This window comes from Providencia sp. PROV202, assembly GCF_028479565.1.
Classification (GTDB): Bacteria; Pseudomonadota; Gammaproteobacteria; order Enterobacterales; family Enterobacteriaceae; genus Providencia; species Providencia zhijiangensis.
This window is the reverse complement of sequence record NZ_JAMPNV010000009.1, coordinates 115,343-218,543: the sequence shown is the minus strand read 5'-3', so window position 1 is coordinate 218,543 and position 103,201 is coordinate 115,343. Positions and strand designations below refer to the sequence as shown.

The 103,201-nt window shown below is 42.3% G+C and carries 89 protein-coding genes, 1 other RNA gene and 1 pseudogene (1 of these 91 only partly in view); 33 read left to right on the top strand and 58 right to left on the bottom strand.

The features are described 5' to 3' along the window. Window positions 1-3: 3 nt before the first annotated feature. Window positions 4-474 (top strand): hypothetical protein, encoded by a 471-nt coding sequence (locus PR799_RS06255; RefSeq protein ID WP_272521503.1) that lies wholly within the window; start codon window positions 4-6, stop codon window positions 472-474. Between the two features lie 65 nt (window positions 475-539). After that, entirely contained in the window at window positions 540-992 is a 453-nt protein-coding gene (locus PR799_RS06250; RefSeq protein ID WP_196565741.1) for an IrmA family protein, read from the top strand. A 521-nt stretch (window positions 993-1,513) separates the two neighbouring features. Here the strand turns inward: PR799_RS06250 and qatD are convergent. The 7 genes from qatD to PR799_RS06215 all read right to left on the bottom strand — a co-directional run bounded on the left by qatD (window position 1,514) and on the right by PR799_RS06215 (window position 11,656). Beyond that, complete coding sequence (gene qatD / locus PR799_RS06245; protein WP_272521497.1) at window positions 1,514-2,272, bottom strand: Qat anti-phage system TatD family nuclease QatD; 759 nt, start codon at window positions 2,270-2,272, stop codon at window positions 1,514-1,516. Beyond that, on the bottom strand, window positions 2,269-3,534 hold the full coding sequence (gene qatC / locus PR799_RS06240; RefSeq protein ID WP_272521496.1) for a Qat anti-phage system QueC-like protein QatC: 1,266 nt from the start codon (window positions 3,532-3,534) through the stop codon (window positions 2,269-2,271). The genes qatD and qatC overlap by 4 nt, the downstream gene beginning before the upstream one ends. Continuing rightward, window positions 3,531-4,340: a hypothetical protein gene (locus PR799_RS06235; RefSeq protein WP_008916302.1), complete on the bottom strand. Its 810-nt coding sequence runs from the start codon at window positions 4,338-4,340 to the stop codon at window positions 3,531-3,533. Before PR799_RS06235 ends, qatC begins: the two co-directional genes overlap by 4 nt. After that, complete coding sequence (locus tag PR799_RS06230; protein WP_196565739.1) at window positions 4,340-6,217, bottom strand: KAP family P-loop NTPase fold protein; 1,878 nt, start codon at window positions 6,215-6,217, stop codon at window positions 4,340-4,342. The genes PR799_RS06235 and PR799_RS06230 overlap by 1 nt, the downstream gene beginning before the upstream one ends. Before the next feature lie 62 nt (window positions 6,218-6,279). After that, window positions 6,280-8,055: a UvrD-helicase domain-containing protein gene (locus PR799_RS06225; protein ID WP_272521495.1), complete on the bottom strand. Its 1,776-nt coding sequence runs from the start codon at window positions 8,053-8,055 to the stop codon at window positions 6,280-6,282. Beyond that, window positions 8,052-9,866 carry an ATP-dependent nuclease gene (locus tag PR799_RS06220; protein WP_272521494.1) on the bottom strand — a complete coding sequence of 605 codons (1,815 nt, stop codon included), beginning with the start codon at window positions 9,864-9,866 and terminating at the stop codon, window positions 8,052-8,054. The genes PR799_RS06225 and PR799_RS06220 overlap by 4 nt, the downstream gene beginning before the upstream one ends. Window positions 9,867-11,236: 1,370 nt before the next feature. Continuing rightward, a complete protein-coding gene (locus PR799_RS06215) occupies window positions 11,237-11,656 on the bottom strand; it encodes a sulfite exporter TauE/SafE family protein (RefSeq protein WP_272521493.1) in 420 nt (139 codons plus the stop codon). 69 nt (window positions 11,657-11,725) lie between these two features. Here PR799_RS06215 and PR799_RS06210 point away from each other — a divergent pair, with 69 nt between their 5' ends. Continuing rightward, complete coding sequence (locus tag PR799_RS06210; protein WP_272521492.1) at window positions 11,726-12,436, top strand: LysR substrate-binding domain-containing protein; 711 nt, start codon at window positions 11,726-11,728, stop codon at window positions 12,434-12,436. A 284-nt stretch (window positions 12,437-12,720) separates the two neighbouring features. Further along, a complete protein-coding gene (locus PR799_RS06205; RefSeq protein WP_272521491.1) occupies window positions 12,721-13,650 on the top strand; it encodes a Dyp-type peroxidase in 930 nt (309 codons plus the stop codon). Between the two features lie 207 nt (window positions 13,651-13,857). Here the strand turns inward: PR799_RS06205 and zinT are convergent, their stop codons facing one another. Further along, window positions 13,858-14,499: a metal-binding protein ZinT gene (gene zinT, locus PR799_RS06200; RefSeq protein ID WP_442959908.1), complete on the bottom strand. Its 642-nt coding sequence runs from the start codon at window positions 14,497-14,499 to the stop codon at window positions 13,858-13,860. Beyond that, on the bottom strand, window positions 14,499-14,762 hold the full coding sequence (locus PR799_RS06195) for a type B 50S ribosomal protein L31 (protein ID WP_154602595.1): 264 nt from the start codon (window positions 14,760-14,762) through the stop codon (window positions 14,499-14,501). Before PR799_RS06195 ends, zinT begins: the two co-directional genes overlap by 1 nt. 367 nt (window positions 14,763-15,129) lie before the next feature. Between PR799_RS06195 and PR799_RS06190 the strand changes: the two genes are divergently transcribed. From PR799_RS06190 to PR799_RS06180, 3 genes are all read left to right on the top strand, one after another. Continuing rightward, window positions 15,130-16,107, top strand: coding sequence for a DUF1852 domain-containing protein (locus PR799_RS06190; protein WP_154627404.1), 978 nt, complete (start codon window positions 15,130-15,132; stop codon window positions 16,105-16,107). Window positions 16,108-16,170: 63 nt separating this feature from the next. Then, the gene (locus tag PR799_RS06185) at window positions 16,171-17,199 is read left to right on the top strand and encodes a methionine synthase (RefSeq protein WP_272521489.1); all 1,029 of its coding nucleotides are present in this window, start codon (window positions 16,171-16,173) and stop codon (window positions 17,197-17,199) included. Window positions 17,200-17,423: 224 nt separating this feature from the next. Next, window positions 17,424-18,452: an isoaspartyl peptidase/L-asparaginase family protein gene (locus PR799_RS06180; protein WP_154627402.1), complete on the top strand. Its 1,029-nt coding sequence runs from the start codon at window positions 17,424-17,426 to the stop codon at window positions 18,450-18,452. Window positions 18,453-18,583: 131 nt separating this feature from the next. On the opposite strand, the gene PR799_RS06175 is transcribed toward PR799_RS06180, so the two are convergent. The 7 genes from PR799_RS06175 to PR799_RS06145 all read right to left on the bottom strand — a co-directional run bounded on the left by PR799_RS06175 (window position 18,584) and on the right by PR799_RS06145 (window position 27,268). Next, window positions 18,584-19,966, bottom strand: coding sequence for an amidohydrolase family protein (locus tag PR799_RS06175; protein ID WP_272521488.1), 1,383 nt, complete (start codon window positions 19,964-19,966; stop codon window positions 18,584-18,586). 57 nt (window positions 19,967-20,023) lie between these two features. Beyond that, complete coding sequence (locus PR799_RS06170; protein WP_154627400.1) at window positions 20,024-20,974, bottom strand: carbamate kinase family protein; 951 nt, start codon at window positions 20,972-20,974, stop codon at window positions 20,024-20,026. A gap of 74 nt (window positions 20,975-21,048) precedes the next feature. After that, on the bottom strand, window positions 21,049-22,611 hold the full coding sequence (locus tag PR799_RS06165; protein WP_154627399.1) for a xanthine permease: 1,563 nt from the start codon (window positions 22,609-22,611) through the stop codon (window positions 21,049-21,051). A 154-nt stretch (window positions 22,612-22,765) separates the two neighbouring features. Further along, entirely contained in the window at window positions 22,766-24,181 is a 1,416-nt protein-coding gene (locus PR799_RS06160) for a DUF1116 domain-containing protein (RefSeq protein ID WP_272521486.1), read from the bottom strand. After that, complete coding sequence (gene fdrA / locus PR799_RS06155) at window positions 24,181-25,731, bottom strand: acyl-CoA synthetase FdrA (protein ID WP_154627398.1); 1,551 nt, start codon at window positions 25,729-25,731, stop codon at window positions 24,181-24,183. The genes PR799_RS06160 and fdrA overlap by 1 nt, the downstream gene beginning before the upstream one ends. Further along, window positions 25,721-26,644, bottom strand: coding sequence for a DUF2877 domain-containing protein (locus tag PR799_RS06150; RefSeq protein WP_272521485.1), 924 nt, complete (start codon window positions 26,642-26,644; stop codon window positions 25,721-25,723). Before PR799_RS06150 ends, fdrA begins: the two co-directional genes overlap by 11 nt. A gap of 18 nt (window positions 26,645-26,662) precedes the next feature. Next, the gene (locus tag PR799_RS06145; RefSeq protein ID WP_154627397.1) at window positions 26,663-27,268 is read right to left on the bottom strand and encodes an ankyrin repeat domain-containing protein; all 606 of its coding nucleotides are present in this window, start codon (window positions 27,266-27,268) and stop codon (window positions 26,663-26,665) included. A gap of 600 nt (window positions 27,269-27,868) precedes the next feature. Here PR799_RS06145 and PR799_RS06140 point away from each other — a divergent pair. After that, window positions 27,869-28,804 (top strand): LysR substrate-binding domain-containing protein, encoded by a 936-nt coding sequence (locus PR799_RS06140; RefSeq protein ID WP_154600026.1) that lies wholly within the window; start codon window positions 27,869-27,871, stop codon window positions 28,802-28,804. On the opposite strand, the gene PR799_RS06135 is transcribed toward PR799_RS06140, so the two are convergent. Further along, a complete protein-coding gene (locus PR799_RS06135) occupies window positions 28,801-29,655 on the bottom strand; it encodes a LysR substrate-binding domain-containing protein (RefSeq protein ID WP_272521484.1) in 855 nt (284 codons plus the stop codon). The two genes, PR799_RS06140 and PR799_RS06135, sit on opposite strands and share 4 nt — an antisense overlap. Window positions 29,656-29,812: 157 nt before the next feature. On the opposite strand from PR799_RS06135, the gene PR799_RS06130 reads away from it, so the two are divergent. Both PR799_RS06130 and PR799_RS06125 read left to right on the top strand, forming a co-directional pair. After that, on the top strand, window positions 29,813-30,280 hold the full coding sequence (locus tag PR799_RS06130) for a nucleoside deaminase (RefSeq protein WP_272521483.1): 468 nt from the start codon (window positions 29,813-29,815) through the stop codon (window positions 30,278-30,280). Between the two features lie 2 nt (window positions 30,281-30,282). Then, on the top strand, window positions 30,283-31,467 hold the full coding sequence (locus PR799_RS06125; protein WP_154627393.1) for a cyanate transporter: 1,185 nt from the start codon (window positions 30,283-30,285) through the stop codon (window positions 31,465-31,467). A gap of 43 nt (window positions 31,468-31,510) precedes the next feature. Here the strand turns inward: PR799_RS06125 and PR799_RS06120 are convergent, their stop codons facing one another. Then, the gene (locus PR799_RS06120) at window positions 31,511-31,951 is read right to left on the bottom strand and encodes a PACE efflux transporter (protein ID WP_154627392.1); all 441 of its coding nucleotides are present in this window, start codon (window positions 31,949-31,951) and stop codon (window positions 31,511-31,513) included. A 97-nt stretch (window positions 31,952-32,048) separates the two neighbouring features. On the opposite strand from PR799_RS06120, the gene PR799_RS06115 reads away from it, so the two are divergent. The 7 genes from PR799_RS06115 (at window position 32,049) to PR799_RS06085 (ending at window position 39,418) form a co-directional block, all read left to right on the top strand. Next, entirely contained in the window at window positions 32,049-32,933 is an 885-nt protein-coding gene (locus tag PR799_RS06115) for a LysR family transcriptional regulator (RefSeq protein WP_272521482.1), read from the top strand. Window positions 32,934-33,153: 220 nt separating this feature from the next. Next, window positions 33,154-33,345, top strand: coding sequence for a hemin uptake protein HemP (gene hemP, locus PR799_RS06110; protein WP_154602583.1), 192 nt, complete (start codon window positions 33,154-33,156; stop codon window positions 33,343-33,345). Window positions 33,346-33,703: 358 nt separating this feature from the next. Further along, a complete protein-coding gene (locus tag PR799_RS06105; RefSeq protein ID WP_272521481.1) occupies window positions 33,704-35,725 on the top strand; it encodes a TonB-dependent hemoglobin/transferrin/lactoferrin family receptor in 2,022 nt (673 codons plus the stop codon). 25 nt (window positions 35,726-35,750) lie between these two features. After that, a complete protein-coding gene (locus PR799_RS06100) occupies window positions 35,751-36,800 on the top strand; it encodes a hemin-degrading factor (protein ID WP_272521480.1) in 1,050 nt (349 codons plus the stop codon). Window positions 36,801-36,815: 15 nt separating this feature from the next. Continuing rightward, entirely contained in the window at window positions 36,816-37,637 is an 822-nt protein-coding gene (locus tag PR799_RS06095; RefSeq protein WP_154627388.1) for a heme/hemin ABC transporter substrate-binding protein, read from the top strand. Further along, on the top strand, window positions 37,634-38,635 hold the full coding sequence (locus PR799_RS06090; RefSeq protein ID WP_272521479.1) for a FecCD family ABC transporter permease: 1,002 nt from the start codon (window positions 37,634-37,636) through the stop codon (window positions 38,633-38,635). The genes PR799_RS06095 and PR799_RS06090 overlap by 4 nt, the downstream gene beginning before the upstream one ends. A gap of 3 nt (window positions 38,636-38,638) precedes the next feature. Beyond that, a complete protein-coding gene (locus PR799_RS06085) occupies window positions 38,639-39,418 on the top strand; it encodes a heme ABC transporter ATP-binding protein (RefSeq protein ID WP_272521478.1) in 780 nt (259 codons plus the stop codon). Between the two features lie 56 nt (window positions 39,419-39,474). Here the strand turns inward: PR799_RS06085 and PR799_RS06080 are convergent, their stop codons facing one another. Next, window positions 39,475-40,392 carry a bestrophin family protein gene (locus PR799_RS06080; protein WP_272521477.1) on the bottom strand — a complete coding sequence of 306 codons (918 nt, stop codon included), beginning with the start codon at window positions 40,390-40,392 and terminating at the stop codon, window positions 39,475-39,477. A gap of 502 nt (window positions 40,393-40,894) precedes the next feature. Between PR799_RS06080 and PR799_RS06075 the strand changes: the two genes are divergently transcribed. Next, window positions 40,895-41,836 (top strand): ATP-grasp fold amidoligase family protein, encoded by a 942-nt coding sequence (locus tag PR799_RS06075; protein ID WP_154627384.1) that lies wholly within the window; start codon window positions 40,895-40,897, stop codon window positions 41,834-41,836. Between the two features lie 97 nt (window positions 41,837-41,933). On the opposite strand, the gene PR799_RS06070 is transcribed toward PR799_RS06075, so the two are convergent. Both PR799_RS06070 and prpR read right to left on the bottom strand, forming a co-directional pair. After that, window positions 41,934-43,076 (bottom strand): MFS transporter, encoded by a 1,143-nt coding sequence (locus PR799_RS06070; protein WP_272521502.1) that lies wholly within the window; start codon window positions 43,074-43,076, stop codon window positions 41,934-41,936. Window positions 43,077-43,777: 701 nt separating this feature from the next. Continuing rightward, a pseudogene (prpR, locus tag PR799_RS06065) lies at window positions 43,778-45,361 on the bottom strand (propionate catabolism operon regulatory protein PrpR); the annotation flags it as partial. A gap of 273 nt (window positions 45,362-45,634) precedes the next feature. Here prpR and prpB point away from each other — a divergent pair. The 3 genes from prpB to PR799_RS06050 all read left to right on the top strand — a co-directional run bounded on the left by prpB (window position 45,635) and on the right by PR799_RS06050 (window position 49,223). After that, a complete protein-coding gene (gene prpB / locus PR799_RS06060) occupies window positions 45,635-46,525 on the top strand; it encodes a methylisocitrate lyase (RefSeq protein ID WP_154627382.1) in 891 nt (296 codons plus the stop codon). A gap of 74 nt (window positions 46,526-46,599) precedes the next feature. Further along, the gene (prpC, locus tag PR799_RS06055; protein WP_272521475.1) at window positions 46,600-47,754 is read left to right on the top strand and encodes a bifunctional 2-methylcitrate synthase/citrate synthase; all 1,155 of its coding nucleotides are present in this window, start codon (window positions 46,600-46,602) and stop codon (window positions 47,752-47,754) included. Between the two features lie 14 nt (window positions 47,755-47,768). Beyond that, window positions 47,769-49,223 carry a bifunctional 2-methylcitrate dehydratase/aconitate hydratase gene (locus tag PR799_RS06050; protein ID WP_272521474.1) on the top strand — a complete coding sequence of 485 codons (1,455 nt, stop codon included), beginning with the start codon at window positions 47,769-47,771 and terminating at the stop codon, window positions 49,221-49,223. Between the two features lie 86 nt (window positions 49,224-49,309). On the opposite strand, the gene PR799_RS06045 is transcribed toward PR799_RS06050, so the two are convergent. From PR799_RS06045 to PR799_RS06025, 5 genes are all read right to left on the bottom strand, one after another. Beyond that, window positions 49,310-49,477, bottom strand: coding sequence for a hypothetical protein (locus tag PR799_RS06045; RefSeq protein ID WP_154627379.1), 168 nt, complete (start codon window positions 49,475-49,477; stop codon window positions 49,310-49,312). After that, window positions 49,465-49,803: a type II toxin-antitoxin system RelE/ParE family toxin gene (locus PR799_RS06040; RefSeq protein ID WP_272521473.1), complete on the bottom strand. Its 339-nt coding sequence runs from the start codon at window positions 49,801-49,803 to the stop codon at window positions 49,465-49,467. Before PR799_RS06040 ends, PR799_RS06045 begins: the two co-directional genes overlap by 13 nt. A gap of 346 nt (window positions 49,804-50,149) precedes the next feature. After that, window positions 50,150-51,523, bottom strand: a complete 1,374-nt coding sequence (dbpA, locus tag PR799_RS06035) for an ATP-dependent RNA helicase DbpA (protein ID WP_272521472.1) — start codon at window positions 51,521-51,523, stop codon at window positions 50,150-50,152. 64 nt (window positions 51,524-51,587) lie between these two features. After that, complete coding sequence (locus PR799_RS06030) at window positions 51,588-52,628, bottom strand: galactose-1-epimerase (RefSeq protein WP_272521471.1); 1,041 nt, start codon at window positions 52,626-52,628, stop codon at window positions 51,588-51,590. 147 nt (window positions 52,629-52,775) lie between these two features. Further along, window positions 52,776-53,705, bottom strand: coding sequence for a cation diffusion facilitator family transporter (locus tag PR799_RS06025; RefSeq protein WP_154602571.1), 930 nt, complete (start codon window positions 53,703-53,705; stop codon window positions 52,776-52,778). 359 nt (window positions 53,706-54,064) lie between these two features. On the opposite strand from PR799_RS06025, the gene PR799_RS06020 reads away from it, so the two are divergent. Further along, window positions 54,065-54,502, top strand: coding sequence for a universal stress protein (locus PR799_RS06020; RefSeq protein ID WP_154627377.1), 438 nt, complete (start codon window positions 54,065-54,067; stop codon window positions 54,500-54,502). A gap of 61 nt (window positions 54,503-54,563) precedes the next feature. Here PR799_RS06020 and eco read toward each other — a convergent pair whose 3' ends face one another. After that, window positions 54,564-55,040, bottom strand: coding sequence for a serine protease inhibitor ecotin (gene eco, locus PR799_RS06015; RefSeq protein ID WP_154627421.1), 477 nt, complete (start codon window positions 55,038-55,040; stop codon window positions 54,564-54,566). Window positions 55,041-55,305: 265 nt separating this feature from the next. Between eco and PR799_RS06010 the strand changes: the two genes are divergently transcribed. The 3 genes from PR799_RS06010 (at window position 55,306) to PR799_RS06000 (ending at window position 57,837) form a co-directional block, all read left to right on the top strand. Then, on the top strand, window positions 55,306-55,518 hold the full coding sequence (locus tag PR799_RS06010) for a DUF465 domain-containing protein (protein WP_272521470.1): 213 nt from the start codon (window positions 55,306-55,308) through the stop codon (window positions 55,516-55,518). Window positions 55,519-55,772: 254 nt separating this feature from the next. Next, on the top strand, window positions 55,773-56,129 hold the full coding sequence (locus tag PR799_RS06005) for a nitrous oxide-stimulated promoter family protein (protein ID WP_272521501.1): 357 nt from the start codon (window positions 55,773-55,775) through the stop codon (window positions 56,127-56,129). Window positions 56,130-57,021: 892 nt separating this feature from the next. Then, window positions 57,022-57,837, top strand: coding sequence for a helix-turn-helix transcriptional regulator (locus PR799_RS06000; protein WP_154627376.1), 816 nt, complete (start codon window positions 57,022-57,024; stop codon window positions 57,835-57,837). Between the two features lie 144 nt (window positions 57,838-57,981). On the opposite strand, the gene PR799_RS05995 is transcribed toward PR799_RS06000, so the two are convergent. The 7 genes from PR799_RS05995 to xerD all read right to left on the bottom strand — a co-directional run bounded on the left by PR799_RS05995 (window position 57,982) and on the right by xerD (window position 68,468). Further along, window positions 57,982-61,131, bottom strand: a complete 3,150-nt coding sequence (locus PR799_RS05995) for an FKBP-type peptidyl-prolyl cis-trans isomerase (protein WP_272521469.1) — start codon at window positions 61,129-61,131, stop codon at window positions 57,982-57,984. Between the two features lie 26 nt (window positions 61,132-61,157). Then, a complete protein-coding gene (locus tag PR799_RS05990; RefSeq protein ID WP_154627375.1) occupies window positions 61,158-61,658 on the bottom strand; it encodes a hypothetical protein in 501 nt (166 codons plus the stop codon). A gap of 691 nt (window positions 61,659-62,349) precedes the next feature. Continuing rightward, window positions 62,350-63,867, bottom strand: coding sequence for a lysine--tRNA ligase (gene lysS / locus PR799_RS05985; protein ID WP_036951129.1), 1,518 nt, complete (start codon window positions 63,865-63,867; stop codon window positions 62,350-62,352). Window positions 63,868-63,874: 7 nt separating this feature from the next. Beyond that, window positions 63,875-64,976, bottom strand: a protein-coding gene (gene prfB, locus PR799_RS05980; RefSeq protein WP_154627374.1) for a peptide chain release factor 2 whose coding sequence is annotated in 2 segments (ribosomal slippage) — window positions 63,875-64,897 and window positions 64,899-64,976 — 1,101 coding nt in all. Because the reading frame shifts where the segments join, the coding sequence is not laid out codon by codon here. 127 nt (window positions 64,977-65,103) lie between these two features. Then, the gene (recJ, locus tag PR799_RS05975; protein ID WP_272521468.1) at window positions 65,104-66,837 is read right to left on the bottom strand and encodes a single-stranded-DNA-specific exonuclease RecJ; all 1,734 of its coding nucleotides are present in this window, start codon (window positions 66,835-66,837) and stop codon (window positions 65,104-65,106) included. Between the two features lie 8 nt (window positions 66,838-66,845). Further along, window positions 66,846-67,547 (bottom strand): bifunctional protein-disulfide isomerase/oxidoreductase DsbC, encoded by a 702-nt coding sequence (gene dsbC, locus PR799_RS05970; RefSeq protein WP_154627373.1) that lies wholly within the window; start codon window positions 67,545-67,547, stop codon window positions 66,846-66,848. An 18-nt stretch (window positions 67,548-67,565) separates the two neighbouring features. Next, window positions 67,566-68,468, bottom strand: coding sequence for a site-specific tyrosine recombinase XerD (gene xerD, locus PR799_RS05965; protein ID WP_272521467.1), 903 nt, complete (start codon window positions 68,466-68,468; stop codon window positions 67,566-67,568). A 117-nt stretch (window positions 68,469-68,585) separates the two neighbouring features. Between xerD and fldB the strand changes: the two genes are divergently transcribed. Beyond that, window positions 68,586-69,104, top strand: a complete 519-nt coding sequence (gene fldB / locus PR799_RS05960) for a flavodoxin FldB (RefSeq protein WP_154627372.1) — start codon at window positions 68,586-68,588, stop codon at window positions 69,102-69,104. Between the two features lie 25 nt (window positions 69,105-69,129). On the opposite strand, the gene PR799_RS05955 is transcribed toward fldB, so the two are convergent. Together PR799_RS05955 and sdhE are read right to left on the bottom strand one after the other, a co-directional pair. Further along, window positions 69,130-69,540 (bottom strand): protein YgfX, encoded by a 411-nt coding sequence (locus PR799_RS05955; protein WP_132495768.1) that lies wholly within the window; start codon window positions 69,538-69,540, stop codon window positions 69,130-69,132. After that, a complete protein-coding gene (gene sdhE / locus PR799_RS05950; RefSeq protein WP_036951240.1) occupies window positions 69,521-69,787 on the bottom strand; it encodes an FAD assembly factor SdhE in 267 nt (88 codons plus the stop codon). The genes PR799_RS05955 and sdhE overlap by 20 nt, the downstream gene beginning before the upstream one ends. Before the next feature lie 291 nt (window positions 69,788-70,078). On the opposite strand from sdhE, the gene ygfZ reads away from it, so the two are divergent. Both ygfZ and PR799_RS05940 read left to right on the top strand, forming a co-directional pair. After that, window positions 70,079-71,065: a tRNA-modifying protein YgfZ gene (gene ygfZ, locus PR799_RS05945; RefSeq protein ID WP_272521466.1), complete on the top strand. Its 987-nt coding sequence runs from the start codon at window positions 70,079-70,081 to the stop codon at window positions 71,063-71,065. A gap of 11 nt (window positions 71,066-71,076) precedes the next feature. Continuing rightward, window positions 71,077-71,697 (top strand): HD domain-containing protein, encoded by a 621-nt coding sequence (locus tag PR799_RS05940; RefSeq protein WP_272521465.1) that lies wholly within the window; start codon window positions 71,077-71,079, stop codon window positions 71,695-71,697. A gap of 68 nt (window positions 71,698-71,765) precedes the next feature. Here PR799_RS05940 and gcvP read toward each other — a convergent pair whose 3' ends face one another. The 7 genes from gcvP to PR799_RS05905 form a co-directional block, all read right to left on the bottom strand. Then, complete coding sequence (gene gcvP / locus PR799_RS05935) at window positions 71,766-74,642, bottom strand: aminomethyl-transferring glycine dehydrogenase (protein ID WP_154627369.1); 2,877 nt, start codon at window positions 74,640-74,642, stop codon at window positions 71,766-71,768. A gap of 189 nt (window positions 74,643-74,831) precedes the next feature. Beyond that, the gene (gcvH, locus tag PR799_RS05930; protein WP_154627368.1) at window positions 74,832-75,224 is read right to left on the bottom strand and encodes a glycine cleavage system protein GcvH; all 393 of its coding nucleotides are present in this window, start codon (window positions 75,222-75,224) and stop codon (window positions 74,832-74,834) included. A gap of 92 nt (window positions 75,225-75,316) precedes the next feature. Next, a complete protein-coding gene (gcvT, locus tag PR799_RS05925; protein ID WP_154602559.1) occupies window positions 75,317-76,411 on the bottom strand; it encodes a glycine cleavage system aminomethyltransferase GcvT in 1,095 nt (364 codons plus the stop codon). 467 nt (window positions 76,412-76,878) lie between these two features. Then, window positions 76,879-78,105 (bottom strand): FAD-dependent 2-octaprenylphenol hydroxylase, encoded by a 1,227-nt coding sequence (gene ubiI / locus PR799_RS05920; RefSeq protein ID WP_272521464.1) that lies wholly within the window; start codon window positions 78,103-78,105, stop codon window positions 76,879-76,881. A 25-nt stretch (window positions 78,106-78,130) separates the two neighbouring features. Then, window positions 78,131-79,309 carry a 2-octaprenyl-6-methoxyphenyl hydroxylase gene (ubiH, locus tag PR799_RS05915; RefSeq protein ID WP_272521463.1) on the bottom strand — a complete coding sequence of 393 codons (1,179 nt, stop codon included), beginning with the start codon at window positions 79,307-79,309 and terminating at the stop codon, window positions 78,131-78,133. Between the two features lie 37 nt (window positions 79,310-79,346). Beyond that, a complete protein-coding gene (pepP, locus tag PR799_RS05910; protein WP_272521462.1) occupies window positions 79,347-80,669 on the bottom strand; it encodes a Xaa-Pro aminopeptidase in 1,323 nt (440 codons plus the stop codon). 164 nt (window positions 80,670-80,833) lie between these two features. Next, a complete protein-coding gene (locus PR799_RS05905; protein WP_154602554.1) occupies window positions 80,834-81,412 on the bottom strand; it encodes a YecA/YgfB family protein in 579 nt (192 codons plus the stop codon). A gap of 221 nt (window positions 81,413-81,633) precedes the next feature. Between PR799_RS05905 and zapA the strand changes: the two genes are divergently transcribed. The 3 genes from zapA to PR799_RS05890 all read left to right on the top strand — a co-directional run bounded on the left by zapA (window position 81,634) and on the right by PR799_RS05890 (window position 82,994). Further along, window positions 81,634-81,963 (top strand): cell division protein ZapA, encoded by a 330-nt coding sequence (gene zapA, locus PR799_RS05900; RefSeq protein ID WP_036951152.1) that lies wholly within the window; start codon window positions 81,634-81,636, stop codon window positions 81,961-81,963. 110 nt (window positions 81,964-82,073) lie between these two features. Next, window positions 82,074-82,256, top strand: a non-coding RNA gene (ssrS, locus tag PR799_RS05895) — 6S RNA. Between the two features lie 135 nt (window positions 82,257-82,391). After that, window positions 82,392-82,994, top strand: coding sequence for a 5-formyltetrahydrofolate cyclo-ligase (locus PR799_RS05890; protein WP_230088610.1), 603 nt, complete (start codon window positions 82,392-82,394; stop codon window positions 82,992-82,994). A gap of 36 nt (window positions 82,995-83,030) precedes the next feature. Here PR799_RS05890 and serA read toward each other — a convergent pair whose 3' ends face one another. Both serA and rpiA read right to left on the bottom strand, forming a co-directional pair. After that, on the bottom strand, window positions 83,031-84,281 hold the full coding sequence (serA, locus tag PR799_RS05885; protein WP_154627364.1) for a phosphoglycerate dehydrogenase: 1,251 nt from the start codon (window positions 84,279-84,281) through the stop codon (window positions 83,031-83,033). A gap of 450 nt (window positions 84,282-84,731) precedes the next feature. After that, a complete protein-coding gene (gene rpiA, locus PR799_RS05880; protein WP_154627363.1) occupies window positions 84,732-85,391 on the bottom strand; it encodes a ribose-5-phosphate isomerase RpiA in 660 nt (219 codons plus the stop codon). A 197-nt stretch (window positions 85,392-85,588) separates the two neighbouring features. Between rpiA and PR799_RS05875 the strand changes: the two genes are divergently transcribed. After that, window positions 85,589-86,509, top strand: a complete 921-nt coding sequence (locus PR799_RS05875) for a LysR family transcriptional regulator ArgP (RefSeq protein WP_036951157.1) — start codon at window positions 85,589-85,591, stop codon at window positions 86,507-86,509. Here the strand turns inward: PR799_RS05875 and PR799_RS05870 are convergent. The 4 genes from PR799_RS05870 to PR799_RS05855 form a co-directional block, all read right to left on the bottom strand. Next, the gene (locus tag PR799_RS05870) at window positions 86,499-87,227 is read right to left on the bottom strand and encodes an oxidative stress defense protein (protein WP_272521461.1); all 729 of its coding nucleotides are present in this window, start codon (window positions 87,225-87,227) and stop codon (window positions 86,499-86,501) included. The two genes, PR799_RS05875 and PR799_RS05870, sit on opposite strands and share 11 nt — an antisense overlap. A 115-nt stretch (window positions 87,228-87,342) precedes the next feature. Then, window positions 87,343-87,960, bottom strand: coding sequence for an arginine exporter ArgO (argO, locus tag PR799_RS05865; protein ID WP_272521460.1), 618 nt, complete (start codon window positions 87,958-87,960; stop codon window positions 87,343-87,345). Between the two features lie 218 nt (window positions 87,961-88,178). Continuing rightward, window positions 88,179-89,051 (bottom strand): small-conductance mechanosensitive channel MscS, encoded by an 873-nt coding sequence (gene mscS, locus PR799_RS05860; protein ID WP_154602550.1) that lies wholly within the window; start codon window positions 89,049-89,051, stop codon window positions 88,179-88,181. A 152-nt stretch (window positions 89,052-89,203) separates the two neighbouring features. Then, window positions 89,204-89,569, bottom strand: a complete 366-nt coding sequence (locus tag PR799_RS05855) for a YacL family protein (protein ID WP_036951163.1) — start codon at window positions 89,567-89,569, stop codon at window positions 89,204-89,206. 177 nt (window positions 89,570-89,746) lie between these two features. Here PR799_RS05855 and PR799_RS05850 point away from each other — a divergent pair, with 177 nt between their 5' ends. Further along, on the top strand, window positions 89,747-90,124 hold the full coding sequence (locus tag PR799_RS05850) for a VOC family protein (protein ID WP_272521459.1): 378 nt from the start codon (window positions 89,747-89,749) through the stop codon (window positions 90,122-90,124). Between the two features lie 110 nt (window positions 90,125-90,234). On the opposite strand, the gene acnB is transcribed toward PR799_RS05850, so the two are convergent. The 9 genes from acnB to nadC all read right to left on the bottom strand — a co-directional run. Continuing rightward, complete coding sequence (acnB, locus tag PR799_RS05845; RefSeq protein ID WP_036951167.1) at window positions 90,235-92,832, bottom strand: bifunctional aconitate hydratase 2/2-methylisocitrate dehydratase; 2,598 nt, start codon at window positions 92,830-92,832, stop codon at window positions 90,235-90,237. A gap of 537 nt (window positions 92,833-93,369) precedes the next feature. After that, the gene (locus tag PR799_RS05840; RefSeq protein ID WP_154627359.1) at window positions 93,370-93,654 is read right to left on the bottom strand and encodes a hypothetical protein; all 285 of its coding nucleotides are present in this window, start codon (window positions 93,652-93,654) and stop codon (window positions 93,370-93,372) included. Between the two features lie 3 nt (window positions 93,655-93,657). Further along, the gene (locus tag PR799_RS05835; protein WP_272521458.1) at window positions 93,658-94,125 is read right to left on the bottom strand and encodes a hypothetical protein; all 468 of its coding nucleotides are present in this window, start codon (window positions 94,123-94,125) and stop codon (window positions 93,658-93,660) included. A gap of 62 nt (window positions 94,126-94,187) precedes the next feature. Then, entirely contained in the window at window positions 94,188-94,886 is a 699-nt protein-coding gene (locus tag PR799_RS05830; RefSeq protein WP_272521457.1) for a hypothetical protein, read from the bottom strand. A 210-nt stretch (window positions 94,887-95,096) separates the two neighbouring features. Continuing rightward, window positions 95,097-96,524, bottom strand: a complete 1,428-nt coding sequence (gene lpdA, locus PR799_RS05825) for a dihydrolipoyl dehydrogenase (protein WP_036951171.1) — start codon at window positions 96,522-96,524, stop codon at window positions 95,097-95,099. Between the two features lie 205 nt (window positions 96,525-96,729). Continuing rightward, a complete protein-coding gene (gene aceF, locus PR799_RS05820) occupies window positions 96,730-98,595 on the bottom strand; it encodes a pyruvate dehydrogenase complex dihydrolipoyllysine-residue acetyltransferase (protein ID WP_154627357.1) in 1,866 nt (621 codons plus the stop codon). Between the two features lie 13 nt (window positions 98,596-98,608). Next, window positions 98,609-101,275 carry a pyruvate dehydrogenase (acetyl-transferring), homodimeric type gene (aceE, locus tag PR799_RS05815; RefSeq protein WP_154602547.1) on the bottom strand — a complete coding sequence of 889 codons (2,667 nt, stop codon included), beginning with the start codon at window positions 101,273-101,275 and terminating at the stop codon, window positions 98,609-98,611. A 178-nt stretch (window positions 101,276-101,453) separates the two neighbouring features. Next, window positions 101,454-102,230 carry a pyruvate dehydrogenase complex transcriptional repressor PdhR gene (gene pdhR / locus PR799_RS05810; protein WP_154602546.1) on the bottom strand — a complete coding sequence of 259 codons (777 nt, stop codon included), beginning with the start codon at window positions 102,228-102,230 and terminating at the stop codon, window positions 101,454-101,456. 601 nt (window positions 102,231-102,831) lie between these two features. Beyond that, window positions 102,832-103,201: the 3' end of a carboxylating nicotinate-nucleotide diphosphorylase gene (gene nadC, locus PR799_RS05805; RefSeq protein ID WP_272521456.1), read on the bottom strand. It continues 533 nt past the right edge of the window; the window shows 370 of its 903 coding nt (coding positions 534-903); its start codon lies beyond the right edge, outside the window; the stop codon is at window positions 102,832-102,834.

The following is a 103,201-nucleotide window of genomic DNA, read 5'->3' as shown; positions in this document are numbered from 1 at the left end:
GTTGTGGCTGCATTAGCCTCACTGTGGTTGATAACATTACCCGCCTCTGCCGCCAGCCAGCCCCCTAAAAATACCATCTGGGAATATAAAGGCGATGGCGGTAAAACCTTATGGCAAGTGTGTGGGGGCCAAAACAGTAGCTGTAGGATTGTGGGCTCAACCAAACATTATGTTGCGGTACTGAATCATAAATCTGCCTCAGGTTGCGCATTTGGTGATTTTTATATCGTGGCAAGAACTGCCGGAAACTGGCAACAACGCGATACGGGCACTTGTAGCCCTAACGCCTACGTCCAAAAAGGAACCATTAATAATGGTCAGTACTCTTCGGTCGATATTGGTGTTGGCGGGACGATTGTAGCTCGTTACCCCATTGGGTATTGGAGTATGCAAAAAGAGTTTTCAGGCAAGAATCGACCACGCTGGAAAGAAAAGGACCGTACTAAAGGCGGATTTCAAGCCTACCAACAATAAATCTATATTCTCGCTGCCGTCAATGGCGGTAGTGAGGACGATACAAGATAACTAAAGGTAACGTAATGAATAAGATAAAGAGCATCTTTGCGATGAGTTTATTGGCAGTTAGTACATTTAGCTTGGCTGAAGAACAACAGCGTTATGCGAGCATCACACATACGAGCTCAAACTTTATTAACCAAGGTTACTGTGGTTACTCATTTACTCTCGATAATGGCGGTAACCATATGGTGTTAAACCACGCCGAATTTGGCGCACTCGAACTCACGCTGCGAATGAAAGATAGGCAAGGAAAAGCATTAGGGGATACGATACTGGAAGTGGAAGCCTTTGGCGATTCTAGCGCTACTCGTGTTACGTTTGCTGGATTGGAAATACCTTGTGAGGACGTCGCTGAGTTTCAAGTGGTTAAAGCCGTGGAAGATCAGAATGGGCGTAAGGTTGAGTTACCGCTATCGATCTTTGAGGCCAATAATCCTGAGTTGGCAAAGATGTCGGTGGCTGGGGAAAAATAATAGTTTTTTAGCTATCTATCAAAGTAACGATTGGCAGATTGAATGATCTGCCATTTTTGTTTTTCCCACTTTTAAAGTGGGAAAGATATAATACCTTCATCAATAATAAAACAATAATTTTGTTCGACAGAATATCTCTACTAGATTTATTGCTCCTCATCTAATAAAGTCTTGTTAGCTTTGAGCTACCAACTCGCCCATTACTGCTAAATGTTTTATCGGCAGCGGCTTAAAACTCACAATATTATATTTTTAATTCAGGATGATCGATTCTGAATACTTCTAACCAAAACGCCCTATAGACTGAGCTACTTAGCAGTGAAGTTTGAGAAGGTACGCTTTGCAGAGACTGTTTTATTCAATCCTAGTGTTCCCAATACACCTTACCAAACATCGAGGTAGTCTATGCTGATAGCTCGATTATCATTCCGAACGTAATTGCTTGTCCATATCTACATGATAAAAAATGATCAATGTTTATAGCTCCTTAATTGGAAAAATCACGAAAAATACTGCTTTATTTAAAAATCAAGAACAATTCCATTTTTTCCCATGAGCTCAAGCAACGCTTTTGTATTACTTAGCATTTGTAGCTTTACATCATTTTCAGGCATTGACCATGCCTCGCCCAGCAACCTGACTGTAATATTGAAATCCCATGGCATCACCGTTCGATTTTTGAATTGAGCAAATGGCCCGTCGCTCTCTGGTACAACCCTGTCTTTAGGGAGCTTAGTAGCAAGAGCTTTCCCAGCGGCAGAGTTGAAAGCAGCCGGACCAATACTGAACCAGCATCCCTGTGCTGAAGCATTCCTCAACTCCGTAACACTTCCAGTGAACCAATGTAAAATAGGAATTCCATGAGAGGGGAACGCTTTTAAGGTAGCCAGCACATCAGGAACGGCTTGCCTTGAGTGAATGCTCATTGCTCGTCCCCCAACATCGTGGCACTTCCTGACCACCTCGGAAAACACTCGACGTTGCATCGCGTAACTGGTGAAATATCGTTTTGAACCATCCAATCCAATCTCACCTACAGCATCCACGTTTTGAATCAACTCGAGAAGCATTTCCAATTCATGGAAACGATCAGCGACAATTTCAGGATGAAGTCCAGGACTGATCATTACAGATTCATGTTTTTCTAAAACATGACCTGTAGCCTGAAAAGCCTTTGGGCTCGTAGTAACTAACCAAGTGAAAACATTACGCTTAATCGTACCAGCATAAACATTTCTAGCCTCGGGATACAAATCAACATGACAGTGAAAATCAATCAAAGCAATTTATCCTGAATGAGTACAGTTTCTAACTCTTTTATACCTTCTTGCAAAACTCTACGGTACATGGGACGCTCGTTAATCGGTGCAAAAACCAACGAGCCACCAAGAAATCTATCAAGCCCTCTCTTCCTTACATCAAGGATGGCAAGTGCTACAGCCATAGGATCATCTGGCGCACTAGACTTGTCACTACCAACAACAGATTCAAAGCGGTAAGACGTAGTATCCCCCTCAGGTTTCCATGCAATAAATGCAGCCCGACGGATCAAGCAAGGAACACAACGTCCACAGTGCTGACGATTATAGGTTCGAAAACGGCCACAACTCGTAGAATCAGCAGCCCATTTTTGCAAAAGATCTTGGTCAAGACATTGCCGCATCATTTCGCCCTTAGTTTTGAAACGGTACGGCAACTCAAGCTGCACATGGATGCCCAAATTATCCAGAACTTTTTGCAACATATTGATAAACATAGGATGAGTTGTACGAGTACTCAAACTGGATATGCGCCCTGGGACCAAAGGAGGATTTATGGAGATCACTCCATTTTCGGGAATAAATATTGTTGGTTTTGGTAAGTTTATTTTCGTTGAGGCAAGTAATGCAAATGCATAAAAAGCTAATGAGCGACCACGTGTCGAAGGCTCGCGCGATCCTTTGAAACTGATGCCATGACTCCATTGATAATGTGAACCATTTCCCATCAGCATGGATGCGTATGCCCTTTGTCGCTCAGAATCTTTATGTGCGAGTTGAGAAACAAATAGTGGTTTTCGCCCCTTAGCCACCAAATCAATTCCACCTATTAGACTATCCAGCCCTCCGGATAATAAAGATACGCAATCATTAGTGAGAAAAGCGCCATCTCCTTGAGGAGGTTCCATGCCTGCATTATTGAAATTTAATAACCAATAATCACCAGTTAAAACTTTTAGCATATCTTCAAGATCGGATTTTAGCGGTAGCCACTTATCTGGATTGCACAATCCAACCGTAAGCTGAATATTCCGGGTCCAGCCATCTGCACTTGTTCTTCTAGGGCTTGATAGGTCCGCGCTACATACCGCGAGGCAAAACTGCACAAAATCCCAAATCTCTATTGAAGGTCGAAACCCACCCCGTTTTAATGCACCATGCCATCGATTCGCAATTGTACCAATACCTGCACGCTTAGCGCCTTTAAAATAGGAGAATACTCGCTCATCAGAAGGAACCTGCGCTGGAATCAGTTCTGCTTTAGCACACATAACTTTAATCATTCTGAAAATACCTCTAGGGCAGACAAGAGAATAGACTGAGCCAAGCTTTTCGGTTCTGTATTTTTTGTAGTTTGTTTTTCCAATACCACTCTAACCTCAGCACCGACCCACTCGCGAATATCAGAACGCCGTTCCTGAATTAATAAAGGATCATATTTTAATTTTTCGTAAGTCTGTCCAAGCTGGAGATCTATTCGATTACAAATCTCATTCGCAATGGTCAACCCCATAACTTCAGCTATTTGCGCATCCGTGAGATTAAATATGTCCACGTCAGGATAAAGTTCATAAAGTTGCGCCATAGCCTCCGCGCCAGCATTACGGAGCGATTCGTCATCAACGCTTCCTGTCCCAGGAATAACCTCTTTCAAAATTTCAAGAGTAAGATCTGTTGCCGAAAGATTCTCTTGACGAACATGAGTAAGCCAATCAATCACTCGCTGGTCGTTTCCATCCCTAGCAGACGTCAGGAACTCACCAAGACTACCGACACCACTGGCAACACCTCGCATAGTAGCAGCAGCTCGTCGCGCGCCCCCCATTCCTTTGGAGACCATGCTTTTTGTCGCACCACGTAAATTATCGTGGCTGCCATTTTGCAGATATCCCCCAAGTAGCGAACGAGCAGGTCCAAACCGTCGTTCTGGTGCTATTGCACCATCAGAAATTACATTTCCACCGTTCTCCTCCGATGGTGAATCAGGCGAATCTCCTCCACCTGTTGTAGAGTCACTTTCAGGTTTTAACCATTCAGGATCAAACGGTGAACCTGCGCGGCCTCCCCCACTAGAAGTTGATGTTCCCATTAGCGCCTCCTCCCAAGGTTCACAATTGCATTCCTAGTCGTTTTTGGTAATTCGTTAAGATCTTTCCATCGTTCTAAAAGTTGCTGTGCCCATGACTGAGCACCAAGAGTTGGGATTAAACCTGGGCCAATAAGTTTCAGTGGAGCCTGTTCCAGCAAGCTGACGGCTTTATTTCCAATTTCCGTGTAAACCTTGCAGCACTCAATCAGCATTACAATTTCTTTGCTACTCTTCCAGGTACGTGAGGCACTATTACTCTGCCAGGCCTTAGTCATCGCCAACTCTGTCTGTGAAGGTCCTATTTTCCTCATAAGTTCAACTAAGGATTCATGGCCATTAGTTGCAACTTTCAGTGCGTCTCTCAATTTTCTAGAGTCAGGAGTCATATTGTCATCACCGAAGTCACGAGTTCCAGAGTCACGACTGAGGTGAAGAAGCGGGCGTAGATCCTCGGTTCCCAAAGCTGGCTGGAGTTGGAGCCATTGCTGAGTAAATGGTGTATTCTTGAAAGGTTCAGGTAAACTATTCTGACCCGCTGCAGCAGCTTCAGCATCCGCCAAAACTTGTACCCTACCGTCATTATCCGAATGAACACGACTAGCAAGTTCCTCAGCAAGGCTTTCGTCGCACCTTTCAAGGAGATGCCATTTTGCCAGTGCGGCTATATCTAACGTTATTCCCTGAGGCGCAGAAAGAGCGTCACGCAAATAAACAGTATTTAAAAATCTTTTCATTAGCCGGGGATTAGCGTTTACTGCTAAAGAACTATGAAGAAGAGCCGCAAGCCCCTGGGCTAAATCCATTAAACTTTTGAGTGCATTTACATGCTCTACCAGTTCATATAAAAACTCTTGATTGATCGTTTCACCTTTCCAACTATTACGCAGCTTCTCAGGGATAACGCTAAGAGCATGATTGAATCTTTCCTTACTGAAATGGCCTGCGTTGGTCTCTCGCTCAAGTAGCAAAAGCACCAGATACGCTTTCGCCTCATTCAAACCAAGGCGAGGAACATGGAGTGGAACCTGTATTAATTTATCGAAATAGTTAGTTGCAACATCGCCCGTAATTCCTGCGCCATCAAAGTGGACCTTCACTGCAGCTTTTATAAAATCATTATCTGCAGCAATAACGAAAGCGCTACAGCGAATAAATAGTAATAAACGAATTGATTCAAGTGTTGAAATTGCTGTTTGTGGCAAACATCTGTCTAAATCATCCACAAATATTACTAACGTAATTTTCAACTCTTCGAGAATACTCTCTAAAGTATCCCTGAAGGCCTGAATATGGGCTGGCATCGAGAATGGCTCACTCGGTTTTAGAAGACCGCTGGTACTTAGCTCGATACTATCTGTATCTGATGATTCATTGCTCGATTTGTCATCTGACGTAAACCAACCAGCCAATTTACAAACGGTTTTTCCAAGAGAACCGATAGGAATGCCAGTAGTTAAAGTCAATGCAGCTTCGCCACTTAATTGAGCGACTCGGAGAAGGTTTATCCTTCGCCACAGTTCAGATACTTTGTCGGTGATAGTCTTATTTTCACTTGTAAGCCGAACAATCTCGTCCCCCACAATTTGTAGCAATGCACTTCTGGCGGACTCAAAATCCTGGTATAGCCATGGATTGAAAGTGAGTACGACAAAGGAATGCTTTTCTTGATTTCTCTCTTCCACCAACGACTCTTCAACCGAAGAGCTCTCTAGGCGTGATGCAATCATTTTCACCAGAGAAGATTTGCCTGCTCCCCAGCCACCAGAGACTCCTATAGAAATAGGTTCCCCATTAGCCTGCTTCAGCAGGCTTGCACATGCGTCAGCAACAACACCAAAATTCAAATAATCGACAGTTGTCTCGTTATCATGCCACATAGTGAAAAATCCATTTAAAATTAATTTATATCAATAGAATATGAAAACTATTGGTTTCTGGTTCACAAATCCACTCTTGTGTAGGGCACTTGGCCTGTGGCCAGCAGATCAACGCAACGCCCTGCAAAGGCGTTTGGTATCGCAAGAGCAACAAAATTACGAGCACGGGTGAGGCCAACGTAGAGTACGCGCTTTGCCTCAGCATCTACTCGCGCTTCCCATGACTCAAAGAGTGCTTCAATTCTGTTTTCAGGGGCTCGATTCGCAGGGACTACGACGCACACTGCATCATACTCACGACCTTTAACTTCATGTATGTTGCCACATGAGAAACCGAGAGCAGCGGGCATTCGAAGATGCTTTGACCATTGCGCATTCGGAGGCTGTCGGAAGAAACGACGTATGCTTACCCCAGCAGGAAGTGGCAGATGCAGCTTCTCCAGTTCCGCATGAACAGAGGCTATCCAGGCAAGCCGCTCTTCATCAGAATCTCTGCACGTTTTTGGAAGATTAATGAGAAAACTTAGGGCACATCTCCGATGAGCACGTCGGTCCATACCAAGACGTTCGATGGCTCTAATCAGATGCTCATCTGGTTGACGCATACCCATTAAATCCAGTAATAATATTTCGACTGACTGGACTACATTCTCCTTCGTTCTTGGGGTTGCGGCAGGCGACCAGAACTCTGCCACTTTACGAGCCAGCGACTCAATTCGCGAGTTTCCGGTTGAATTGCTGGAGGTGACGCCAGCGGCCCGCAACGCAACTTTGCCTGAGTGAGCCAAAATAATCGCCTTGGTTGACTCCAGTCCCAGTTCCGTAATCCGTCTAAGGAATGCCTGACCAATAATTTCCGTTGGTCCCCGGCCACCATAGGTAAGAAGTAAAATTGGATAGTCAACATTCGCACTTTCACCAAGCGACCGATCAACCTGACCTTCTCGCCTTAGGGTGGCTGCTAACTGGCAAATTGCGGGACTACTACGAAAATTCCCCGTCAAGCCCTTATGCGACTCAATAGGGTATGTATCCTTAAATGTCTGTATTCCTTGAGGATTACCATTACGAAATTCGTAGATTGCTTGGTCAGGATCACAAACGAACGTAACATTTACCCCATGTGCTCTGAGCCATGTCAGTATTTGCAGATCGAGTGGATTGCAATCTTGCCCTTCATCAACCATAACCTCTTGAAAACGTGATGCCAATGCGCGAGCAAGTGGCTCACTAATTACATTATCTCTAATCAACCGCAATGTTTGAGCACGTGCGTCCCCTGCACTCATATAGCCAGCTTGTAACAAAGATCGTCGCCGATTTGCTGCTGCTTGTTGATATCGAATCTGATGTTGACGTACATGATTTTGCAAACCTGCATGTCCGATCCTATCAGGATCAATAATATTGGTTTCTGGATCAAACAAATCTAGGCTTACCGATTCACCTCGAAAGGCAAATTGACCTAATAAACGAATTTCTACACCAAGGGTATCCCAACTATCTAGGATAATCGGCCGAGTTTGGCTCGATACTGCACAACTTGGCAGTATAACGAAATGCCTGACGAAAGCATCAAGTGTTCCCATGAAACTAGGATATTTCAAAAGCGTATCGAGCCCAGCAGCCTGGCATCGTTCGCGGAACTCGTCTACCGCGGAGTTTGTAAATGAAAGTATCGCTATGCCCTGACGAGAAGGCAACTTAGCAGCGATCCTCGCTAGCCGAGCAATGATAGTCCGCGTTTTTCCAGCTCCAGGACAAGCATTAACGAAGGCTCCGCCAATGTGAGAAGCAAATGTCTCTTGCTCTGGGGTTAGATTGTGGATGCCAGTCATATACGTGAAGCTCCACGAATTGCGTCAATGAGATAAGGCGGAACAACAAATGGTTCACCTGCCTCAATGCGCGAAGCTATAGCTTGTGCCAAATCGCCTTTACGAGTTTTTTTCACCCCAATTAATTTAAGAAATGCATTGGGACGATCTTGTTCTGGAATGCTCTCTATCTGCGCTTCCCAGTCTCTACGTGAATTACGATGCAAACGAAGAAACACGCCTTTAAGGAAACTTTCATTTCCAGCGACAAAAATTTCGTGCTCCAATGTATGCTGATTGGTTAGCACGATCAGACTATCTGGAGCTCCATGCGTTGCAGCCAGATTTTCCAGATCAACTTTCCTATTTCCTAACACGGTTGGGTCCGCATCAGTGATCACTATCAGCCGATCAGCAATACGTGCATCACCATATGGCCGTAGCAGTACCTCTACATATGGACGGAAGTCCACACCTTCGATAGGCACAATTACAGCCCCCTTGAACCTAAGCCACCCATCTAAATCATCTGCTAGCACAAGCTTTTGTGCTAACACGGGCAACAATAGTGCTTCCGCGATCCCTTCCACCAAGATAGCTCTGTTACCAAACAGCAAAGCGGAACGAGTCACGTCAAGATATCGGCTAATTTTATCTAATGTCTTTGGCTTTAGCCCTATTTCGGCAATGGGCACACTAACTGATTCTGAGATGGCTATTCCGTCTTGTTCACGATGCCGCGAACGCATGACCACTAGGTGACGTGGAGAAACCAATGCTGTCAAGTTGGGGGAATGGGTTGTCACAACAATTTGGATGCGACCTTCAGGCTTTCCTGGCTCAATGATACGTGATGCTGATTGGCGCGCTTGATCCAAGAGGAACTCAAGCACAAGTACCTGTAATTGCGGATGCAAATGCGCTTCGGGTTCTTCAACAAGGAAAATCGTGAGGTCTGCCTCTTTGGCCTTAGTCAGCTCTACAACAACAGTGGCCATGTAGAGTAAATTTGAGTACCCCAGACCAGAAGAACGAATATCTTCGGGTATCAAACCTGTATCGGCCATACGAAATCTCAAATCACGAGCTACATCGAGTAAGGTTTCGCTACCAAAATCCAATGCTGCTATCTGCGGACGTACTCCATTAGTGAGTAGTCCGAGAGCAACACTGATATCCGTATTGATTGTAGTTAAGATCTCAGGCCGATTATCCGCACGCCTGACACCAGCGAGGAAATCCTGCTCCCGCTCTTTTGGCAAGAAATTACGCAGCAATGCCATCACTCTAGTGCCGCTGCTAGTACCCAGCATCTGATGTGCGTCCCTTAAAGGAGGGAGATAAACGTGTCTGATCAACTCAGAAGAACCAAGCTCTGGTCCATTAGTGTCGAAACGTCCAGCCCATACGGTAGTCTTACCACGGGGAGCATGTTCAGAACGCGATTCATATCGATAGCCGAAGGTAGCCTCGCTCTTGGTAGGGTCGGGAACTGCAGATATCAATAGACCTTTGAGAGTATCGCTTAGACCTTGGAAAGCCCCTTCGATTTGAAAACTTGGGACTGTCGAATAGCGTCGTACATCCTCATCCTCTGGATATCGTTCGCGGCGTCCACTCAACGGTAAAGTAAGCAATCTGATTGCGTCTACGACATTGGATTTTCCACCATTATTTTCACCAACCAATACAGTTAAATCTGGGCAAAAACTAACAGATACATCATTACAAGACCGAAATCGCAAAATGTTTAGTCTGTCTAAATACATAAATATCCTTTTATTTAAAAATATTATATTTTCCAACAAGACCACATTGAGTGTTTTATCCAAATCAAATTACCACTAACAGTAAATAGCTATTTACTCTGTTACGAATATCTATAAATTTAGTTAGCTTACTAGAATATAATATTTCCAAAATTACCGATTAATTACTCCATAATTTTAATAATATCAAAATGTTCCTTAATCCAATGTGCTAAAGGTATCATTTCCCGTTATTTTCAATTAAAAGCTAATTTAGCTCCTGTATAATAGCAGACTATAGATAAATATATTAATTCTGTACTAATCCGATAGGATATACAGCCTATAAATTGGCTTACCTAGTTAGCTGATGCCATTAATAAGCAATAAAATCGATTAAAACTCATACTTTTCCCCCTGCTATACCAGCTAATTTGTTGACATTAAGAAAGTGGCTAGGGAAACTAACAGTTAATATAGTAATAGTAAGTGAAATAATGAAACGACAACTGATACTACTAGTTTTATTAAGCATCTCTATATTCAAGGTTGGAGACATACAGGCTCATACACCAGAACAAGTCGTAATTGCTTTTCAGTACGATTACAAAATCTGGAACGACCAAAGCTTTCAGCAAAGCCAAAGTCGTGAAACTAAAGATACTACTTTACTGGCACAAAAAAGTTGGAATGAACTTTTAAAAAAATACACAAAAACCAGGTTTTGAGGGAGAGCCTATTGCTTTTGGATCTGAATCATCTCATGATCCTGAACAAGAAAAAATTATAGCTACAGAAATTACCGAAAATATTGCCACTGTTACGACCAAAGTAACACAGTTATATTATTCCCCGATTTATGAATATCATTTAGTTAAGCAAAACAATAGCTGGTATCTGCCTCAAATCTTTTTAGTTGATGAAGGTGGCAAATATCCTAGTTTGTAATGAATTAGAACTAAATGAGTATCATAATCTACAATCAAACATGTATGCTCATGATACAAGACAACCTACAAAATTTTATTGGTCGTTTCACCAATCAATCGAGTTAGAATAACAATCTATTTTTTAGCCCACATTACAAAAAACAGTAAAATAAACTTTAGGCCCAACAATAGGCCCAAACTAAAAGTTGAATTGGATTTTATTGATTTAAAATCAATGCCATATAACCTTAATTCAGACTCCGCCAGCCCAAATTTTAACTGTCAGTGATGTGACAACAACTTTAAAAACAGTAAGTTAATAAAGTTGAGCAGACAGCAACATGACCCAGAATGGACTTTGAAATGCACATGTAATGCACGTGCACTAGAAGAATAAAAAAGCTCACTACGGTGGGCTTTTTTATTATCTACGCATATCCCTATAAAAAGAATGGGCGGCTAATATTTCTAGTCGATTAAAAGAAATAATAGCTGACATTATTATTGCCCTGCTTTGCGCTTAGATTATTTATGGAAAAAGGCACTAAACACTAGCCCTGCACCGGCTACTAGCAGCATGACATCAATCAACAAAGAAAAATGAACGCCTGATAACCTGCGAACAAAAGGCTTACTACAGAATGTCCCAAGCACAATTCCCCCACCAACAAATACGCCTGTAAGTACCACTTGAACGGGAAGGAAATCCTGATAGCTAAATGTACTAATCTTACTTAAATATAAAAAAAGGGCACTGGCCGCCTCGGTTCCGATAAATGCCCCATGACTCAAGCCATACACAGTAAATATTGGCACACTCACAGGACCTGTTGATAGCATTAAACCCGTTAATAAACCGACAATACCACCACAAAATCCCAACTGCTTTATGGAGATTGACCTTTTACTATTTTTTGGTGTCTTCTTAAAGGGATCATCACCCAAAAGAAAAGACCCAAGTTACTGGAAGAATGGCTTGGGCAACCGCTATTTGAACGTCAGGGACAGCGCAGTGTGGCAACTGAACATGCTCGGGCATTTGCGGCAGAAATTAGTGCAGCCTTCGACATCATTAGTGATGCATCACTACGTTTTGGCAAAACTCAGTATACAAAAGTCATCAGAGTCAATGCCCAAACAACTATCGCGATGCACTGGTTGATCCCTCGCCTACCCAATTTCTATCTTCAGCATCCTGATATCGAAATTTCAGTATCGACGTCACATAGCTCAGAAGCAAAAGGGTTATCTGGATTTGATGTTTTAATTCGCAGGGATGCCCTTGAAAAACCTGAATGGCGTTATTTTGACCGTCGACCATTATTCGAAGAAAAACTGACGTTGGTTGCATCTCCAACACTCTTAGCTCAGCACCGTTTAAATACGGTGGAAGACCTCACCGCTCACGTATTTGTGACCTCAAATACGCGAGTAGGCGAATGGGAAAAATGGATGAAAGAAGCAGGCATAGAAAGTTTATATCCGCTGAGATTTCAACGTTTTGAACATAACTATTTAAGTATGCAAGCTGTCATTGATGGTTTAGGTATTGGAATTGCAGGGCTTCCAACACTTTCGCATGATTTAAATAAAAAAAGACTTCAAGCACCTTTCCAAGTTCAGGTCACTGGAAGTCAATATGCAGCGCTGGTTGCACCTGATGTTGACAAGTCATTATCATTAACTTTGTTTTTGGAATGCCTTGAACAAGAAGCACTAAAGTGAAATGACTCCTGTTTAATGATTTTCTGTATTTTTAAAATCATGAAAAAGCCATCAATAGGGTGTGTTAATACAATGCCCCAGCTTAGCGAGTTTTTGATTATAAATAGTCACATATTTAAATTCAGAAATTCGCGGCAAAATTGGACGACGTTGTTCTCTTGTATCCCTACCCTGCCGCCGTTAATACAACAAAAACCTATTTTTTGATATTAAAAAGCATTATGAAAGCGGTACACCAAGTTGTATCCTAACGTAAATAAAACAGCAGAAAGAGTATAAATCACATGAAATATCAAGATGTAACAAAATCCCCCAGTGAAAACTCTTATTTTCTCGTTTTTAACATAACGGATAAAGATAAGTATCGTGATGAGCTAGTGGAATTTTGTAATAATTTCTCAGGTCTTATTCGTAGTATGAGAACCCGCTTCCCCGAATTAGAAACGAGCTGTGTTATGGGGTTCGGCGCTCAAGCGTGGCAAGCGCTTTTTCCTCAACTCTCTACTCCCAAAGAACTCAGTCCATTTAAAGAGATCAAAGGCAAAAACTTCACTGCCGTTTCTACCCCTGGTGATATCTTCTTCCATATTAGAGCGTTAAATGTCTCAGCCTGCTACGAATTAGCCTCTATTATCAGCCAAAAGCTCGGTGATTTTGTGGAATATGTCGATGAAGTTCATGGGTTCCGCTATATGGATGGCCGTTCTATCATTGGATTTGTCGATGGTACTGAAAACCCTGAAATGGAAGATGAGCGTATTGATTATGCCGTTATTGGTGAAGAGGACCCTGATTTTATCGGTGGAAGCTACGCTTTTGTTCAGAAATACATGCACGATATGACCGCGTGGCAAAATCTCACCACAGAAGAGCAAGAAAAGGTGATTGGTCGTCATAAGTTTAATGACGTCGAGCTATCCGATCAGCAGAAATTACCAAGCTCTCATAACGTTGTGACCAATATCCAAGATGAGAATGGCGAAGATCTCAAAATCGTTCGTGCGAATATGCCATTTTCTAATCCTTCTAAAAATGAATATGGTACTTATTTCATCGGTTATGCACGATATTTTTCGACAACCCATCGTATGTTGAAAAACATGTTTAGTGGGACAGATAATGGTGCAACGGATGAATTATTAAAATACAGCACGCCCATCACAGGAACGCTATTTTTTATTCCGCCTCCTTCCATGTTAGATGATATTGAATAATTGATTTTACAGAATGCTAGGAACCAAAGAATTTATCTATTGGTTCCTTTTTGATTTATTGCTCGACATCTTTTCTCTGCGTTTTATTCATCATTGTCGCGATATTCTTAATGGCTATCTTTGACACTCTGATGTGCATGATGGCTGATATGCCCCCCAGAATAAACTCTGGGGGTGCTAACGTTAAATAACTAGGCTAATAGATTATCAATGCTCCATCATTTCATGCACAATATCCTTACCGCTCATAGAATATGGATAATACGTTGGCCAATTCTCTAATTGAGTCAATAAAGCCTCCTGAGATTCATTTCCCATATAAAGATGGAAATGCCCGGCTTTCTCTGGAGCAATAATATGGTCGCTAAACTGGATAAACTTCGGAGCTTGGCTATTTTTATCCTTACACTCAAATAAATATCGGACACCCTTTTTGCCTGAAGAATAATTTAAAACTCGGTAACCCGCGTAATCATATTGGCACTGAGCGACCTTATCCCCACGGTGGAATTCAATAATATTATTCTCAATACCAATCATATCCACATCGGTTTTATACCCTTTGGCATAATAATCTCGATACTCTTGCGCGGTTTTATCCTTATTCTTTGCAGCCTTATCCAGCATTACTGGATCTAACGTTCCATTAGCAAGATAAGGCTCGACCGATTGCCAAACACCGTCCCAATCACTCAATTTACGGTCTTTAACATCACTATTATCAAAAATACCTTTTGCCGCATTGCGTTGCGCTTCCGTTTGCGGCTTATCATGATGATGTCCGTGTGCCATCGCTGTGTGACTGAATAAACTGGCTAATACAAGCAGTGAAAGAATATTTTTTGTCATCATTTTTCCTCTCTGGTTTGAACAAAATTCCCAAAACGCTTATTAAAGCGAGCAACATTCCCTTCCTGTGAATGGGTTTTCTGTTTCCCGGTATAAAACGGGTGAGAATGCGAGGACACATCGAGAGGAACATACGGATAACTTTGCCCTTCAAACTCAATGGTTCTTTCTGTTTTTATGGTTGACCCAACCTTAAAATAAGCATCTGCTGCGGTATCGTGAAAGATCACCACTCGGTAATCTGGATGAATATTTGGCTTCATCGCTAGCTCCTTTTGTTATGTTATAATATAACATTAATGTTTTTTAGAGCGATTGACTACTCTTTTTTAACCATGGATTTTATGTGGGAAATACACGAGGAATATCGACTTAAGATGCACTGAAATAATCTGCACATAATCCCATCAACAATAAATAAACTTGAATTTCCTTTACCTTGAATGCTGATCATGAACTTTCTTCATGTTCGAAATGAAATTAAGTCGCTTTAACTCCCCGCCTTGCTCTGGCATAAATTAAACATATTAACTTACTGGCTACATAAAAATTGATTAGTGAGAAAACGTGCAACATCTCTGTAATCAAGAAATAAACGCCGTTTTCCTATTAGAGCTAGGATGCAAAATCATGAATACAGAATTTACCTTTAATATCACGCGCAGCATTTTTGATGAAAATTACAACCCATCGGAAAACACGCGAATTACGACCAACTTTGCAAATTTAGCCAGAGGCAAAAGCCGCCAAGAAAACCTGCGTAACGCATTAGTGATGATCAACAATCGCTTCAATTCACTCGCGTATTGGGATAACCCTAAAAGCGATCGCTATGCGGTTGAGTTGGAAATTATCTCTGTCGAGATGAACGTTGAAAAAAACGGCAGCGCCTTCCCTGTCATTGAAATCTTAAAAACCAACATCATCGATAAAAAAGCGCAGCAACGTATTGAAGGAATTGTGGGAAATAATTTTTCATCCTACGTACGGGATTATGATTTTAGCGTTTTACTGTTGGAACATAATAAAAACCAAGCAGAGTTTAGTATTCCGACTAAATTTGGCTGCCTGCATGGCAATATTTTTAAGTCGTTTATTAATTCCAAAGAGTACAAAGCGAACTTTAATAAATCTCCCGTGATCTGTTTAAGTGTCTCAAATAGAGATACCTATCATCGCACTGGGAATCAACATCCTATATTAGGCATTGAATATCAGCCAAGTAACGCCTCTTTAACCGAGCAATACTTCGGAAAAATGGGCTTACAGGTTCGTTACTTTATGCCGAAAAATAGCGCTGCCCCTTTAGCCTTTTATTTTACGGGAGACTTGCTGAGCGACTACACCAACCTTGAGTTAATCAGCACGATTAGCACCATGGAAACGTTCCAAAAAATTTATCGTCCTGAAATTTATAATGCCAACACGGTGGCGGGTGAATGTTATCAACCGAGCTTAAATCAACAGGATTACTCATTAACCAAAATTGTTTATGACCGTGAAGAACGCAGCCAACTCGCCATTGAACAAGGTAAATTTACTGAAGAACACTTCATTAAACCTTACCAGACGATCCTTGAAAAATGGTCTGCAAGCTATTCACTTTAATAAAAGTCGGTCAATTTAATCAAATCGCGTATTTATAAAAAATAAAATAAAAGGTCATCTGCAATGAAAATATTATTACCCACTTCCACCGCCGGCAGCTTGCCAAAACCATCTTGGTTAGCAGAACCAGAAAAACTTTGGTCTCCATGGAAATTGAACAACGAAGAACTTATCGCTGGCAAACAAGATGCCCTGCGTTTATCTCTGGACGATCAATTACGTGCGGGCATCGACATCGTGAGCGATGGCGAACAAACTCGCCAACACTTTGTGACCACCTTTATTGAACACTTGAGTGGCGTGGATTTTGAAAAACGCCAAGTGGTAAAAATTCGTGACCGTTACGATGCCAGCGTACCAACCGTTGTGGGCGCTGTTGCTCGCCAAAAGCCAGTATTTGTGGACGATGCCAAGTATCTACGTCAACTCACTGACAAACCGATTAAATGGGCACTGCCGGGTCCAATGACCATGATCGACACGCTCTATGATAGCCACTATAAAAGCCGTGAAAAATTGGCGTGGGAGTTTGCTAAAATTCTTAACCAAGAAGCCAGAGAGTTAGAAGCCGCAGGCATCGATATCATCCAGTTTGATGAACCGGCATTTAACGTATTTTTTGATGAAGTGAATGACTGGGGAATTGCAGCCCTCGAAAGAGCCATTGAAGGACTGAAATGTGAAACTGCGGTACATATCTGTTATGGCTATGGCATCAAAGCCAATACCGATTGGAAAAAAACATTGGGTTCTGAGTGGAGACAATACGAAGAAGCTTTCCCGAAACTGCAAAGCTCGAATATCGATATCGTTTCACTGGAATGTCACAACTCCAACGTTCCGATGGACTTAATTGAACTTATCCGCGGTAAAAAAGTGATGGTCGGCGCGATTGATGTGGCAACCAACACTGTCGAAACCCCAGAAGAAGTCGCCAATACATTGCGAAAAGCCCTACAATTTGTTGATGCAGACAAACTTTATCCATCAACTAACTGCGGCATGGCGCCATTATCTCGCGATGTTGCCAGAGGGAAACTCAACGCTTTAAGCGCAGGCGCGGAAATCATCCGAAAAGAACTAGGCGCATAATAAATTACCCCAGATTTGGCGATCTCATCCATCGCCAAATCTCATCATTTTTAAACCTTTCATAGCCACTCACACCCCTTATTCGTATTTACTGAAAATATATGAAATTCTTTCAGCCATTATCACAGAATCCTTCTATCAATATTGCTGGCTACGTATTTTCCCCCCTATACTTTTTTTGCTCAAAAAGCGACCGAAGATTAAATAATAAGAAGGAAATAACTATGAAATTATCTCTACTAGGATGTTTATTAGCAGCTTCATTTTCTCTGCACGCTTACGCCGTAAGCGAGCCACCAATCCGATTAGTGATCCACGGGGGAGCCGGTACTATTACCAAAGACACCATTACTCCAGCACAAGAAAAAGAGTATCAAGAAAAACTGACCGAAGCCTTAGAAGCAGGCTATGCCGTACTCAACAAAGGCGGTAGTAGCCTTGATGCAGTACAAGCCTCTATTAACGTGATGGAAGATTCTCCGCTATTTAACGCAGGAAAAGGCGCTGTATTTACCCATGAAGGCAAAAATGAAATGGATGCGTCAATCATGGACGGCAGCAACCGTAAAGCGGGTGCGGTGGCTGGTGTCACCAACATTAAAAACCCGATTAATGCCGCTTATGCCGTCATGACCAAAAGCCCTCATGTCATGATGGTTTCTAAAGGTGCCGAGCAATTCGCTGCGGAACAAGGCCTTGAAATCGTTGATCCATCGTATTTCCGAACCGATTTCCGTTGGCAGCAACTTCAAAAAGCCAAAGAAAAAGAGAAAGTGGTACTCGACCATGATGGAAAAACGGCCGCTCTCTTTATTGACCCAATGATGTATGACTACAAATATGGCACCGTTGGCGCGGTCGCGCTTGATAAAAATGGTAATATCGCTGCAGGAACATCCACCGGAGGCATGACCAACAAACGCTTCGGTCGCGTCGGTGACTCTCCAATCATTGGTGCTGGAAACTACGCTGACAACAATACCGTCGCGGTTTCAGCCACAGGCTCTGGCGAAATGTTTATCCGTACGGCTACCGCGCACAATATCGCAGCCCAAGTCAAATACAACAAAACACCTATCGACCAAGCCGCCCGTAATGCGCTGGATGAAGTCAAAGAGCTGAACGGAAGTGGTGGTGTGATTGTGTTGGATAAAACCGGTAACTACGCAATGGAGTTTAATTCAGAAGGGATGTACCGAGGAACAATCGGTAATGATGGTAAACCGCAAGTCGCTATTTATAAAAACGATTAAGTACCTCGCATTTAAATTCGCTACGCCATAAAAATACAAAAGCCCACCAATGTGGGCTTCATAACCTTGATTTATAAAATATAAGCTATAAATCAATGTATTATAAACTATACCTATATAGGCAACGGCTCTCAGCCTAATGACTTTTCAACTACACCACTGGCCAAATACCCTTTATGGAACGCGGCTTGCCTTGGAGAGATACGCGCAACTGCCTCTGCTGAGCAAGAGGCATCCACCAGCACAAAACTGGCATCATCTCCTTTTGCTGGCCACATTTGCTGGCCCTTTTCATCCAACGGCAATACATTGCCCGTGGCGATAGCAAGGGAACGAGATAATGCCAACTCATCCGGACGCGTGTACAACTGCGCATATAAGTTGGCTTTTTCTAACATATCCCCGAGACCAAATGGCGACCAGTGATCAATCACACTGTCAGTCCCTGTCATCACAAACACACCATTTTTATTCAGCGTTTTTAATGGCATATGTAATGTCCCGATAGGCACGGTCGAGGCTATAGTGATCTGCTGCTCAGCCAAGCGTTTTGCCATCGCATCGGCATCTTCAGGATTTAACATAGCTAATGCAAAAGCATGACTAATTGTCACCTTGCCACGCAAGCTGCGGTTTTCATCCACCGTTTTTATCATATAGTTGATAGCGGCAAGTCCTGCCGGGCTTGTCTCATGCAGATGGATATCAATCCCTTTGTTATAATCCAGTGCAATCTGGAACATCGCATCAAGGGATTTTTCCATTGCACCATCGACATTGGTCGGATCTAGCCCGCCCACATAGTGTGCACCCGCTTGCATCGCTTCTCGCATCAAAGGGACTGATTTTGATAGCAGCAAACCATGTTGAGGGAAAGCCACAATTTCGCACGTAAGATCTTGCTGGCGCTTATCCAACACCGTTTGCAGTGCTTCAAGGTTTTTTAATCCAGAAACAGGTTCAATATTGCAATGGCTGCGCGCGATGGTCGAACCATGGGATTGAATCAGATCGATCAATGCATGCGCTCGTTCTTGCGTGAAAGGCTGCAATTCAGGTAGCATTTTCTGCTCTAACGTGATCATATCCATAATGGTTTTACCTTCACGGGACTGCGGCGCTTGCCATGGTCCGCCGTAAAAGGTTTTATCCAAATGGATATGCATATCTCGAAATGCAGGCAGCATCAATTTACCCTGTGCACTATAGGCATTCAACGCTGAGTTAGGATGCTGCTTGTTAGGTAAAACCGCCACGATTTTTCCATCATTAATTTCGATGGTTTGTAATGCAGTTTGTGTCCCAATCACCGTACTATCACGGAAGTTAAAGCCCGTTTCCAGTAATGCATCATCTAAATAATAATGCTTATCCTCAATACGAGAAACACCGGACTTCGGTGCGCTTTGTGCCGCCGCTCCCGCAGATACTGAACCTAATAATGTACAAGCGGCCACCACTTTTGCACTTGTTGTCAGAAACTCTCTGCGACCAGACAACTGTTCTGAATTCATAGCAACTCCTTATCATCGAGAGTTCGACCTCATCGTATGAGGTCGAACGACTGAGGTTTAGCCTTGAATAATATGGGTTCCCGTCTCGCCACGTAACGCTGCCGGCAAAGCTTCAGGAGTCGTGATAATCACGCGCTTACCACCATTAGCGATAAACGATAAACTGGCTTCAATTTTCGGTAGCATACTTCCTGCTGGGAAATGCCCCTCTGCCATATAGCGCTGCATATCCGTCGTTGAGGTTTCACCGAGGGCTTTTTGTTCCGGTTTGCCAAAATGAATACACACTTTTTCGACACCCGTGGTGATGATCAAAATATCCGCATTGAGCTCTTTCGCCAGTAGCGTGGTCGATAAATCTTTATCAATAACAGCATCCACACTTTGATAACCGCCCTGTCCATTATTCACCACAGGGATCCCACCACCGCCTGCCGCAACAACCACATAATCATGTTCAGTCAATGTGCGAATTGCCGCTGATTCAATGACACGTTTAGGTTCAGGGGATGCCACCACACGGCGATATCCACGCCCTGAATCTTCAACAAAGTGCCAATCTGGGTTTTCCTGCTGCAATACTTCCGCTTGTTCTTTACTGAAAAATGCGCCAATCGGCTTAGTCGGTGCCGCAAAGTTCGGGTCATTTTTATCGACCTCCACTTGGGTAACTACCGTTACCGCTTGGCGATGTTGCTGTTTCGCTAATACGTTAGTGAGTGCTTGCTGGACTAAATAGCCAATCCCCCCTTGAGTATCTGCTACACAGTTAGCCAGAGGTGTTAACGGTAGGCCTTCCGCCACATGAGCGATTTCAGCGCGACGCAAATCCAACCCTACCTGCGGCCCATTACCGTGAGTCAGCACAATATTGTAATTACCTTTGAGCATATCGCTGATGTGCTGAGCCACTTCTTGAACTGCTTTTTCTTGAGCTTCAATGGATTGGCTGCTGTTATCTTTAATAATACTGTTGCCCCCGATGGCAACAACCACGAGTTCTTTCATGATTAAGGATCCTGATACCGAATATTTAGCAGATAGTGGGTGTACCGCGTACACCCTCTATAAAGATTGGCGTATTATGCTGATTTACTGAGCTTTTCAGCTTTCTCAGCTTGTTGCTGCTCCACTGATTGGCGGCTATCTAAAAAGTGTTTGATAACAAACAAAGCCGCCATCATGAGGTATGCGTAGACAAACATCAATGCCGAACCTGTTGCAATACCTACCGCTGGGGAATGGATGATGCCAAAGAAGACCAATACCGCCCCCACTGCCGCCGCAATCGCGCCACGTAACGGCTTGTTTAAGATGGCGAAGATAGCGATACAGCCCCATAACATACTTGCCAGTGGTGCGCCGTTACCTAAGTGAACCAGACCTTGGTAATAAACGCCTTTGTGTAACAGAACTTCCGTACCAATCGCGCTTGCAGATGTCCCTGCCGCTCCCATGACACTGTTAACCATCGTCAATGCCCAGTTCGCAATCCATGGGAATAGACAGATAAAAATCACAGGCACTTCGACTTTCGGTGTTTCTCGCACCACTTGGTTAGCGGTCACTACACCGATAAACACTAAGATAGGGACAATGGCCGTCATTGGGATCACTGCGAGCATAAATGCGCCAATACCAAATAACGGGACGATAAACATGGTGATACCGGATGCTAGTGTATAACCCACACTTGCGCCCATCGCTTTCCAACCCGCATGACCCACATACACAGTCACAGGGAATGGGTTGCCCAGCACGACGCCCACGGTTGAAGATAAACCGTTTGCTAGCATCACTTTACGTGTGTTGTATTCATCACCCGCTGCGTGAGCACTTTCAATATTTTCAAGGTCGAAGATATAGTTCGCTAAACCTAAAGGTACCGCTGAGGCCAAGTATGGCAGTGCGTGAGGTAAACCTTGGAAGAAGCTATCCACATGGATACTTGGCGGGTTAAAACCAAATGACGCCATGGATGCCGTAATCGCTTCCGGACTTTGTAAGCCCGAAATCCATGCTAAGGCAGAACCCGCGATAAGCAGCAGCAACCCTGTAGGAATACGTGCAAAGATAGGCTTTTTACCAAACCAGTTGATGAAAATTAACAGCAGGACAATAAACGAAACCGTTGGTGCTTCAAATGCTTGCAGCATCGGGTTCATCGCCAGTAATAATAATCCGAGACCCGATAAGCACGATAATAATACGGTACGTGGGATCATCTTACGGATGGTTTCACCTAGGAAAGATCCACCCACTAAAATCATCGATTCCACAAAACACCAGACCAACGCAATTTGCAGAGCAAATTCAGGATCTTTGGTGGTTTGGTAAACCGGCATGATCACTAAGAAGGTCACGGTGAAGATAGAAGGTGCGCTTGGCCCTGATGGCAGTGCCGTAACGTCATTTCGTCCCGTTTGTTTGATCATCTGCTGACCAAAGTAAGCGTAACTTACACTGGCAAGCAATACAGCAAAACCAAACGCTGGCGCGATACGACCATAAACAATTTCCGCTGGGATGCCGACAACAAAAATCAGTAAGCCCATCATGGTGAGTAGGTTCGTGAGGTTATTGGTCATCAAACCAAAATAGGCCGCCAAATCACCACGTTTCCATTTAATATTTAATAGACTCATATTCTTACTCCCATTCCCCTCACACCTTAGCAGCACGTTGTTGACGGTCTATCTCTTATGCCACTGAACAATTCAGGGAATGCGTTGCTTTATTTTTATCGCCCGACCGAAGCCGGGCATTATTTTTGCTTAGTGAGTTTTGGGCTCAATACCACTATGCATAGTGTTTCGCGTAAGAAAGCATCGCTTTTTCGAAGCAATCAAACGGAGGATGTACAATCCCTGCCCCAATCATTCCAATACCTGCATCTTTATGCGCAATCGCCGTGTTAATCACTGGAAGAATGCCACTGGCTGCGACTTTCGTGATATCAATCGCTGTCGGGATGCCCATAAAACCTAATAATGGAATCGTGACGTTCGGGTTCTCTCCAAGGGTGATTTCTCGCATTTGGCGAGAGAAATCTACCGCTTCTTCAACGGTTCCCCCAACGAGTGCCACGATAGCCGGTGCTGTTGCCATCGCAAACCCGCCAATCCCATACGTTTCTGTGATAGCCGAGTCACCAATGTCTAAACCTGAGTCTTCCGGTTTATAACCTGCGAACATTGGACCAATCACTTGCTGAGAAGGGCCTGTAAACCACTGCCCCGGTAACCCGCTAATGCGTAAACCAAACTCATAACCATTACGCGCCATGGTAGTCACGACGGTGCTGTATTCAATACCGTGTGCAGCATCCATTGACGCTTTACACATTGCCATCCATGTAGGGCCCGAGAAATAGTCGCTACTTGCCACGAAATCAAAGACTTCTTTTTGCTGTGCAACCGTAAATTGGGTTTGAATAATTCCCGTAGTCAGTGCTTGGATCAGCAATGTTGTTCCCGCATTGTTACGGTTATGGCATTCATCACCCATATGTAACGCTTGCGCCAACATTAAACGCAGGTCAATTTCACCCACGATTTTCATGGCGTCACGCAGCATTGGACCCAGCACATCACGCATCCAATTCAAGCGGTCAATAACGCTCTGGTCATTGGCCCCCATACGCAAGATTTTTGCCATCTGCTCACTCAAGTTAGTGAATGCACGGTTGCCGTAAGTTTTGTTTTCGACAATATGCATAAACATCGATGCCGATGTCACACCCGCCATTGACCCTACGCAATCATGTTCATGGCATGGGGAAAAGATAATTTCGCCCGAAGCCGCAACTCGTTCCGCATCCGCTAAGTCTTTTGCTAATCCTTCAAAAACTAAAGCACCTGTCACCGCGCCTTTCATCGCACCACACATATCTTTCCATGCCACTGGCGGGCCGGCATGTAGAATGGTGTTTTTCGTCATGCCCGGTACCACATTAATGGCTTGGTCATAACCCACGAGTACTGGCTGGGACTGAATAATGCGCTCAAGCGCTTGTGCGTTCGCTGCGGCGATTTTTTCTTGTAACGCTGCGTTGCCTTCAATTTGGTCAAGCGCGCGGATCACAGCTACGTTACCTTGACCCGGCGGCGTCCAATTCAGTTGAGTCACCGGAACGTGCTGTTTTTTCAGGTCATCACTGAACATCTCAATGCCGATATTGATAACGTTCAATGGTTGTTTAAATAATGAAGTCATTACGCTTTCTCCCCTTTCCAGACAAACTCACGTCCTAATAAACCTGTATTGGTACTGCTACTCGCCCAAATCACACCTGCATCAGTGAGCATCTTAACTTGTGCATCCATCGATGGCGTATCTTGGTCAGTACCCAACACATAGCCGAGGATCACCAGTTCACGCCCTTCTTGTTTCGCTATCTCTTTTGCTGTTTTGATAGCGTCAATCATCACGCCAACCGGATCTTCATGAGAACCAAAGCCAAGCACGAAGTCCATCATGATCACACCAACTTCTGGGTCACGCGCTTCTTGCAGTAAACGCTCGATGCGGTTTGTTGGGTCGATCATTGGGTGTGGCTTACCGTTGGTAAAATCATCATCACCAAAGTCGAGGAAGGTATGGGCGACACTTTTATTGATATCTTTCAGACGATAATCAGGGTTAGGTTGAATATTGCTATAGACGTCATCGTATTTTTCCAGCGCTGCAAACATTGCTTCATCACACAATGTACCGCCACAGAAAAGACCACGAATGTATTTTTGTTCCGGTTTCAGTAACGCTCGAACTTCATCAATTAATGGCAGGTTGAGAGGATGAAGGTCTAAATCTTCTTTACGAATACCAGTCAGTAAAACGGCTTTCAAAGCAGCTTCTTTTGTGCCTTGGGCAAAAGTTAAGCCTGGTTTATCATCCGGTAACGGTTGACTTCCTAAGAAACAAACCACCACTGGCTTATGGCATTTTTCAGCTTGTTCTAACACTTTTTTGGCAACCATCGGTGCTGGTGGCTTAGAAATAAGTGCAATAACTTGGGTTTCATCATCTGCATCCAGCATTTTCAGTGCATCAATCATCATGATGCCGCCAATTTTTTCACTCAGGTCACGACCACCCGTACCAATTAGCTGAGAAACCCCCGCACCAAACTCATGGATGCGCACACTCAGTTCTTGGCTTCCCGTACCGGATGCCCCAATAATTCCGATGCTACCGCGACGAACATTGTTACCAAAACACAGGGCTGTCCCATTAATGATCGCCGTTCCGCAGTCTGGTCCCATCATTAACAACCCTTTTTGGCTCGCTAACTGTTTCAGCGCCAGCTCATCGTCAATCGAAACGTTATCGGAGAACAGCATCACGTTGAGATCATTTTCAAGTGCAATACGCGCTTCACGAGCTGCAAATTGCCCATTAACTGAAATAACCGCTAAGTTGGCATCAGGAATGTGTGTTTTTGCGGAATTGGTAGTGGCATATTTGGCTTCATGCTGCCCGCCACCTTGGTTTTTCTTATTAAACAGCTCTTCGATAGCAATCAATGTCGCATCATTGGCTTCATCGCTAGGCCCTTTAATCACTATCATTAAATCGCCGTTTTTGGCTTCTTCTAATTCCGGTGTTAATAAACCTAAGTTTCTTAACACGCCTTTATTCATTTCTGTTGCCATTGCCACAAAGGCTTGCTCAACATTTTCAAGTTGGTTGGCTTTGGTGGAAATAGACATCAATGACACGGAATCAAAATAGGTATTCTTTTTTATGACCACTTTAGTCGACATGTGTTTCTCCGAAATAATGGGTCAGAAACAGCGCATCGCGAATGCCAAATAGCATGTCGCAACCTGAACTAGACCCGATATTTAAAATCTCTAAAATTTGTGGATAAATATTTGTTTCTCGCCCATCAACTAAGCATTGGATCAGTTGATGTATATTTTCGCGATACTCTTGGTTTAATGCTTTTTCTAACGTAATGGCACTGATAGGTGTTGTATTCGCCTTGCTTTGTGCAATGCCTTGATAAAAGCTCTGATAGACGGCATTCGCAGGGTGGTGTTTCAACAACAAAAAAGCCATCAATCCCACTAAATAATCATCTCCTGAAGGTGTTAACCCAATTCCTAGCCCAACAAACTGGCTCACAATATTAGTCAATGCTTGGTGCCGTTTATTGGTAAATGAATTAATTAATCTGGAGCGTAATTCATTTAATTTTTTTGATGATTCAAGATAAAAACAGTTCTCTCCTTGGTAGTTAAACAGAGAATGTGATTTATCATTTAAAATAGAATCAATTTCGTTTATTTTAGACTGAAGAAAATAATGGTATTTTTCTTCTTTTAATTTTTCATTAATAAAATAAACCGTTGGTGGGTTCCATTTCTTACATAATAAAAATGAAATAGCATATTTCTCACCAATATGGATTTCATTATTTAAAATAAAAACAGAATCGCCCGCCATTATATTTAACGGTAAAAAATCCTTATTAATTATTCGGCAGCTATTAGGTGCATTATCCGTTTGCGAGCCAAGCAAGGTATAAAGTTGGTTATCAATAGAAAAATTAATGGCTTTATTAAAAACTTGCTCTACATTCCCTGTTAATGATGGCTGATGCAAAAGATGCAAGAAATGCGCATCAGCCGTTAACCCATAAATGCTTTGCCGCTGAGATTGGTGTCTGTCCACAATCCCCCTTATGGGTGGTTACGCACCCGCCGCAATCAGTAATTCAGCGATCTCGTGATAGCCTTTTTCCTGTGCCAACTCTAATGGTTTTTTACCATATTTATCCGTCATATGCGGATTGGCACCGTGCTCTAACAGCATTTTTACGATTTGTTGCTGTTTTACACCACCATCATTCAGCACAATCGCTTCTAGCAATGGAGTCCAGCCGACAAAGTTGGTGTGGTTAACATTAATGTCCGTGTTTTCCAGTAATTCACGCACAATTTCCACATGCCCTTTTTCACTCGCTGGCGTGATCCCAACACCACCAAAACGGGTTAATAAATCTAAATTAGGATTAGCCGGTAATACTAAACGTAATAATGTTAAATCATTATTTAGGCAACTTAATAAAAATGGATTAAAACAGGTTTGGTCTTGTTTATTAATATCAGCACCCGCATGAATAAGAAAATCAACGCACTCATAGTGCTGATTTAAACTCGCATTGACAATAGCAGTGCGACCTTGGCGATTGGTACTATTAATATCAACACCTTTTTCAAGGCAATTTTTTAAAATAGCTAATTGGCCTTGTTCTGCGGCTTTAAGAAAGTCTTGAACGAGTGTGTTTTCTGTCATAATGCTCTCCACATTTAGCTATTTAAATTTTCTAATAGCCAAATTAAATATGAATTAAAGATTATTTAGCATGGTGAGAGCATAGCAATTGCTATTAATAAATAGAATCCATTTAAATTTAATTCATCAATCTGCCACCTTATTATTGATTTAAATTCAACAATCAAGCATTTTTGTGCGTGAAAGCATCCTTCACTGACCTTTATTGATGTTTTTTTGTCTATTTTCTATGCAATTTGACCAAATTATTTTGTTAATCTGTTTGCCAATTTATTCTTTCTTCAATTTTGTGACAGCCATCAAATCAAAGGTTTTTAAATTGTTAACATTGTGATTTTTTTGTTTATAAAGCCAATATCCTCTAATGGCTGTTTTTTCATTTAATTCAATAATATTAATTAGTTTGAATGTAAGCATGCATTTCATTAGTTGCTTTTTATGGTGACATAAATTAAATACTATTTATTGTACAGAATAGATAAATATCCCCGCAGAGGGCTATCAAAAACAATCAATAAAAAGCCTATTTTTTAAGCTATTGAATTGTATTCACAGAAAACGTTATTTAGGCTAATTTTCACGCACTTTGGGACACAACACATGAACTCTATTTTTACCGAAGAAAATTTATTGACCTATACCACCGCAGCTAAATTTGCCAGTTTCAGTAAAGCGGCCGAAGAACTTGGCATTACCACATCCGCGGTGAGTTACACGATAAAACGTATCGAAACCTATTTAGATGTCGCACTGTTTATCCGCGATACCCGTAATATTGAATTGACCGAAGCGGGATACTATTTTTATCGCAAAGCCACCGACCTTCTGAATAATTTTCATCTCATCAAAAAAAGTATCGATTCTATTGAACAAGGGATTGAAGCCCGTGTTCGCATCTGTATCAATCAGTTGATCTACACTCCTTACCATACGGCAAAATTGCTGCAAATCTTGAAAAAGCAATTTGGTACCTGCCAGATCACTGTGACCACGGAAGTGTATAACGGTGTTTGGGATGCCATTATCAATAACCATGCGGATATTGCGATTGGGGCGCCGGGTACACTCATGGATGGCGGCGGGATTGATTACACCGAAATTGGTGCCATACACTGGCAGTTTGCCATAGCGTCTAGTCACCCTTTAGCCTTAATGCCAGAACCAATTGCCGAAAGCCAACTGCGCCTCTACCCAAATATTATGGTGGAAGATACCGCGCATACCATCAATAAACGCGTTGGATGGTTACTGCACGGGCAAGAGGCGATTCAAGTGCCCGATTTCAACACAAAATGCCAGTGCCAAATCTTAGGTGAAGGGATCGGGTTTTTACCCGACTATATGGTCAAAGAACATGTGAAAACCGGTGTCTTAGTCACTAAGCAAATACAAAATCCAAGGCAGGATTCTCACATGCTATTAGCCACTCAACACTCTGCGACAGGGCTAGTCACCCAATGGATCAGGAAAGAATTTATGGCAAATGGGGTCTTAACGGAACTTTACAGTGATTTGCTCAAGCCCATCGCCAATTAACGTGGTTCTAATTGATGAGCTAACTGCGCCGCCAATACTGAAACCATCTCCGATGATTCTTTGTGGAAATGCATCGCCAGTTCCATCTCTTGGGCAGGAGGAAACCCCTCTTCTGCTGTCAAGATTCGATGCTGGGGTAATTTAGCGCGTACAGGTAACAGGCTAACGCCTAATCCGTCAGTAATCGCACTTTGGATACCTGCCAGACTGGTGCAAGTGTAAGTAATGTGCCAAGGGCGTTGCTCATTATCTAACAACCTAAACATATCATTCCGGTACAGCCCATTTTCTGGAAAAACAATCAGAGGAACAGAATCCGTGGGAAGAACATGTTGCTGGCGACTCGCTAGCCAGCAAAGAGGCTCTGACCAATGATAATCACTATGAAACTCCCCTTTTCGTTGTTTCACAATGATCAAATCCAATTCACCATGTTGATAGTGTTGCTGTAGTTGGCGACTCAGTCCACTAGTCACCTCTAATCGGACATTAGGATGTGCTTGCATAAATGCCGCCAATGTCGGTGTCACTAATCCCGACGCCAAATCTTCAGGAAAACCTAATCGCAGAGTTTGAATAATCGCATTCCCAGTTATTTTCATAAAAAACGTATCGTTAAGTGCCAGAATATTTTTCGCATATCCCAGCAACACTTCCCCTGTTTCTGTCAGGGTTAACATCCGGTGCCCCCTGACAAACAACGGTTGCCCAACAAGACTTTCCAATCGCTGAACTTGCTGGCTCAACGTCGATTGCGTTGAATTTAATTGCTGTGAAGCCACCGTAAAATTTCCTGTTTCTGCAACGGTAACGAATGTTTTCAATAACACAAAGTTAAGCAACGAATTCATTTTTTTAATACCTGAGATTTAATTATTTAATTTTTAAATATCACAATTTTTGATTAGATTGAAGGGAACAACGCATTTGATGGACATTACTGAAATGACACCATGTCAACTCATCAGTAATCTTATTAGAATACTCGATAAATCAGGAGCACAAGTCATGCTCGATAAACAATTTTTACAACATGCAATCACCCTCGCCTCTGACAATGTCGCCGCAGGTGGACGCCCATTTGGTGCAGTGGTCGTCAAAGATGGGCAAATTATTGCCACTGGCGTGAACCAAATGTTGGAACGACACGACCCGACTGCACACGCTGAATTACTCGCATTACGCCAAGCGGGAGAGGCGTTAAATAGCATTAGACTCGATGATTGCACCGTCTATGCTAGCGGTCAGCCTTGCCCGATGTGCCTTGCTGCGATCCGGATGTCTGGCATTAAACGTGTCGTTTATGCCTATTCGAACCAAGATGCTGAACCTTTTGGATTGTCGACAGAGGCGATAGCTGAAGCATTAAGAGTTTCTCCTGACCAACAAAGTGGTTTGCAATTTATCCAATTAAAACCAAAGGATGAGACGCAATCCATGCTATATCAAACTTGGTGGCAACGGCATCACGTGTAAACATGAAAAAACCACTGTCTACCTCTTTTGGCTTGATTCTGACGATTGCCCTTGTCGGTATCAATTTACGCCCCTTTATGACAGGGCCTGGGCCAGTCATCGATAATATCATTCAGACCACCGGAATGAGCTACCAGAGCGTTTCGCTGTTAACGCTGATCCCCATGTTACTCATGGGTTTTGGGGCTTTGGTTGTCCCCGCATTAAATCAAAAATTAGGCGATAAATTGGGTATTAGCCTCGCGATGTTACTGCTGCTGATGGGCTCTTTCTGCCGATTATTTGTTTCTGATGCGAACGCACTGTTAATGACCGCATTTTTGTGTGGAATGGGAGCAGCTTATATTCAAGCGGTTTTCCCCGGCTTGATAAAGTTTTCGTTTCCGCAAAAAATGGCCGCCATGACGGGGTTATATTCAGCCACGCTCATGGTCGGTGGCGCGCTGGGAGCGCAATTAACACCGCTAATTACCCACATTTCAGGGAATTGGCAAAGTGGGCTCGCATGGCTTGCATTGCCAGCACTGATCGCTCTGATTGCCATCATCATAAATATTCGTTCTTCAGACACGAAAAATACACCAGCTCAGCTAAGTGTATTGACCTATCTTAAGCAGCCAAGAGCGTGGCTATTAATGGCGGGATTTGGTTTAGTGAATGCGGGTTACGCAACTGCCGTGACATGGCTGGCGCCTTTCTTTCAACAACAAGGTTTCAGTGCTACAGAAAGCGGTTCTCTGGTGGCGGTTTTAACCATTTTCCAAGCGGCTGCGGCATTGATGATCCCGATATTAGCGTCCCATAATATTGACCGCCGTTTTTGGCTCACAGTGACGCTGGTAAGCCAAGCCTTGGGATTTGCTGGGTTAATCCTATTTCCTAATACGCTACCGTTGCTGTGGGTGGGTCTGTTGGGCTGTGGCTTGGGTGGCTGCTTCGCCTTAACCATTATTACCTCTTTAGATCATATCCCCCACCCTGCTAGCGCGGGGATCCTGACGGCCTTAATGCAAGCAGGCGGCTTTATCATCGCCGCTTTTGGACCTTTAGTTGCGGCAGCATTACAGCAATTTAGCCACAGTTTTACCCCTGTTTGGTTGCTGCATTGTGTCCTGGTTATGATGACTTTACTGCTATTTTTGCGTTTAAATCCTAAAGGATATCACCAGATTTTTAGCGTGAAATAAGCTTAATAACCAAGGAGATGGCCTCATTGCCATCTCCTTCACTTTATGCGGAGGTTTCTTCTTGCGCCAATGCCGATTTTGGTAACCCAAAAATTTTGTCAAATGCCCAGTTAAAGAAAAAGGTATAAACCGGGATAAAGATAATCAGGGCAAAATCTAAAATAAGCGCCTGCCAGAGCGATATTGATAGCCACCATGCAATCAGTGGGATCAAAAATACCACCAGCGTTAGCTGGAATAACACCGCATGGGCGAAACGACGTCTAAACGTTCTAATTCTTGATTTCTGCTTTGATTCCCAATATTCAAATACCACATTGAAAATAAAATTCCATGTCACCGCTATCGTGGTGATCACCAGCGCTAAAGGCCCCGTGGTTCCCGCGGAATTCCCCGAAAGAAAAGCCAGTGCCAACGATGAAATCATCCAGCCAATGACTTCGTAGCTCGTAATAAAAACCACTTTACGTTTAATACCTTGCATTTTTTATCTCATATTTTGTTTGCCGAAGGCTGGTAAATTAAATCAACATTAATGATAATAAAAGTCAGCTACTATCAACAAAACTGAAAGGTCTAAGATGCCATTTAATAGTGAAAACCTGATGATTTTCTTAACTGTGCTCGATAAAGGCTCTTTTTCCGCAGCGGCTAGATCGCTGCATAAAGTCCCTTCGGCGGTTAGCATGGCGATTGCCAACCTTGAAGCAGAGCTTGGTTTTTCACTATTTGAGCGCCATACGCGAGAACCCAAACCCACAGAACAAGCGCTTTCTCTCGCCCCTTATGCCCGAAATATTGTGGATAACTTGCGTCAGTTGAATGTTTTCTCACGGGAACTTACCCAAGGCGTAGAAAGCACGCTCACGATCGGTGTGGCTGAAGGGGTTAATCCCAATGTGTTAGTTAATGCCTTGCATACATTGAGCCAACGTTACCCGTTGATGCATGTGGAGCTGATCACTGCGCCTCAAGACGATATTTTGCCGTTACTGCACAGCGAACGTCTTCAGCTAGCTATTGCCTTTGGTGGGTTATATGTCAATGCTCAGGAACAATTCGAATGTATTGGTTATGAATCATTAACGGCGACCATCAGCGCCGATTACCCCTCAAATAAACCGAATAATACGCTGTATATCGAAGATCTCGTTCAGACACGCCAAATTATTGTCGCGAGCCCTCACCATCCTATCAGTGATTTTCGCTCTATCGTTTCTAGCCATTATTGGCGCACAGATAGTTTTACGATGGCGTTAGAATTGGTTAAAAAAGGGATGGGTTGGGGAAATTTACCCGCTTCATTAATCAAAACTGACTTAGAGGCAGGTTTACTCAAGCGTTTAGAATTTAAAAACACCCCGAATGGCTTAGTGCTTCCTGTCCATGTCGTTTGCTTAAAAGGCCAAGTACTCAAACGTGGCGCTCAAGAGTGTATAGAGCTTTTAAAAACGAACATGTACTAATCATTTTGAGTCATTTCAGGAGTGGTTCAATCCCCCCTCCAAAAGTCGGGTAAATCTCTATTTACATCATAAATATAGATCCCATTCGTGATACGACACTTTTGTTGGTGAATTATGTTTGTTGATCAATTGTGAAAATCACTTGATATTGCCAATGCTTTTAAAGATAATAATTATCAATATCATTCTTATTGACAACAAAATTTCTGTGGTGAACAACATGACCAAGCCACTTTCTGACATTATTGAAGAAACCACAAAATCAACCTCATTAACTGATTTTGCTGCTAAAAATGGGCTTATTGAAAGCCAAAAATTATTAGGTGCATCAGGCAAAATTTCCATTGAGCACCGAGGTGAAATTTATCAATTGCGCCAAACTCGCACAGGTAAATTAATTCTGACCAAATAGTTTTTCGTCTTCACAACGCAGTTTGTTTCAAAAATACAATTAGCTTTAAAAACACAATCTATCTCGCAAGCCACCTAAGTCGTCATACTAGGCAGCCAGCTTAACTCTATACATCAGGACACAGTTTCTTATGGTGTTTATTACGGGCTTTGCTGCTGTAAATCTGGATAACCTCAAGGCGAACTTTCGAACCCTATCATCGCTTGTTGGGTTCAAATACCCCTTTTCCTCTATTCCGTTGAAAGCGTCTTTGTCTCAACACCCTATAAACACGCCATAACGCTCTGATGATAAATCTGTTTTTAACGGTGCATCGCACTCATCAAAGAGTTAACAATTTTTAGGGAGTATCACCTGTATGTCTCAAATATTACGCTTATCTGTGCTGGCGAGTGCCTTGCTGCCTCTAATGGCAACCGCACAGACTGAAAAATCTCCAACTAACAATAACCAGTTAACTAACAGTCACCACGATGTGATGACGGTTTATGCCACGGGTAATGAGCGAGATAGCTTTAATACGCCGATGATGGTTACCGTCATTAAAAATGATTCACCAGAAACCAAAACAGCCAACAATGCTAACGATATTTTGCGGAAAGTGCCGGGTATTGCACTAACGGGAACTAGCCGCACTAACGGCCAAGATATCAGTATGCGTGGGTTTGACCGTCGTGGAATTTTGACGCTAGTCGATGGCGTTCGCCAAGGTACAGATACTGGGCACATTAACGGCACATTTCTTGACCCTGCGCTTATCAAACAAGTAGAAATTATTCGTGGTCCGTCCGCGATTTTATACGGCAGCGGCGCTATGGGGGGCGTGATTGCTTGGGAAACCGTGAATGCGAAAGATTTACTGCGTGAAGGTCAAAACCAAGGTTTCCGTGTCTTTACTCAAGGCGCAACAGGGGATCACAGTTTTGGCTTTGGTGGCTCCGCCTTTGGTAAAACCGATGACTTTGACGGTCTATTCAGCTTTGTGACGAAAGAAAGCGGTGATGTTCGTCTTGGCGGCGGCGAAAAAATGGATAACAAAGAAACCATTGCCAATATGCTCGGTAAAGGAACATGGCAGCTGGATGATGCACAAACCCTTTCTGGGCAGATTCGTTATTACAATAACGATGCTTACGAACCAAAAAATCCGCAACAACTCAGCGCCAGTAATGATAATAAAAAGGTGAATCGCACAACTCGCCAACGTGATCTTCAAGCGACTTATCAGATTAACCCAAATGATAACCCATGGCTTAACTTAAAAGTCACCCCTTACTATTCTGACGTGAATATTACCTCTAAAGGTAAGGAATCCAACTATGAAGGACGTAGCCAAAAAACCTACGGACTCAAACTGGATAATCGTTCCAATGTCTACGATTTACCATTAGCTGCGCATAACTTCACGTACGGTACCGAAGCTTATCGCCAAAAACAGACACCTTATGCCACAACCACGCAATTCCCTGATGCAGAAATCACATTTGCCTCCGGTTTTATTCAAGATGAAATCACTTTAAAAGACTTACCTGTTTCCTTTATTTTGGGGACGCGTTATGACAACTACAAATCCACCGCCAAGGGCAATAAAGATGTCAACGCAGATCAATGGTCATCAAAAGCAGCGGTGAGCATCACGCCAACCGACTGGTCAATGCTGTTTGTATCATACTCTGAAGCTTTCCGTGCACCAACGATGATGGAGATGTACAACGATTCGCTTCACTTCAAAGGCGGTCCCATTTCCAACTATTGGCGTCCAAATCCAAACCTAAAACCTGAATCCACACGTACTGCAGAATATGGTTTTGGCTTACGTTTTGATGACCTACTCATGGCTCGCGATAACCTGCGCTTCAAAGCCAGCTATTTTGATACGAAAGCCAAAGATTACATTAATACTTACGTCCATCCAGACCGTGTTAATTGGAACAATAACTACACCACATCCATCAATACCAAGCGTGCCAAAATTTGGGGAACGGATGTGTCATTGGATTACACCACCGACTACTTTGCGTGGGGGCTCGCTTATAACCACACTGTCGGCGTCAATGAGTATACTGGCAAAGCCATTGAATCCATTAAACCAGACTCGCTTACCAGTAACCTCTCCGTTCCTATTGCGGACAGCGGTTTCTCTGTGGGCTGGTTAGGTGAATTCACGACTCATACCGATTTCGATAAAACATCCAAATTGAAGCAACAACCGGGCTATGCCGTTCATGATTTCTATCTAAATTATCAAGGAGATGGAAGCCTTCAAGGGTTAGGTACCAGTGTTGTTTTAGGAAATGCTTTTGACAAAGAGTATTACTCCTCTCAGGGGATTCCCCAAGATGGTCGTAATGCTAAGCTGCTCGTCAGCTTCCAATGGTAATTCACACTACATAAAGGAGAAACCTGTGAATTCAGCACTTTTCGAACGTTATCAACAAGCCAAAGCAGATAATAAAGCTAAGTATGCGAGAGATCTCGCCGCTTATCTGAATGTTTCTGAAGGGGAATTATTACATAGCCGTGTTGGGCGCGATAAAGCTAAACGCTTGAGCATTGATGCGCCAACGTTATTAACTGCTTTGGAAGCTGTCGGTCCAGTCAAGGCTATTACCCGTAATGAGTATGTGGTTCATGAGCAAGTCGGTCGCTATGAAAATGCCAAATTTAGCCCTCATGGCGGCTTAATTCTCAATCCACGCGCACTGGATTTGCGTATGTTTTTCTCTCATTGGGACAGCATTTTTACACTCTCTGAAGAGGCTAAACGAGGTGAACGTCATAGTATCCAATTCTTTGATAAACATGGCGATGCACTGCACAAAGTGTATACCACTGATGAAACCGATATGGATGCATGGAATGCGCTTATCGAAAAATACACCACTACCGAAAACCCACTGTTAGCGGTTGAAAAAGTGCAGCCACATCACGCACAACCAATCAGCGATGAGCTAAAACAACAGCTTGACCAAGAGTGGCGCAATATGACGGATGTTCATCAATTTTTCATTTTATTGAAGAAAAATAACTTAAGCCGTCAACAAGTGTTCCGCGCGGTCAGTGATGATTTAGCTTGGCAGGTGCCAAATGATTCATTCAATCAACTGGTTAATACTGCTTTCGCTGATCAAAACGAAATTATGATTTTCGTAGGTAACCGTGGATGTGTGCAGATTTTCACAGGCAAAATCAAACGGTTGATGCCACATCAAACTGAAGGTTCTGACATCAAATGGCTGAACATTTTCAACCCTGATTTCACCCTGCATATGATTGAAAATGGCGTTGCAGAATGTTGGGTCACTCGTAAACCAACGGAAGATGGATTCGTTACCAGCCTTGAAGTGTTTGATGACCAAGGCAACCAAATCGCGCAAATGTACGGACAGCGCACTGAAGGGACGCCAGAGCAAGAACACTGGCGCCAGCAAGTCATGTCCCTGCCAAGAATCTAACACAGGTATTTGACGATGAAACAATGGCTTCTAATGGTAATCACACTGGCAACCTCGTTGGTTGCCCATGGCGCTGACCGCTTAGTGACACTCGGCGGTGATGTAACTGAAATTGTCTATGCACTCGGCGCACAAGATAGTCTGGTTGGGCGCGACAGCAGTAGTTTACATCCCGAGCAAGCAACCAAACTGCCCGATGTCGGCTATATGCGAATGCTCAATGCAGAGGGAGTTCTCTCTTTGCGTCCGACATTAGTGCTCGCCAGTGAGCTTTCCCGACCTTCAATCGCATTAACCCAAATTGAAAAAAGCGGCGTTAAAGTGATTAAAGTCACAGGAGAGCCGAAATTAGAAGCCATTCCTGAGAAAATCACCACTATCGCACAGGCAATGGGATTACCCGAAAAAGGGAAAATATTAGTCGAACAATTTAATGCCGAGCTACTTGCCGTTCCAACCAGCCCTTTGAATAAAAAAGTGGTTTTCTTAATGAGCCATGGCGGAATACAACCGATGGCAGCTGGGCAAAAAACAGCAGCCGATAGCATGATCAAAGCCGTTGGTGCACAAAATGCCATGCATAATTTCACCAGTTACCGACCGCTTTCCCAAGAAGGTTTGATTTACAGCCAACCCGACCTCGTTGTCGTGTCTGAACAAGGTGTGAAATCACTCGGTGGTATTGATAAGGTTTGGGAATTACCGGGGTTAGCACTCACTCCGGCAGGAAAAAATCGCACGCTTTTAGTCGTGGATGATACTGGTATGCTGAGCTTCAGCTTAAGTACGCCCAAGGTTATGCAGCAGTTAAGAGAGGCGTTAGAAAAAAGCGAATGAGTCGTTTTAAGCACCCTTTATTTAAAATTTTGATGTTATTGGTGCTACTGGGGGCAGTCACTGTGGCTGCCTCTACCGCTGGCGCAATTAACTTACCTTTAAAAGCGCTTTGGTTTGGGCCATCAACCGATCCTGACTGGCAAATTTGGCTCACCATTCGTCTACCAAGAGTGTTACTCGCCATTTTAGTAGGGCTGGCTTTAGCGGTTTCCGGTGCGATGATGCAAGGGCTATTTCGCAACCCTCTCGCCGACCCTAGTTTATTAGGGATCAGTAGCGGAGCTGCATTGTGTGTGGCCGCATTCATCATTTTACCGTTCTCCTTACCCACATTAATGCTCAACTACGGTCATCTGGGTGCAGCATTCGCTGGCAGTTTAGCGGTTTCGCTGATCATTTTTAGTCTCAATCGTATGTCTAATGGTAATTTGGCACGGCTGCTATTAGCAGGAATTGCCATCAATGCCCTGTGTATGTCGCTAATTGGGGTACTAAGTTATATGAGTAATGACCAACAATTACGCACATTTAGTTTGTGGATGATGGGGTCATTAGGCAATGTGAATTGGACATCGTTAGCAATTGCCGCCAGCGTGATTATCCCTACGTGCTTACTTTGCTTATGGCAAGGCAATACGCTAAATATTCTGCAATTAGGGGATGAAGACGCCCACTATTTAGGGATAAATGTTGAGCGTAGTAAGTTTATTTTATTATTCCTAAGCGCTTTATTAATTGGCTGCGCCGTTGCCATGAGTGGTGTGATTGGCTTTATCGGGCTCGTTGTCCCTCACTTAATCCGTATGACATTAGGGCCAGATCATCGTTGGCTTATTCCTGGTTCTGCCATAGTGGGTGCTTGCTTACTCTTAGCAGCTGATACCCTTGCTCGCACTTTAGCCGTTCCCGCAGAAATCCCCGTGGGCTTATTAACGGGTTTGATTGGCGGCCCTTACTTTTTATGGCTCATACTACGCCAACCTGCTGGAAGGATCTAACGGATGCCCAATTTACTCGATGCTAAAAATCTCAGTTATCGTATTAATAATCGAACATTAATCGATGATATCAGTTTGTCTATACAGCAAAATCAAATGGTGGTGATCATTGGTCCGAATGGTGCCGGCAAATCCAGTTTATTGAAATTGCTCACAGGCTACACCTCCCCCACTAAAGGTGAGTGCCAGCTAGAAGGTCGCCCACTGCCAGAATGGGAGCCTCAAAATCTGGCTAAAAAACGCGCTGTAATGAAACAACATAGTCATTTACAGTTTGCGTTCAGTGTTGAGGATGTTGTAGCAATGGGAAGGACACCTTACGGTTCTGAACATAAGCAGCACGCCATTGATATTGCTATGAAGCAAACCCATTGCATCCCACTACGCCATCACGATTATCGCCAATTATCCGGTGGTGAACAGCAGCGTGTTCAGCTTGCTCGAGTGTTAGCTCAGTTATGGCAACCAGAGCCAACACCAGCCTGTTTATTCCTTGATGAGCCCACTTCAGCCCTTGATTTATATCACCAGCAACACAGTTTACGACTTTTGCATCAGCTTACCCGTGAAAGACCGCTAGGCGTTTGTTGTGTACTGCATGATTTGAACCTCACCGCGCTCTATGCCGATAAAGTGTATCTTATTCATCAAGGGAAATTAGTTGTGGCTGGAACGCCACAAGAAGTGTTAACTACCGAGAATTTGACTCGATGGTATCAAGCTGATTTAGGGGTGCAGCCGCATCCTGAAACGGCAACCCCCCATGTGTATTTACGCCATTAATAAATAGCCGCGGCTTTCATCATGCTATATTTCATAATGAGGGCCGCGACTTAACATCATAATAAATTAAAGTATTTATTGGGCTTAGGTGGCTGTGGTAACTGCTTAGCATCAATCATATCGAGAGCATTACGTTCAAGCCCCGTACATAACGCATTCAGTGGCAAGCTGTTGTCCAGTACATCAAATGGGTCTTCCAACTGTTCCGCTAATGCATCCCACGCCAAGAACGTATAGGAAACAAACACGGAAACCAAAGGCGTCATATAATGTAAATCCCCCACCAGTGCAAACGGTAACAATGTACAAAATAAATAGACCGTACGTTGCAGGATCAGCGTATAAGCGAAGGGGATCGGCGTATTCGAAATACGTTCACAGCCGCCTAAGACTTCAGATAACCCGTTCACATCTTTATTGATGGACTGAAACAGAACATCACTGATCAGATTGTTATCTCGCAATGCCCCTACATTCAAACCAATATGCATAAGAATTCGGCTGGTGGGAAAAGGGCTTTTAATAACATCTAAAAAAACATCTCGCGGCAATAAACGATACAAATCGATATTTGGGTTAGTGCGTCTAAGTTCGTGATTTAAGCTCCAACTAAACGCAATCAACAAATTAGCAAATGTGCGATGCGCTTGAGGATCATTCGGTAATAATCCTTTTATGTTTCTTAAAATATTACGTTGATTGGTTAAGATTGCGCCCCAAAGCGTTCTTGCTTCAACTAAACGGCTGTAGCAGGCGTTATTACGGAACCCCAAAAAGATAGCTATTGCTATCCCTAATAAGCTAAATGGGGCTATTGTCAGATGTATTCCTAATTGCTCGTACCATTGATAGATTAAAATAGCGACAATGGACATCATAATATTAAGCGACAATCTAAAGGTGATTTTAGACAACACGGAACCGTGCCAGTCGAACAACCTAAAGAACCAGTGTTGATGCGGGCGAATGACCATAAATTAATAATAATTGAAAGGATAGTTATGTGTGATGATTATCACATAAATTATTTCGGCAATCCATATCTTGATGAGCGCATCGATTTACTCATCTTAAGCTAAATGGTTTAGTAATAAACTATTTTATTTTTCATCTATTCTATCATCTATTTATTATTTTCCGTTTTTTAAGATTTCAGGTATTGACTCAAGTTTATTTATAATTAACTTTACCTAGCCAATACTTGAATTTGAAATACTTATTTAATTTAAAATTAATTAATCAGTAAATTAAACAATTGATATACAGCATGCGAATATAATCAATTGATTAATTTTCACCTATATTTTGATTAAATATCAGTTAGCTAGCATTGTATTAAGTCAAATTCTTAAGGAACTCTTAATATTGGCGACAATATTACCGTTATCATTTAATCATCATTTAAAAAATGATTAATATAATTCCAATTATAAAAAATTAATAAAATTTTAATTTATTAAGAATGGTTGTTTGTTTATGAAAAAAACAGAATATTTTCTAAAAAAATTCCGTGCGCTAATCATGAGTGACAAAAGTTATCTCACGAATAAATTTATTAAAAAATTAGGGTATTACCCTAACTTTAATGCACCGAAAAGCTTTAATGAAAAAGTGAATTTCCGTATGATCCATGACCGAAATCCACTGCATAGTCAATTCGCCGATAAACTCGCGGTCCGCGACTATGTTACACAGACTATCGGGCAGGAACATATCGTCCCTATTCTCGCGACTTATCAACATGTGGATGAAATCGATATCACAAAGTTGCCCCAACGCTTTGTTTTGAAATGCACCCACGACAGCGGCAGCAGTATTATTTGTACCGATAAATCCCGGTTTGATTTGCAAAAAGCCAAAGACAAATTGTCATTCCATTTACTCAAAAATCTCTATTACATTACTCGTGAGCGCCACTATAAAAATATTCCCGCACATATTATTTGCGAGGAATATATCGATTTATTTGAGCAGAAAAAAAGAAAGCTCGTCCCCGAAACCTGCCGCATTCACTGCTTCTCGGGTAAACCAGTCTACGCAGAAATCGATTATACCGACGAAGATGGCACTGAGTTTATCAATCTTTATGATACGGACTGGCAATTGCAGCCTGTGAGTTTTGGTTATCCTCAAATGCTAGAACCGGTCAGTGAGCCAACCCAATTTAGAGAGATGCTAAGACTGGCTGAAATTTTGGTGACACCATTTGATTATTGCCGAGCTGACTTTTTAATGGCTGAAAACAAACTCTATTTTAGTGAGCTCACCTTTGCACCCAATGCAGGACGTACCGTGATCAGCCCACTCTCTTGGGACTTTAAACTTGGGGAGCTATGGGAACAGAAAATTACGACGCCAAACATGCTTCATTCACGCCAACCTGGGCTTGCTTTCGCCAATCTTAATAAGAAAAAATAGCCATAAAAAAACGCGCTACTCATTCAAGATAGCGCGTTTTTTATTTTCATTGCCCATGGCGAGCTATTTGCCAAACGCGATTAATTCACCAAGCCGATCAATTGACCAATACACTGGCCTTACGACGTAAGCTCGCAATCAGCATATAAATTGCCGTCACTAATAGCACAATAAAGAAGAAGTTAGTTAACCCGCTATGTTGTTCTAACAGACTACCTGCCGCGATAGGTCCCATCGCCGAGCCCACACTGTAGCTAAATAACATGACTTGGGTCGCTGCCACAATAAATGACGAATCCAAGTTATCGCACGCTAAAGTGATCGCAATCGGATACAAGGCAAATGATGACATTCCTAGTAAAGCTAGCGCCACAATCATCACCACATAGTCTGATGAGATGTAAATCATGCCCATCGCAAAAACACCTAACAATGACACCATGGCCAATAATAAGGTTTTGCTCATCATTACCGACAACTTACTGATCACTGGCTGAATTAACATGCCACCCAAAATAATGGATGCCATCAGAACGCCAACTTGATCCGTTGTAAAATTATCTTTCTTCAAAGACAGAGGCATTAACCCATAAATGGTTCCCATCACAATACCGGATACCATACAGCCTATAATGGCGGGCTTACTTAAACGGGTGATCTGCTTAAATGATAATTTTTGATGCAAGCCACTTGCCGGTTGCCCTTGGCGTACCAATAAAGGCGGTAAAACTGCCACAAGCAGTAAACCGAGCACCACAATAAAGGGAACAACTCCCTGAGTACCAATCATACCAATAGCGAGCTGCCCGAGTGTCGTTCCCCCATATAATGAGGTCATATAGAAACTCAGTCGTTTTGCGCGCTCTTTTGGGTTATCGCCAATCAATAACCAAGATTCCACCACCACGAAAATCCCTGCTACCGCAATACCCGCAATTAAACGGTTTGGTAGCCAAGCTTCAATCATCGGTGTCCATGGCAGTAAAACAACCGTTGCTGCCAACATTAATAGAAAACTAATAAAGGAGAGACGGTGACCAATTTTTGCGATCACGGGCTCAATCATCATTGAGCCAATTAATAAACCAATATAGTAGGCACTCGCTAACCAGCCTGCATATTGCGTATCAATGCCAAAGCTGCCCATTGATAGCGGGATCAAGCTCATCAGGTAACCTGAAGCAATAGCAAATAACGTTAAGCCTGCAACAGGTACAAAGGTATTGTCGCCTTTACGCATTAACATGGTGGACATTTTCACGTCCTACTCTCCAAAAATAAGATAAATATTGTGCGCTGCAGACGTCGATAATCACGGCAAAATCATTCATAAAAATGAATATATTTTAGCGACCAGTGCAGTGATGAAATTAAATAGATGAGGCTAATTTGAGCGCAATATAGATCTTTCAAGGCGGGAATGACAATGAGAAAAACTAATGATGACTAGTAAATTTATTTATGTGAGAAAAATCACGTTTTTTTATGCAGTAAAACCCCCTAAAAAATCGCCACAAAAACGATCAAATTGTTTATTATCAATTAGATAAGTCAAAATCACTAAAACTCCTATCGTTACTTTTTGAAACACAATTCCTTACTCCCATTCCCTCTTTCAAAATATATTTATCACTTTTCTTAAAAAGAAATCTATTCAAAACTAATTTTGCTAATTAATTAGCCTCAAGCTTATCAATATACTTAATTAGTGGTATTCATTATTTATAAATTATTATCTTGTTTTAATAATTGTTTTCTAACTCAAAGTTGTTTTCTAACTGCCTTTTAACTCCGAGTTGTCTTCTAACTGCCTTCTGACTCCGAGTTGTCTTCTAACTAGTTTTTGCTGTAGCAAGGCGGTAAGCATCAGTTAGCCTGGGGAGCATACATTAGTATGTGACTCAGGTAACTTATGCGAAACCAACACAGCTACAGTGAAAACTAGGACGAAGACAACCTGCGCCATAAAGTCGTTCTACTGATACCTAAAAACTCCGCCACCGCCTTACGATCCCCATTAAACCTTACCATCACTTCCTCTAACGTCTCGGTTACTTCCCGAGACGTTGCCGGGTTTACTTCTGTTCGCCTTTCTGGCGATAGCATCTTGAGCATGTCTGGGTTGATGCTTTTATCTGCATAGGCACTACAATAGAGCGCAACACGCTCCATTAAGTTACGCAATTCTCTTACATTTCCAGGCCATGAATAGGCGAGAAAAAAGTCTCGGCAGCTGAGGAGCTGCTGAACTCTAAAGACTGGAAGCGGAAGTTGTAATCCAGCAAAAGCGAGTTTTAGTAATCGCTCTGCTAACGTGAAAATATCCTCGTTACGCTCTGATAATGCGGGAACTTTCATGCGAAGAACACCTAGACGATAGAAAAGATCGCCACGGAATCTGCCTTGTGCTACCCATTCATCCAAATCACAGTGGGTTGCACAAATCACACGAACGTTAACTTGTAGAGGTCGATACCCCCCAACTCGTACCACGGAACGCTCTTCCAACACACGCAATAACCGAGTTTGTAACGCTATCGGCATCTCACCAATTTCATCGAGAAAAAGGGTTCCGCCATTCGCCAGTTCAAACAGCCCTGCACGCCCGCCACGACGTGAACCAGTAAATGCGCCTTCTTCATAACCAAACAGTTCAGCTTCCAGTAATGTTTCAGGAATGGCACCACAGTTAACCGCCACAAACGGCATTTGCTGTTTACTGCGTTTTTGCTGATTAAACAAACTGTATTCGTGATGAATAGCTTGTGCCACCATCTCTTTCCCCGTGCCACTTTCACCTTGTATCAACACCGTAGCATCTGAACGGGCATACAACATAATGGTTTGCCTAACTCGCTCCATCGCAGGCGATAAGCCAATCAGGTCATTAATCGTATGTCTAACTTTCGCTGTATTCTGCTGAGGGTAACGTGATTGTTCAGTTACATGGCGATGGGACATTCTGCTGAGTTCGATAGCATCAGAAAAGGCTTGTCGAATGGTCTGTGTAGAGTAGATAAAAATCCCTGTCATACCCATTTCTTCAGCGAGATCCGTAATTAATCCCGCCCCCACAACAACGTTTACCCCCATGGCTTTTAGTGCTTTTAGTTGTGCTCGAGCATCTTCGGCAGTGACATAACTGCGCTGTTCAATCTGTAATCCAAAACTATGTTGAAACTGCTCTAACGCAGGGATAATTTTTTGATAACTAATAATGCCGACTTTGTCGCTAATTTCTCGTGCTTTCGCTAGTGCTTGCATCACATCAAAGCCGTTAATATTCACAATAATAACGGGAACTGAAACATGACTTTTTAAATAAGCCCCATTAGATCCTGCGCTGATAATCGCGTCACAGTGCCCCTCCTTTAAACGACGCCGAACCTCTTCCGCAGCTTGCTCGAAACCGATATTCAGTGGAGTGATATCAGCTTGTGCGCTAAATTCAGGGCTAATATCACGAAATAACGTGTAAAGACGAGACACTGACACCGTCCAAATAATGGGCTTTTCCATTGTTTTTCTCCACTGGGCATGCTCTGCACTTTAATGTTTCATTCTTGTTTCATAAATCGACACTCTTGTTTCACTGAAACAATATATGGTTTCAATGAAACACACCAATCTATTGGTTAAAAAATGGCTTTCTGGTCACAGAAAAGATAATCTTTTATCTTATTGATATTTAACAATTAATAATAATCCACTTCTTTTCCACCAGACTGGCACGTCAATTGCTATCAACTATATTTACTAAAAGTCATTTATAAATGATTAACCAACTCTGAGGTGCTTATGTCTAGCCGTTCCGCAGGTCAAAAGTTTCGAGATGCCGTTAACAGTGAATCCCCTCTTCAATTGGTCGGCACTATCAATGCAAACCATGCACTTCTAGCTCAACAAGCTGGCTATAAAGCCATTTACTTGTCTGGTGGCGGTGTTGCTGCTGGCTCATTAGGGATCCCCGATTTAGGCATTTCTACGCTGGATGATGTGTTGATTGATATTCGCCGAATTACTGATGTCTGTGATTTACCGTTAATGGTGGATGCAGATATTGGCTTTGGCCCCTCCGCATTTAACGTAGCCCGCACCGTCAAATCGATGGCGAAAGCAGGTGCTGCTGGGCTGCACTTGGAAGATCAAGTTGGCGCAAAACGTTGTGGTCATCGTCCTAATAAAGAAATTGTATCTACTCAGGAGATGGTTGACCGAATCAAAGCCGCTGTCGATGCCAGAACAGATGAAAATTTTGTCATTATGGCACGAACTGATGCGCTGGCAGTTGAAGGTCTTGAAGCAGCTCTAGAACGAGCAAGTGCATACATCGAAGCGGGTGCCGATATGCTATTTCCCGAAGCGATTACTGAGTTAGGCATGTATCAGCAGTTTACACGTCATGCACAAGTTCCTGTATTAGCTAACTTAACTGAATTTGGTCAAACTCCGCTATTTACTTTGGATGAATTACGCAGTGTTGGCATTGCCATCGCCCTGTACCCACTCTCCGCTTTTCGTGCCATGAACAAAGCCGCAGAACAGGTGTACATCACATTACGCCAGCAAGGTACTCAGAAAAACGTTGTGCCACTTATGCAGACCCGTGAAGAGCTCTATAGATCCATTAATTACTATCAGTATGAAGAAAAACTGGATGCGTTATTTTCACAAAATAAAAAACGCTAATTTCTTTCCAATCACTCCATAAACCGTGAATAGAGCAAGTTGTAATCTCCTCTGTCCCCTACAAGGAATCAATGATGAATGAGCAACTTAAGAGTACAGGATTCAAACCCAAAAAATCGGTCGCCTTATCAGGTGTAACTGCCGGTAATACTGCACTTTGTACCGTGGGTCGAAACGGTAATGACCTCCACTATCGAGGCTATGATATCCATGATTTAGCCACTCAGTGTGAATATGAAGAAATCGCTTATTTACTTATCCACGATAAGCTTCCTAACCGCACTGAACTGGCGGCGTACAAAGAAAAACTTAAGCCTTTAAGAGGCTTACCGACGAATGTGAAACAAACCTTAGAATCCATCCCAGCGAATACTCACCCAATGGATGTCATTCGCACTGGTGTTTCGATGATGGGTTGCGTGTTGCCTGAAAAAGATCTGCATACCATCGCGGGTGCTAAAGATATTGCCGACCGATTACTCGCCTCTCTGGGTTCTATTTTGCTGTATTGGTACCACTTTAGCCACCATGGTCGCCGCATTGAAACCATGACTGACGATGACTCCATTGGCGCCCATTTTTTGCATCTGTTACACGGTAAAAAACCGTCTGCTCAGTGGGAAAAATTCATGCATATTGCCTCTATTTTATATGCAGAACATGAGTTTAACGCCTCGACATTTGCCGCTCGCGTGATTGCAGGAACAGGTACTGATTTCTACTCCGCAATTACCGGTGCCATTGCTGCATTAAGGGGACCAAAACATGGCGGTGCCAATGAGGTTTCATTAGAAATTCAGCAGCGTTATGCCTCTATCGAGGAAGCTGAACAAGATATCGTGGCTCGAGTTAAAAACGCAGAAGTCATTATCGGCTTTGGCCACCCTGTTTACACCTTGGCGGATCCTCGCCATCCCATCATTAAATCCGTTGCTCTACAGCTTTCAGAGCAAAGTATGAATCGGCATTTGTACACCATTGCCGATCATATTGAATCGGTCATGAAGCGTGAGAAAGGCATGTTTCCTAACCTCGATTGGTTCTCTGCTGTGGTTTATCACTTAATGGGCGTTCCGACTGCAATGTACACCCCATTATTTGCTATCGCGCGGATTGCCGGCTGGTCAGCTCATGTGATTGAACAACGCCAAGATAATAAAATTATTCGCCCTTCAGCACACTACACGGGCCCAGAAAATAAGCTTTTTGTTCCCATTGAACAGCGCTAATTAAGGTAAAAATAATGACCACGCAAAATCAAACGACTCCACATGTTCAATTTGATAAAGTGATGACGGATATTGTCGATTATGTTATTGATTTTCCTATCACTTCAACGTTGGCATACGATACTGCCTATTATTGTTTACTGGATACCCTAGGCTGCGGTATGGAATCCCTTGAATACCCTGCTTGTAAAAAGTTATTAGGTCCGATTATTCCGGGTACAATTGTGCCGAATGGCGCCAAAGTACCTGGCACGCAATTTCAATTAGATCCCGTCCAAAGCGCATTTAATATCGGTACGCTATGTCGTTGGTTAGATTTCAACGACACTTGGTTAGCCGCGGAATGGGGACATCCATCGGATAACCTCGGTGGTATTTTAGCCACCGCCGATTGGCTTTCCCGTGAAAATCTCGCTAAGGGTAAAAAGCCGTTAGTGATCCGTGATGTCCTCACCGCAATGATAAAAGCTCATGAAATTCAAGGCTGTATCGCACTCGAAAACGCGTTTAATAAAGTCGGACTTGACCATGTCATTCTGGTCAAGGTGGCCTCAACTGCCGTCGTTGCTCAAATGCTAGGACTCTCCCGTGAGCAAATTCTCAATGCAGTTTCCCTTGCATGGGTTGATGGCCATAGCTTGCGTACCTATCGACACACGCCAAATACTGGCTCCCGTAAATCATGGGCAGCAGGAGATGCCACCTCTCGTGCAGTTCGCTTGGCGCTTATGGCACAAAAAGGTGAAATGGGCTATCCAACCGCATTAACCGCAAAAACATGGGGTTTTTACGACTCCCTGTTCCGTGGTCAGCCATTTAAATTCCAGCGACCTTACGGCTCTTATGTGATGGAAAATGTGTTGTTCAAAATTTCTTTCCCAGCAGAGTTTCACGCTCAAACCGCAGTTGAAGCCGCTTTACAATTGCATGAACAACTGAGTTCAATGGGAAAAACCTCTGACGATATCGAGTCTATTTCAATTCGTACCCACGAAGCCTGCGTGCGCATTATTGATAAACAAGGCCCATTACAGAACCCGGCAGACCGCGATCATTGCATTCAATATATGGTAGCAATCCCGCTTATTTTTGGTCGCCTCACCGCCTCTGACTATGAGGACAGTGTCGCTCAAGATAGCCGAATTGATGCGCTGCGAGCCAAGATGCAGTGCCATGAAGACTCTGAATTTACGCAGGATTATCATGATCCTGAAAAACGCTCTATCACCAATGGACTCACTATCACATTAAAAAATGGGCAAATTTTGGACGAAGTAGTTATTGAATATCCCGTTGGTCATAAACGTCGTCGTCAAGAAGGCATGCCGCTGTTACTTAAGAAATTCAGAACCAACTTAGCGCGTCAGTTCCCTGAAACTCAACAGTTGCGAATTTTAGCCGCTGCACTGGATAAACCATTATTTGAAAATATGCCTGTTAATGAATTTCTCGATTTATGGGTGATTTAGTTTTGTTATTTTTTTGATTTACAGACAGTCAAAGGCTCCACGCTATCGAATCCCGTTGACTGTCTGTACATCACAAATAGCACGGTTTATGGCATTTGTGGCACAAGTGCAGAAATATCATCTTGTCCCGTGACAATATTTTCCGCTGGTACTAATGACGCCATCACTTCTTCCCTTAACTTCGCCACCTCTTCATCAATCTCTTGACGCATTTCTGGTGAACATTTTTCTAATAACTCGCTTAACGTACCCATAATCCCTCCGGTTTCACTAAGTGAGATGCATATTCTGCATCTGCTGATTTAATCAACTTGATATAAAACTGATTTTCATCACAACCTTTTTTATTACCTGCACATAACACAATTCCACAACTTCTTGGATCAAACGCAAAACAGACTCGAATAGGTACCCCCGAAACTTGGATCCTGAGTTCTTTCATATGAATAAATTTAGAAAGTTTTAATCTATCTGCATAAGGGCGCCCTAAATGTGGCCCATATTCAGAAAGGATCAAAAGCATCGAAAGTACTTTCTTTTTCACTCGATAGTTTTGAGTTTCTAACCAATTGTCAAACAAAATCCTCGTTCTTATCGTCCATGTCAACAAAACAAATCTCCTTACTTTAAGAAAAAAACTCAACTCTCTGGTTATTAAGAAAAACTAATTTTCTAAAAAAACAAAAATCAAATAACCGATTAAATACGGGTCACGGCTTTTATAACCAAAAAATTAAGTAGATTAAATAAAAAAAGAAACTCGATAAAATGAATGGAATGCGCTTCGCAGAAATCATGGCAAGAATAAAATAAACAAAATAATACCAATGGAAATTATTAAGATTTATTTGTTATTTTTAATTATCATAGAGACAAAAAAGCCCCAGTTGACTCAACTAGGGCTTCATATATGTAGGTCTAAGAATTTACTTTAGCAATCTCGCTCTCACTGATTTGCCTTTGATTTTACCTTGTTGTAATTGCTTCCACGCTTTGTTCGCCACTGATTTTTTAATCGCAACGTAGGCATGAATTGGATGAATCGCGATTTTACCAATATCATCCCCTTCTAAACCAACGTCTCCGGTTAATGCACCTAAAATATCTCCAGGGCGTATTTTCGCTTTTTTACCGCCATCTAGGCATAAAGTTACCCATTGGGCTTCTAATGGTGTAATGCGTAACCCTGTTGGCTCTGACAGCCAGTTCAGCTTCATGTTGAGCATCTCTTCGAGCACGTTTGCACGTTGAGCTTCTTCTGGTGAGCATAGGCTTATCGCTAAGCCGCTTTGTCCTGCTCGAGCTGTACGGCCAATACGGTGAACATGCACTTCAGGATCCCAAGACAACTCATAGTTAATCACCATTTCCAGTGCTTTAATGTCTAAACCTCGAGACGCTACATCCGTCGCAACCAAGACTCGGCTGCTACCATTTGCAAATTGAACTAAGGTTTGGTCGCGATCGCGCTGCTCCATATCGCCATGCAAGACTAAGACGCTTTGACGGCTGTCCATTAAAGCATCATAGACAGCCTGACAATCCTTTTTCGTGTTGCAGAACACAACACAAGAAGCCGGCTGTTCACGGCTTAATAGCTTTTGCAGTAAATCAATTTTATCGTGGCGAGACACTTCGTAAAATTGCTGTTCCACGTCAGGTAATTCGTTAACAGAATTGATTTCAATGGTTTGCGGATTATTTTGGATACGTTGGCTAATTGCTGCAATGCTATCCGGCCATGTTGCTGAGAATAAAAGTGTTTGTCTATCTTCTGGCGCGAAAGAGATTACTGCGTCAATATCATCCGCAAACCCCATATCTAACATGCGGTCGGCTTCATCAAGCACCAGTGTCTGTAAATGATCTAACTGCACAGTTTCTTTATGTAAATGATCAAGCAAACGCCCCGGTGTGGCCACCAAAATATGAGCGGCATGCACTAACGAATCGCGCTGAACACTAAAAGGTACACCGCCACATAAAGTTAAAATTTTGAGGTTAGGAATATAACGCGCTAAACGGCGTAATTCATTTGCGACTTGATCCGCTAATTCTCTTGTTGGACATAAAACGAGGGATTGGGTATTAAAGTTTTTTGCATCAATACGTTGTAATAGCCCTAGGCCAAAAGCAGCCGTTTTCCCACTCCCCGTCTTAGCTTGGGCTCGCACATCTTTGCCTGCAAGGATAGCGGGTAATGCCGCTTCTTGAATTGGGGTCATGGTTAAAAAGCCCAATTCATTGAGATTGGAGAGTTGCTCCGCAGGAAGCGCATTTAGTTCAGCAAATGAAGTCACAGTTAACATTCCGAATAAAATAAAAGAGATCATTACGGGGGAGCATAGCCCCTCGTACATGATACTAAAAAATAAATTGATAGCGAGTTTGGCTGGTATAAATATGATTAGCTTTGGCAATAATAGGGTTTTCACCATCTGATTCTGTATGCCCTAAACCATCAAATGGGTATTGTGGAGCCAACACTATCCCAGAAAATGGCGTATAGGTTTTGCTTTTACCTAAAACAGAGATTAAATGGTTCCCCGTATACAAATGGATAGCAGGTGAAGTACTCACCATATTCATTTGCACATCACCATTGGGAGAACCCAGTGTCGCCACAATTTGTCGCCCATCGACCACTGACTCATCAAATATAAAAGTATGGTCATATCCACCTACCGCTTGCTGCTCTTCATCTTGTAAAAAGTCATAGCCAACACGTTTCTTTTGCCTAAAGTCGAAATAAGTGTCAGTGACATCACGCCATTCTCCCGTTGGGAGCCCTTCACTATCCTGTGGCAAGAAATATACTGCCTGCATTTGGAGGTCATGCTCAAATGCAGTGCGATCCGACTGTTCTCCCGCAAGATTAAAATAGGTGTAATTAGTCAAGTTAACAGGGCAATCTTGGTTACATTGATATCGGTAGTTAATGACCACTTGGTTATCGTCAGTGAGCTCATAATGCACTTCAACTTTTAACTCCCCCGGAAAACCTTGGTCACCATCAGAAGAGACAAGGGTAAAAATCGCTTGCTGCTGATCCGGCTGAGCGATTGACCACACTCGATAACTGAAGTTATCACGCCCACCATGCAAGCAATGTGCGCCTTGATTATGTGCAAGTTGATATTTACGACCTTCAAGGTCAAAAGTGGAGTTTGCAATACGATTTGCGACTCGCCCTACCGTTGCACCAAAATAAACTCGCTGTTCCATTTGAGCGGCCATATTAGGTGAACCTAAAATGATATCGCGTTTACCACTCGTCAACGGCAATATGCAGCTCACCCAGCTGGCGCCTAAACTACTCAAAATAATTTTCATTCCCTGTTTATTTGTGAGTGCAACGACCTTCGGTGTGCGTAGAGTATGACGTTGTTGCTTGGTAAACTGCATTTTTCCCTAATATTCCTTATATTTCCACTTATCGTGTAACCAACATAATTTAACAATAATAAAACGAATTCTCGATTACGTAAAAAGAAAAAAGCTGAGCGCATAATACGTCAGCTTTTTCAAAAATGTTTAATACTTAAATAGGAATCAATGCAAACAATCTTTATCGTAAGGGTCTAAGTGGGTCATAACATCCAGTATTTGTGGATTTTTCATTAACTGTTTCCGTACGTTCACTGCAATATCATGCCCTTCTAGAATTGTCATTTGGCCATCTAATTCTAAGTGGACATCTACAAGGAAAAAGTCGCCAGATTTGCGTGTTTTCAAATCATGGAATCCTTTAACTCCCGAAATACCTCGAAGAACATCGCTCATTTGTTCGAGCGTTTCTTCATCTGCACCTTTATCCATTAAATCTTGCATAGACTGATAAGTGAATTTGAATCCCATACGGAAAACGAATGTCCCCACAATTAAAGCGGCAATGGGGTCAAGAATACGGATACCACATAAACTCCCAATAATCCCGATAGCGACCACTAATGAAGAAGCAGCATCAGAACGTGCATGCCAAGCATTCGCCACTAACATACTCGAATTCACTTTATTTGCCACATGCAGCATGTAGCGGAATAAGCCTTCTTTCGCAACCAGAGCCGTTAATGCAGCAACTAATGCAATCGTATGAACTTCTGGGATTAAATCTGGGTTAATCATTTTTTCGACCGCAGACCAGCCCATACCGACACCAACGATCAACAAAATAATCCCTAAAATAAGGGAAGCCCCGTTTTCATAACGAAAATGGCCATATGGGTGGTCAGCATCAGGTTTTTTATGACTTTTTTTATTCGCAATAAGGACAACAAAGTCTGCAATTAAATCCGAAAGTGTATGAATACCATCAGCAATTAAGCCTGATGAGTGGGAAAATATACCGACAATAATTTGCCAAATAGACAACAGCGTATTCACCGCCACACTGATCAATGTACTTTTTTTTGCGGCTTTAAATTTCTCTTGTTGTAGTTCGAATTCATTTTTCCCGGAAGTTGGGATTTCATGTTTATGCATAGTTTATTTTCTTAATGAAAAGCAAAACAATTATCATTTAAATATAGTGTATTTTCAACAACTTAATTAAGCATGGCGATATTCTCATATTATTTGTTAAATGTCCCATAATAAATTGTAAATAATTAATTACATTGATTGAGAATGGTTATTCTTTATTTTTCTATCTTTAATCAGATAAAAGCCACAAATAGAAGGTATTCATGACTAGCCTAGTCTCTATTATAGATAGAGTGTAGATTTATCTTTATTAGATAGCCATGCTCCTATGAATCCAATATCACAAAATTATAAGTGTAATATGACTTATAAAATGATAGGTATATAATCAAATTAAAATAACAAATGAAGAGGTGGCTATGTATAAGAAAATATTGGTTCCTATTGATCTGTTAGAAGATGATTTAAATTCAAGCATCATCAAACATGTGGAATATTTGGCAACATTGGGTAAGCCTGAGATTCACTTTTTCTCGGTGATCCCGAGTGTAGAACTATTTTTTGGTATTGAAGTCGCTATTTTACCTGAAAGCCATAAAAATTCGGCTGAGCGTGCAACACTCGCGATGCGGGCATTAGAAGAAGTGATCAAAGATACTAAAATTCCAAGTTCTCAAATTACATGTCAAGTAAGCATTGGTTCAGCAAAAGACGAAATTTTAGACTATGCTAAAACCATTAATGCAGACCTGATTGTCATCGGTTCTCATCATCCAAGCACATCCACCTATTTATTAGGTTCGACAGCATCCGCCATTGTTCGTCATGCACAAACATCAGTGTTTGTCGTTCGTTAATCTAAAGCTTACAAAATAAAAAATGCCGCATCATAGAAAACTGACGCGGCATTTCAATGCATTATTTCTTAGTAGAGTTCATTAATTTATCGTCTGTCGACCAAATACGATATTTCACTTCCATATCTTTTGGCGCATAAACAACAATTGGGAGTTTGCTGTTATAACGAACAAATGCTTCATCACCTAACTGAGTGGTAATAAACCGATCTTTTGCAGGCTCACTACACGCCATCATTGTTGAGGCAGGCCCTTTGACTTCCTCTAATTTGTAGTAGTTATATCCCCAACCCTCTAAGGTTTTTTCTTCTAAGTCACCCATAAACCATTGGCGGTTACAGTCCGCTTTGATGGTTTTACCGATAACCAGCTCAACCATGTAATCATATTCATTTTGCTGAGTATCAAGTTGGATTACATGACGAGTCATACCAGATTCTGCTTTTGGATACGGAGCGATCTTTCCTAAATCTTCAGTCGCCATTGCACAAGAAGACACTGCCACCGCAGCCATTACAGACAAAATCGCTTTTTTCATCATAAAATTCCTATTGGTAAAAAAATAACAACATTAAAAACTAGGGTTTAATACATAGTAGGTCAATTCAACCACTTTAATCACTATAGATGATTCTTAATTACAAAAATATAGATAACTCATTAATCCTTTAGTGATAATACTTAATATTAGTATAAGGATCATAAAATTAATAAAAATTATGTAAATCCGCCCCTTCGATATGTACATAAAACAATCAATGGTTATACTGATAGTGAGGCTTAATTCATTCTGAGGAGGTAGTATGTTATCTGCTGATCAAGATTTAGTTTCACAATTAATCTCCACACATCCCCGCTTTCAATCTCTCTATGAGAAGCATCACCAGTTAGATAAAGAAATTAGCAAGCTTGAAGGACCTTCCGGTGCTGGCTATAACGAACAGGTTGCCAAACTTAAAAAAGAAAAACTGCATCTAAAAGATGAAATGCAGAGAATAATACAAACCAGTCGATAAGCTGCCTTGCCTTTAAGCTATAGCTAATCTTACTTTATCAAGTACATTGGAGTCTTAGCTTCAGTACGTCTGGCTCCAATAAGCTAGCTACAACACAATTGGCTATAATCCAGTGTTAATGGCATAAGAAATTTCTCTTATGCCATTTTTGCTATTAATGAGGGGAAAAAATGCTTTTATATTGATTTAAGCGCCTATAAATAGTTACCTTAAAGATATATATTTAATATATCTTTAATTAAGGGGAAGCGATGATGGTGGGTAAAAGAATATCTCGGGAAATCGTAACGATAGAGAAAATGATAAAAATCTATGAAAAGACACACCCTGCTCCTGAAGACAATCCTGAACATTACCAAACTCTTTTTTCTTATGCGATTAAACGCCTAAAAAAATGCCGTTATGGTGAAGAAAAACCAGCTTGTAAACAGTGTCCTATACACTGCTACCAACCGAAACAACGAGAGCAAATGAAAGTGATTATGCGTTGGGCCGGCCCCAAAATGCTCTATTGCCATCCCATCTTAGCAATTCGTCATCTCATTGATGATAAAAAACCAGTCCCTGAATTACCTCCAAGGCAACGCGCAACATCTAATAGAGGTAAATAACTCTAAGTGCAAAATATTTTACCAAGCCAATAGAAGAAGTGTGATCCTGTAGAAACTAAATCCCCCCATGTAAATGTTAAATATATTTAACCACTACTGATTCGTCTAAATCTTCGGTTTATTTTTACTATCCTATTGGTTTTTTATCACTTTTTAAAACATCACGAATCCGATATTCAGTTTATGACAAATAAAGTCTATTTACTTAAACACATCATCAATATTCCCCTCTCTAAAAATGACGTTCTTATAAAAATTAGTAACCAATAAAAATTAATAACCAAAAACCATATTTATAAAAAAGCCAAAATCAATAACTCAAACCTATACATGTTAAAAATGAGATTTAAATCTCAATATTTGACTTAAATTGAGTTTTTCAATGAAAATATTGAATCATAATAAGTTAAATTATTAATTGATAATGAGACTAACGATAAAAATCATTAGAAAAATTTATTATTAATACTTTTAACGAATGTATCCCAAATAATTTACATCGCTATTATTTATGATAAAACACAAATAATGACTACTTACCTTTAAAAGTCAAAAAAACATCAAAAAAGCGTAAAAAAACATAAAATATTTAAATCCATAAAATTGTATAAAGTTAGAATTTAAAACTATAGTTACCAGTAACCATCAGAACAAACGAATAGAACACTAAATGAGTCACTCGGAATAACCGATGAATATATACGAATGAATCGTAAAAACTATATTTCGAAACATTTATTAATACTTTAATTTACGATATGACATATAAAAGAACAGCTCATATAATTTTAATCATCAAAGTTATAGTGATTTTTTATATCAATAGAAGTTAAAAAATTGACATTTAATTTCAACTATTACTTAAAGAGCTAATTTTAATAAAGGTGCTACCATGAACAGCAAATTAAGTCATCAGGTGATAAAAAAAGTTCGCATAGATAAAAATAACCCACATGCGATACTCGATTTAACCTCTAAAGGTCTTATCATCATAGAAAAAGGGGCGATTTTATTAGAAACCCCTGCGGCAAATCAAAGCCTGCATGAAGGTGATATTCTCTATCACAAACAGGGATCGTACTCGTTTAAAACGGAGAGTAATGCATTAGACGGTGAATTCTTATGGGTCTCATTGGATGATAAGTTTTTACGCGAGTACTTATCTCACTATGGTTCTCAATTAAGTGAGATCGAGCGCACTGAAAGCGCTGTAAAAGACATCATTAAATTTACAACAAACCCATTAATTAATGAGTTAAAAAATAGTTTAGAGTCATTTATTCAAACTCAGTACCCGGAAATGATTCTTAACTTAAGGATTAATGAGCTACTTTTGTTATTATCCTACAGTGAGCAAGGTGCAACCCTATTGTCCAATTTACGACAACTCAGTAATCGCCAAGCTGAGCGTTTGCAGACCTTCATGGAAAATAATTATTTAAAAGAGTGGAAATTAAATGAGTTTGCCAGAACGTTTGGCATGGGCTTAACAACATTCAAAGAGCTATTTCATACTGTTTATGCGACATCGCCACGTTCTTGGATCAGTGAGAAGCGCATCATGTATGCACATCAATTATTGATAAATACGTCGATGAGTATCGTGGAAGTTTCTATGGAAGCAGGCTTTTCAAGTCAGTCTTACTTTACTCAAAGCTATCATAGGCGCTTTGGTTATACCCCCAGTAGGTCGCGTAAAGCAGCCTAGTAGCTTCCTCACGTTATATGCCCTGTCAGTATAGGATTGATGTCTTAGCTACACTGACAGAAAGGCAACCCCGCATACCGTTGGAAATAAAAAAAGAGCCTACTATTTAAGTAAGCCCTTCTTTCTATTTAGAACCTTTAGTCATCAGTTCGCTTGAATCACTTTCAAATCAATAATTGACATCGAATTTGGCGGTACTTCACCGGGAATACCTTCTGGACCATAACCACCTTCAGGCTCAATATAAATTTTGACCATTCCACCTACACCCACTTTTTCTACGAACGAGTTCATTGGTGGTGGAAGTTGATCATAAGGTAACACCATTGGATTTTTCTCTGTATGCATAACGGTCACCTTACCATCGGTGAGTTGTTCACGCATAATCAATGTGATTTTCTTATCTTTCACATTTGTAATTGGCGTACCTTTTTGTAAAACCTTATAGTAAGTATAGTTATCTAACTTACTGTATTTCTGCTGTTTTATATCCTGCAGGATCTTCTGATTCCGCTTTTCATTCTCTTTAGCAATAGTCGCATTATCCGCAGATGGGATTTGGATAATGGTCGGTGTCTTGCCTGTAGGTGTTTTTTTACTCGCTCTTAATGCATCATTCTCTTCACGTAACTGAGTCACGCGCTGATTGAGATCCCTAATTTGTGTTTTCAATCCCTCATCCGTTGAAAATGCTTTCAAGGATGCCAGCTCATCTTTTGCTTTCTTTAAACTATCTTGAACACTAGCAAGCTCCAGCTTAGACTTGTTATCCGCTGCTGTTTTTTCATCGAGTTGTTTCTTAAGTTGAAGCAATTCCTGATCTTTTTTCGAGAGATTCTCGGCATTAAATTTTTCAGCATCTAACTTCAACGCATTCAATTGTTTGTTCGCATCTAGTAGCTTTTGCTCGATCTCTGCTTGCTGTTTGTTACGATTGGCAAGGTCACTTTCAAGCTTAGCAATCAATGCTTCTTTTTCTTTGGTTTGCGACATCAACTGAACATTTTGAGACTCTAGCTGCTGTTTATCAGACAGTTGCGCTTTTAACGAATCTTGGATGCTTTTATTCTCTAAATCTAACTTTGTTAAAGCTTCTTCTCGGCCTTTGAGTAAGTTAATTTGCTTATGTAATTCCGCCGTTAATTCTTTGACTTGTAGGTCAGTATCTTTGCCTGCAAGTTCAGTCTGTTTTTCTAATTCAGCACGCAGTTTTTGCACTTCAGTATTTGCTTGCGCTAACTGTTTTTTCGCATCCGCATAACTTTGTTCATTCGATGCTAGCTGTGCTTGTAGCTGTGTGTACTGATTTTGGCTATCAGCCAGTTGCTTAGCAATTTTTTCATGAGCATTTTGCTGAGTCGCCTGCTGTTTCTTCGCTTCTGCTAACTCAACATCCAGTGCATTTTTTTGTACTAACTTGGCAGTTTGCTCAACTAATGTCGCTTGAGCTTTGTCGTTCTGCTGTGATTTTTCAGCGAGTTGAGTCAAGAGCTTCTGATTTTGCTCCGACAAAGCTTTAACTTGTTTGTCGCTAGCTTGAGCCATCAACACAGCTTTACTTTCCAGCTCTTGCTTCACGTTTTGCAAGTCTATATTAGCCTTAGCTAGCTGCTGCTTAGAGGTAGCTAATTCAGCTTCTACCGCAGATTTTTGTTTTACTTTATCTGTCAGTTGCTGATTCTGTTGTTCAAGCTGCTTAAACGCATCTTGCTGTTGCTTCAGTGCGGATTGGACATCACTTTTTTGCGCTTGAGCCAGCTTTAGCTCATCTTCACGCTGTTTCAGCAAGGCTTCTTGCTTAACTAAGTTGGCATTCACCGATTTCAACTGCTCATCCGTATTGCCGGATGACTGCAATTGTTGTTTTGCGTCAGATTGCAGTTTGGCAATCTCAGTGGTTAATTGCTCGATACGCTGATGAGCATCCGTGACTTGCTTGTCTTTGTCGGCCAACTGCTGCTTCATTTGCTCAGCCAGTTGCTGATTCTGTTGCTCAAGCTGCTTAACCGCATCTTGCTGTTGCTTCAGTGCGGATTGGACATCACTTTTTTGCGCTTGAGCCAGCTTTAGCTCATCCTCACGCTGTTTCAGCAAGGCTTCTTGCTTAACTAAGTTGGCATTCACCGATTTCAACTGCTCATCCGTATTGCCGGATGACTGCAATTGTTGTTTTGCGTCAGATTGCAGTTTGGCAATCTCAGTGGTTAATTGCTCGATACGCTGATGAGCATCCGTGACTTGCTTGTCTTTGTCAGCAAGTTGTTTTTTCGCATTTGTCGCTTCAATCACACCATCACCCAGCTGTTTTTCCAACTGCTTGATAGTGTCTAATGACTGATTATTCTGTTTGGTAAGGTTATCCAGATTAGCTTGCTTTTCAGCAATCACTTTCTGCGATTTGGTTAATTCATTGTTCAGCCCATCGATAACAGCTTTATTATCAACAGATTTTACAACATTTTGTAATTGCTCAATTTGTAACTTACTTGCTGCAATGTCGTCACTGAGTTTAGCTATCGTCGTTTGCTTTTCAGTAATGATGCGATTTAATTCAGCAATGTCTTTATTGTAATTAGTTAGCTTAGTGACTAATTGACCATCCGTTAACAGCCTATTGTACGAAATCAGCTCACCAACACCTTGGGCAACACCAAAGCGATACAGATTTTTTAATTGCTGCTGCTCAATGAGTTTTGCTAACTGAGCCAAATTGACTGAGTTATCAGTCCCTGCTTTCTTCGTGAAATTCGAAGAATATAAGCCAAGCGGATCAATAATGACTTGGTATTTGGCAAAATCCTTCGCCAAATACTTAGGATTCCATTGATTACCTTGTAGCAAATAGGAAGATGCAGGCTGGTAAGATTGAGACTCAGAAGGCAACGAACAGACGTCGATAGCAGGTTTTATTTCTGTGCCTGCTACTTGAGCTGGTTCTGTTACTTGAACTGGAGTTTTAGGCTCAACAGGCGTTGATACCGATGCTTTTGTACTTTGAGATTGAGATGACGTCACCGTATTCGATGATCGCTGAGCCACCTTTTTTTCTTTTGTGCTCTTTGCTTTACCCGTCGTAACTTGACGGTTTTCTTTCGGCACAGGAACTGGCGAAAGAGAGGATAAGACATCATAACCTTGGGCTTGTGATTTAACACTCAGTGGTACTTCGACAGGTCGTGGCTTTGGTTTTTGACCTTCATTTTCAGATTGAAGGTAAGTATCAAAGTCATCGATGACATTATTAAAACGCTCCGCGTAGGAAGCTGTTGAAAAACATGTCGAAAAAAGTGCCAAAGAGACACAAAGCCTTAGGTTAAGTCTCATAATCCATTAATTTTCTGCAAAGTTGATTCCGTTGATAGCACTGCGTTGTAACGCACCTTAGCACAAAGAACTTTTGTTTTAGATTCTATAGCCATTTGCAATAGCTCAATAGTATCTGGGCTAGCAGTTGCTTCGATTTGTTTGTAAAGCTGATTAATTTCACTCACTTCTTTAAATGATCCTACCAGGCGATTATAACTTTCTGGTGATAGCGTTTTCAGAGAACTGAGTTCTTTAATACAAGTATTTAGTGGCGCAACACCTTGCTGTTCAACAGCATTTGGTGAACGATCTAAAGCATTATTTAAAACATTCTGGGATTCAGGGTAAGAATCATCAGCCTTACTATTTTGCTGTGAATTATTCGTTGCCGCTGTGGTTGCTTGAGAATCAGCTAATGCCGTCTTTTGCGCATTTGGACCAGTGACACAGCCAGAAAGTAAAGCTGTGCTTACCGCAAGCAAAGACGCGACATAAAATTTATTTTTTAAAAACATATATTTACCTTACCAGTACTTTTCTTCGCTATTATTATGATGTCCTAGAAACCTAGTGTAAGCTAAAAACTCGCTATTTTCTATATAGCCGAATAGAGAAATAGAGACTTCTCATAAATCTTATGCATTTTTATTTTGTGCCAATTTAGTTTTACAATCACGGGATTGTTATTTCAGTATATGAATACTCATATCTCTTTAAATAAGATATCGCATACTTGTGTTTATTGGTGACTCTTGCACATTAATTAACATCAAAAACACATTTTATTAGTAATAAATCAAAGTAACCTTTGCTTACTCATCCTATCTTTCAGGTTTTTCTAAACTTAGTCTAATTAATCAACTTAGAATCATGGTATTACAAACAAGTACATTTACTCACTCAAAAATTGAAAATACTCACATTTTGGAATATCCCAATGAAATGATAAAAGCTACTCCGATGATAAAGATAAGTATTGAGTAAAATAAAATTCTACACTTATTAAAGTAGTCAATGAATAGCAGTTATCTTAAAAAGATATTGAGCTTAAATTAACGCATAACGTGATGTAACGCAGATTTTTATTTTTATACTGGAAAGATACAACAAATTAATTGTGGGCTTGAATGAGAGAATTAAATAAAAATATCATGATTAATTGATAATATTCATGCCCAGTTATTAACTGGGCATGAAAAGCAAAGATTAAGCTTTGCTAGGACGTAATGCAGGGAATAGAATTACATCACGAATAGTATGGCTATTGGTAAATAGCATGACCATGCGGTCAATACCAATACCTAAACCTGCTGTTGGTGGTAAACCGTGCTCTAATGCAGTTACGTAATCTTCGTCGTAGAACATCGCTTCGTCGTCACCTTCGTCTTTCTGACGAACTTGCTCAGCAAAACGCTCTGCTTGGTCTTCTGCGTCATTTAACTCAGAGAAACCGTTACCGATTTCACGACCACCAATGAAGAATTCGAAGCGGTCTGTAATGAATGGGTTGTCATCATTACGGCGTGCTAAAGGAGAAACTTCAGCTGGATATTCAGTGATAAAGGTCGGCTGAATTAAGTGGCTTTCAGCAACTTCTTCAAAGATTTCACACTGAACACGACCTAAGCCCCAGCTCTTCTCAATCTTGATACCGATAGACTGAGCAATCGCAACCGCTTTATCCATATCATCCAGATCAGCAACGTTAGTTTCTGGACGGTATTTACAGATAGCTTCTTTCATGGTCATTTTGGTAAATGGCTTACCAAAATCGAACTCTTGCTCACCGTATTTAACAACGGTATTGCCTAATACTTTCTGCGTTAAGATACGGAACAAGTCTTCAGTCAGCACAATTAGGTCACGGTAATCGGCATACGCCATATACAGTTCCATCATCGTGAATTCTGGGTTATGGCGTGGAGATAAACCTTCGTTACGGAAGTTACGGTTGATTTCGAATACACGCTCAAAACCACCTACAACTAAGCGCTTCAGATACAGTTCTGGCGCAATACGCAGATACATATCGATATCTAACGCATTATGATGCGTAACAAATGGACGCGCAGAAGCACCACCAGGGATAACTTGCATCATTGGGGTTTCTACTTCCATGAATCCATGCTCAACCATGAAGTTACGAACTTCAGCTAAGATCTTAGAACGGATGATGAAAGTGTTACGAGACTCGTCGTTAGCAATCAGGTCAAGGTAACGTTGACGATAACGTGTCTCTTGGTCTGATAAACCGTGGAATTTGTCTGGTAATGGACGCAGAGCTTTAGTCAACAAACGAACTTCATGACAGTGAACAGTCAATTCGCCTGTTTTAGTTTTAAATAAACGACCTTTAGCGCCTAAAATGTCACCTAAGTCCCATTTTTTAAACTGCTCGTTGTAGATGCCTTCTGGCAGATCATCACGTGAAACGTAAATCTGAATACGGCCACCAACATCTTGCAATGTTGCAAATGACGCTTTACCCATGATACGACGAGTCATCATACGACCCGCGATAGTCACTTCAATGTTCAGGTCTTCCAGCTCTTCAGCTGATTTTTCACCAAATTCAGCGTGAAGCTTGTCGGAGACATTTTCACGACGAAAATCATTTGGGAATGGAATACCCTGTTCGCGCAACGCAACCAGTTTTTCTTTACGGGCTTTGAGTTCGTTATTTAAATCGGGAGCTTGTTCTGCACCCTGTTGCTCTTGAGACATTTTTTCCTCACAGGCCAGCTTTTAAACTAGCTTCAATGAATTTATCCAAATCACCATCCAGCACGGCTTGCGTGTTACGCGTTTCCACACCAGTACGTAAGTCTTTAATGCGTGCATCATCAAGGACGTAAGAACGAATTTGGCTTCCCCAGCCAATGTCCGATTTATTCTCTTCCATCGCTTGCTTATCTGCGTTCTTCTTCTGCATTTCCAGTTCGTATAATTTCGCTTTTAACTGGCGCATGGCTTGATCTTTGTTTTTATGCTGTGAACGGTCGTTCTGGCACTGAGTCACAATGTTGGTCGGTATATGGGTGATACGTACCGCAGACTCAGTTTTGTTAACGTGCTGACCACCGGCACCCGAGGCACGGTATACGTCGATACGTAAATCAGCAGGGTTAATTTCGATATCAATATCATCATCAACTTCAGGATAGATAAACGCTGAACTAAATGAGGTATGACGACGACCACCGGAGTCAAATGGGCTTTTACGCACTAAACGGTGAACACCTGTTTCTGTTCTTAACCAGCCATAGGCATAATCACCGATGATTTTAATTGTTGCAGATTTTAAACCCGCCACATCACCATCTGACTCTTCAATAATTTCTGTTTTGAAGCCTTTTGACTCAGCCCAACGCAGATACATACGCATAAGCATACTCGCCCAATCTTGCGCTTCTGTACCGCCAGAACCTGCTTGTAAGTCGATGTAGCAGTCAGCACTGTCATATTCACCGGAGAACATACGGCGGAATTCAAGTTGTTCTAACTTGCCTTGCAGTACGTCTAACTCAGCGCCCGCTTCGTTGAATGTTTCTTCGTCATCAGCTTCTACCGCTAATTCCAATAAACCTTCTACGTCTTCAATACCTTGAGTTAGTTGGTCAATTGTCTCAACAATCGCCTCAAGGGAAGAGCGTTCTTTGCCAAGTGCTTGAGCACGTTCTGGTTCATTCCAGACATCCGGTTGCTCAAGTTCTGCATTCACTTCTTCTAAGCGTTCTTTCTTGGCATCATAGTCAAAGATACCCCCTCAGAACCGTTGTCCGTTCAGACAGGTCCTGAATTTTGCTTTTTACTGGGTTTATTTCAAACGTCATTTTCACTATCTTATAGTTGATCAATAAAGATAAATATTTTCATTCACGAACCGTTTAGTATAACGGAATTCCTGTCAGGTTTATAGGGCATCAATCCTCTATTTCTGAACGAACTTTTACCGTGGTTTTAATCTGGCCAAATATGTTCAATCATCAATTGCACATTTTTATTACCACGGAACTCGTTCACATCTAACTTAAACGCAATTTTCGCTTTTTTGACGCTATTATCTGGCCATCTGCGGACATCAATATTGAACATAATGCCATCCAACATCGGACCGCCATTGACGGGTTCTAACATCAATTTTAAATGTTTCTCGCCCACCAGTTTTTGTTGCAATAACTGGAAGTGCCCATCAAATACAGGTTCAGGAAAAGATTGCCCCCACGGGCCGCTTTCGCGAAGTAATTCAGCCGTCTCTAATGACAACTGATTACGCAATAATTCGCCATCACTCCAAATAACACCCGATAATTGCTCAGGTTGAATAAGCTCTCCCATCAGCGTTTCGAAATGGTATTTGAATGCGTCAAATTTGCTTTCTTCGAGCGACAGACCCGCAGCCATAGCGTGCCCACCAAACTTTTGCATTAAACCCGGTTGCAACGTATTTAATCGCTCTAATGCATCGCGCATATGCACGCCTTGCACAGAACGACCTGAACCTTTTAATAACCCATCTCCGGCTGGCGCGAACGCAATAACGGGACGGTGAAACTGCTCTTTAATTCGTGAAGCCAAGATCCCAACCACCCCTTGATGCCATTCGGGATGATATAGCGCTAAACCATTCGGTAACTGATTTTCGCTGTATTCTATTTTGTTAAATAGCACCAATGCTTCTTGCTGCATACCCGCTTCAATTTCACGACGAGTTTGGTTTAAACCATCCAACTCATTGGCTAGCTGGCGTGCATGCGCCATATCATCCGTCAGTAGTAATTCAATACTGACAGACATATCATCCAGCCGACCTGCCGCGTTAAGTCTAGGCCCCAGAGCAAAGCCAAAATCATTCGCGACTAGACGAGAGGCATCTCGTTTGGACACCTCAATTAATGCTTTTATCCCCGCGCAGCAGCGCCCAGCTCTCACTCTGTTCAACCCTTGGTGCACCAGAATTCGGTTGTTCGTATCTAATGGCACCACGTCTGCTACGGTACCCAGCGCAACTAAATCAAGGTATTCCGCTAAATTAGGCTCGCTAATCCCTTGTTTTTCAAACCACTGCTGCTGGCGTAAATGGGCTCTTAACGCTGACATTAAATAAAACGTTACCCCAACACCGGCCAGTGATTTCGAGGCAAATTGGCAATCATTAAGATTCGGGTTGATGATAGCATCCGCCGTCGGTAGCGTTTCTCCCGGTAAATGGTGATCGGTAATAATCACCTTCATCCCATACTCGTGAGCAGTAACCACGCCATCATGAGAAGAAATACCGTTATCCACCGTAATAATCAGGTCAGTTCCCTGCTTATAGGCTTCATCCACCACTAATGGCGTTAAACCATAGCCGTTTTCAAAACGGTTCGGGACGATATAGTTTAAATTCCTATACCCCATCGCTTTAAGCGCACGTATAGCTAATGCGGTGCTCGTTGCACCATCAGCATCAAAATCCCCAACGATAGTGATTTTTTGGTGCTCCACTAGCGCCAAATAGAGCAGCGTTAGTGCATTTTCAACCCCTGATAGCGAACGATAATCAAGCAAATTAGACGCTTTACGCTCCAATTGGGCGAGAGAGGTTATCCCTCTAGAGGCATAAATACGCTGTAAAAGTTCAGGAACATTAGGTAATGCCGCAGCATCACCCGTTAATTCTCGTTGACGTAAAAAAGTTTCGACATTCACAATGATGATTATTTCTGTTCAAGTATTTGGAGTAATTCGTCAGGTTTTAAAAAGCCAGGGAGTACTTGTCCGCTTGGTAAAACAATGGCTGGTGTTCCCGTAACTTTAAATAATTGACCTAATTTCAAATGATTACCTAAATCAATTTTACAGTCATCAATCATGGCAACTTCGTCACCTTTGAACGCTTTAGTCAACGCATCTTTTGGTAACGCATTACACCAGATTGATGCCATCTGTTTTGCCGTGTCGCTCTTCATCCCTTGACGCGGGAAGGCTAAATAGCGCACAGTCACCCCTTTACTGTTTAGCTCCCCCACTGTTTCGTGCAATTTCTTACAGTAACCACAGCTAATATCAGTAAAGACAGTTATCGCATATTTTTCATTAGGTGCTTTGAAGATGATCATCTCGTTTTTCAACGCTTCCATCTTCTTCAATAAAGGCTGGTTGCTGATGTTCACCGGAACTTTTCCGCTGAGATCATAAATTGGACCTTGCAACAGGTATTTACCGTCATCCGTCACATAAATTACGCCGTTATCCGTTTCCACCGTATTTAATCCCACAATTGGGGAGGGCTTAATGGATTCCACTTGCATATTATAATGTGCCAGTTTTTCGATAATCAGTTTTTCTTCCGTTGCGCCATAAACCGATGCCGTTAATGAGGCGATGCAGGCGGCTAAAACAAGTAGTTTGCGTTTCATATTTATCCTTTTCACCCATCACCCTCTTGGATGATGCTGCTCATGTAAAGCACGTAGCCGCTCAGTAGCGACATGTGTGTAAATTTGGGTTGTGGATAGGTCACTGTGACCTAACAACATTTGTACAACGCGCAAGTCCGCGCCGTGATTCAATAAATGGGTTGCAAATGCATGCCTTAATACGTGAGGAGATAACGCATCCCCATCAATATTAGCAAGAACGGCATAATATTTTATTCGGTGCCAAAATGTCTGGCGGGTCATCTTCGTACCACGTTTGCTTGGAAATAAAACATCGCTAGTTTTCCCATTCAGTAAATCTGGGCGCCCCTGCGCGATATATTTTTCCAACCAGTAAATCGCCTCTTCTCCCAGAGGGATCAAACGCTCTTTATCACCTTTACCAACGACCCGAACGACACCTTGACGCAAGCTGATATCCGAAAATGTTAGTCCTATCAGCTCAGAGACTCGTAAGCCACAGGCATACAGTACTTCCAACATAGCTTTGTCTCGTAACTCAAGCGAGTCTTCAGTCGCAGGTGCATTCAACAAATCTTCAACTTGTTGTTCACTGAGATCTTTGGGTAATCGCTGCGGAATTTTTGGTGCTGCGATTACCGCAGAAGGATCATCCGCTCTTATCTTTTCGCGGTAAAAATATTGAAATAACCGGCGAATCGAACTTAATAAACGCGCAGAACTTGCGGCTTTGTATCCGCCATCAATGCGTTCTGCGAGAAAAGATTGCAAATCAATCGACTGAACACTTTCCAAATGCAATTGCTGTGCATCCAGCCATCTATCTAACGATTGCAGATCATTACGATAAGATGCCAAGGTGTTTTCAGCAAGATCTTGCTCCAACCAAATTGTATCAAGAAACTGTTCAATTAAAGGATTTAGTTGTTTACGTTCCACGCCAGATCCTATGCCTCTTTATTATTACAGTGCAATCTATTATGCCTGATTGTAGCACCATCTGTTACAATACGTCCCTCGTGATAAAAACCAGCGCTGGATATAGTAATAATATATATGAAAATAGGTCTTTTTTACGGTTCAAGTACCTGCTATACCGAAATGGTCGCAGAAAAAATACGTGACATTCTTGGTGATGATTTCATTACCCTCCATAACGTCAACGATACACCGCCAGAATTAATGGAACAGTACGATGTTCTTATTTTGGGGATCCCTACGTGGGATTTTGGTGAAATTCAGGAAGATTGGCTAGAAATTTGGGAAGCGCTTCCCAAACTTAACCTTGCGGATAAAATGGTCGCAATGTATGGCATGGGTGACCAAGTTGACTATAGCGAATGGTTTTTAGATGCACTCGGCATGCTCTATCACCAGCTTAAACCGACTGGCGCACAGTTTATTGGCTTTTGGCCGACTGAAGGCTATGAGTTTGAAAGCCCGAAACCGCTCACTGAAGATGGTACGATGTTTGTGGGTCTTGCATTAGATGATGTGAACCAGTTTGAACAAACTGATGAGCGAGTCGCACAATGGTGCGAGCAGATCCTACAAGAAATTGAAGCTGCTCTTTAAACACCAAGTACAACTCACTGCAATATCAAATATCAGGATATTGCAGTAGTAATTGATTGAGATTGCGCCAGTTCTCTTCGGAAACGGAATCCTTTGCAATCCACAAGCGGAGCTTCTGAGGCTTACCTTGCAACGCATTAAGCGTTAATAAAATACCAAAGCGGCTACACCATGGTGCTTTGATAATTTCCCACTCATTCTTTTTCCATTGCAGCTTGTTGCCATTCACCAATACAGCCACACCTTTGACTTTACTGATATTTTTTTGGCTTTTTGCCCAACTTGCTACCAACACAACTAACAATGGCAGCCAAATCATTGAATTACCTGGGGCCCATGGTGCAACCAGCAAAATAATGCCCGTTACCCCATGAAGACAGGTGGAAAAAAGCTGAGTTTTCCATGAAATGGAAAGATTAGATTTCCACAGGACCACGATTTTTATTTCTTTCTTGAATGAGTTTAATCATAGAGAACAGTTCTTCGTCCTCCGGACGCCCGTGATTCATCAACCAATTGAACAAATCTGGGTCTGGACACTCGAGCAGGCGCACAAAAACACGTTTGTCGTGATCTGTTAGCTCGTCATATTCATATTCAAAAAATGGCATGATAGAAATATCAAGCTCACGCATGCCTCTTCTGCACGCCCAATGAATTCGCGCCTTGTTATTGATATCGATTTGACTTTGCCCGCTAGGCATTCCATTATCCATTTCACTACGACCTTTTGTTGCAGTTGACTGATAAGATTGATTATTTTAAATACTCTATCAGATAATCTGTCAATAAAACATGTCACACTCTACATAGTTCACATTTTAGGTTGTAAAATACCGTTTTTCTACAAACTATTTACCCTCTTATGCTGAATAATAAGATAACGGAACTTTAATGCGGGTTTAGGCTTGCAATGTGACCTAGCTATTTTACCATTAAGCACCATTATCAGATAAAGAACAACAGGTGAAATCATGACTTCCCATGTAGACAACACACAACAGTTTCCCCTCGATTCTCAGTCTTTGCCCCTTGTTTTGATTTCACTGGAAAACTGGGAACTTATTCATCTCCACGGCGCCGATGCAGAAAAATATCTGCAAGGGCAAGTCACCGCCGATATCAGCACACTTGAACATGCGCACACATTAACCGCCCATTGCGATCCCAAAGGGAAAATGTGGAGTGACCTACGCTTATTCCATCACTTAGACGGTTTTTCTTATATTGAAAGACGCAGTGTTGCCGATGCCCAGCTCGCTGAATTAAAAAAATACGCGGTTTTCTCTAAAGTCACTTTTGAAAAGAAACCGGAACTGAAATTACTTGGCGTTGCAGGACAAGGGGCGCGAGAAGCACTTTCGTCCGTGTTCGCCACACTACCGGATACCCAAAACCAAGTTGTTGCCGATGGCAACAGCACCCTTCTGCATTTTGATCTTCCCGCAGAGCGTTTTTTAATTATTACGGATGAAGCGACTGCACAAAATCTCGCAGAGACCTTAAATGCAACACAGGTTTCTGACCAACAATGGTTAGCATTAGACATTGCCGCAGGCTTTGCCGTTATCGACCAAGAAAATAGTGCCCAACATCTGCCACAAGCGGCAAATTTACAAGCTATTCCTCACGGTATTAGCTTTAAAAAAGGCTGCTATACCGGCCAAGAAATGGTCGCACGCGCCAAGTTCCGTGGTGCCAATAAACGCGCTATGTACTGGCTAACGGGCACAGGTTCCTCACTTCCTACTATTGGTGATGGTGTTGAGTGGCAACTGGGTGAAAATTGGCGCCGTACTGGAACAGTGCTTGCTGCTGTGCGTTTAGGGAATGGAGAACTTAGCATCCAAATCATCATGAATAACGATATGGAAGCCGATAGTCTGTTTCGCGTTATGGGTGACGAACAAAACCGCCTGACCATTGCACCACTACCTTATTCATTAGAAGAAGATAAATAACTGGGGTTTTTATGTCATCTGCAACAAGTAATAAGCCACTCGACGTTTTGAATTTTGGGGCTTTTACTGAAGTCGTCCAATTTTTGATGGAGCTCGATAAACTGAAAAGCGTTTATCGCAAGAATAAGTTATTAAACCGCGAAAGACACGAAAACACCGCCGAACATAGCTGGCAGTTTGCTGTTGCTGCGATGGCTTTTGCTCCTTATGTACCGGGTGTTAACCTCGAACGTGCCATTAAACTTGCGCTCGTTCATGATATCGTCGAAATCGATGCGGGTGACGTTTTAGTGTTTGATAATGCCGCTCGTGAAGCTATTCATGATGAAGAAGTCAAAGCAGCTAACCGCCTGTTTAACTTACTGCCTAGTCCTCAAAATGCTGAGTTCTTAGCATTATGGAATGAATATGATGCTGTTGAAACCTTGGAATCGAAATATGCCAATGCCATTGACAGAGCGATGCCAATGTTATTGAACTTGCATAATCAAGGTCAAAGCTGGGTTGAAAATCATATTCGCCATGAGCAGGTCGTCAGTAAGTGTGACTATATTCAGGAGATCCTGCCCGAATTTTGGTTGCAGCTTAAGCAGCAATTAGAGCAAGCCCACCAAAAAGGCTGGCTGCTATAGTTAAAAAATAAAACAAAAAACGCCAGATAAATATCTGGCGTTTTCATATTAAAAAGCTAGAAAATTAATTACATATACTCATCGATAGGCACGCAAGAACAATGTAAATGGCGGTCGCCATAAACATCATCAAGGCGTTTTACCGCAGGCCAATACTTGTTCACTCGCGTTGCATGAGATGGGAATACCGCCAATTCACGGCTATAACCATGTTCCCACTCTTCTGCTAATTCGGTTTGAACGTGTGGCGCATTCACTAACGGGTTATCTTCCAGCGTCCATTTACCTTGAACCACTTGATCAATCTCATCGCGGATAGCCAGCATGGCATCGATAAAGCGGTCGATTTCCACAATACTTTCTGACTCAGTAGGTTCGATCATCAACGTGCCCGCCACTGGGAATGACATCGTTGGCGCATGGAAACCATAGTCAATCAGGCGCTTAGCAATATCCAGCTCGCTGATACCCGTATCTTTTTTGATTGGACGTAGATCCACGATACATTCGTGAGCCACATAACCTTCTTGTCCGGTATACAGGATCTCATAGCGACCCGCTAAGCGCTTAGCAATATAGTTCGCATTCAAGATTGCCACTTGGCTAGCTTTTCTCAGCCCGTGAGAGCCCATCATGCGGATATACATCCAGCTAATTGGCAGTATCGAAGCACTACCAAATGGCGCTGCAGAAACTGCACCTTGCTCGGTCAGCATCTCTTGAGTAACGACAGAGTGACCCGGTACAAACGGTGCTAAATGTTTTTTCACGCCGATAGGTCCCATACCTGGGCCGCCACCGCCATGCGGAATACAGAAGGTTTTATGTAAGTTCAAGTGAGACACATCCGCACCGATAAAGCCCGGTGTTGTCAATCCCACTTGGGCATTCATATTCGCGCCATCTAAGTAAACTTGCCCGCCATATTGGTGGATAATTTCACACACTTCGCGAATGCTCTCTTCATAAACACCGTGAGTTGACGGATAAGTCACCATCACGCAAGAGAGTGCAGCACTGTGCTCCTGCGCTTTTTCTCGTAGGTCAACAAGGTCAATGTTACCTTCATCATCACAACGTACTACCACGACTTCCATACCCGCCATGTGAGCAGATGCAGGGTTAGTTCCGTGAGCTGAGGCTGGGATCAAACAGATATTACGAGCGCCTTCATTGCGACTTTCATGGTAACGACGGATAGCTAATAGCCCCGCATATTCCCCTTGAGCCCCTGAGTTAGGCTGCATACAGACAGCATCATATCCCGTCAATTGAACTAACCAGTGGGAAAGCTGCTCAATCATTTGGTGATAGCCTTGCGCCTGCTCCGGTGGACAGAACGGGTGTAATTCGCCAAATTCAGGCCACGTAATTGGCAACATTTCAGCAGCAGCATTCAGTTTCATGGTGCAAGAACCTAATGGGATCATCGCTTGGTTCAGCGCTAAATCCTTACGCTCTAAGCTGTGCATATAGCGCATCATTTCCGTTTCGCTATGATAACGATGGAAATTAGGATGAGATAAAATCACGTCATCACGCAACATGGCGGCTGGAATTGCACTTTCACTTTCTGAAACTTGCTTATCTAATTTTTCGAAATCCAGTTTTTGGTCAATACCCGTGATCACAAAGAACAATTCGTTCAGGTCTTGGCGTGTGGTGATTTCACTGAACGTGACGCCCACTGCACCGTGAATATCTGTGCGCAAGTTTATTTGCGCTTTTTCGGCACGCACTAAAACAGCCGCTTTGTCTGCCACTTCGATAGCCAGAGTATCGAACCACGTTTTATGGCGTAGAGCGATGCCTGACTCTGTAAGCGCTTTCGCAAAAATCGAGCTAAAGCGATGAATGCGCTGAGCAATCATTTTCAAGCCTTCAGGTCCATGATACACCGCGTACATCGCAGCAATATTGGCCAGTAAAACTTGGGAGGTACAAATGTTGGAGTTCGCTTTTTCACGGCGGATATGCTGTTCACGGGTTTGCATCGCCATACGTAGCGCAGTATGACCCGCCGCATCACGAGAAACCCCGATAATGCGTCCCGGCATCGCACGTTTGAACTCATCTTTACAGGCAAAGAACGCAGCATGAGGACCACCGTACCCCATTGGAACACCAAAACGCTGCGCCGAACCGAAAACGATATCAGCCCCTTGCTTTGCAGGTGCTGTTAATAGCACTAATGCCATCATATCGGCAGCCACACAGCTAACAATGTTCTTCGCTTTTAGTTTGGCAAATAGCTCGCTGTAATCGTGGATATTCCCCGTGGTGCCCACCTGTTGCAGTAATGCACCGAATACACCTTCGTGTTCCAGTACTTTCTCTGCGCTGTCCACAATCACTTCAAAACCAAATGTACCCGCACGAGTCCGCACAACATCAAGAGTTTGAGGATGGACATCATCCGCAACAAAAAAGCGCTCTGCATTTTTCAATTTACTGATGCGTTTGGCCATGGCCATCGCTTCCGCAGCGGCTGTTGCTTCATCCAATAACGACGCTGAAGCTAAATCTAAGCCGGTTAAATCAATCGTTAATTGCTGGAAGTTCAGCAGTGACTCAAGACGACCTTGGGAAACTTCGGGCTGGTAAGGAGTATAAGCTGTATACCAACCTGGGTTTTCGAGCAAATTACGTAAGATAACAGGAGGAAGGATCACTGGGGCATAGCCCATGCCGATGTAACTTTTATAACGTTTATTCAGGGAGGCAATCCCTTTTAATTCTGCGAGGGCTTCTTGCTCGGTAGCACCACCGCCGACTCTTGGTGGCTCAGGCAGTAAAATGGCTTTCGGGACAATTTTGTCCATTAAATTATCGAGGGAAGTCGCGCCAACAGTACCTAACATGGTTTTTATTTGTTGTTCTGATGACCCTATATGGCGCGAGATGAATTCTGAACGGTTTTCTAGTTGACTCAGTGACATCGACATATCTGTGTTCCCATCCTTTTTGCTATGCGTAGCGTAGGTTATAAGACTCTAGCGATGATAAACCTATTGATAAACTGTGAGGTCAGTGGACGAGATCACACTCACCTTGATGAAAAATACGCTCTATTTTTTTGGAACTTCGCACTGTAGCGAGCCATTTCGCTACAGCACAAAGTTGGGAGCGGTGAATTACTCTTCCGCAGCGATCATGCTCAGATAACCTTGAGCGTCGATAAGGTCAGCTAACTGAGAGTCATCGCTCATCTTAATACGGAAAATCCAACCTTCTTGATATGGCGATTCGTTCACCAGCTCTGGAGAGTCGCTGAGTGCATTGTTAACGGCAATGATTTCACCACTAATCGGTGCATAAATATCGGATGCTGCTTTCACAGACTCAACGACAGCACAGTCGTCCCCTGCGCTCACTACATCACCCACGTCCGGTAAATCAACAAACACCATGTCGCCTAAAGTTTCTTGCGCATGTTCAGTGATACCCACCGTGAATTCACCATTACCTTCATCACGCAGCCATTCGTGTTCGCGGGTATATCTTAATTCTTTAGGTGCATTGCTCATTTCTAGCCTCTCTTTTGATTCTGACCATATGTTCTTGAGAAAAAGTTTTTGAGAAAACGTTTTAAAATCAATTTGTATTAGAAAATATCTAATTACACTAATGCCTTACCTTCACGGACAAATCCGGGTTTTACCACTTCAACCGGCATTTCCCTCTGACGGATTTCAACGATGGCGTGATTTTTAATATCACTTGGTACACGCGCTAACGCGATACTGAAACCTAACGTTGGAGAGAATGAACCACTGGTGATCACCCCCTCATGCAATTTACCTGATTCATCCGTAAAGCGCACAACCTGTTCGGCACGCAGAATGCCTTTTTCGCGCATCACGATGCCCACCAGCTTATCGGTACCCTTGGCCCGCTGTTTTTCCAGCGCTTCACGACCGATAAAGTTTCTGTCTTGCGGCTCCCAAGCAATTGTCCACCCCATATTGGCCGCTAATGGAGAAATAGATTCATCCATATCTTGCCCATAGAGATTCATACCCGCTTCAAGGCGCAGAGTATCGCGAGCCCCCAAACCAGCAGGGTGAACGCCAGCTTTCAACAATTTATGCCAGAAATCCACGATCTGCTGTTTTGGCATCGCAATTTCATACCCTTTTTCACCCGTGTAGCCTGTGGTCGCAATAAATAGATCGCCAGTTTGTACACCATAGAAAGGCTTCATATCTTTGATGGCGGCACGCTGTTCATCGGTCAGTAAAGTGTGAACTTTCTCTTGAGATTTCGGACCTTGAACAGCAACTAACGCCAAATCATCACGTACAGTAATCGCGACCGCATAATCTTTTGCGTGCTGCTCAATCCACGCAATATCTTTGTCTCGCGTCGCAGAGTTAACCACAAGGCGGTAGAAGTCATCTTCAAGGTAATAAACAATCAGGTCATCAATCACACCACCCGATGCATTCAGCATACCGGTATACAGCGCGCGACCTTTGATGGTGAGCTTAGCAATATCATTGGCGAGAAGATAACGAAGAAAATCACGGCAACCTTCACCATGTAAGTCAACAATCGTCATGTGGGAAACATCAAACATTCCTGCATCGGTTCGAACAATATTATGCTCGTTGATTTGCGAACCATAGTGCAGTGGCATCATCCAGCCGTGGAAATCCACCATTTTTGCACCGCAGGCTATATGCTCATCATATAGAGTCGTTTGCTTTACCATGAATACCCTCTTTACATTACTGTGTCTGATGGGGTGATCGCGCGATGAACGGCATAAATTTTTTGTCTGTAAACCCCGTTTCATCAAAACGCAAATCATCGGATTTGATTCAAAACCGCTAACATTCGAAATTGGATGCTATAAAAAAAAATAGGGTGACGTACTCTCTGTATTACTCATTGCATCATTACATTTCCAGTGGTTTTTGTTAAATAATTGAGAACGATCACTCAATCCCTTCATATTTGGCTTATTACTGCGCAAAATATCATCGAAATTGAGACTTACCCCAAAAATGCAGATAAATTCAAAAAAGCACATGAATTAGAAAAACTAATCCGAAATAATGGATAAATTAGTTTTTCTCAGCTATTGGTAGACTAGGCTAACGAGGTGGAATAAAAAATAAAAAACCTGAGTATTTAAAATTAAACACTCAGGTTATCTGGAAGAGAATTAAGGCGGAATTAAGCGTTATTAGCCGGTAGTTGCTTCAACCATTTAGGCATATCCGACAAGCCCATTGCGTGGTTCAATAATTGCGGTTTAACCCCCGGCAAACTGTCCGCTAAAACAAGGCCAATATCTCGCAGCAGTTTCTTCGCAGGGTTATTGCCATCAAACAGTTCACGGAAACCTTGCATACCCGCTAACATCACCGCAGCGCTATGCTTGCGGCTACGTTCATAGTCACGCAAATAGAAATATTGACCAAAGTCTTTGCCTTCACGGTGCAGCCTTCTGATTTCACCAATCAACATAGCAACATCCATAAAACCAAGATTCACACCTTGACCGGCTAGAGGATGAATGGTGTGAGCCGCATCCCCAAGTAGCGCTAAACGCTGCGCCGCAAACTGGCGTGCATAGCGCCCAGTTAACGGAATTGTTAAACGGTCGCTTTCTAATTGGCAAAAACCTAAATTAACATCAAATGCGACGGTCAATTCTTTCTCAAACTCTAACTTATCCAAATCTTGACGACGAGCCGCCGCTAAGTTTGGTTGAGACCAAACAATCGAGCATAAATGCGGGTCACTTAACGGTAAGAACGCGAGGATGCCTTCACCATTAAAGGCTTGGCGGGCAATACCTTCATGCGGGCGTTCGGTTCGAATGGTTGCCACCAGTGCGGTATGTTCATAATCCCAGAAAGTGAGCGGAATATCCGCGTGGCTACGCAACCATGAATTTGCGCCGTCTGCCCCGACTATCAAGCGAGCCGTTAACATATTTTCATCGTTTAAAGTGATGAAAACGTCATTTTCCCCCCACACTACCTTTTTGATAGTTGCAGGTGCCAGTAAAGTCACATCGCGCAATTGGCTGGCTTTTTGCCATAAGGCGTCGCGCACCACATTGTTCTCAACAATATGACCTAAATGCGAGAGATTTTGGTCTTGCGCGGAAAAAGCAATACGGCCGAAACTGTGGTTGTCCCACACTTCCATCCCGTTATAGGCGGCAGCACGCATCCCTTTGATGACTGACCACACATCTAAATGAGTCAATAATTTTTCACTGGCAGCATTGATTGCCGACACGCGTAGCGCATGAGGAGCGTTAGCAGAGAATGGCGTTTTAGGTGGATGGTTTTCAACGACCGCCACACGTAAACCACTGCCTTCGAGTCCACATGCCAGTGCGAGCCCAACCATACCACCACCGGCGATAACCACATCAAACGATTGCATATTTTAATTCCTCTTAGTTTTGTGGTTATTTATGTGCGACCCAGCCAAGGGTTTGGCGGGCTAAAACATCACGAACAGGCGGCAACATCTCCATCACCATCAGACCTAAATTACGCCCCACGATTAATGGGAAGCAACGATTAGCAAATAAACGCACCAGACCATCAGTCATGGTGACCGTTTTTTCTCGGTCGGCTAATCGGGTTTGTTGGTACTGACTGAGCAATGAATAACTACCAATATCTTGCTGATTATCATGAGCATTGACGACTAATTCAGCTAATTGCATGACATCACGGATCCCAAGGTTGAAACCTTGCCCTGCAATTGGGTGTAATGTCTGCGCCGCATTTCCCACCAGCGCAACACGGTGACTGACAGGATTCACCGCTTTTCTTAACACTAATGGGTAACAATTACGTTTACCCGCTTGGGTAATTTCCCCTAAGCGCCAGCCAAAGGCTTGCTGTAATTTGCGAATAAAGGTTTCATCATCCCACGCATTAATATCGTCAGCATGTTCTTGGTGATGACACCAAACTAACGAGCTACGCCCTTCAGACATAGGTAATAATGCCAAAGGACCAAATTCAGTAAAACGCTCGAAGGCGCGACCTGCGGGGTCAATCGAGGTTTTCACATTGGCAATAATCGCCACTTGTCCATAATCATCTTGCTGCCATTGCATGTTGCAAGCTTGGCCAATCGCGGAACGACTACCATCCGCCGCCACTAATAAACTGCCCGTGATTTGCTCACCGCTGTCTAACGTGACAGTCACATTCTCCACGGTACGCTCAACATGCTCCACTTTAGCGGGACAATAAAGTGTAACGCCGGGCGCTTTACGTAACAGTGAAAATAAACGGGCGCCCGCTTCATGCAATTCAATCACATTACCCAATTCGGTGATTTGATGATCTTCCGCATGAATATTAACGAACCCTGCGTGCCCTCTATCGGACACATGAACGTGATTAATGGGGGTGACGCAATCAGCAAATGCAGACCAAACACCTATCGATGATAAGTACTGGCAAGTGCCGTGCGCTAACGCAATCGCTCGTGCATCAAAGCCCGGATGTTGGTTATCCGGTTGAGATGCTTCGATAATTGATACCGAAACACGTCCTTGACTGAGTGATGAAATCGCCAGTGCCAATGTCGCACCAGCCATTCCTCCCCCAACAATAATCACATTCATAGGTTGTTAATTACCTTCTATTATTACTTTTTACTGCTTAACCTAAGCGTTTTTTAGCTGCCGCCATTAACGCTTCAATTTCATCAGGATCTTTGACGACCATCGCCGTTAAATTTTCATTCCCATCTTCAGTGATAAGAATATCGTCTTCTATGCGAACACCAATACCACGGTATTGAGGCGGTACATCAGCGTCTGGCGCAATATATAATCCCGGTTCAATAGTCAGCACCATGCCTGGCTCTAAAATGCGGTCTCTTTCTACACCGTAGAAACCGACATCATGAACATCTAAGCCCAGCCAATGGCTTAAACCATGCATAAAAAATGGATGATACGCTTTGTTTTCGATCAATTGTTCGACATCACCCTGCAAAATGCCTAATTTCACTAAGCCTTCCGTTTTAATACGAACAATTTGGCGAGTCACTTCGTGGATGCTGGTACCAGGGCGATACAGTTCTAATGCGGTATTGATAGATTGAAGAACGATATCGTAAATTTCACGCTGCTCTTTGGTAAATTTTCCATTTACAGGAAAAGTTCGGGTGATATCTCCGGCGTAACCTTCTAACTCTGCACCGGCATCAATCAGGACTAAGTCCCCATCTTTCATCGCACATTCATTTTCTGTGTAGTGCAAAATGCAGGCGTTTTCGCCACTACCGACGATGGTGTTATAGGATGGGAAACGCGCACCATGGCGAGTAAATTCATACTCAATCTCACCACAGAGTTGATATTCATACATATTCGGGCGGCAAGTTTCCATCGCACGAATATGCGCTAATGCCGAGATTTCACCCGCTTTACGCATGACCGCCATTTCTGCATCCGACTTAAATAGGCGCATTTCGTGCACCATTGGACGCCAGTCAATGACAGTACGAGGGGCTTTTAAATTGCGACGGCTTCCTCGGCGCAGGACATCCAACGCACCGAAAACCAGTTTATCCGCGTAATCAAATTCACCTTGAGCGTGATAAATCACATCGAGGCCGTTGAGTAATTGATAGAGCTGATCAACGATTTCATCAAATGGCAGCGCTTTATCAACACCGAGTTTTTCCGGTGCCGCATCTTGCCCTAAGCGACGCCCAAACCAAATTTCTGCGGTGAGATCGCGAACACGGTTGAACAGCACGGTGTGGCTATGTTTCTCGTCACTTTTTATTAAAACTAAAACCGCTTCTGGCTCACTAAATCCAGTCAGATACAGAAAATCACTGTGCTGGCGATACGGATATTCGCAATCCGCATTACGTTGTGCTTCCGGTGCTGAGAAGATAATAGCAGCACTTGCTGGCGCCATTTGAGCCAATAATGCATTACGACGAGAAATAAATTCCTGCTTATTCATACCGTTATTGCCTTATTATTTGGGTTTTAGGTTGGTTGCTTGTTTGATAATTAGCTAAAAATCAAACGGCAATCAGTTTAAATTAGGTAAATCCGTTCCTTAACCGTAGGTGACTGACAATGCAGAAAGCCTACAGTTAGTGGGTCGCTACCTAGTATTATAGATTAGTGAAGAACGGGCTTGATATTCTCGACAGCGGTTGGACCTTTTTTCGGCTCAGCCAGTGCGATGTAACACAGTTGAACGGCAACTCTCACATATTCAACAACTTCTTCTAATGCTTGCTCTAACTCTTCTTGGTCTTCTTCTTCATCATAACCAAGCATACCGATGTTACGTAGATCAGTAATTACTTCACTAATCTCTTTTTTATCAGTCAATTTAGGTTGAGCAACGCCAATACCAAGTAAGAAGTGGTTAACCCAGCCAGCCAGTGCGTCTGCATGGTCAAACACAGAAGCGTCTTCATCCGGAAATAGCATGTTGAATGCAAATTCGGTGTCATCTAATGCTTCAAATGTGAGGTCATATAGCTCGCGCAACGGTTGTGAAACGGTTTGCGGAAATGCAAGCCCGTCATTCGCCAGATCATGAACAAGCGTTTGCCAACCGTGATCACGGCTTCCTCCGCAAATCAGTCCGGTTATTAAACCATGGATCTCGGCGGCAGTGAGTGCGATTGAGTGCTGTTGGAGTAAGTTGTCCAACGATTCATAGTTAGGTAAAGATTTTTGTATAGACATCTGAATTCGTCATGTTAGCTTGGGATTCGTGATATGCTACCACCAAGGATAGCCGCTAGACCAGCCTGCTTTTTTTGTCTGAGTTATTATTAGCTTATTTTTATTCTAAACTAGTAATATATCGCCAATGCCTATCTCAGCATAAGCTATGCAAAAATTAACAACATTTACGCCAAATGTCCTACTTTTATTGGCGAAAACGATTTTAGTATGGAGGTACCATGTCCGCACAACCCGTTGATATTCAGATTTTTGGGCGCTCTATGCGCGTTAATTGCCCAATAGAACAAAAAGAAGCGCTCTTAGAGTCAGCAAAAGAATTAGAAGAACGCTTAAAAACGTTAAAAGACCGAAGCGGTGTCACTAACACTGAACAGCTTATTTTCATTGTCGCATTGAACGTCTGTCACGAATTAGCACAAGAAAAGACAAAAACGCGCGATTATGCTTATAATATGGAAGAGAAAATAAAAGTATTGCAGCAGACGATTGAACAAGCATTGCACGATCAGGTGAAAATCACTGAGAGGCAGGTATTGCCCCTAGAGTAAATATGCTTATTAATCAATCACTAGTAAAAAAATAAAACGAAAAATTAGGTTGCATTTATACTCTAATTTCGTACAATGAAATCACTGAGTAACGAAAGTTCTCAAAACAAATTTCTCTGAGATGCGCGTCAGTGGGTAAGTCCCCTGAGCCGATATTTCATACCAAACAGAATGTGGTTATTGCGCTGGTGAGCATGCCTGATTCGCTCAGGAAGCCTAAAGGTTGCTAAACTGCGTTCACCTTGAACCAAGGGTTCAAGGGTTACAGCCTACAACGGCATCTTGGAGACCTCCCTTCTATTTAGTCTGCTCTTATTCTTTGCACAAAATCCCAAACCCGCGCTAAAAATTACTTATTCCTATTCCTTGCGATATACTGTTTCGTAGGTTTTTCCACGAGTTATCAACTTGCTATTAGGAAATGATTTATGGGAATGGTTATGTCAGATACGCTCTCTTCACTACGTCAAAAAATCCGTAAATCCATTCGAGCAACTAGACGGGAACTGACACTAGAAGCCCAAGATAACGCGGCTCAACACATTATCGCTCACATACTTAATCATCCCAAAATAGCATCAGCTAAAACGATTGCCCTATTTCTTTCGTTCGATGGTGAAATTAATACACGTCCATTAATCCAAACCCTTTGGGATCACGGAAAACAAGTTTATCTCCCCGTTATTCATCCCTTTAATTCTCATCATTTGTTATTTTTGCACTACACGCCGAAGACTATCTTAGTAAAAAATAAATTTAATATTGAAGAACCACAATTGAATGTCTTGGATGTATTACCTATCGAGCAACTGGATATTATGATGGTCCCGCTGGTGGCCTTTGATAGCCAAGGACAACGGTTAGGAATGGGTGGCGGATTTTATGATAGAACATTGGCAAACTGGCAACAAACTGGCTTTTATCCTATTGGGCTCGCCCATGATTGTCAGTTAGTTGAAGATTTACCCGTTGCGCATTGGGATATTCCGTTGCCAGAAATTATTACCCCGAAAAAAATATGGCGCTGGTAAATACCAACGCCACGGTGTTTTTAATATATCGACTGATTAGAACAACAGACGAGCGCGGATAGTGCCCGGTAGAGATTTTAATTTCAGTAATACTTCATCCGCTTGGCTTGGCGACTGCGTTAGCACATCAATAACCACGTAGCCCACATTACCGGAAGTTCTCAGGTATTGCCCGACCACGTTAATGTTATTTTCAGTAAACACTTGGTTGATACTGTTCATGATACCAGGGCGGTTTTCATGAATGTGCAGTAAGCGGTTAGTATCATCCATATGCACTGGCAGAGAAACTTCAGGGAAGTTAACCGCAGATAATGTTGAACCATTATCTGAGTATTTTGCCAGCTTGCTTGCTACTTCTAAGCCGATATTTTCTTGTGCTTCCTCTGTTGAACCACCGATATGTGGAGTCAGGATCACGTTATCGAATTTAATCAACTCAGAGATGAATGGATCATTAGGATCGTTGTTTGCCGCAGGCTCCGTTGGGAATACGTCAACCGCTGCACCTGAGAGTTTTTTGCTCTCTAACGCTGCACTTAATGCAGGAATATCAACGACAGTACCGCGTGATGCGTTGATGAAAATCGCACCTTGCTTCATTTGCTCGAACTGTGCTTCGCCAAACATATTCTTTGTGCTTGCAGTTTCAGGCACATGTAGGCTCACTACATCGCTCATTTTTAATAATTCTGGTAATGAACGAACTTGAGTTGCGTTACCTAATGGTAATTTGTTTTCGATATCATAGAAGTAAACATCCATACCGATACCTTCAGCTAAAATCCCTAACTGTGTGCCGATATGACCATAACCAACAATACCTAAGCGCTTACCACGAGCCTCAAAACAACCCTTCGCTTGTTTTTCCCAGATCCCACGGTGAGCTTGCATATTCGCTTCAGGAATACGACGTAACAACAGTAATAACTGACCTAATACCATTTCCGCCACGGAACGGGTGTTGGAGAATGGTGCGTTAAAGACAGGAATACCGCGCTTCGCTGCAGCATCGAGATCAACTTGGTTGGTTCCAATACAGAAACATCCCACAGCCACCAGCTTTTCTGCGGCAGCAAAGATCTCTTCCGTCAAATGAGTACGGGAGCGGATCCCCACAAAACGCGCGTCTTTAATCGCTTCTTTTAGTTCTTCGTCTGACAGCGCGCTTTTGTGATATTCGATATTGGTGTAACCCGCTGCTTTGAGGTTATCCACAGCACTTTGGTGAACACCTTCGAGCAGTAAAAATTTAATTTTGTCTTTCTGCAAAGATACCTTGACCATTTACCCTACCCTATCGTACTTAATTTTTGACCGATGAATTTCGTATGAACTCAAAATAATTCGAGATGCACGCCATGAAATTAAGACACTCCAGCCCCTTCACATGCACCTTGAAATAAAACGAGAATACCAACATAGCAAAATCCAGCGCAGTAGCAATACAAACGATTGCTTAGCCTCTGCTAAAATGTGTGATGAAAAAGAAGTTATATGGTGGAAAATCTAGAGCGGTAACACAAAATAAGCATTTTGCCCACCTAATGGGCATTTGTGTGAGATATATCACCAAAATAACGGAAGGTAAAAAAAATTTAAATAATTTTCATGTTGATGATATTTACAAAAGTCATTAACCATCCAACTATCTACTCAAAAATAAAATAAGCTAGCCAAAAACAAAATAAGCCAGTGAACTCGAAAATCCACTGGCTTATCATTCATTCTAGCTAATTATAACTTAATGGTTTTTACGCCATCAGCTGTTCCCATCAGCACGACATCCGCACCGCGGTTAGCAAATAATCCGACTGTGACGACGCCAGCAATCCCGTTGATTTTATTTTCTAAAGCCACTGGGTCGAGGATTTCTAAGTTGTGAACATCTAAAATAACGTTACCGTTATCCGTTACCACATTTTCACGGTAAACTGGCTGCCCCCCCAGTTTGACTAGCTCACGAGCCACATAGCTACGCGCCATTGGGATCACTTCCACTGGCAGAGGGAATTTACCCAGTACGCCCACCAGCTTAGATTGGTCTACGATACACACGAATGTTTTAGCAATAGCAGACACGATTTTTTCACGAGTTAACGCTGCACCGCCGCCTTTGATCATGTTCATGTTACCGTCAACTTCATCAGCGCCATCAACATAGACATCTAATAAATCTACGCTATTGCAGTCAAAAACGGGAATACCCAAGGATTTTAATTTCTGAGTTGACGCTTCAGAACTAGAGACAGCGCCTTCGATTTGCCCCTTCATTGTTGCTAATGCATCAATAAAGTGAGATGCGGTAGAACCTGTACCGACACCAACAATGGTGCCCGGTTTAACATATTCTAATGCCGCCCAACCTACTGCTTTTTTTAATTCATCCTGAGTCATGCGAGAGCCTTATGCTGAAATAATGAGTCATTAAGTAGATGTCCAATAGTATATACCGGACACCCAGCAAGTTGCAGTATTGTTATTAGGGATTGTGCACTACTTCTTATGAAAAATACCCTTTAGGAATATTTGCAAGTGTTATCCCTAAAAATATGGCATAGTGATTAGCAGAATAACAAGAAGGAGAGTTTTTGATGAAGCGCCCTGATTATCGCGCCTTGCAAGCACTGGATGCCGTCATTCGTGAACGCGGATTTGAACGAGCAGCACAAAAATTGTGTATCACCCAATCTGCGGTTTCTCAACGAATCAAACAGTTAGAAAACCTTTTTGGTCAACCTTTACTCGTGCGTACTGTTCCGCCACATCCGACTGAACAAGGTCAAAAACTGCTAGCGCTGCTTCATCAAGTAGAATTACTCGAAGAACAGTGGCTTGGAGATGAAAACAGCGGCTCTACCCCATTATTGCTCTCCTTAGCGGTAAACGCCGATAGCTTGGCAACTTGGTTCTTACCGGCATTAAATCCCGTACTGGGTAACACCCCCATTCGCTTAAACATCCAAGTGGAAGATGAAACCCGCACCCAAGAACGTTTAAGACGTGGTGAAGTAGTCGGTGCTATCAGTATTCAGCCACAAGCGCTACCGGGCTGTTTAGTCGATAAACTGGGTGCTCTGGACTATATTTTCGTGGCGTCCCCTGGCTTTGCGGCTAAATATTTCCCTGAAGGTGTGACTCGCGCATCGTTATTAAAAGCGCCAGCCGTGGCCTTTGACCACTTAGATGATATGCACCAAGCCTTTGTACAACAAAACTTTGGTCTCTCTCCGGGTAGCGTCCCTTGCCATATTGTTAACTCATCGGAAGCGTTTGTGCAGCTAGCAAAGCAGGGTTCAACATGCTGTATGATCCCGCATTTGCAAATTGCCAGTGAATTAGAAAATGGTGAGCTGATCGATTTAACACCGGGGTTATGCCAACGACGGATGCTTTATTGGCATCGCTTTGCGCCAGAAAGCCGCACAATGAAGAAAGTGACTGACGCCCTGCTGAAAACAGGACGCCAGATGCTAAAACAAGATGATGAAATTGCTGCCGAAATTAACGCTTAATTTCAAAAACCACATCGACTTGGTCATTAAAATCAATACCTTGTTGCTCATAGGTCTCATCAACATTGAGATCTTGAGCAGCAGCTTTCAACGCGCCACCACGACTACGCATCGCCATTGGGTATGGTACATCTGATGGAGCATTATAATTAATGCTGTAAATCGGCCCTAGCTGTGCATTAAACCCTTTCGCCAGCGCTTCAGCCTGCTGTTGAGCATTCTTCATCGCTTGGTCACGCGCTGCATTACGATATTTCTGCGGATCATTCACGCCAAATTGTACTGAATTAATTTCATTCAATCCTGCTGCTAATGCGCCATCGAGCAGAACATTCAGTTGATCCAGTTTTTTCACTTTGACTTCAACGGTTCTTGTCGCGGTATAGCCTTTTAAAGACGCCTTAGCAGTCGAACTATAATCATAGTTTGGTTGCGTACGTACATTGGCAGCTTCAATATCTTGCTTTTCAATGCCATTTTTCTTTAGGAATTCATAATATTCAGCAACACGCTTATCAACGGCGGCTTTCGCAGCAGCGGCATCTTTATTGGTCACTTGCACATTAATGCTCAGCGTCGCCATATCTGGCGCCACTTTCACAGCACCACTTGCTGATGTTGAAATATGTGGACCTTCTGGCACGGCACTTGCCAATGACATGGTTGGTACCGCAAGACCTGCCAGCAGGGCAGCAACAACGATAGATTTCAATTTCACAGAACCTCCCAATGGTGTTTTTCTCTACAATAAAAAGGAAGCTCATCATAAACTTCCTTTGATTAAGGTTCACATTATCATATTCAGCTCAAACTGCGATTCAGAATAATGCTAATTAATAACCCAAACCATGCATCGCGAGTTTAAATGCAATAAACCACATGACACAACCGACAAACAAGTTAATCAAACGCTGAGAGCGTGGTTTATTCAGTATAGGAGAAAACCAAGCGGCTAATATGGCTAATAAGAAAAACCATACAAATGAAGCCGTCAAAGCCCCTGCAGTAAACCATGGACGTAATTGGCTTTCTAATTGCCCACCGACACTGCCTAACACTACAAATGTATCCAAGTACACATGAGGATTCAGCCAAGTGACAGCAAATAAAGTCACAATCACTTTCCAGCGTGTCATTGTTGTACTTTCTAACTGTAAGACCTCATCATCTGGAGTCATAGCTGTACGAAACGCCCCATAGCCATACCATGCTAAGAATGCGACTCCAGCCCATGTAATTAACGCCATCAATAACTCAGACTGGCTTAATAACGCACTGCCGCCAAATACACCAGCAATGATTAAAATCGTGTCACTTAGAGCGCATAATAATGCACTCATTAAATGAAATTGTTTGCGGCTACCTTGTTGCAATACAAACGCATTTTGTGGCCCCAAAGGTAATATCATTGCAGCCCCAAGTAGAGCCCCCTGAAAATAAATCGTAAACATGCAATTTTTCCCAATAATTATTCAGACAATCTGCCAAGAATAATATCCAGAAAAAATTATTAGTGAAAACGATTAACTCTAATGGTCCATAAGCAAGGCTAATCAGAATTGGCGATAAGGAAATGATAAAAAATCAGGATAAGGTTAAGCACAAAGTGTAAATAAAAATGGCGCAACTTTTTAGGTCACGCCATTTTTAAAGATAAATACGTTAAGACTTATTCAGCAGAAATATTTTTTGCGCTAGTATTAACTTGGTGAAGATGAACATCCATTTGCGGGAATGGAATACCAATATTGTGCTTATCAAGCGCACGCTTAAAGTTTTCCATTAAATCCCAATAAACTGGCCAAGTATCGCCATTCGTTGTCCAGAAACGCACTAAATAGTTTAATGAAGATGGCGCCATTTCATTTAAACGGATAGTAACACCTTTGTCATGAAGAATGCGTTTATCCGCAGCAACGATATCACCCAAGACTTTTTTAACCATATCAATATCAGAATTGTAAGCAACACCGACCATGATATCTTGACGACGAAGCGGCTCACGAGTCACGTTAATGATGCTGTCACCAATAATTTTACCGTTTGGGATCACCACGATACGGTCATCTGCCGTTCTCAATGTGGTTGAGAAAATTTGCACGCTTTGTACTGTACCGTCAATTGCGCCAATCTTAACAAACTCACCCGCTTTTAATGGTCTGAATACCACCAGCAGAACGCCCGCAGCAAAGTTACCTAATGAGTTTTGTAATGCTAAACCAACCGCTAAACCGGCGGCACCCATTACCGCGATGACAGAGGCAGTTTGTACGCCAATTTTGCCCAGCACAGCAATTAAGGTAAATGCCACAATGGTATAGCGAGCAATAGCAGATAAGAATTCGCTAACAGTGGAGTCAATTCCTCTCATTGTCATCACGCGATTCAAACCACGGCTAACCCATTTAGCAATCATCAACCCCACAATTAAAATAACAAGTGCGGAAACGATATTGACGACATACTGGACTAGCAGATCCTGATTTGCCACAAACCAATTTGTTGCATCATTCAATGCGCCTGTAACATCATCAGTATTCATATGTATATCCTTTTCGATCAAATTTAGACTAGGAAAACTCGCTCAATTCAATTAATAACCTTAGAAACTATTAGTAAATAATTGAATAACACGCTTAAAATAATAGCTATAAATTATCAAAATATAAAATTAATCGATAAATAAAATGCTATTTATCGATTTTCGATAACAAACTCACGATAGTCATCCAACATATCGAAAAAGTCATTTACACCACAAAAGGCAATACTTTCATTATCATAGTAACTCATGCCTTCTTCTAACCCATCCGTCTCAAAAGCTAATTGGTTCGCACGGATCATCACTTCCTCATCATCAAGAATAAGTGTGTATTCGTGACCAATAAACTCCCATTGCTTTTCACTGCCTTTAATCAGTTCATAATTTTCTGCGATGGTATCCAGTAAACTGAGGTCATTTTTGATTTCCTCATTTAACCAATAACCGATAGCTTCATGATCCATTGAAAATTTAGCAGTAATACTTCCTGTAATATCCTTTAAGAATTGGTAGTCCATATGCAATACCTCAACACTTTGCGTCTTTGAATTAAGTATAACGCGAGTCAAGTGGGTTTGCTTAGCGCTATTACAGACTGTCAGAAGAAAATTAATGGTCGTGACTATTACGCTGCATAAATAGGTTTATTCAATTAAGATTGATACTCGCTACCCAACTCGGCAATAGGAACCTCAATGATTAATCGATTAGACCATTTAGTCTTAACCACCACAGATCTTGATGCCTGTCTTGATTTTTACCAACGTATTTTAAAGATGTCTGTGATCACCTTCGGTGAACAACGTTTTGCCCTGCAATTTGGTCAGCAAAAAATAAATATTCACCAATATGGGAAAGAGTTTGAACCTAAGGCACACTTGCCTGTTCCAGGATCGTTAGATCTCTGCTTTATCAGTGATATTCCACTGATAGAAGTTCAACAGCATATTGAACAGCAAGGTGTGGAAATTATAGAGGGGCCAGTGCAACGAACTGGTGCAATCGGTAAGATTACTTCTTTATATATCAGAGATCCTGATTTGAATTTAATTGAAATTTCACAATATCTTTAACGCTCACCTAGCCATATTCGTATTCTTTGCTAGAAGAAAGATAGAAAAAACCCCAAAAATTGAATTCTCAATTCTTGGGGTTAAATGAGTATGATTCTATCTATCGCTGATTAAACAGCAGTTTGGAAAATCACACCATCCGCTTTTTCAGTGTACTGATCCAGTCGATCAAAGTTCAGATAGCGGTATGTATCTTCCGCAGTCTCGTCAACTTTATTCATAAACTGTTGGTACTCAGCTGGCGTTGGTAAACGACCTAACAGAGAAGCCACTGCGGCTAACTCTGCGGATGCCAGATACACATTCGCCCCTGTACCTAAACGGTTAGGGAAGTTACGAGTCGATGTCGAAACGACAGTCGCACCATCTGCCACGCGTGCTTGGTTACCCATACACAGTGAACAGCCAGGGACTTCAATACGGGCTCCGCTCTTACCAAATACGCTGTAATAACCTTCTTCAGTTAATTGAGCCGCATCCATCTTGGTTGGTGGCGCAACCCACAGGCGAGTTGGTAATTGACCTTTATGGGAATCCAGCAGTTTACCTGCCGCACGGAAGTGACCAATGTTAGTCATGCATGAACCGATGAATACTTCATCGATTTTTTCATTCTGAACATCAGACAGTAAACGCGCATCATCTGGGTCATTTGGCGCACACAGAATTGGCTCTTTTATCTCATTAAGATCAATTTCAATCACTGCTGCATATTCTGCATCAGCATCGCCTTCGAGTAACTCAGGGTTCGCTAACCAGTTTTCCATACCTTTGATACGACGTTCAATAGTACGACGGTCACCGTAACCTTCTGCGATCATCCACTTCAAAAGAACGATGTTAGATTGCAGGTATTCGATGATTGGCGCTTTATCCAGTTTGATAGTGCAGCCCGCCGCAGAACGTTCAGCCGACGCATCCGCTAATTCAAATGCTTGCTCAACCTTCAGCTCAGGAAGACCTTCAATTTCCAGAATACGACCAGAGAAAATGTTTTTCTTACCTTTTTTCTCAACAGTCAGTAAGCCATCTTTAATCGCATACAGAGGAATAGCATGAACAAGGTCACGTAATGTAATACCCGGTTGCATTTGTCCTTTGAAGCGAACTAATACGGACTCTGGCATATCCAGAGGCATAACACCGGTTGCAGCAGCAAAAGCCACTAAACCAGAACCTGCTGGGAATGAGATACCAATTGGGAAACGGGTATGCGAGTCACCACCAGTACCAACAGTATCTGGCAATAGCATACGGTTTAACCAAGAGTGAATAATACCGTCGCCCGGACGCAGAGAAACCCCACCGCGGTTCATAATAAAATCAGGCAGCGTATGGTGCGTGGTAACATCGACAGGTTTTGGATAAGCTGCCGTGTGACAGAATGACTGCATGACTAAATCTGCAGAGAATCCTAAACACGCTAAGTCTTTCAGCTCATCACGTGTCATTGGACCCGTGGTATCTTGAGAACCGACAGACGTCATTTTAGGTTCACAGTATTCACCAGGGCGAATACCTTGACGACCGCATGCACGACCCACCATTTTTTGTGCTAATGAGTAACCACGATTGCTTTGTGCAACAGGTTTCGCAAGACGGAACATGTCCGTTGCACCTAAACCTAATGCTTCGCGCGCTTTAGTGGTTAAGCCACGACCGATGATCAGAGGAATACGACCACCAGCACGAACTTCGTCGATTAACACATCCGTTTTTAATTCGAATGTTTCTAATAATTCGTTAGTTTCGTGATTACGAACTTCACCTTTATATGGATAGATATCAATCACATCCCCCATATTCAGCTTAGATACATCCACTTCAATTGGCAGTGCACCCGCATCTTCCATTGTATTAAAGAAGATAGGTGCGATTTTACCACCCAGCACCACACCGCCACCGCGTTTATTAGGCACGAATGGAATATCATCACCCATAAACCATAAAACGGAGTTCGTTGCTGATTTACGCGAAGAACCAGTACCGACAACGTCACCCACATAAGCTAGTGGGAAGCCTTTTTTGTTCAGTTCTTCGATTTGTTTAATTGGACCTACGCTACCCGCTTCATCAGGAACGATACCGTCGCGTGCGTTTTTCAGCATTGCTAAAGCATGCAGAGGGATATCAGGGCGCGACCATGCATCTGGTGCAGGAGATAAATCATCAGTGTTTGTTTCGCCAGTGACTTTAAATACAGTCACTGTCATTTTTTCAGCTAATTCTGGACGCTCGTTGAACCAATCGGCATTCGCCCATGACTCAATGACTTGCTTAGCATGTGCATTTCCCGCTTTCGCTTTTTCTTCTACATCGTAGAAGTTATCGAACATGAGTAGAGTATGGGAAAGTGCTTTCGCTGCGATGGCTGCCAATTTGGCATCATCAAGAGCTTCGATTAGCGCGTGAATATTGTATCCGCCCTGCATGGTACCAAGCAGTTCGATGGCTTTTTCAGGGGAGATCAGAGGGGAGGATGTTTCGCCTTTTGCGATCGCGGCTAAAAATCCAGCTTTAACGTACGCTGCTTCATCGACGCCCGGTGGAACACGGTTGGTCAGCAGGTCTAACAAGAAATCTTCTTCACCTTTGGGTGGGTTTTTCAGTAACTCTACTAGTGCAGCTACTTGTGACGCATCTAATGGCTTAGGGACAATCCCTTGAGCGGCACGCTCGGCTACGTGCTTACGGTATTCTTCTAGCACGACGTTCTCCTCGCTTCTTTGTTATTTATATACCCGGCTGTCTGCACCATCCTGAAAAAGTCATCATCCGGTGCCAGGTCAGAGGAATTTGCTCACATAATCTCAATGGCGATAAAATTATGTCCAGCTTCGGGCAATCAGCATAGCAGAATTTAAACATAATGTTAATTCATTCACAAGAAAGTAACATTCTTCTGCTAACTTAACCCATTAACAAACTTTATAGGGTAATTTTTAAGCTTGAAACATCATAATCCATTATAAACATCCATTAAGACCTTACTTTTTATAATTCATTTCGTGACTGAAAGCACCCTAATTAGTGCCTTTTTTCATCCCTTATCACAAATTATATTTAATAACTCATTTTTACTTATCTGACTAATTGATAAGGCAAATCATTGCGATTGGTTTAAAATTTTTTAATGGATTTTATGGGGTTTATTGGTCTTTTTAGTTCAACCAGGTTGCTGAGGGGAAGCAATAAAAAAGAGCCTACGAAAATCCAGGCTCTGGGTCAGAAATAGATAATGTGAATTAGTTAGGTTCTTTTTCAGCTAAGTAGCGAAGAATCGCTGAGATATTTTTTAAATTGTAGCGGACTAAAATATCTTTTTCTTTAGCCTCGCATAGCATCTTGTAGTCATCTTCTAGCTGTCCTATATCTAGCTGCTGTGGGTCATTATAAATGTTATAAAGAGATTCAGATGGTACGTTCCAATAAAAATCAGAATCCAGCTTAATACTCTCGATTCCATGCTTTTTCATTTCATCGAAGATAGTATTGATTGCATCCTTCAGTACATTGAGGTCGATATTCATAAATTATCCTTTTTTAATTTTATTTATATTTTCTTTAAATATTTTAATTTCATGCTCTAAATGTCTAATCCGGCCATTAATAATTTTTTGTCTAGCTATGATATTTGGAGCATTTTTTAAGTAACCTAGATTATCAAATGCATCAGGATTACGCCTGTAAGCAGCTAATTTCTCTTCATGTAGTCTAACTTGCTCCCTAAGCGAATGAATAGACCGATTATCAGAAATGCTCAATTTCTTCCCGCTAATGTTAGCACCATCTGGATCCCATTCGGGAGGTGTACCTGAACCAGTACCACCTAATTCAACTTGATCTGAATTTGAAAGTTCTTTTCCAAGATTGGGATTTTTAGCTGCGTTATCCAAATCCGATGCACAAGCAAATCCAAAGGAACATTCAAATGTTTCTGCTAATTTATCACCAACCGCATTCAGTTTATTTTCAATTGCTTGAGCAAAACTTGTATCCATTCTTGTTGTTTCATCAAGCGTGGAGCTTCCGCTGTTTACTGGAATTAACGGTGTTGGGATTGTTAAAACACTGCTTTTTCAATACTAATTTGAATATTTCTTAATTCACTTTCATTAGACTGAATTTCTTTTGTTAATTGAGTATGTCTTTCCTGAGTTGCTAGCAGATGATTTCTTGCTGATAATTCTGCGTTTCTCTCAATAGCATTATAAAAAGGTTTAGGATCAAAAAAGTTTAATTTTGGTATATCTATAGGGATATCATCAAAATCATCTGAAAGTAAACGGTCTCTATCTTGTATTGAACTAAATTTAACATTTGCAGTGATATTAAGATCTGGTGATTTAAAAAACCATTGATAATTACATGGATATTTCTCCGGATCAGTCAAAAATTTCCATTCATAACTTTTTTCTAAATTATTTTTCTCTTCTTTTAGCACTCTTACTTTATTTAAAGATTCCTGATAACTTAATGTTAATTTCTCTTGAGGTGATGGTTCTTGTGGTGATGGTAATGGTGTGTTTACTGTATCATCTGATACTATATTTTCTCGATTTATATCCCTATCTCTAGATATCTCCGGATTATAATTATCATTCTCTATAATTCTTGTGATAGTTTTCAAATGGTCATATTGCTCATTTATACTATTATTATTAAAAGCATAATCACCATAAAAAATATCATCATTCGTTACATCAGTAAAATTAAAAGGGACTGGGTTGGCATAAACAGTCATTGTATCTATATAGAGCATAATTAACATCCTTGTTGTTGTTTAAAAACAGCAAAGAAGTTAAATTTAAATTTTTTATAGTCAACTAAGTGTAAATATCGAAATTATAGCCATTATAATATTTATATAATTAAGAAAATAAGTTAGCACTGCTTTATTAATTAATAATAAAAAGACCAAAACATTTCTGCTTTGGTCTTCAATTCGCTTATTTCTTGCTAAAAAGGAAAATTATTTTTTCTTTTTCGCTTTAGCATTTGGTAAGTCAGTGATGCTACCTTCGTAGATCTCTGCCGCCATACCAATTGATTCATACAATGTTGGGTGAGCATGGATAGTTAATGCTAAATCTTCAGCATCACAGCCCATTTCGATTGCCAGGCCGATTTCGCCCAGTAATTCACCGCCGTTAACACCAACAACCGCACCACCGATAATACGGTTAGATTGCTTATCGAAAATCAGCTTAGTCATACCTTCAGAGCAGTCAGATGCGATTGCGCGACCTGATGCAGCCCATGGGAATGTTGCTGTTTCGTAGCTGATGTTTTTCTCTTTTGCTTCTTTCTCAGTTAAACCAACCCATGCAACTTCTGGCTCAGTATAAGCGATTGATGGAATCACTTTAGGATCGAAGTAGTGTTTCAGACCAGAGATAACTTCTGCTGCAACGTGACCTTCGTGAACACCTTTGTGAGCCAGCATTGGTTGACCAACGATGTCACCGATAGCAAAGATGTGCGGTACGTTAGTACGCATTTGTTTATCAACATGGATGAAACCACGATCATCAACTTCAACGCCAGCTTTACCTGCGTCTAAGTTCTTACCGTTAGGTACGCGACCGATAGCCACTAACACAGCGTCATAACGTTGTGGTTCAGCTGGCGCTTTTTTACCTTCCATTGAAACGTAGATACCATCTTCTTTCGCTTCAACAGCAGTCACTTTAGTTTCTAACAGTAAGTTGAATTTCTTGCTGATTTGCTTAGTGAATACTTTAACCACGTCTTTATCCGCAGCTGGGATAACTTGGTCAAACATTTCAACCACATCAATTTGTGAACCCAGTGCATGGTATACAGTACCCATCTCAAGACCGATGATACCGCCACCCATTACCAGCAGACGCTCTGGAACTTCTTGCAGTTCTAATGCATCTGTTGAATCCCAAATACGTGGATCTTCATGAGGAATAAATGGTAACTGAATTGGACGTGAACCCGCAGCAATGATCGCATTATCAAAGTTGATAGTGGTGCTGCCGTTTTCGCCTTCAACAACCAGTGTATTCGCGCCAGTAAATTTACCCAGACCGTTAACTACGTTAACTTTACGGCCTTTTGCCATACCCGCTAAGCCGCCGGTCAGTTGGGTGATAACTTTCTCTTTCCACAGACGCACTTTGGAAATGTCAGTTTTTGGCTCGCCAAATACGATACCGTGTTCAGCTAATGCTTTAGCTTCTTCGATAACTTTAGCAACGTGCAGTAATGCTTTAGAAGGGATACAACCTACGTTTAAACAAACTCCACCAAGAGTTGAGTAACGTTCTACCAAAACAGTTTCTAAACCTAAGTCAGCGCAACGGAATGCCGCAGAATAACCTGCTGGGCCTGCACCAAGCACAACGACTTGGGCTTTAATTTCAGTACTCATCATGACCTCTTTTTGTTTTGTCCAGCGGGGCCGCCGAATAAACGAATTTTCCACTGGTAAAGTACACACCGCAAGCAGTTTACAGAATTGTTAACATCCTGAAAAGGCTGAATACGTGACGTAACTCCCAACCTTTCGTTGCAACAGCGAAAAACTCTGCCCCAGCCTAAATAAAACAGACCGGCCAATTGACCGGTCTTATTAGCTACATTACCAGACGGCGAATATCGCTCATCAGTTGTCCAACTAAAGTGATGAAGCGCGCACCATCAGCGCCATCAATCACACGGTGGTCAAATGACAGAGACATTGGCAGGATCAAGCGTGGAACGAACTCACTACCATTCCAAACTGGTTTGATAGAAGAGCGAGACAGACCCATAATTGCCACTTCTGGCGCATTCACAATTGGTGCAAAACCGGTAGTCCCGATACCACCTAAGCTAGAGATAGTGAAGCAACCGCCTTGCATGTCTGCTGCGGTCAGTTTACCTGCTCGCGCTTTCTTAGACACTTCACCCAGCTCACGAGATAATTCCATAATGCCTTTTTTGTTCACGTCTTTGAAAACAGGAACAACTAAACCATTTGGCGTATCTACAGCGATACCAATGTTGATATATTTTTTCAGGAACAGACGCTGTGCATCTTCTGAAATAGAGCTGTTGAAGCGTGGCATTTCTTCCAGAGCACGAGCAACCGCTTTCATCACGAAGACTAGTGGAGTGATTTTCACATCCAGCTTTTTCTTCTCAGCTTCTTTGTTCTGCTGCTTACGGAACTCTTCAACTTCAGTGGTATCCACTTCTTCCATCAGAGTTACGTGCGGGATCATGACCCAGTTACGGCTCAGGTTAGCGCCAGAAATTTTCTGGATACGACCCAGCTCCACTTCTTCAACTTCACCAAATTTGCTGTAATCAACTTTCGGCCATGGAAGCATACCCGGTAAACCACCGCCAGCTGCTGCTGGTGCTTCTGCACGTTTGATTGCATCTTTAACGTAAGCTTGGACGTCTTCACGTAAGATACGGCCTTTACGACCTGTACCTTTCACTTTCGCTAAGTTCACACCAAATTCGCGAGCTAAACGGCGAATAACTGGTGTTGCGTGAATATACGCATCGTTCTCAACAAATTCATTTTTGCTATCAGCAGTTTTAGCTGGAGCAGAGGCTACAGGCGCTGCTGCTGGAGCTGCAACTGGTGCTGAAGCCGGAGCAGCAGTAGGAGCTGGCGCTGCACCCGCAACTTCGAAAGTCATAATCAGGGAACCAGTTTTGACTTTATCGCCAGTCGCAATCTTGATCTCTTTAACTGTACCTGCAAATGGTGCCGGTACTTCCATTGATGCTTTATCGCCTTCAACGGTGATTAAAGATTGCTCAGCTGTTACGGTGTCGCCAACTTTGACCATGACTTCGGTAACTTCAACTTCATCACCACCGATATCTGGTACGTTAACGTCTTTGATTGCCGCTGCGGCTGGTGCCGCTGTCGGTGCTGCTGGAGCAGAAACCGCTGCAGCAGGCGCTGCGCCCGCAACTTCGAATACCATGATCAGCGAGCCAGTTTTCACTTTATCGCCAGTCGCAATTTTGATCTCTTTAACTGTACCTGCAAATGGTGCTGGTACTTCCATTGACGCTTTATCGCCTTCAACGGTAATCAGAGATTGCTCAGCCGTGATTGCATCACCCACTTTAACCATGATCTCAGTGACTTCAACTTCATCACCACCGATGTCTGGTACAGCAACTTCTTTCAGTGCTGTAGCCGCAGGAGCAGCTGGTGCCGCCACTGGAGCCTCAGGCGCTGCTGCTGGCGCAGATGCACCTTCTGCTGAATCAAAAATCATGATTAATTTACCAGTAGTAACTTTGTCACCCACTGCAATTTTAATCTCTTTAACCACACCCGCTTGTGGAGATGGGACTTCCATAGACGCTTTATCACCTTCAACAGTGATGAGTGATTGCTCTGCTTCTACTTTATCACCAACTTTGACCATGACTTCGGTGACTTCAACTTCATCAGCACCGATATCTGGCACTTGGATTTCAATAGACATTGATTATTACCTCTTATGCCAAACGTGGGTTAACTTTATCTGGGTTGATGTTGTATTTTTTAATCGCTTCTTCAACGACTTTAACATCAATCTCACCACGTTTAGCCAATTCACCTAACGCTGCAACGATGACATACGTTGTATCCACTTCGAAGTGGTGACGCAGGTTCTCACGGCTGTCAGAGCGACCGAAACCGTCAGTACCTAATACACGGTACTCACTTGCTGGAACATAAGTACGAATTTGTTCAGCGAACAGTTTCATGTAATCAGTCGATGCAACAGCTGGCGCATCATTCATAACTTGCGCGACATAAGGTACACGTGGAGTTGCTGATGGGTGCAGCATGTTCCAACGCTCACAGTCTTGACCATCACGAGCCAATTCAGTGAATGAGGTTACGCTGTATACGTCAGAACCAATTCCATATTCCGCAGCCAAGATATCTGCAGCTTCACGAACGTGGCGCATCATAGAACCAGAACCTAATAACTGCACTTTGCCTTTCTTGCCTTCAACTGAAGCCAGTTTATAGATACCTTTACGGATACCGTCTTCAACGCCTTCTGGCATTGCGTGCATGTGATAGTTCTCGTTCAGAGTCGTGATGTAGTAGTACACGTTCTCTTGTTTCTCACCATACATACGCTCTAAACCGTCTTGCATGATAACCGCAACTTCGTAAGCGTAAGCTGGGTCATAAGAAATACAGTTAGGGATAGTCAGTGATTGAATATGGCTATGACCATCTTCGTGCTGTAAGCCTTCACCGTTCAGTGTTGTACGACCAGAAGTACCACCGATCAGGAAGCCACGAGCTTGTTGGTCACCTGCTGCCCACATTAAGTCACCAATACGTTGGAAACCAAACATAGAGTAGTAGATATAGAATGGGATCATCGGTAGGTTATTGGTGCTGTATGATGTTGCAGCCGCTAACCATGAAGAGCCCGCACCCAGTTCGTTGATACCTTCTTGCAGGATCTGACCTTTAGAGTCTTCTTTATAGTAAGCAACTTGCTCACGATCTTGCGGAGTATATTGTTGACCTTTCGGGCTATAGATACCAATTTGACGGAACAGACCTTCCATACCGAAAGTACGTGCTTCGTCAGCGATGATTGGAACTAAACGCTCTTTGATCGAGTTGTTTTTCAACATGACATTCAGTGCGCGAACAAATGCGATTGTTGTTGAAATCTCTTTAGATTGTTCTTCCAGTAATTGACTGAAATCTGACAGAGCTGGAATTTCCAGTTTTTCATCAAATTTAGCGCGACGAGCAGGTAAGTAACCACCCAGAGCTTGGCGACGTTCGTGCAGATATTTGTATTCTTCAGAATCTTTATCGAAAGTAATTAATGGCAGTTTTTCGATTTGATCATCAGCAACTGGCACATTGAACTGATCACGGAAGTGGCGAACGCCGTCCATGTTCATTTTCTTAACTTGGTGAGCAATGTTTTTACCTTCTGCTGTTTCACCCATACCATAGCCTTTGATGGTTTGAGCTAAAATAACAGTTGGTTTGCCTTTGGTTTCTTGCGCTTTTTTGAATGCTGCATACACTTTCTTCGGATCGTGACCACCACGGTTCAGCGCCCAAATTTCGTCATCAGTCATATCTTTCACTAATGCAGCCGTTTCTGGGTAACGGTTGAAGAAGTGTTCACGCACATATGCACCATCGCGTGATTTAAATGTTTGATAGTCACCGTCAAGGGTTTCGTTCATCAATTGAACCAGTTTGCCAGTTGTATCTTTACGCAGCAGTTCGTCCCAACGGTCACCCCACATAACTTTGATAACTTGCCAGCCAGCACCACTGAAGATGCCTTCTAATTCGTTAACGATTTTGCCGTTACCTGTTACTGGGCCATCAAGACGTTGCAGGTTACAGTTAATAACGAAGACTAAGTTATCTAATTTATCGCGAGTTGCGATAGTAATTGCACCTTTAGATTCTGGCTCATCCATCTCACCATCACCTAAGAACGCATAAACACGCTGTGCTGAAGTATCTTTCAGACCGCGGTTATCCAAATATTTTAAGAACTTAGCTTGGTAGATAGCATTGATTGGACCCAGCCCCATCGATACAGTTGGGAACTGCCAGAAATCAGGCATTAATTTAGGATGTGGATAAGAAGACAGACCGTTCCCACCAATTTCTTGACGGAAGTTATTCATCTGCTCTTCGGTTAAGCGGCCTTCTAAGAATGCACGCGCATAGATACCAGGGGAGATATGGCCTTGGAAGAAGACTAAATCACCGCCGTCATTATTGTTATGAGCACGGAAGAAGTGGTTGAAGCAAACTTCATATAAAGTTGCGGAAGACTGGAATGATGCCATATGACCACCCAGTTCTAAATCCTTTTTAGATGCACGCAGAACAGTCATTACAGCGTTCCAGCGAATTGCAGAACGGATACGGCGTTCTAAATCCATGTTACCAGGGTATGCAGGTTCATCTTCAACAGCAATTGTGTTGATATAATCAGAACTACCAGATGCACCAGCGGCAATGTTAACACCGCCTTTACGTGCTTCGCTTAATACCTGTTCGATAATAAACTGTGCACGATCAACACCTTCTTCACGGATGACCGATTCAATCGCCTGTAGCCAGTCGCGAGTTTCAATCGGATCCACGTCATTTTTTAACATATCTGACATGGTGTATTCCTTATCTGTTATCTATTTTATATGGTTATGTGGAGCCTATCTTCCTGCCATTTTCTTCATGTTAATGAAAACAGCGGGAAGATAGGCCCTGATGTAGTTGCCGCTTTATCTCTAACTAAGAGTACTCACAGTAATGTAGACGCAGCAGTCAGGATCTACACTACCAATTTTAAATCTGGTCTAGATCTGGATGTTGCTGTAAGCGACGTAATGAACGCTCTCGGCGAGTCTGCTCACGCCCAATGTCCAGCAGCAAATCTTCAATAAAAGCAAGATGTCGATGAGACGCTTCTCTCGCTTTTTCAGGTTCCCTTGCGACAATAGCGGAAAAAATCTGTTCTCTATGCTCGCTTACTGCGTTGTACATCTCTTTACGGGTATATAGGAACTCAAAATTCTGACGGATATTTTGCTCTAACATAGGGATCATGCAACGTAGCAAATGTAACAGCACTACATTATGAGCAGCTTCCGTTACAATCAGTTGATACTGTAATACCGCATCTGATTCCGCGTTAAGATCACCACTTTTCTGAGCTGATTTAATCAATTCATAGCTTTGGCGAATACGCTCTAAATCTTCTTCCGTACCACGTAATGCCGCATAGTAAGCAGCGATGCCTTCTAATGCATGACGCGTTTCAAGAAGATCTAATTGAGATTCTGGGTTACCAGCAAGTAATTCGGTCAATGGGTCACTAAAACTTTGCCACATCTGTTTTTGTACAAATGTGCCACCACCTTGACGACGAGATAGAAGACCTTTAGCTTCTAAGGTTTGAATAGCTTCACGCACTGATGGCCTTGAGACATCAAATTGCTTAGCAAGTTCACGTTCAGGAGGCAGCTTTTCGCCGGGGCGTAAAGTCCCCTCGAAAATGAGATGCTCAAGCCGTTGCTCGATTACATCTGATAACTTTGGTTGGCGAATTTTACCGTAAGTCATAATCTGCCATTTTCATAGTGAGTAATTATTGATTATCTAGTACCCAGTGTTAATTGGTCATACCAATTATTTTATGGCTTAATAAAGTAACAAAGTATTCACTATCTGTCCATAAAGACCTTGAGCTAAATCATAAAATCCTGCAAGTTTTAACGATTTATTTTAAAAAAAGCATTAATTAATAACCAAGCCTTGATTAAACAACACACAAATTTAACAAAAAATATGACTTTTTATGCCATAAAAATTAAAACTGAACCGTTACAGCTTACCAATTTTCGCATATGCAGTCACAAAATACGAATATAAACTCAAGAATTAAACATTGCGCACATTTTTATAAAAAAACGCCATGACTATAGTTAATGATTTGTTAAATTCATAGTTAGCAAAAATATACTTACGTAATTAATCATATGAAAACTGCATACCAATGGTAAAAAAGGATCCCGTAAATATTCAGTACAATTCAATAATCATGAATGTGTGTTCAAAAGACTATGATATCTATGTAGTCATTCATTTTTAGGGGGAAAATTTAAAATCTATCGACCTCCCCCTTATCTTTGTAACCTCACGGTATAGCTTAAATCAGCTCAGACTAGCTTTTAGGTTCAATAAATCGCATTGAGAGGTCTAAAGCCTGAATATGTTTCGTCAATGCGCCTACTGAAATGAAATCAATACCTGTCAGAGCAAACTCTCTGATCGTTTTATCTGTCACATTTCCAGATACTTCTAAAGCGGCTTTACCATCCGTGAGAACAACGGCATCTTTCATCATGTCAGTCGTAAAGTTATCAAGCATAATAATATCCGCTTGAGCTTTAAGAGCCTGTAATAGCTCATCTAGATTTTCGACTTCTACTTCAATAGGAACATCCGAATGAGCTTGGCGAGCAAGCGATACCGCTTGGGAAACAGAGCCCGCTGAAATAATATGATTTTCCTTGATTAAATAAGCATCAGAC

Coding starts and splice junctions, on each gene's coding strand:
- PR799_RS05830 (WP_272521457.1), bottom strand. CDS start 94,886: ATGCTCTATATAGATACAATGACTGTTTATGCCAACCCAGTCCCTTTT.
- PR799_RS06140 (WP_154600026.1), top strand. CDS start 27,869: ATGAACTCTATTTTTACCGAAGAAAATTTATTGACCTATACCACCGCA.
- PR799_RS06165 (WP_154627399.1), bottom strand. CDS start 22,611: ATGAGTCTATTAAATATTAAATGGAAACGTGGTGATTTGGCGGCCTAT.
- PR799_RS06205 (WP_272521491.1), top strand. CDS start 12,721: ATGAAATATCAAGATGTAACAAAATCCCCCAGTGAAAACTCTTATTTT.
- rpiA (WP_154627363.1), bottom strand. CDS start 85,391: ATGACTCAGGATGAATTAAAAAAAGCAGTAGGTTGGGCGGCATTAGAA.
- PR799_RS06225 (WP_272521495.1), bottom strand. CDS start 8,055: ATGACTGGCATCCACAATCTAACCCCAGAGCAAGAGACATTTGCTTCT.
- PR799_RS06250 (WP_196565741.1), top strand. CDS start 540: ATGAATAAGATAAAGAGCATCTTTGCGATGAGTTTATTGGCAGTTAGT.
- PR799_RS06090 (WP_272521479.1), top strand. CDS start 37,634: ATGAGTCGTTTTAAGCACCCTTTATTTAAAATTTTGATGTTATTGGTG.
- zapA (WP_036951152.1), top strand. CDS start 81,634: ATGTCCGCACAACCCGTTGATATTCAGATTTTTGGGCGCTCTATGCGC.
- PR799_RS06070 (WP_272521502.1), bottom strand. CDS start 43,076: ATGCGTAAAGGCGACAATACCTTTGTACCTGTTGCAGGCTTAACGTTA.
- serA (WP_154627364.1), bottom strand. CDS start 84,281: ATGGTCAAGGTATCTTTGCAGAAAGACAAAATTAAATTTTTACTGCTC.
- PR799_RS06160 (WP_272521486.1), bottom strand. CDS start 24,181: ATGACTTCATTATTTAAACAACCATTGAACGTTATCAATATCGGCATT.
- gcvH (WP_154627368.1), bottom strand. CDS start 75,224: ATGAGCAATGCACCTAAAGAATTAAGATATACCCGCGAACACGAATGG.
- aceE (WP_154602547.1), bottom strand. CDS start 101,275: ATGTCAGATATGTTAAAAAATGACGTGGATCCGATTGAAACTCGCGAC.
- PR799_RS06180 (WP_154627402.1), top strand. CDS start 17,424: ATGAAATTATCTCTACTAGGATGTTTATTAGCAGCTTCATTTTCTCTG.
- pepP (WP_272521462.1), bottom strand. CDS start 80,669: ATGAATAAGCAGGAATTTATTTCTCGTCGTAATGCATTATTGGCTCAA.
- PR799_RS06195 (WP_154602595.1), bottom strand. CDS start 14,762: ATGAAGCCAAATATTCATCCAGATTACCGAGTGGTGATCTTTCACGAT.
- gcvT (WP_154602559.1), bottom strand. CDS start 76,411: ATGGTAAAGCAAACGACTCTATATGATGAGCATATAGCCTGCGGTGCA.
- PR799_RS06230 (WP_196565739.1), bottom strand. CDS start 6,217: ATGTGGCATGATAACGAGACAACTGTCGATTATTTGAATTTTGGTGTT.
- PR799_RS05905 (WP_154602554.1), bottom strand. CDS start 81,412: ATGTCTATACAAAAATCTTTACCTAACTATGAATCGTTGGACAACTTA.
- lpdA (WP_036951171.1), bottom strand. CDS start 96,524: ATGAGTACTGAAATTAAAGCCCAAGTCGTTGTGCTTGGTGCAGGCCCA.
- PR799_RS06125 (WP_154627393.1), top strand. CDS start 30,283: ATGAAAAAACCACTGTCTACCTCTTTTGGCTTGATTCTGACGATTGCC.
- PR799_RS06185 (WP_272521489.1), top strand. CDS start 16,171: ATGAAAATATTATTACCCACTTCCACCGCCGGCAGCTTGCCAAAACCA.
- PR799_RS06190 (WP_154627404.1), top strand. CDS start 15,130: ATGAATACAGAATTTACCTTTAATATCACGCGCAGCATTTTTGATGAA.
- PR799_RS06115 (WP_272521482.1), top strand. CDS start 32,049: ATGCCATTTAATAGTGAAAACCTGATGATTTTCTTAACTGTGCTCGAT.
- ubiH (WP_272521463.1), bottom strand. CDS start 79,309: ATGAATGTGATTATTGTTGGGGGAGGAATGGCTGGTGCGACATTGGCA.
- PR799_RS05875 (WP_036951157.1), top strand. CDS start 85,589: ATGAAGCGCCCTGATTATCGCGCCTTGCAAGCACTGGATGCCGTCATT.
- PR799_RS06085 (WP_272521478.1), top strand. CDS start 38,639: ATGCCCAATTTACTCGATGCTAAAAATCTCAGTTATCGTATTAATAAT.
- PR799_RS06105 (WP_272521481.1), top strand. CDS start 33,704: ATGTCTCAAATATTACGCTTATCTGTGCTGGCGAGTGCCTTGCTGCCT.
- PR799_RS05940 (WP_272521465.1), top strand. CDS start 71,077: ATGTCATCTGCAACAAGTAATAAGCCACTCGACGTTTTGAATTTTGGG.
- gcvP (WP_154627369.1), bottom strand. CDS start 74,642: ATGTCGATGTCACTGAGTCAACTAGAAAACCGTTCAGAATTCATCTCG.
- zinT (WP_442959908.1), bottom strand. CDS start 14,499: ATGACAAAAAATATTCTTTCACTGCTTGTATTAGCCAGTTTATTCAGT.
- PR799_RS05840 (WP_154627359.1), bottom strand. CDS start 93,654: ATGAATATCGACCTCAATGTACTGAAGGATGCAATCAATACTATCTTC.
- fldB (WP_154627372.1), top strand. CDS start 68,586: ATGAAAATAGGTCTTTTTTACGGTTCAAGTACCTGCTATACCGAAATG.
- PR799_RS06145 (WP_154627397.1), bottom strand. CDS start 27,268: ATGACAGAAAACACACTCGTTCAAGACTTTCTTAAAGCCGCAGAACAA.
- argO (WP_272521460.1), bottom strand. CDS start 87,960: ATGTTTACGATTTATTTTCAGGGGGCTCTACTTGGGGCTGCAATGATA.
- PR799_RS06005 (WP_272521501.1), top strand. CDS start 55,773: ATGGTGGGTAAAAGAATATCTCGGGAAATCGTAACGATAGAGAAAATG.
- PR799_RS06175 (WP_272521488.1), bottom strand. CDS start 19,966: ATGAATTCAGAACAGTTGTCTGGTCGCAGAGAGTTTCTGACAACAAGT.
- PR799_RS06050 (WP_272521474.1), top strand. CDS start 47,769: ATGACCACGCAAAATCAAACGACTCCACATGTTCAATTTGATAAAGTG.
- PR799_RS06120 (WP_154627392.1), bottom strand. CDS start 31,951: ATGCAAGGTATTAAACGTAAAGTGGTTTTTATTACGAGCTACGAAGTC.
- prpB (WP_154627382.1), top strand. CDS start 45,635: ATGTCTAGCCGTTCCGCAGGTCAAAAGTTTCGAGATGCCGTTAACAGT.
- PR799_RS06010 (WP_272521470.1), top strand. CDS start 55,306: ATGTTATCTGCTGATCAAGATTTAGTTTCACAATTAATCTCCACACAT.
- PR799_RS06045 (WP_154627379.1), bottom strand. CDS start 49,477: ATGGGTACGTTAAGCGAGTTATTAGAAAAATGTTCACCAGAAATGCGT.
- PR799_RS05850 (WP_272521459.1), top strand. CDS start 89,747: ATGATTAATCGATTAGACCATTTAGTCTTAACCACCACAGATCTTGAT.
- PR799_RS06075 (WP_154627384.1), top strand. CDS start 40,895: ATGAAAAAAACAGAATATTTTCTAAAAAAATTCCGTGCGCTAATCATG.
- PR799_RS06080 (WP_272521477.1), bottom strand. CDS start 40,392: ATGGTCATTCGCCCGCATCAACACTGGTTCTTTAGGTTGTTCGACTGG.
- pdhR (WP_154602546.1), bottom strand. CDS start 102,230: ATGACTTACGGTAAAATTCGCCAACCAAAGTTATCAGATGTAATCGAG.
- PR799_RS06170 (WP_154627400.1), bottom strand. CDS start 20,974: ATGAAAGAACTCGTGGTTGTTGCCATCGGGGGCAACAGTATTATTAAA.
- PR799_RS06020 (WP_154627377.1), top strand. CDS start 54,065: ATGTATAAGAAAATATTGGTTCCTATTGATCTGTTAGAAGATGATTTA.
- PR799_RS05890 (WP_230088610.1), top strand. CDS start 82,392: ATGGGAATGGTTATGTCAGATACGCTCTCTTCACTACGTCAAAAAATC.
- PR799_RS05855 (WP_036951163.1), bottom strand. CDS start 89,569: ATGGACTACCAATTCTTAAAGGATATTACAGGAAGTATTACTGCTAAA.
- dsbC (WP_154627373.1), bottom strand. CDS start 67,547: ATGAAACGCAAACTACTTGTTTTAGCCGCCTGCATCGCCTCATTAACG.
- ubiI (WP_272521464.1), bottom strand. CDS start 78,105: ATGCAATCGTTTGATGTGGTTATCGCCGGTGGTGGTATGGTTGGGCTC.
- hemP (WP_154602583.1), top strand. CDS start 33,154: ATGACCAAGCCACTTTCTGACATTATTGAAGAAACCACAAAATCAACC.
- mscS (WP_154602550.1), bottom strand. CDS start 89,051: ATGAATACTGATGATGTTACAGGCGCATTGAATGATGCAACAAATTGG.
- qatC (WP_272521496.1), bottom strand. CDS start 3,534: ATGATTAAAGTTATGTGTGCTAAAGCAGAACTGATTCCAGCGCAGGTT.
- PR799_RS06235 (WP_008916302.1), bottom strand. CDS start 4,340: ATGGGAACATCAACTTCTAGTGGGGGAGGCCGCGCAGGTTCACCGTTT.
- eco (WP_154627421.1), bottom strand. CDS start 55,040: ATGAAAAAAGCGATTTTGTCTGTAATGGCTGCGGTGGCAGTGTCTTCT.
- PR799_RS06130 (WP_272521483.1), top strand. CDS start 29,813: ATGCTCGATAAACAATTTTTACAACATGCAATCACCCTCGCCTCTGAC.
- PR799_RS06135 (WP_272521484.1), bottom strand. CDS start 29,655: ATGAATTCGTTGCTTAACTTTGTGTTATTGAAAACATTCGTTACCGTT.
- PR799_RS06095 (WP_154627388.1), top strand. CDS start 36,816: ATGAAACAATGGCTTCTAATGGTAATCACACTGGCAACCTCGTTGGTT.
- PR799_RS06000 (WP_154627376.1), top strand. CDS start 57,022: ATGAACAGCAAATTAAGTCATCAGGTGATAAAAAAAGTTCGCATAGAT.
- PR799_RS06030 (WP_272521471.1), bottom strand. CDS start 52,628: ATGCAGTTTACCAAGCAACAACGTCATACTCTACGCACACCGAAGGTC.
- PR799_RS06025 (WP_154602571.1), bottom strand. CDS start 53,705: ATGCATAAACATGAAATCCCAACTTCCGGGAAAAATGAATTCGAACTA.
- aceF (WP_154627357.1), bottom strand. CDS start 98,595: ATGTCTATTGAAATCCAAGTGCCAGATATCGGTGCTGATGAAGTTGAA.
- prpC (WP_272521475.1), top strand. CDS start 46,600: ATGAATGAGCAACTTAAGAGTACAGGATTCAAACCCAAAAAATCGGTC.
- ygfZ (WP_272521466.1), top strand. CDS start 70,079: ATGACTTCCCATGTAGACAACACACAACAGTTTCCCCTCGATTCTCAG.
- fdrA (WP_154627398.1), bottom strand. CDS start 25,731: ATGTCGACTAAAGTGGTCATAAAAAAGAATACCTATTTTGATTCCGTG.
- PR799_RS05990 (WP_154627375.1), bottom strand. CDS start 61,658: ATGTTTTTAAAAAATAAATTTTATGTCGCGTCTTTGCTTGCGGTAAGC.
- PR799_RS05835 (WP_272521458.1), bottom strand. CDS start 94,125: ATGGATACAAGTTTTGCTCAAGCAATTGAAAATAAACTGAATGCGGTT.
- lysS (WP_036951129.1), bottom strand. CDS start 63,867: ATGTCTCAAGAGCAACAGGGTGCAGAACAAGCTCCCGATTTAAATAAC.